The organism is Paenisporosarcina sp. (genome assembly GCF_057785155.1).
Genome location: NZ_JBYNRN010000039.1, coordinates 1 through 115,343 on the forward strand (window position 1 = coordinate 1; position 115,343 = coordinate 115,343).

Annotated in this window: 113 protein-coding genes and 1 other annotated feature (1 of these 114 running past the window's edge); of the genes, 88 read left to right on the forward strand and 25 right to left on the reverse strand. The window is 37.4% G+C overall.

Annotated elements, in window-relative coordinates:
- The first annotated feature begins 469 nt into the window (after nt 1-469).
- The 9 genes from AC3EA5_RS14215 to AC3EA5_RS14255 all read left to right on the forward strand — a co-directional run bounded on the left by AC3EA5_RS14215 (nt 470) and on the right by AC3EA5_RS14255 (nt 12,876).
- Nucleotides 470-877, forward strand: coding sequence for a phage holin family protein (locus AC3EA5_RS14215; RefSeq protein WP_488608943.1), 408 nt, complete (start codon nt 470-472; stop codon nt 875-877).
- A gap of 113 nt (nt 878-990) precedes the next feature.
- Nucleotides 991-3,405: a hypothetical protein gene (locus AC3EA5_RS14220; RefSeq protein ID WP_488608944.1), complete on the forward strand. Its 2,415-nt coding sequence runs from the start codon at nt 991-993 to the stop codon at nt 3,403-3,405.
- On the forward strand, nt 3,405-4,340 hold the full coding sequence (locus tag AC3EA5_RS14225) for an ABC transporter ATP-binding protein (RefSeq protein ID WP_488608945.1): 936 nt from the start codon (nt 3,405-3,407) through the stop codon (nt 4,338-4,340). Before AC3EA5_RS14220 ends, AC3EA5_RS14225 begins: the two co-directional genes overlap by 1 nt.
- Complete coding sequence (locus AC3EA5_RS14230; protein ID WP_488608946.1) at nt 4,337-5,191, forward strand: ABC transporter permease; 855 nt, start codon at nt 4,337-4,339, stop codon at nt 5,189-5,191. The genes AC3EA5_RS14225 and AC3EA5_RS14230 overlap by 4 nt, the downstream gene beginning before the upstream one ends.
- A 13-nt stretch (nt 5,192-5,204) precedes the next feature.
- A complete protein-coding gene (locus AC3EA5_RS14235; RefSeq protein WP_488608947.1) occupies nt 5,205-6,635 on the forward strand; it encodes a hypothetical protein in 1,431 nt (476 codons plus the stop codon).
- Nucleotides 6,636-6,645: 10 nt separating this feature from the next.
- On the forward strand, nt 6,646-7,638 hold the full coding sequence (locus AC3EA5_RS14240) for an AAA family ATPase (protein ID WP_488608948.1): 993 nt from the start codon (nt 6,646-6,648) through the stop codon (nt 7,636-7,638).
- Entirely contained in the window at nt 7,635-8,510 is an 876-nt protein-coding gene (locus AC3EA5_RS14245; protein WP_488608949.1) for a DUF58 domain-containing protein, read from the forward strand. Before AC3EA5_RS14240 ends, AC3EA5_RS14245 begins: the two co-directional genes overlap by 4 nt.
- 12 nt (nt 8,511-8,522) lie before the next feature.
- The gene (locus tag AC3EA5_RS14250; RefSeq protein WP_488608950.1) at nt 8,523-10,292 is read left to right on the forward strand and encodes a vWA domain-containing protein; all 1,770 of its coding nucleotides are present in this window, start codon (nt 8,523-8,525) and stop codon (nt 10,290-10,292) included.
- Nucleotides 10,276-12,876, forward strand: coding sequence for a VWA domain-containing protein (locus tag AC3EA5_RS14255; RefSeq protein ID WP_488608951.1), 2,601 nt, complete (start codon nt 10,276-10,278; stop codon nt 12,874-12,876). Before AC3EA5_RS14250 ends, AC3EA5_RS14255 begins: the two co-directional genes overlap by 17 nt.
- A 38-nt stretch (nt 12,877-12,914) precedes the next feature.
- Here the strand turns inward: AC3EA5_RS14255 and AC3EA5_RS14260 are convergent, their stop codons facing one another.
- The 6 genes from AC3EA5_RS14260 to AC3EA5_RS14285 form a co-directional block, all read right to left on the reverse strand.
- Nucleotides 12,915-14,102, reverse strand: a complete 1,188-nt coding sequence (locus tag AC3EA5_RS14260) for an MFS transporter (RefSeq protein WP_488608952.1) — start codon at nt 14,100-14,102, stop codon at nt 12,915-12,917.
- A 763-nt stretch (nt 14,103-14,865) separates the two neighbouring features.
- Entirely contained in the window at nt 14,866-15,939 is a 1,074-nt protein-coding gene (locus AC3EA5_RS14265; protein WP_488608953.1) for an ABC transporter substrate-binding protein, read from the reverse strand.
- Nucleotides 15,936-16,739, reverse strand: a complete 804-nt coding sequence (locus AC3EA5_RS14270) for an ABC transporter permease (RefSeq protein WP_488608954.1) — start codon at nt 16,737-16,739, stop codon at nt 15,936-15,938. The genes AC3EA5_RS14265 and AC3EA5_RS14270 overlap by 4 nt, the downstream gene beginning before the upstream one ends.
- On the reverse strand, nt 16,723-17,547 hold the full coding sequence (locus AC3EA5_RS14275) for an ABC transporter permease (protein ID WP_488608955.1): 825 nt from the start codon (nt 17,545-17,547) through the stop codon (nt 16,723-16,725). The genes AC3EA5_RS14270 and AC3EA5_RS14275 overlap by 17 nt, the downstream gene beginning before the upstream one ends.
- Nucleotides 17,537-18,643, reverse strand: a complete 1,107-nt coding sequence (locus AC3EA5_RS14280; protein WP_488608956.1) for an ABC transporter ATP-binding protein — start codon at nt 18,641-18,643, stop codon at nt 17,537-17,539. Before AC3EA5_RS14280 ends, AC3EA5_RS14275 begins: the two co-directional genes overlap by 11 nt.
- 85 nt (nt 18,644-18,728) lie before the next feature.
- Complete coding sequence (locus AC3EA5_RS14285; protein WP_488608957.1) at nt 18,729-20,180, reverse strand: hypothetical protein; 1,452 nt, start codon at nt 20,178-20,180, stop codon at nt 18,729-18,731.
- 68 nt (nt 20,181-20,248) lie between these two features.
- Here AC3EA5_RS14285 and AC3EA5_RS14290 point away from each other — a divergent pair, with 68 nt between their 5' ends.
- From AC3EA5_RS14290 to AC3EA5_RS14320, 7 genes are all read left to right on the forward strand, one after another.
- On the forward strand, nt 20,249-20,518 hold the full coding sequence (locus AC3EA5_RS14290) for a hypothetical protein (RefSeq protein ID WP_488608958.1): 270 nt from the start codon (nt 20,249-20,251) through the stop codon (nt 20,516-20,518).
- A gap of 172 nt (nt 20,519-20,690) precedes the next feature.
- On the forward strand, nt 20,691-21,824 hold the full coding sequence (gene tnpB / locus AC3EA5_RS14295; protein ID WP_488608959.1) for an IS200/IS605 family element RNA-guided endonuclease TnpB: 1,134 nt from the start codon (nt 20,691-20,693) through the stop codon (nt 21,822-21,824).
- A 343-nt stretch (nt 21,825-22,167) separates the two neighbouring features.
- On the forward strand, nt 22,168-22,710 hold the full coding sequence (locus AC3EA5_RS14300; RefSeq protein ID WP_488608960.1) for a peroxiredoxin: 543 nt from the start codon (nt 22,168-22,170) through the stop codon (nt 22,708-22,710).
- A gap of 79 nt (nt 22,711-22,789) precedes the next feature.
- On the forward strand, nt 22,790-23,242 hold the full coding sequence (locus AC3EA5_RS14305) for a TlpA family protein disulfide reductase (RefSeq protein ID WP_488608961.1): 453 nt from the start codon (nt 22,790-22,792) through the stop codon (nt 23,240-23,242).
- A gap of 248 nt (nt 23,243-23,490) precedes the next feature.
- Nucleotides 23,491-25,236, forward strand: coding sequence for an ABC transporter ATP-binding protein (locus AC3EA5_RS14310; RefSeq protein ID WP_488608962.1), 1,746 nt, complete (start codon nt 23,491-23,493; stop codon nt 25,234-25,236).
- Nucleotides 25,237-25,251: 15 nt separating this feature from the next.
- Nucleotides 25,252-27,066 carry an ABC transporter ATP-binding protein gene (locus AC3EA5_RS14315; RefSeq protein ID WP_488608963.1) on the forward strand — a complete coding sequence of 605 codons (1,815 nt, stop codon included), beginning with the start codon at nt 25,252-25,254 and terminating at the stop codon, nt 27,064-27,066.
- A 62-nt stretch (nt 27,067-27,128) separates the two neighbouring features.
- Nucleotides 27,129-27,788 (forward strand): potassium channel family protein, encoded by a 660-nt coding sequence (locus AC3EA5_RS14320; RefSeq protein WP_394187226.1) that lies wholly within the window; start codon nt 27,129-27,131, stop codon nt 27,786-27,788.
- A 150-nt stretch (nt 27,789-27,938) separates the two neighbouring features.
- On the opposite strand, the gene rnjA is transcribed toward AC3EA5_RS14320, so the two are convergent.
- Both rnjA and AC3EA5_RS14330 read right to left on the reverse strand, forming a co-directional pair.
- On the reverse strand, nt 27,939-29,606 hold the full coding sequence (gene rnjA / locus AC3EA5_RS14325; RefSeq protein WP_394187227.1) for a ribonuclease J1: 1,668 nt from the start codon (nt 29,604-29,606) through the stop codon (nt 27,939-27,941).
- 4 nt (nt 29,607-29,610) lie between these two features.
- Nucleotides 29,611-29,820: a DNA-dependent RNA polymerase subunit epsilon gene (locus tag AC3EA5_RS14330; protein WP_394187228.1), complete on the reverse strand. Its 210-nt coding sequence runs from the start codon at nt 29,818-29,820 to the stop codon at nt 29,611-29,613.
- A gap of 280 nt (nt 29,821-30,100) precedes the next feature.
- On the opposite strand from AC3EA5_RS14330, the gene AC3EA5_RS14335 reads away from it, so the two are divergent.
- Nucleotides 30,101-30,874, forward strand: a complete 774-nt coding sequence (locus AC3EA5_RS14335) for a Cof-type HAD-IIB family hydrolase (RefSeq protein WP_488608964.1) — start codon at nt 30,101-30,103, stop codon at nt 30,872-30,874.
- 52 nt (nt 30,875-30,926) lie between these two features.
- Here the strand turns inward: AC3EA5_RS14335 and def are convergent, their stop codons facing one another.
- Nucleotides 30,927-31,493, reverse strand: a complete 567-nt coding sequence (gene def / locus AC3EA5_RS14340; protein WP_488608965.1) for a peptide deformylase — start codon at nt 31,491-31,493, stop codon at nt 30,927-30,929.
- A gap of 142 nt (nt 31,494-31,635) precedes the next feature.
- On the opposite strand from def, the gene AC3EA5_RS14345 reads away from it, so the two are divergent.
- The 6 genes from AC3EA5_RS14345 (at nt 31,636) to AC3EA5_RS14370 (ending at nt 39,117) form a co-directional block, all read left to right on the forward strand.
- On the forward strand, nt 31,636-32,280 hold the full coding sequence (locus AC3EA5_RS14345; RefSeq protein ID WP_488608966.1) for a YkyA family protein: 645 nt from the start codon (nt 31,636-31,638) through the stop codon (nt 32,278-32,280).
- Nucleotides 32,281-32,537: 257 nt separating this feature from the next.
- Entirely contained in the window at nt 32,538-33,653 is a 1,116-nt protein-coding gene (pdhA, locus tag AC3EA5_RS14350; RefSeq protein ID WP_488608967.1) for a pyruvate dehydrogenase (acetyl-transferring) E1 component subunit alpha, read from the forward strand.
- 3 nt (nt 33,654-33,656) lie between these two features.
- Entirely contained in the window at nt 33,657-34,634 is a 978-nt protein-coding gene (locus AC3EA5_RS14355) for an alpha-ketoacid dehydrogenase subunit beta (protein ID WP_488608968.1), read from the forward strand.
- Nucleotides 34,635-34,664: 30 nt separating this feature from the next.
- A complete protein-coding gene (locus AC3EA5_RS14360) occupies nt 34,665-36,074 on the forward strand; it encodes a dihydrolipoamide acetyltransferase family protein (RefSeq protein WP_488608969.1) in 1,410 nt (469 codons plus the stop codon).
- Nucleotides 36,075-36,078: 4 nt separating this feature from the next.
- Nucleotides 36,079-37,491: a dihydrolipoyl dehydrogenase gene (lpdA, locus tag AC3EA5_RS14365; RefSeq protein WP_394187235.1), complete on the forward strand. Its 1,413-nt coding sequence runs from the start codon at nt 36,079-36,081 to the stop codon at nt 37,489-37,491.
- A 798-nt stretch (nt 37,492-38,289) separates the two neighbouring features.
- Entirely contained in the window at nt 38,290-39,117 is an 828-nt protein-coding gene (locus tag AC3EA5_RS14370; protein ID WP_488608970.1) for a polysaccharide deacetylase family protein, read from the forward strand.
- A gap of 53 nt (nt 39,118-39,170) precedes the next feature.
- On the opposite strand, the gene AC3EA5_RS14375 is transcribed toward AC3EA5_RS14370, so the two are convergent.
- Nucleotides 39,171-40,640 carry an aminotransferase class I/II-fold pyridoxal phosphate-dependent enzyme gene (locus AC3EA5_RS14375; protein WP_488608971.1) on the reverse strand — a complete coding sequence of 490 codons (1,470 nt, stop codon included), beginning with the start codon at nt 40,638-40,640 and terminating at the stop codon, nt 39,171-39,173.
- Between the two features lie 222 nt (nt 40,641-40,862).
- Here AC3EA5_RS14375 and AC3EA5_RS14380 point away from each other — a divergent pair, with 222 nt between their 5' ends.
- Both AC3EA5_RS14380 and AC3EA5_RS14385 read left to right on the forward strand, forming a co-directional pair.
- Nucleotides 40,863-41,819 carry an NAD(P)H-dependent flavin oxidoreductase gene (locus tag AC3EA5_RS14380; RefSeq protein ID WP_488608972.1) on the forward strand — a complete coding sequence of 319 codons (957 nt, stop codon included), beginning with the start codon at nt 40,863-40,865 and terminating at the stop codon, nt 41,817-41,819.
- A gap of 15 nt (nt 41,820-41,834) precedes the next feature.
- Entirely contained in the window at nt 41,835-42,113 is a 279-nt protein-coding gene (locus AC3EA5_RS14385) for a UPF0223 family protein (RefSeq protein ID WP_394187239.1), read from the forward strand.
- A 23-nt stretch (nt 42,114-42,136) separates the two neighbouring features.
- On the opposite strand, the gene AC3EA5_RS14390 is transcribed toward AC3EA5_RS14385, so the two are convergent.
- Nucleotides 42,137-42,757 carry a YktB family protein gene (locus AC3EA5_RS14390; RefSeq protein ID WP_488608973.1) on the reverse strand — a complete coding sequence of 207 codons (621 nt, stop codon included), beginning with the start codon at nt 42,755-42,757 and terminating at the stop codon, nt 42,137-42,139.
- Nucleotides 42,758-42,916: 159 nt separating this feature from the next.
- Here AC3EA5_RS14390 and AC3EA5_RS14395 point away from each other — a divergent pair, with 159 nt between their 5' ends.
- Entirely contained in the window at nt 42,917-43,114 is a 198-nt protein-coding gene (locus AC3EA5_RS14395) for a hypothetical protein (RefSeq protein ID WP_488608974.1), read from the forward strand.
- A gap of 104 nt (nt 43,115-43,218) precedes the next feature.
- The gene (locus tag AC3EA5_RS14400) at nt 43,219-44,010 is read left to right on the forward strand and encodes an inositol monophosphatase family protein (protein WP_488608975.1); all 792 of its coding nucleotides are present in this window, start codon (nt 43,219-43,221) and stop codon (nt 44,008-44,010) included.
- A gap of 40 nt (nt 44,011-44,050) precedes the next feature.
- Here the strand turns inward: AC3EA5_RS14400 and AC3EA5_RS14405 are convergent, their stop codons facing one another.
- Nucleotides 44,051-44,236 (reverse strand): YlaF family protein, encoded by a 186-nt coding sequence (locus AC3EA5_RS14405; protein WP_488608976.1) that lies wholly within the window; start codon nt 44,234-44,236, stop codon nt 44,051-44,053.
- A gap of 116 nt (nt 44,237-44,352) precedes the next feature.
- On the opposite strand from AC3EA5_RS14405, the gene typA reads away from it, so the two are divergent.
- Both typA and AC3EA5_RS14415 read left to right on the forward strand, forming a co-directional pair.
- Nucleotides 44,353-46,200, forward strand: coding sequence for a translational GTPase TypA (gene typA / locus AC3EA5_RS14410; RefSeq protein ID WP_394187244.1), 1,848 nt, complete (start codon nt 44,353-44,355; stop codon nt 46,198-46,200).
- Between the two features lie 26 nt (nt 46,201-46,226).
- Nucleotides 46,227-46,553 (forward strand): YlaH-like family protein, encoded by a 327-nt coding sequence (locus AC3EA5_RS14415; RefSeq protein WP_488608977.1) that lies wholly within the window; start codon nt 46,227-46,229, stop codon nt 46,551-46,553.
- Between the two features lie 40 nt (nt 46,554-46,593).
- Here AC3EA5_RS14415 and AC3EA5_RS14420 read toward each other — a convergent pair whose 3' ends face one another.
- The 3 genes from AC3EA5_RS14420 to AC3EA5_RS14430 are packed head-to-tail and all read right to left on the reverse strand — an operon-like array spanning nt 46,594 to nt 47,768.
- Nucleotides 46,594-47,055 (reverse strand): hypothetical protein, encoded by a 462-nt coding sequence (locus AC3EA5_RS14420; RefSeq protein WP_488608978.1) that lies wholly within the window; start codon nt 47,053-47,055, stop codon nt 46,594-46,596.
- The gene (locus AC3EA5_RS14425) at nt 47,056-47,259 is read right to left on the reverse strand and encodes a YlaI family protein (RefSeq protein ID WP_394187247.1); all 204 of its coding nucleotides are present in this window, start codon (nt 47,257-47,259) and stop codon (nt 47,056-47,058) included.
- Between the two features lie 11 nt (nt 47,260-47,270).
- Nucleotides 47,271-47,768 carry a peptidyl-prolyl cis-trans isomerase gene (locus AC3EA5_RS14430; RefSeq protein ID WP_488608979.1) on the reverse strand — a complete coding sequence of 166 codons (498 nt, stop codon included), beginning with the start codon at nt 47,766-47,768 and terminating at the stop codon, nt 47,271-47,273.
- 169 nt (nt 47,769-47,937) lie between these two features.
- Here AC3EA5_RS14430 and AC3EA5_RS14435 point away from each other — a divergent pair, with 169 nt between their 5' ends.
- The 3 genes from AC3EA5_RS14435 to pyc all read left to right on the forward strand — a co-directional run bounded on the left by AC3EA5_RS14435 (nt 47,938) and on the right by pyc (nt 52,906).
- Nucleotides 47,938-48,219, forward strand: a complete 282-nt coding sequence (locus AC3EA5_RS14435) for an Fpa/YlaN family protein (protein WP_394187249.1) — start codon at nt 47,938-47,940, stop codon at nt 48,217-48,219.
- A 67-nt stretch (nt 48,220-48,286) separates the two neighbouring features.
- A complete protein-coding gene (locus tag AC3EA5_RS14440; protein ID WP_488608980.1) occupies nt 48,287-49,450 on the forward strand; it encodes an FtsW/RodA/SpoVE family cell cycle protein in 1,164 nt (387 codons plus the stop codon).
- 15 nt (nt 49,451-49,465) lie between these two features.
- On the forward strand, nt 49,466-52,906 hold the full coding sequence (gene pyc, locus AC3EA5_RS14445) for a pyruvate carboxylase (RefSeq protein ID WP_488608981.1): 3,441 nt from the start codon (nt 49,466-49,468) through the stop codon (nt 52,904-52,906).
- A 107-nt stretch (nt 52,907-53,013) separates the two neighbouring features.
- Here pyc and AC3EA5_RS14450 read toward each other — a convergent pair whose 3' ends face one another.
- Nucleotides 53,014-53,931 (reverse strand): COX15/CtaA family protein, encoded by a 918-nt coding sequence (locus AC3EA5_RS14450; RefSeq protein WP_488608982.1) that lies wholly within the window; start codon nt 53,929-53,931, stop codon nt 53,014-53,016.
- A 343-nt stretch (nt 53,932-54,274) separates the two neighbouring features.
- Between AC3EA5_RS14450 and cyoE the strand changes: the two genes are divergently transcribed.
- The 7 genes from cyoE to AC3EA5_RS14485 all read left to right on the forward strand — a co-directional run bounded on the left by cyoE (nt 54,275) and on the right by AC3EA5_RS14485 (nt 60,792).
- On the forward strand, nt 54,275-55,192 hold the full coding sequence (cyoE, locus tag AC3EA5_RS14455) for a heme o synthase (protein WP_488608983.1): 918 nt from the start codon (nt 54,275-54,277) through the stop codon (nt 55,190-55,192).
- Nucleotides 55,193-55,287: 95 nt separating this feature from the next.
- Nucleotides 55,288-56,382 (forward strand): cytochrome c oxidase subunit II, encoded by a 1,095-nt coding sequence (coxB, locus tag AC3EA5_RS14460; protein ID WP_488608984.1) that lies wholly within the window; start codon nt 55,288-55,290, stop codon nt 56,380-56,382.
- A 33-nt stretch (nt 56,383-56,415) separates the two neighbouring features.
- Complete coding sequence (gene ctaD, locus AC3EA5_RS14465; RefSeq protein WP_488608985.1) at nt 56,416-58,281, forward strand: cytochrome c oxidase subunit I; 1,866 nt, start codon at nt 56,416-56,418, stop codon at nt 58,279-58,281.
- Nucleotides 58,281-58,907 (forward strand): cytochrome (ubi)quinol oxidase subunit III, encoded by a 627-nt coding sequence (locus AC3EA5_RS14470; RefSeq protein WP_488608986.1) that lies wholly within the window; start codon nt 58,281-58,283, stop codon nt 58,905-58,907. The genes ctaD and AC3EA5_RS14470 overlap by 1 nt, the downstream gene beginning before the upstream one ends.
- A gap of 1 nt (nt 58,908) precedes the next feature.
- Nucleotides 58,909-59,241, forward strand: coding sequence for a cytochrome c oxidase subunit IVB (gene ctaF / locus AC3EA5_RS14475; protein WP_488608987.1), 333 nt, complete (start codon nt 58,909-58,911; stop codon nt 59,239-59,241).
- A gap of 138 nt (nt 59,242-59,379) precedes the next feature.
- Nucleotides 59,380-60,294, forward strand: coding sequence for a cytochrome c oxidase assembly factor CtaG (gene ctaG, locus AC3EA5_RS14480; protein ID WP_488609073.1), 915 nt, complete (start codon nt 59,380-59,382; stop codon nt 60,292-60,294).
- A gap of 36 nt (nt 60,295-60,330) precedes the next feature.
- Nucleotides 60,331-60,792 (forward strand): DUF420 domain-containing protein, encoded by a 462-nt coding sequence (locus tag AC3EA5_RS14485; RefSeq protein WP_488608988.1) that lies wholly within the window; start codon nt 60,331-60,333, stop codon nt 60,790-60,792.
- A 328-nt stretch (nt 60,793-61,120) separates the two neighbouring features.
- Here AC3EA5_RS14485 and ytvI read toward each other — a convergent pair whose 3' ends face one another.
- A complete protein-coding gene (gene ytvI, locus AC3EA5_RS14490; protein ID WP_488608989.1) occupies nt 61,121-62,179 on the reverse strand; it encodes a sporulation integral membrane protein YtvI in 1,059 nt (352 codons plus the stop codon).
- 102 nt (nt 62,180-62,281) lie between these two features.
- Nucleotides 62,282-62,647: a YugN family protein gene (locus AC3EA5_RS14495; protein ID WP_488608990.1), complete on the reverse strand. Its 366-nt coding sequence runs from the start codon at nt 62,645-62,647 to the stop codon at nt 62,282-62,284.
- A gap of 150 nt (nt 62,648-62,797) precedes the next feature.
- Between AC3EA5_RS14495 and AC3EA5_RS14500 the strand changes: the two genes are divergently transcribed.
- Entirely contained in the window at nt 62,798-63,886 is a 1,089-nt protein-coding gene (locus AC3EA5_RS14500) for a CAP domain-containing protein (RefSeq protein WP_488608991.1), read from the forward strand.
- 12 nt (nt 63,887-63,898) lie between these two features.
- Here the strand turns inward: AC3EA5_RS14500 and AC3EA5_RS14505 are convergent, their stop codons facing one another.
- Nucleotides 63,899-64,627 (reverse strand): amino acid kinase family protein, encoded by a 729-nt coding sequence (locus AC3EA5_RS14505; RefSeq protein ID WP_488608992.1) that lies wholly within the window; start codon nt 64,625-64,627, stop codon nt 63,899-63,901.
- A gap of 110 nt (nt 64,628-64,737) precedes the next feature.
- On the opposite strand from AC3EA5_RS14505, the gene AC3EA5_RS14510 reads away from it, so the two are divergent.
- Nucleotides 64,738-66,207, forward strand: coding sequence for a UDP-N-acetylmuramoyl-L-alanyl-D-glutamate--2,6-diaminopimelate ligase (locus AC3EA5_RS14510; protein WP_488608993.1), 1,470 nt, complete (start codon nt 64,738-64,740; stop codon nt 66,205-66,207).
- Here the strand turns inward: AC3EA5_RS14510 and AC3EA5_RS14515 are convergent.
- Nucleotides 66,163-66,648 (reverse strand): PaaI family thioesterase, encoded by a 486-nt coding sequence (locus AC3EA5_RS14515; RefSeq protein ID WP_394187264.1) that lies wholly within the window; start codon nt 66,646-66,648, stop codon nt 66,163-66,165. The genes AC3EA5_RS14510 and AC3EA5_RS14515 overlap by 45 nt on opposite strands.
- Entirely contained in the window at nt 66,645-66,854 is a 210-nt protein-coding gene (locus AC3EA5_RS14520; RefSeq protein ID WP_488608994.1) for a hypothetical protein, read from the reverse strand. The genes AC3EA5_RS14515 and AC3EA5_RS14520 overlap by 4 nt, the downstream gene beginning before the upstream one ends.
- A gap of 57 nt (nt 66,855-66,911) precedes the next feature.
- Between AC3EA5_RS14520 and AC3EA5_RS14525 the strand changes: the two genes are divergently transcribed.
- Entirely contained in the window at nt 66,912-67,361 is a 450-nt protein-coding gene (locus tag AC3EA5_RS14525; RefSeq protein WP_488608995.1) for a YlbF/YmcA family competence regulator, read from the forward strand.
- Nucleotides 67,362-67,834: 473 nt separating this feature from the next.
- Here the strand turns inward: AC3EA5_RS14525 and AC3EA5_RS14530 are convergent, their stop codons facing one another.
- Nucleotides 67,835-68,740, reverse strand: a complete 906-nt coding sequence (locus AC3EA5_RS14530) for a glycerophosphodiester phosphodiesterase family protein (protein ID WP_488608996.1) — start codon at nt 68,738-68,740, stop codon at nt 67,835-67,837.
- 129 nt (nt 68,741-68,869) lie between these two features.
- On the opposite strand from AC3EA5_RS14530, the gene AC3EA5_RS14535 reads away from it, so the two are divergent.
- On the forward strand, nt 68,870-69,142 hold the full coding sequence (locus AC3EA5_RS14535) for a YlbG family protein (RefSeq protein ID WP_394187267.1): 273 nt from the start codon (nt 68,870-68,872) through the stop codon (nt 69,140-69,142).
- Nucleotides 69,143-69,158: 16 nt separating this feature from the next.
- Here AC3EA5_RS14535 and AC3EA5_RS14540 read toward each other — a convergent pair whose 3' ends face one another.
- A complete protein-coding gene (locus tag AC3EA5_RS14540; RefSeq protein WP_394187268.1) occupies nt 69,159-69,548 on the reverse strand; it encodes a DUF7147 family protein in 390 nt (129 codons plus the stop codon).
- Between the two features lie 51 nt (nt 69,549-69,599).
- On the opposite strand from AC3EA5_RS14540, the gene AC3EA5_RS14545 reads away from it, so the two are divergent.
- The 4 genes from AC3EA5_RS14545 (at nt 69,600) to AC3EA5_RS14560 (ending at nt 72,462) form a co-directional block, all read left to right on the forward strand.
- Complete coding sequence (locus AC3EA5_RS14545; RefSeq protein ID WP_488608997.1) at nt 69,600-71,021, forward strand: hypothetical protein; 1,422 nt, start codon at nt 69,600-69,602, stop codon at nt 71,019-71,021.
- Nucleotides 71,022-71,034: 13 nt separating this feature from the next.
- Nucleotides 71,035-71,637: a 16S rRNA (guanine(966)-N(2))-methyltransferase RsmD gene (gene rsmD, locus AC3EA5_RS14550; RefSeq protein WP_488608998.1), complete on the forward strand. Its 603-nt coding sequence runs from the start codon at nt 71,035-71,037 to the stop codon at nt 71,635-71,637.
- Entirely contained in the window at nt 71,603-72,091 is a 489-nt protein-coding gene (gene coaD, locus AC3EA5_RS14555; RefSeq protein WP_394187271.1) for a pantetheine-phosphate adenylyltransferase, read from the forward strand. The genes rsmD and coaD overlap by 35 nt, the downstream gene beginning before the upstream one ends.
- Nucleotides 72,092-72,315: 224 nt before the next feature.
- Entirely contained in the window at nt 72,316-72,462 is a 147-nt protein-coding gene (locus AC3EA5_RS14560) for a hypothetical protein (protein ID WP_488608999.1), read from the forward strand.
- A gap of 367 nt (nt 72,463-72,829) precedes the next feature.
- On the opposite strand, the gene AC3EA5_RS14565 is transcribed toward AC3EA5_RS14560, so the two are convergent.
- Nucleotides 72,830-73,720, reverse strand: coding sequence for a hypothetical protein (locus AC3EA5_RS14565; protein ID WP_488609000.1), 891 nt, complete (start codon nt 73,718-73,720; stop codon nt 72,830-72,832).
- 100 nt (nt 73,721-73,820) lie between these two features.
- Between AC3EA5_RS14565 and AC3EA5_RS14570 the strand changes: the two genes are divergently transcribed.
- Nucleotides 73,821-74,870 (forward strand): SepM family pheromone-processing serine protease, encoded by a 1,050-nt coding sequence (locus AC3EA5_RS14570; protein ID WP_488609001.1) that lies wholly within the window; start codon nt 73,821-73,823, stop codon nt 74,868-74,870.
- Here AC3EA5_RS14570 and AC3EA5_RS14575 read toward each other — a convergent pair whose 3' ends face one another.
- The gene (locus tag AC3EA5_RS14575; protein WP_488609002.1) at nt 74,871-76,079 is read right to left on the reverse strand and encodes a nucleotidyltransferase; all 1,209 of its coding nucleotides are present in this window, start codon (nt 76,077-76,079) and stop codon (nt 74,871-74,873) included.
- A 123-nt stretch (nt 76,080-76,202) separates the two neighbouring features.
- Between AC3EA5_RS14575 and AC3EA5_RS14580 the strand changes: the two genes are divergently transcribed.
- From AC3EA5_RS14580 to pyrC, 40 genes are all read left to right on the forward strand, one after another.
- Nucleotides 76,203-76,733 (forward strand): YceD family protein, encoded by a 531-nt coding sequence (locus tag AC3EA5_RS14580; protein ID WP_488609003.1) that lies wholly within the window; start codon nt 76,203-76,205, stop codon nt 76,731-76,733.
- A gap of 23 nt (nt 76,734-76,756) precedes the next feature.
- Nucleotides 76,757-76,930: a 50S ribosomal protein L32 gene (gene rpmF, locus AC3EA5_RS14585; RefSeq protein WP_394187276.1), complete on the forward strand. Its 174-nt coding sequence runs from the start codon at nt 76,757-76,759 to the stop codon at nt 76,928-76,930.
- Nucleotides 76,931-77,094: 164 nt separating this feature from the next.
- Nucleotides 77,095-77,856: an enoyl-CoA hydratase/isomerase family protein gene (locus tag AC3EA5_RS14590; RefSeq protein ID WP_488609004.1), complete on the forward strand. Its 762-nt coding sequence runs from the start codon at nt 77,095-77,097 to the stop codon at nt 77,854-77,856.
- A gap of 51 nt (nt 77,857-77,907) precedes the next feature.
- Nucleotides 77,908-78,291 (forward strand): transcriptional regulator, encoded by a 384-nt coding sequence (locus tag AC3EA5_RS14595; RefSeq protein ID WP_488609005.1) that lies wholly within the window; start codon nt 77,908-77,910, stop codon nt 78,289-78,291.
- A gap of 292 nt (nt 78,292-78,583) precedes the next feature.
- Nucleotides 78,584-79,939 (forward strand): acetyl-CoA carboxylase biotin carboxylase subunit, encoded by a 1,356-nt coding sequence (locus AC3EA5_RS14600; protein ID WP_488609006.1) that lies wholly within the window; start codon nt 78,584-78,586, stop codon nt 79,937-79,939.
- A 1-nt stretch (nt 79,940) separates the two neighbouring features.
- Nucleotides 79,941-80,153 (forward strand): biotin/lipoyl-binding carrier protein, encoded by a 213-nt coding sequence (locus tag AC3EA5_RS14605; RefSeq protein WP_488609007.1) that lies wholly within the window; start codon nt 79,941-79,943, stop codon nt 80,151-80,153.
- A 19-nt stretch (nt 80,154-80,172) separates the two neighbouring features.
- On the forward strand, nt 80,173-81,738 hold the full coding sequence (locus AC3EA5_RS14610; protein WP_488609008.1) for an acyl-CoA carboxylase subunit beta: 1,566 nt from the start codon (nt 80,173-80,175) through the stop codon (nt 81,736-81,738).
- A 155-nt stretch (nt 81,739-81,893) separates the two neighbouring features.
- Nucleotides 81,894-82,799: a ketopantoate reductase family protein gene (locus tag AC3EA5_RS14615; RefSeq protein ID WP_488609009.1), complete on the forward strand. Its 906-nt coding sequence runs from the start codon at nt 81,894-81,896 to the stop codon at nt 82,797-82,799.
- Nucleotides 82,792-83,181 (forward strand): DUF3397 family protein, encoded by a 390-nt coding sequence (locus AC3EA5_RS14620; protein WP_488609010.1) that lies wholly within the window; start codon nt 82,792-82,794, stop codon nt 83,179-83,181. The genes AC3EA5_RS14615 and AC3EA5_RS14620 overlap by 8 nt, the downstream gene beginning before the upstream one ends.
- An 83-nt stretch (nt 83,182-83,264) precedes the next feature.
- Nucleotides 83,265-84,881 carry a bacillithiol biosynthesis cysteine-adding enzyme BshC gene (gene bshC / locus AC3EA5_RS14625; protein ID WP_488609011.1) on the forward strand — a complete coding sequence of 539 codons (1,617 nt, stop codon included), beginning with the start codon at nt 83,265-83,267 and terminating at the stop codon, nt 84,879-84,881.
- 829 nt (nt 84,882-85,710) lie between these two features.
- Entirely contained in the window at nt 85,711-86,142 is a 432-nt protein-coding gene (gene mraZ, locus AC3EA5_RS14630) for a division/cell wall cluster transcriptional repressor MraZ (RefSeq protein ID WP_394187549.1), read from the forward strand.
- Between the two features lie 26 nt (nt 86,143-86,168).
- The gene (rsmH, locus tag AC3EA5_RS14635) at nt 86,169-87,119 is read left to right on the forward strand and encodes a 16S rRNA (cytosine(1402)-N(4))-methyltransferase RsmH (RefSeq protein ID WP_488609012.1); all 951 of its coding nucleotides are present in this window, start codon (nt 86,169-86,171) and stop codon (nt 87,117-87,119) included.
- Nucleotides 87,120-87,488 carry a cell division protein FtsL gene (gene ftsL / locus AC3EA5_RS14640; RefSeq protein ID WP_394187286.1) on the forward strand — a complete coding sequence of 123 codons (369 nt, stop codon included), beginning with the start codon at nt 87,120-87,122 and terminating at the stop codon, nt 87,486-87,488.
- Nucleotides 87,489-87,553: 65 nt separating this feature from the next.
- A complete protein-coding gene (locus tag AC3EA5_RS14645) occupies nt 87,554-89,683 on the forward strand; it encodes a penicillin-binding protein (RefSeq protein WP_488609013.1) in 2,130 nt (709 codons plus the stop codon).
- A 57-nt stretch (nt 89,684-89,740) separates the two neighbouring features.
- Nucleotides 89,741-91,660, forward strand: coding sequence for a penicillin-binding transpeptidase domain-containing protein (locus AC3EA5_RS14650; RefSeq protein ID WP_488609014.1), 1,920 nt, complete (start codon nt 89,741-89,743; stop codon nt 91,658-91,660).
- A gap of 113 nt (nt 91,661-91,773) precedes the next feature.
- Nucleotides 91,774-92,745 (forward strand): phospho-N-acetylmuramoyl-pentapeptide-transferase, encoded by a 972-nt coding sequence (gene mraY, locus AC3EA5_RS14655; protein WP_488609015.1) that lies wholly within the window; start codon nt 91,774-91,776, stop codon nt 92,743-92,745.
- The gene (gene murD / locus AC3EA5_RS14660; RefSeq protein WP_488609016.1) at nt 92,746-94,101 is read left to right on the forward strand and encodes a UDP-N-acetylmuramoyl-L-alanine--D-glutamate ligase; all 1,356 of its coding nucleotides are present in this window, start codon (nt 92,746-92,748) and stop codon (nt 94,099-94,101) included.
- Between the two features lie 23 nt (nt 94,102-94,124).
- Nucleotides 94,125-95,216, forward strand: a complete 1,092-nt coding sequence (gene ftsW / locus AC3EA5_RS14665) for a putative lipid II flippase FtsW (RefSeq protein ID WP_488609017.1) — start codon at nt 94,125-94,127, stop codon at nt 95,214-95,216.
- Nucleotides 95,217-95,233: 17 nt separating this feature from the next.
- The gene (locus AC3EA5_RS14670; protein WP_488609018.1) at nt 95,234-96,031 is read left to right on the forward strand and encodes a cell division protein FtsQ/DivIB; all 798 of its coding nucleotides are present in this window, start codon (nt 95,234-95,236) and stop codon (nt 96,029-96,031) included.
- Nucleotides 96,009-96,725 (forward strand): DUF881 domain-containing protein, encoded by a 717-nt coding sequence (locus tag AC3EA5_RS14675; RefSeq protein ID WP_488609019.1) that lies wholly within the window; start codon nt 96,009-96,011, stop codon nt 96,723-96,725. The genes AC3EA5_RS14670 and AC3EA5_RS14675 overlap by 23 nt, the downstream gene beginning before the upstream one ends.
- 132 nt (nt 96,726-96,857) lie before the next feature.
- Nucleotides 96,858-97,577 carry a DUF881 domain-containing protein gene (locus AC3EA5_RS14680; protein WP_488609020.1) on the forward strand — a complete coding sequence of 240 codons (720 nt, stop codon included), beginning with the start codon at nt 96,858-96,860 and terminating at the stop codon, nt 97,575-97,577.
- A 2-nt stretch (nt 97,578-97,579) separates the two neighbouring features.
- Nucleotides 97,580-97,936, forward strand: a complete 357-nt coding sequence (locus tag AC3EA5_RS14685) for a small basic family protein (protein ID WP_394187295.1) — start codon at nt 97,580-97,582, stop codon at nt 97,934-97,936.
- Nucleotides 97,937-98,046: 110 nt separating this feature from the next.
- Entirely contained in the window at nt 98,047-99,336 is a 1,290-nt protein-coding gene (gene ftsA / locus AC3EA5_RS14690) for a cell division protein FtsA (RefSeq protein WP_488609021.1), read from the forward strand.
- A gap of 41 nt (nt 99,337-99,377) precedes the next feature.
- The gene (gene ftsZ / locus AC3EA5_RS14695) at nt 99,378-100,544 is read left to right on the forward strand and encodes a cell division protein FtsZ (protein ID WP_488609022.1); all 1,167 of its coding nucleotides are present in this window, start codon (nt 99,378-99,380) and stop codon (nt 100,542-100,544) included.
- 138 nt (nt 100,545-100,682) lie between these two features.
- Complete coding sequence (locus AC3EA5_RS14700; RefSeq protein ID WP_488609023.1) at nt 100,683-101,543, forward strand: sigma-E processing peptidase SpoIIGA; 861 nt, start codon at nt 100,683-100,685, stop codon at nt 101,541-101,543.
- Nucleotides 101,534-102,241, forward strand: a complete 708-nt coding sequence (gene sigE, locus AC3EA5_RS14705; RefSeq protein ID WP_488609024.1) for an RNA polymerase sporulation sigma factor SigE — start codon at nt 101,534-101,536, stop codon at nt 102,239-102,241. Before AC3EA5_RS14700 ends, sigE begins: the two co-directional genes overlap by 10 nt.
- A 94-nt stretch (nt 102,242-102,335) precedes the next feature.
- Nucleotides 102,336-103,121, forward strand: a complete 786-nt coding sequence (sigG, locus tag AC3EA5_RS14710; protein WP_488609025.1) for an RNA polymerase sporulation sigma factor SigG — start codon at nt 102,336-102,338, stop codon at nt 103,119-103,121.
- Nucleotides 103,122-103,855: 734 nt separating this feature from the next.
- Nucleotides 103,856-104,092 (forward strand): PRC-barrel domain-containing protein, encoded by a 237-nt coding sequence (locus AC3EA5_RS14715; RefSeq protein ID WP_488609026.1) that lies wholly within the window; start codon nt 103,856-103,858, stop codon nt 104,090-104,092.
- 89 nt (nt 104,093-104,181) lie between these two features.
- Nucleotides 104,182-104,871, forward strand: a complete 690-nt coding sequence (locus AC3EA5_RS14720) for a YggS family pyridoxal phosphate-dependent enzyme (protein WP_488609027.1) — start codon at nt 104,182-104,184, stop codon at nt 104,869-104,871.
- Nucleotides 104,868-105,344 carry a cell division protein SepF gene (locus tag AC3EA5_RS14725; RefSeq protein ID WP_394187303.1) on the forward strand — a complete coding sequence of 159 codons (477 nt, stop codon included), beginning with the start codon at nt 104,868-104,870 and terminating at the stop codon, nt 105,342-105,344. The genes AC3EA5_RS14720 and AC3EA5_RS14725 overlap by 4 nt, the downstream gene beginning before the upstream one ends.
- A 20-nt stretch (nt 105,345-105,364) precedes the next feature.
- Nucleotides 105,365-105,625, forward strand: coding sequence for a YggT family protein (locus tag AC3EA5_RS14730; protein ID WP_488609028.1), 261 nt, complete (start codon nt 105,365-105,367; stop codon nt 105,623-105,625).
- A 250-nt stretch (nt 105,626-105,875) separates the two neighbouring features.
- Complete coding sequence (locus AC3EA5_RS14735) at nt 105,876-106,664, forward strand: YlmH family RNA-binding protein (RefSeq protein ID WP_394187305.1); 789 nt, start codon at nt 105,876-105,878, stop codon at nt 106,662-106,664.
- 97 nt (nt 106,665-106,761) lie between these two features.
- Nucleotides 106,762-107,271 carry a DivIVA domain-containing protein gene (locus tag AC3EA5_RS14740; protein WP_394187306.1) on the forward strand — a complete coding sequence of 170 codons (510 nt, stop codon included), beginning with the start codon at nt 106,762-106,764 and terminating at the stop codon, nt 107,269-107,271.
- A gap of 51 nt (nt 107,272-107,322) precedes the next feature.
- Nucleotides 107,323-107,543, forward strand: a binding site (T-box leader).
- Between the two features lie 39 nt (nt 107,544-107,582).
- Complete coding sequence (gene ileS / locus AC3EA5_RS14745) at nt 107,583-110,345, forward strand: isoleucine--tRNA ligase (protein WP_488609029.1); 2,763 nt, start codon at nt 107,583-107,585, stop codon at nt 110,343-110,345.
- Nucleotides 110,346-110,435: 90 nt separating this feature from the next.
- A complete protein-coding gene (gene lspA / locus AC3EA5_RS14750; RefSeq protein WP_488609030.1) occupies nt 110,436-110,912 on the forward strand; it encodes a signal peptidase II in 477 nt (158 codons plus the stop codon).
- Entirely contained in the window at nt 110,913-111,839 is a 927-nt protein-coding gene (locus AC3EA5_RS14755) for an RluA family pseudouridine synthase (protein WP_488609031.1), read from the forward strand.
- A 216-nt stretch (nt 111,840-112,055) separates the two neighbouring features.
- Nucleotides 112,056-112,592, forward strand: a complete 537-nt coding sequence (gene pyrR / locus AC3EA5_RS14760) for a bifunctional pyr operon transcriptional regulator/uracil phosphoribosyltransferase PyrR (protein ID WP_488609074.1) — start codon at nt 112,056-112,058, stop codon at nt 112,590-112,592.
- Nucleotides 112,593-112,610: 18 nt separating this feature from the next.
- Nucleotides 112,611-113,915: a solute carrier family 23 protein gene (locus AC3EA5_RS14765; protein ID WP_488609032.1), complete on the forward strand. Its 1,305-nt coding sequence runs from the start codon at nt 112,611-112,613 to the stop codon at nt 113,913-113,915.
- Between the two features lie 181 nt (nt 113,916-114,096).
- Nucleotides 114,097-114,975, forward strand: a complete 879-nt coding sequence (locus tag AC3EA5_RS14770) for an aspartate carbamoyltransferase catalytic subunit (protein WP_488609033.1) — start codon at nt 114,097-114,099, stop codon at nt 114,973-114,975.
- On the forward strand, nt 114,975-115,343 hold the 5' end (the start) of the coding sequence (gene pyrC, locus AC3EA5_RS14775) for a dihydroorotase (RefSeq protein WP_488609034.1). The gene runs 906 nt beyond the window's last position; 369 of the gene's 1,275 nt are visible here — the first part of the coding sequence; it begins with the start codon at nt 114,975-114,977; its stop codon lies beyond the right edge, outside the window. Before AC3EA5_RS14770 ends, pyrC begins: the two co-directional genes overlap by 1 nt.

The window sequence follows — 115,343 nt, forward strand, 5'->3', positions numbered from 1 at the left end:
AAAAGCTCATACACTGGGGACTGAAAGAAATGTCCGCAATATATGAGCGTAGATACTCAATAGGTTGAACCGCCGTATACGAGAACCGTACGTACGGTGGTGTGAGAGGTCGGGAGTTAATCGCTCCCTCCTACTCGATTAAAGATTTATTCACGGTACTACTGACATCCAGCTCCATTTTCAATGATGAAGGTATCTATAGCACCACATAAATCTGAAGCTGTATCATTGCTGTTCATATTCTCAAATACGGAGGGTCAATAATAGATTCAGAAACATATATTAACTAGAAGGATTGTTGAGAAAAAATATATATTACTAGCATTCAGCCTAAGATAAAAGACGAGAATATGTGTATTTAGCAGGAATGAACTGTCTTCTCGATAGAATGTACCTAGTCATGTGTTTATGTAAAACCCTTCAATATGAAGGGTTTTTATTTAGGTTTAAATGAAAGGAGGTGAGAGGTATGGGGAAAATAATATTGTCTACAACATTTGTTAGCTCATGGTTTTTATATATCGTAGGAGGCTGGGAAATGTTAATGACGGTACTTATCGTTTTTATGTGTATTGATATTTTTACGGGATTAATCAAAGCAGCAATCAAACGACAAGTAAACTCAAAAATTGGCTATAAAGGATTTTTGAAAAAAGCCACCATTATGTTGGTCATCATTTTAGCAAATTGGTTGGATGCGTTAACTACCACTGATGTTCCTGCATTTAAAACAATTGCTCTCTATTTTTACATTGGGATGGAGGGATTATCGATTATCGAAAATCTACATCAAATTGGAGTACCAATTCCCAAAGTTATTTCAAAATATATGGCTAGCTTAGCTGACGAAGAAAACAATGAGAACAAAAAAGATTAATGATGAAGAAACAATCCTTCTTTCTTTCAAAAAAATGTTATTATTTTCATTTTCCCGCAACTTATATTTAGTTGTTTCGTACTAATTAATATAGAGAGAAGGGGGAAGTACAAATGAAGCAATTTTTACGGTGGTGTTTTGCATTATGTTTATTATTTTTTCTAAGCAATATGACTTATTCAGAAGCGTATGCAGCATCCCAATTAGATGTAAAAGCGACAGCAGGATTTCAAAACAAAGTTAAACATGGACAAGGATTACCATTAACTTTAACCATTACAAACAAAGGGGATGAATTTTCAGGGGACTTAGTGATTGATTCCTCTGAATCATACGGTGTGGGTTCTGCAAAAGCCTTTCCGATTACGGTCGGATCAGGTGAAACGAAAACCATTAACTTAGCATTGCCTGGTTTATCTGATGAATTTATGTATTCAGGAACAAACTCGCAAATGTTTTATTTTTATGAAGGGGATTGGGAAAGCGGTAAAGAAATTTCCTATAAGGGAAATAAATCGGTCCGTCCCAATTTTTACGGACCAGAATCTACTTTTGTTTTAACGTTATCTGAAAGTGCTGATCGAGTTCGTCCGTTTTCTTCTATGAAGCTAAATTCGATGGGCGATCAGCAAACGATTCATCTTGGTCAAATAAAGAATTTTGAATTTCCAACGGCTGCATCTTCATATGGACTAGCGAATTTTATCATTATCGATGAATATGTTTTAGCTGATTTATCCGAGGATGCACAAAAAGCATTATTGGATTGGATTCAAACTGGTGGGGTTGTCATGATTGGGGCATCTGACAATGTAACTGCTGAAGTTGGCATGCTCGCAACTCATTTGCCTTTAACATTATCAAAGGAAAGACAGGAAGTTTCCAAAGAAGTTCTGTCATCTTTTATTTCCAATAAGGAATTTAAAAACTCGATTAGTTCATTTGTTGCTTCAAAAAATGAAGGTTCACGAGTTTTACTTCAATCAGAAAGCAATCCGCTTGCAGCAATGAAAACTGTTGGGAAAGGAGCCATTATCCAAACATCATTTTCACTAGGAGATGAACCTTTTTCAAAAGAGACGAATGCAACCGTGTTCCTTGCAGACATTATTAAAAAAGCAAATGTTGGACTAACAACAAATTACGGCATGTATGTGAACCATCAAGGTATAAAGGAACAAATGACCTATGAGTTGGGTTCAATAAATGAACTGTTTCCATCATTTCAGATTTCTACGACTCTCATGCTGGTCATTGTTGTCTTTTACATTTTACTAGTAGGTCCTCTTTTGTACGTTTTCCTAAAACGCAAAGATAAAAGAGAATATGCATGGTGGATCATTCCGGTGATTTCTATCGTAGCTTCTGTTGCCATATTTGCTTATGGTGCAAAGGATCGATTAGTGCGTCCTCAAATTCAACAAGTCAGTTTTTACGAAGTCCAAAAAGATAATAGCTTAACAGGCTATTATGTAGAATCTCTTCTATCAAATCGAAGTGGTAATTTCACCTTTGAATCTGAACCAGGTACAACGATGGTCGGGTCAAAAAGGATGAATAGTGGTTACGGTGGTCCAGTAGCCAGTGTTCAAGGACTCTCCATCTTAGAAGAGAAGGCGAATAAAACACAGCTGACCGTTCGTGACGTTGGCTATTGGTCGGTATCATCTGTTTTAGGTGAATCAACCATTAAAGAAGGTGGGAATTTTAATATCGATTTAACTGTTGAAAAAGGAATTGTACGAGGAACGGTAAAAAATGAATTTTCGTTTGCACTAAAAGATGTAGCTATTTGGTCTGGCGCAAAAATGATTGAGTTAGGTAATCTCGATCCAAACGAGTCCATTGAAGTGAATGAACCGATCGGAGCTGCCGTGTTATCTCCTATCACAGCGTCTTCATCTTACATGGGAAATACAGCGATTATGAACGCTTCAGACCTCCCTAAGGAACGGAAAAGTAGCTTGATACGTATGTCTCAAATGTTAGGCAACAGAGCAACAGAGCCTGCTATTGTAGCTCATACAGAAGATCCTATTGTTCCAATAAAAATGGCCAATGAACGAGCAGAAATTTCTGCAATTAATATGGTTTATCAAAGATTTTCACCAACTACCATATTCTCAGGAGATTTTACATTGCCCGCTACATCCTTTGATATAGAAGTTAGTTCTGATGACCCGTCCGCTTACTTTGAACAGATGGGTACGAGTAAATTTGAGTGGATTATGGTCAATGGTACGTATATTTATGATTGGAAAATACCAGCCAACATGCCTTTGGAAAAAGTTGAATGGACAGAATTAATGCTTGCTAATACGAATTCAGCAACGATGCAAATTGAAATCTTTAATTGGAACACAGAAGCATTCGAAGAAGTAAAAGGTAGTCGTTTTTCAATTAAAGAAAACGTCAGTGAGTATGTATCTACTAATGGAATGGTCCAATTTAAAATAGACAAACAAGGAATAAATGGTGACGATTATACTCGACTACCAGAATTACGATTAAAAGGGGAGGTCCAATAATGATAGAAATAGTAGGACTGACCAAAAAATATGGTTCTTTTTATGCCTTAAATAACTTGAATTTAAATTTAAGTGAAGGAACAGTTTTTGGTTTTGTTGGTGCAAATGGAGCGGGTAAATCAACAACGTTTTCGATATTGGCTACTCTTCTTCAACCAACTGCTGGAGACGCCATTATTAATGGGAAAAGTGTTCGTAAAGAGCCTCATGAAGTGAGAAAGCAAATTGGCTATATGCCCGACTTTTTTGGTGTATATGATCAGTTGAAAGCAGATGAGTATTTGGATTTCTATGGTGCAAGCTATGGGATTCCTGAAAAACAACGTGCTGTGTTAATACCTCAATTATTAGAGTTAGTGAATTTATCGCATAAACGGTATGAGTATGTTGATTTATTATCACGGGGAATGAAACAACGGTTATGTTTGGCTAGAGCATTGATTCATGATCCGAAAGTTTTGATACTAGATGAACCTGCTTCTGGATTAGATCCTCGTGCTCGAGTGGAAATGAGAGATATATTAAAACAACTAAAAGGTATGGGAAAAACCATTTTAATTTCTTCTCATATTTTGCCTGAGCTTGCAGAAATGTGTGATGAAATCGGGGTCATAGACGGTGGTAAATTAATCGCACATGGATCTGTTTCAGATATTCAAGCTCAACTAAAAGGGGAACGTCTAATAACCGTTAAATTGAAAGGGTTGACTGACCGAGCTACTCGATTTTTTGAGGAAGATCCATTTGTCACTGGATTGGAACAAAAAGAAGACCTTCATACGATTACATTTAAATACAGAGGATCAGAAGAAGACCAACTTCGATTATTAAAACACGCAGTAGAAGAAAACCTATCCATCTTGTCCTTTGCTGAAATGGAAACAGACTTAGAGGATGTCTTTATGGAAATAACGAAAGGAGTGGAGACTTTATGAGAGTGAATATGAATAATCCTGTACTCATTAAGGAAGTAAAACTCCGCTTCCGATCCTTAAAAAGCTTTACAGGTATTTTGTTTTACTTAGTCGCGATGAGCATTTTTGTTTTTGGTTTCATCTTTTTAACGACTCAGTTTACAGGCAAAGGATTTTTCCGTCCAGATCAAAGTTCCTTTTTATTTGGCTTATTAACATTCATACAATTAGGTCTTATCTTGTTTATTACACCCGGATTAACGGCAGGTACCATTAGTTCCGAGCGTGAAAAGCAAACCTTAAATATGCTTTTGACAACTTATCAAAGTTCTTTGCAAATCATCATTGGAAAATTAAGTTCATCCATCGCATTTTTGTTACTAATGCTTCTGGCAGGCTTACCGATTTACAGCTTGGTCTTTCTATTTGGCGGGATTTCTCCTGGCCAATTAGGCGTTATCTTCTTATTCTTCATCTTGACGATGATTGCTGTAGGAAGTATTGGAGTCATGTTTTCTACATTGACTCGAAAAACGATTGTATCCATGATTGCAACATATGGCACAATGATTTTTTTATCAGGTGTTACTTTGTTTTTCTTTCTAATTTCTATACAAGTAAACCAAATGAGTGGACCTAATCCTGGCTTAACTCAAAGTCCAGCTCCATTTGCTTATTTTTGGGCTAGTATTAATCCAGGTGTACTTATGTTTACATTACTAAATCCCGTAACTGAAAATTTTGTGAATATGCAAACAAAAATCGATTTCCCAGTGTGGGCTAGCTACACCATTTTTTATGTCTTGATTTCATTAGGGGCGATAACAGTATCAATCAAGAAATTAAGAGTCAATATGAAAAAATTAAAATAAGGAGGTGTTCAGCATGAATAGTCGAGACAAAATACTCGTGGCTGTAAATAAGACACATAGACATTTAATAAGCGAGTATCTGTTTAGAATGGTGCAAACGGGCATACTCCTTAGTATTTTAACGATGGTTATATTTCATGTTGTTTCTCGATTATTTGTGTTTCCTCATTATCAACTGTGGGCTATTGCTTCAGCTGTCTTAATTTTCTTGATCTACTTACTACTAATCATATGGAAGCGGCCAAGATTCAAGGATTCCATATCCTTATTTGATCATTACTTTCCGGAGAATCTTTTACTCACAGCTTTGAATTCATTTAAACAGGATTCAATATTACTAACTGCTTTGCGAAATCGCACGCTCCAATTAGTAAATCCAGCGTTTGATTTATTTAAACAACGAAAAAAGAATTTATGGAGAAAGAAATCTCTAATCGGGATTTTGATTGCTAGTATTTTTCTAGTGATACTACTTACGTTTCCTTCAGAAACTCAACTCGTTGCTAAGGATATCGAGTTAGAAAAAGAATTAGTGAAAGAATTAAAAAAAGATGTTGCTAAATTAGTGAAAAAAACGAAATCCGAAAAAGTGACAAAAGAACTGGAGCAACTTGAAAAAGAATTAAAGAAATTGAATTCATCAGAAGAGGCATTAAAGGAGTTAGTAAAAAAACAAAAAGAACTCCAATTGAGGGAACAGCAATTAGCTAATAAGCAAAAAACGTCAGATGGAAGTAGTAATTCCAAAACATTAACTTCTGAAGAAAAAGAAGAGTTGGCTGCTTTGCAAAAAGCAACAAAAGAATTAGCAGAACAAGTCGGCGAAACTCAGACTGTGCTTAGTCAAATAGGTAAAGCCTCTGGAGATGCAAACCAACTGGCATCTCAAGCAACGAATTCAAATGCACAATCTGGCAATGGCCAATCAACAGCACAAGGTAATAACCAAGGACAAGGACAAGGACAAGGTCAAGGCCAGGGTCAAGGCCAAGGTCAGGGCCAAGGCCAAGGTCAAGGTCAAGGTCAAGGTCAAGGCCAAGGTCAGGGACAAGGGCAAGGACAAGGGCAAGGACAAGGTCAGGGACAAGGTCAAGGACAAGGACAAAAACAAGGTCTGGGACAAGGTCAAGGTCAAGGACAAGGACAAGGTCAAGGACTTGGTGCAGGTCAAGGTTCTGGTAGTAGAGACCTCTTATCTGTTCCTTCCCGAATGGGTGGATCGAGCCAATCAAGTATGGATAGTGGGAAACTGGGAGAAGGTTCTGCGGCAGAGGAACAAAAAACGGATACGCCAATATCTAGAGGAACTGTAAAACCATATGGTGAAGTAATCGGCAATTACAAGGATTCCTATTTAAACAGTTCCAAACGCATGCAGTTACCACCAGACTTACAGAGAATCGTTCAAGATTATTTTTCATCAATCGAAACACGTGAGGAATGAGGAGGATTACATGTCATTTACACCAGAGAATTATGTAGAAATGAGCAAGCGATTGCAATTAGTTAAACAAGAAATAAGCGAGTTTATCGTTGGTCAGAATGAAGCAGTCGATTTCACACTTTACTCTGTATTAGCAGATGGTCACGCACTGTTAGAGGGATTACCGGGCTTAGGGAAGACGATGCTCATACGAACAATTTCTGACGTGTTGGATCTGTCTTTTTCTCGTATTCAGTTTACACCGGATTTAATGCCTTCTGATATTACAGGTACGAGTATTATTGAAAGATCCGAGGATGGGAGACAGCAATTCTCCTTTAAACAAGGTCCGATTTTTAGTCAAATGGTCCTTGCAGATGAAATCAATCGTGCTACGCCTAAAACTCAAAGTGCATTATTAGAAGCAATGGGCGAAAAAACAGTTACCGTATTAGGTGAGACAAAACAAATGACGCGTCCTTTTTTTGTGTTAGCGACACAAAATCCGATTGAAATGGAAGGTACATATCCTCTTCCAGAGGCACAAATGGACCGTTTCTTATGCAAAATTTTGGTGAACTACCCAACGAAAGAAGAATTGAAAGAAATTGTTTTAAGAACGACTGGCGCTACATCTGTTCAACTTCAGAAAATCATGAACACGGATGAGTTAGTGGAAGCTCAGCAAATGGTTAAGGAAGTCTTGATTGCTGAAGATATGCTTTCGTATGCAATCGACTTAACTTCAGCAACACATCCAAATGAGGAAGCTACTGAAGAGGTGCGACAGTTTGTACAATATGGCAGTGGTCCGCGGGGTTTACAAAGCTTAATACGTTTAGCAAAAGCTAGAGCATTGATGGCTGGAAGATATCATGTGTCGATCGCAGATATTAAATCGGTTGCAAAACCAGCTTTAAGACATCGTATGTTATTGAATTACGAAGGCGAGGCCGAAGGAAAAACAGCTGACTCGATTTTAGATCAATTACTTCTGACGATTAAACAAGGTCAGTTGACATGAATACTTCCTCTCTCTTACCTGAAGATTGGTCTTCTAAAATAGGAAGACTTCAGATAGCAACAAAATCTAAATTGCGCGGTCAGCCCAAAGGATCTCATCGCTCGATGCGTTTTGGTTCCTCACTTGATTTTTCCGATTTTCGAGAGTATTACCCAGGGGACGATGTGCGTCAAATTGATTGGAATGTTTTTGCGCGAACCGATAAATATTTCATTAAACGATTTTTGGATGAGCAAGAAATGCGTGTCCATATTGTACTTGATGGATCTAAATCAATGAAAAACGAGAAAAAGTGGACTTTGGCCAAGCAATTAGCTAGTTCCATAGGTCAGTTGGTACTTGGGAGAGATGATCGATTATCATTTGCCTTGGTATCTGAGGAGAAGACAATTCCTTTTAGAAGAAAAGGAGCAGTTTATCGAAAAGCTTTTTCATCTCATGTTTCGAAACTGCCGAATCCGACAAGTACTCAATTGTTTACTTCTATCACCCCTCAGCATATCGCGAAGGATTGCACAGTGTTATTTATCCTAACTGATGGATTAGAGCCAATTGAGGAATGGGAGAAAATGCTTCGGAAAATGCCAAAGTTTTCACAAGACATTCGTTTACTGCTGATTCAATCTAGCGAGGATATCAACCCTTCTTTTACAGGAAACTTGCAGTTAATTGATTCAGAAACAGAGCAACGGGTGAATGTCTCGGTCTCTCAAACAATAATTGCTGAATACGAAAAGAAAAGAATTCAACATTTTAAAGAGCTAGACTCTCTTTGCCGTCGCTATGGCATTCATACATTAAAAGTTGAAACGAAGGATGATATTAGCCACATTTTTTTTCATCAAATGATTCGTGCCAACTGGATAAATTGAGGTGAGCCATTAATGGGCTTTGGACAACTAGGATTTTTGTGGGCATTTTTCATTCCTTTTATCGTTCTGCTTTATTATTTTTTCAGAAAGAAGTATACAGACCAACCGATTTCTTCAACTCTTTTTTGGGAAACGGTCATGAAAGAAACAAAGGTTTCTCCTTATTTACAATACTTGCAACGTAATGCGTTGTTTTATCTTCAAATGCTTGCTTTAATTTTGCTCGCTCTTGCTTTGCTTCAGCCTTATATAAAATCTCGTGCACTTGCTGGTGAGCAAATCATTTGGATGGTCGACACATCAGCAAGTATGCTTGCGGGTTCGAAAAATGAAAGCATTTTTGAACAACACAAAAGAGAGATGTTGGTTTTGTCTGAGCAATTAGAAGGTAAACCTGTCACGTTACTGACAATGGGTGAAGAACCTACCATTCTCTTGCGGGAAGAACGCGATCTCTCAAAGATTCAATCTGCTATTAATAAATTAGAAGTTGAATATGAACAAGAGAATTTATCCAAAATGTTGGATTTTACACAGTCATTAGTTAAAGGTGAAGATACTGTTGTTTATTTATTTACAGATAATGTAGATCGAACTGAACTCCCATTAGAAAACGAAAGACTTTCTTGGGTTGTTAAAGGATCTGAAGGACCATTAGAAAATGTTTCGATTCTTAGATTTGGTGCCAATAAAACCAATCAAAATACTTCTGCACTTGCCCAATTGGTGAATGATTCATCTAAGGAAAAAACAGGTCGATTTCTTATACATTCAATCGATGATAATGAACTGATTTACTCAGAACCTGTTAGTATCCCTGCAAAAGACACATTGTCGTTATCAATGAAAGAATTGCCATTAGCTTCTGGTTTAAAAGCTATACTTCAAATTGACGATGATTATCAAATTGATAACGAATCCACTGTTTTGTTACAGTCACAAACATCCCAAACATATGTGGATAACCAGTTACATCAGTTGGTAACAGCTGCATTTCAAGCGATGTCTATTCCTGTAAGTTCCGTTCCTTCTGAACAATTAAGTGATCTTTCAGAAGAGGGAATGATCGTGACAAATCAAACTTCTTTACTCGAAACAGCGACATCACCTGTGTTATTAATTGGTCAAAATGATGAAATAGCTCATGAGGTGAATGGTGTAGTCATGACTGAAAGAGATGATGTTTTTGCCTATGCTAGTTTGGACGATATCTATGTCAGTAGCCTATATCCACCTTTTGCGAATTACGAAACGATTGCTCGCGTGAATGAAGAACCTTTCATTCAACGAAGCCAGAAAGGCGATCTGATTGTTTTAGCCGATGTCCAAATGACTGATTGGCCATTGCACCCTTCTTTTCCTTTGTTTTTGTGGAGTACAGCAGAGCAAATGACGACAAACAATGATTATCTAGGGATTTTTTCTCCTAAGGAAAAAAAGTCAATTTCATTAGTAGCTGACGAAGAGGATGCAGAATGGGAAGTGTTTTCTGAAGAAAATGAATACATCTCATCCGTGCAACAAGGAAGTCAATTCACAGCTCCAGCAAAACCAGGGATGTATTCATTAAGGTCTGGGGATGTCGAAAAACAATTTATGGTTTTGTTAGAACAACAAGAGAAAGAAATCCGAACCGGATCTTCCTACTCGATTGGAACATCTTCTGAAGAAACTTTAAATGAAACTATCCAAACATCATTGGTCCCATGGATCTTACTTCTCATTATTTTATTATTACTAGCAGAATGGGAGGTGCAAAGACGTCGTGGACTTACGAATTGAATCACCTATTTGGCTACTTCTTTTTTTGCTGCCAATTGCTTATTTCATCTATGACAGGTGGAAACATACGAACTATCAAACGCGCGAACAACAAATAATCGTCGGCATTAGAGCAACTGCTATTTGCTTAGTAATCTTCGCGATGACTGGACCAATGATTCTATTGCCTATTAAAGAAGAGCAAATTTTGTTCGTTGTTGATCAATCTGCATCAACTGCAGGAACTGAACAGCAAATCACTGAATTTCTGACACAATCCCTTGCAAAAAAGAAAGATCACCAGGCAATAGGGATCTATACATTTGATGATTCTTTTCAGACGCAGGTACCCTTATCATTGGACACAAAAGATGTGCCTGAACTTGTTGGTTCGAATCAAAATGGGAAAACGAACATAGCTGAAAGTATTCAGTTAGCCACGAATTTAGCAGACCAAAAAAAGTCAACGAGAGTAGTATTACTTTCAGATGGATTAGAAAATAGCGGCTCAGTGCATGAACAACTTGCTAGAATGACAGGAAGTCATGTGGAAATTGATGCGTATATGTTGAACCGGCCACAATCAGATGATGCAGCGATTACAAGTTTTGAAACTCCACCAGTTGCGTTTGAAGGGGAGCAACAGCAACTTGTTGTTGAAGTAGAGTCTTCAAAAGATGTGATAGGTGAACTCATTCTATCTGAAAATGATGAATTCTTGTTGACCCAACAAGTAGAAATCCAAGCTGGAACGAACACCTTTACACTTCGTCATGCCTCAACTGGTGAAGGATTATTAAAATATGAGGTTCAATTGAACTTAACGAACGATGCTTTATTGGAAAATAATGAATTGACGAGTGTCACAATGGTTGAGCGTGCACCAAGTTTGTTAGTAGTCAGTAACGGTCAAGTGACGTCACCAATTCCGGATTTTATTGATCAGCAAGTCATTAACACGGATAATATTGCAGCTGCTGATTTACCTTATGATTTGTCCAATTATTTAAAGTACGACGCCATTATTTTTGATAACGTACCAGGTTATTTAGTTGGGGAAGACAAAATGAAAGTGATCGAACAAGCAGTTAAAAACTTCGGTGTTGGCTTCATGATGGTTGGGGGAGACAATAGCTTTGGATTAGGTGGGTATTTTAAAACACCTATCGAAAAGTTACTTCCTGTAGAAATGGAAGTGAAAGGAAAGCAACAATTGCCTTCACTCGGACTGATAATTGTGATGGATAGATCCGGCAGTATGATGGGGAATAAATTCGAGTTAGCTAAAGAAGCTGCCGCTCGCTCAGTAGAGTTATTACGAGATGACGATACATTAGGTTTCATTGCATTTGATGATAAACCTTGGGAAATCATAGAGGCAAAAACACTCACTGACAAAGAGGAAGCACTTGAAAAAATCTTATCGGTTAGTGTTGGTGGAGGTACCGAAATTTATCCAGGGTTAGAACTCGCTTACGAAAGGCTAAGTGATTTGAAACTTCAGCGTAAGCACATTATTTTATTGACGGATGGACAATCAGCTACGCAAAATGACTATGAAACACTTATAGCTGACGGATTAGCTGATAACATTACACTGTCCACTGTAGCCATAGGTCAAGACGCAGATCGATCTTTACTAGAAGGATTATCGCAAATAGGGACTGGCCGATTTTATGATGTAATGGATGAAAGTACGATTCCAGCAATCTTATCCAGAGAAACCGTTATGATTTCAAGAACCTATATCGAAGACAATCCTTTTTATCCCACCATTCAAGGCGATCTAGCGTGGATGAGTTTATTTGAAAAAGGTGTTCCACAAATAAATGCCTACATTGCTACTACTGCGAAACAAACAGCATCTGTTATTGCAGAAAGTACGAAAGAAGATCCCGTTCTAGCTGAATGGATGTATGGACTTGGAAGAACAATTGCTTATACATCGGATTCAAGCGGTGCGTGGAGCGGAGATTTTGCACGCTTCGATCAGTGGGGGAACTTTTGGAATACGTCCGTATCTCGATTATTGCCATCCTATAGTGAAGTTCCGTTTGATATTCGAAAATCTGAAGATGGTTCCTATACGGTATTAGATCCGTCAGGACAATCAGCCTTTTTGGATATTGTCGCTGTGAATGAATCCGGTGAGGAAATAGAGAGTTTGTCTGAACCTATTGCACCAGGAAAAAGCCGGGTATCTTTTAAAGCAGATCCAGGGCTCATATTCCTGCGTATTTCCAATGAACAAAATGGTTTGTATCAATCAGGCATTTCAATTCCATATAGCGACGAATATAAAATTCAACCTCCAAACGCCGGACTCTTGTCAGATATAGCAAACCGAACGGGTGGAGAAGTCGTATCGTCACCTGAACAAGCTATGCGTGATATTCAATACGAGAGTACAGAGTCTAAGAGTATTCAACAATGGGTTGTACTCCTTGCCATGTTGCTATTTTTTATCGATATAACGTTAAGAAGATTCGGCTATCGCATGTTATCAAGAATTCCTTTCATGTTCATCAAACAAAAGTCTAATGAATTAGAAACTCCTGTTCAAACAAATGTCTCAAAGCTTTTAAAAGGAAAGCGGAAACGCTGAAATAAGAAAAAAAGGTAGATCCGATTCGGATCTACCTTTTATGTTTCATGAATTAAAGTAGGCTTGCGAGCTGATAACAATGCAATAGCAAAACAAATGAGTAAGACGAGTGTTCCTGCGATGTATGGGAAGCTCATATTTATATCAAATAAGATCCCAGCAAGTGCTGGACCCACCATATTCCCTAAACTCATATAGGCGTTGTTCATACCAGCTGCAAAACCTTGTTCACTCCCAGCCTGTTTCGAAATTAATGTATTTACTGCTGGTCGCAATAACGAAGCAGCAGTAAAGAACACACTTGAAACAATTAAAATTGGCCAAAAACCATCTACAAATAGAACACTGATCATTGCTAAAGCAGAAACAAGTAAATTCACTAAAATAACTTTAAATTCACCAAATCGCATAAACAACTTATTAATAACAAATGTTTGAACGATTACCCCGACAAATCCGCCCATCGTAATTAAAATAGCGATTTCACCAGGTGTAAAGCCGTATTTTTTATCGACGTATAAGGCAATGGTTGCTTGGAAATTCGCTAAACCAAATGAGAACACAAAGACGACAATTAACATAATAAAGTAGGGCGTTGTCGTCGATCTCTTCATTTGAGCCCATAAATTTTCTCTTTTACGAATTAAGCCAGCTTGTACAACTGGTGGTTTCGTGTTTGGTAGCACGAACATTGAAATAGCAGCAGAAATCAGTGCAGCAGCAGTGGCCACGTAGAAAGGGAAGCGCAAACTAACTTCTGCTAAAAACCCTCCAATCGCCGGTCCAATCATGAATCCAAGTGACATGGAAGCTCCTAGTAATCCCATTCCTTTTCCGCGTTCTTCTTCGGTGGTAATATCCGCTACAAAAGCCATCATTGGTGGGACAATAAATGCTGAACCAACGCCACTAAAGAATCGTGCCAAAAAGAGAATCCATAAATCAGAAGCCATACCGAACATTAATTGCGATAAACCAAAGATCACTAAACCAACAATTATTAAATACTTTCGACCAAATTTATCTGATAAATCACCTGCTAAAGGTGAAAATAAGAATTGGGAAAATGCAAACATCGCTATTAGAAAACCTAAAGCTTGTCCTGCCACACCAAACGTATCTAAGTATTCAGGCATGATTGGAATAATCAAGCCGATTCCTGACATCGCAATAAACATATTAAACATCAGAATATATAGTGCAAAGCGATTCGAATTACTCGCCATAATAACATCCTTCTTTCTTGCTCAAACTGTTTCGAGTATCTAAAAGTTTAACACAAAATAAAAAAAATGCCATTAGAAGACTTGGGTGAATATTTAGTTAAATGTCAGTTGGTGAAAGGTCGCTCAGTTAGAGATTTGGACATCTCGGTTAGAATTTTGAGGATCTCAGTTCGAAAAATCGCATTCTCGGTTAGAAGAATCGCCATCTCAGTTGTAATTGTCTAGAAAGTAAGATCTCAGTGGGGGGCTATTCTCAGAAAAGGCTGCGTAAGTGAAACGTGCAGCCCCAATTAGCCCTGCCCGCTTCGCTTGGCAGGTGTTTCTGTTGGTGAATGGTCGCTCAGTTAGAAATTTGACGATCCTGGTTAGAATTTTGAGGTTCTCAGTTAGAAAAATCGCATTCTCGGTTAGAAGAATAGCCATCTCAGTTGTAATTGTCTAGGAATCACTATTTCAGTAGGGGGAAATCCAACAGAAAAGGCTGCGTAAGTGAAACGTGCAGCCCCAATTAGCCCTGCCCGCTTCGCTTGGCAGGTGTTTCTGTTGGTGAATGGTCGCTCAGTTAGAAATTTGGCGATCTTGGTTAGAATTTTGAGGTTCTCAGTTCGAAAAATCGCATTCTTGGTTAGAAGAATCGCCATCTCAGTTGTAATTGTTCATAGGCGTTTCTATAATCCCGCCAATATAATGTCATTGTGATAAAAAGAAAAAGGGGAGTCCATAAAAGTCATCAAATATGACTTTTAGAACTACCCCTTTATACTTATTGCGCATCCATTTTAAACTCTAAAAATAATTCGTTATATGTGCCAAGTGTTTCTAGACCTAAATTTTCATAAACCTCAAGACGCTCACGCATTTCTTCGGTTGGATAGAAACGTTCATCACCGGTTACCTCTGGATCCATTAACTCAATCGCTTTTTCGTTAGGAGTTGAGTAGCCAACGTAATCCGCATTCTGTGCAGCATTTTCAGCATCCAAAATGAAGTTAATGAATTTATGTGCTCCATCTACATTGGCAGCCGTTTTCGGAATGATCATGTTGTCGAACCATAAATTCGAACCTTCTTTAGGTACTGCATAATCGATATCTTCATTGACGTACATTATATCCGCAGCTTGACCTGACCATACTAACGCGACTGACGCTTCATTTCTTCGAAGCGTTTCAACAATTTCATCACCGATGATTGCTTTAATATTTGGAGACAAGGTTTTTAATTTGTCCGTCGCTTCTCGCAGTTCTTTTGGATCCTTGGAGTTCAATGAATACCCGAGACTATTAAGTCCCATTCCTAAAACTTCACGAGCACCATCAACTAAAATAACTTCACTCTTTAATGATGGATCCCATAAATCGTCCCAGCTTTCAAATGTTTGTCCATCAAGTAATGTGGGATTAAAGGCAATTCCAACAGTTCCCCAAAAATAAGGAATGGAATATTCGTTTCCAGGGTCAAAAGGTAAATCTAAGAAGTAAGGATCAATATTTTTTAGATTTGGAATTTTACTATGGTCGATCGGAATTAACATATCTTTTTCCATCATTTGTTCAATCGCATACTCAGATGGCATAGCGACATCATAGGCTGTTCCACCTTGTTCAATTTTCGTCATCATCGCTTCATTTGAATCAAACGTTTCATAAATGACATTGATGCCCGTTTCGTCTTCGAACTGAGTTACTAAATCTGAATCGATATATTCACCCCAGTTATAAACCGTTATTGTGTCTTTTCCAGTACGACCCGAACTTTCACTCAATTGAGAGTGCGCATAAAACAGAAGTCCACAAGTAATGACGATAATCACGACTGCTCGAATGATGTCCTTCATTTTGGAACCCCCGTTCTAAGTGGGTTTTTCGTGCGATTTGTCACAGCATAATACCCGAGAACTAATAGTAATGTAACGATAAATAATAGGCCAGATAGGGCATTTATGGTTAACGTAATGCCAGCACGAGCCATGGAATAGATTTCAACTGAAAGAGTGGTAAATCCATTTCCTGTTACAAAGAACGTAACAGCAAAATCATCAAGAGAATAAGTAAGGGCTAAGAAGAAGCCTGCAAAAATTCCTGGTTTGATGTATGGAATAATGACGCGAGTTAGTAACTCACGTTTTGATGCTCCTAAATCGAGTGCAGCGTCAATTAAAGAACTACTCATTTCTTGAAGCTTCGGTAAAACCATAATCACAACAATGGGGACACTAAAAGCAATATGAGAAATTAGGACAGATATAAATCCTAACTTCACCCCAATGATGGTGAATAAAATCAAGAACGACGCCCCAATAATAACATCTGGACTTACAATCAAAATATTATTAAGAGATAAAAGTGCATTACGTGATTTGCGATTGCGCATATAGACAATTCCAATCGCACCCATGACGCCAATTGCAGTTGAGATTAAAGCTGAAAGTAATGCAATAATCACTGTGTTAATGAGGATAAGCATTAATCGAGTGTCTGAAAAGACAGCTCCATAATGCTCCCATGTAAACGACTCAAAATTGGACATATTGCCTGCACTATTGAAAGAGTAAAAAATCAAATACAAAATCGGCATATATAAAATGATGAATACGAGCGTCAGATAGACTTTGGCTAATTTACTTGTATTGCCCATTTGCCAACGCCCCCCTATCTTTTTGCCCGGTTAAAAACATCACAATAAACATGAATAAGATTAAGAACACGGCAATGGTTGATCCCATTCCCCAGTTTTGTGTAACTAAAAATTGTTGTTCAATCGCTGTTCCTAATGTAATGACTTTATTTCCGGCTATTAATCTAGTAATCATGAACAGTGATAGAGAAGGGATGAATACAGCTTGAATTCCAGCCTTTACGCCATTAATCGTAAGAGGAAGGATCACTTTAGAAAATGTTTTCCAAGATGAAGCCCCTAAATCACGTGAAGCATCAATTAGCGTTGGATTCATTTTGTCCAATGAATTAAAAATCGGTAAAATCATGAACGGAATAAATATATAAACTGAGACGAAAATGAAGCTGAAATCGGTATACAACAATTGTTGAGATCCGATACCTACTTTTTCAAATACTGTATTCACGGGTCCAAACAATCCAAAAATACCAATGAAAGCATACGTCTTTAACAATAAATTAATCCAAGAAGGAATAATAATTAATAATAACCATAATTGTTTATGCTTCGTTTTGGTTAACCAGTAAGCAGTTGGATATGCGATTGCTAAAGTAAACACGGTGATTATAAATGCATACCAGAAAGAGCTAATGGTTAATTTTAAATAAACTGAGGTGAAGAAGTTTTGATAGTTTTCGAACGAAAAGTTACCTTGTAAATCGAATAATGAAAAGTAGAGAACAAGTGCAATTGGTGCAATAACGAATAAAAACATCCAAACAGAATAGGGGATTAAATAAATGGACCGATTCGAATTATTTTTCATGTAACGAAGCTCCATATGATTCAAGACGCTTGTCAAAATCTTCTTCGGTTTCATTTAAACGCATGACATGAATCGCTTCTGGATCGAAATCTAACCCAATTTTATCTCCCACCGCTGCTTTTTTAGTTGAATGAACTAACCATTCATTACCGTCTTGATCCAGAGTGGATAATTCAAAGTGAACACCTCTAAAAAGTTGTGTATCGACAGTCACAATCATTTTCCCTTGTTCAATACTCGTAATCTCTAAATCTTCTGGTCGAATAACGATATCCACTTTTTCATTTGGATTTAACCCTTGATCGGTACACTCAAATTCCTTGCCGCCAAACTGAACGCGATAATCTGCAATCATAATACCTGGTACGATGTTAGATTCTCCAATAAAGTCAGCCACAAAGCGGTTGATTGGTTCATCATAAATATCAATCGGTGTTCCACTTTGTTGAATTTCTCCAGCATTCATTACGAAAATTTCATCAGACATCGCGAGTGCTTCCTCTTGATCATGCGTAACGAAGATAAAGGTTTTCCGTAATCTTTGTTGCAACTCTCTTAATTCATATTGCATTTCAGTTCTTAACTTTAAATCTAGTGCGGATAGAGGCTCGTCCAATAGAATAACTTCAGGATCATTGACGATCGCTCGAGCAATTGCCACACGTTGTTTTTGTCCACCTGACATTTCTACGATTTCTCGATTTTCAAATCCTTCTAAATTCACAAATTTTAAAGCTTCTAGTACACGACGATTCACTTCATCTTTCTTTAACTTCTTGATGCGTAGTCCAAATGCAACATTCTCAAAGACATTTAAATGCGGGAACAAGGCATAGTCTTGAAAGACGGTATTTACTTGCCGCTCATTAGCAGGGACTTTATTAATGTTCTTCCCATTAAAATACAGATTCCCGCTCGTCGGCTCCATAAATCCAGCAATTAATCTTAATATCGTTGTTTTCCCACAACCTGAAGGACCGAGTAATGTGTAAAACTTGCCTCGTTCAATTTCAAAACTAACATTATTTAAAACAGTCCCTGCACCATCATAGGATTTTGAGACTTGATCAAATCGAATAATTGATTGGTTCGACATAAAAACCTCCTGAAAATAGTCTATTTCATTATTTTATTAAAACATTTTTTGGAACGAAAACCTATAGGATATGGAAGGATATCCATTATTTATTTTGATCGCGTCTCCATTTTCGATATTTCTTCCACAACGCCTTCCCACCAGTAGTTAATAACAAAGTTACTGATAAGGAAATGCCAGCTAAGGCAGTAATTAATGAAATCCATTCAAAAAAAGAATATCCAGGAACTTTAGACCAATCGGTTTTTCCTTTCCAATCTTCAATAACTAGATTCATGCCATAAATTCCTGACACTACAGTAAATACAGTTAACATAAATAAAAGCATATTATGTCGTTTACTTGCCTTGTTTTCTTGTGCGCGATACAAGTCTTGAAGAGTATGCTTCACTTCATCAAATAAAGAATCTAAATGAAAAATTTCTCGATAGGTCTTTGATAATTCTTTTCCTTCTGTGCGTGCTGAAATTTCACCAAAGTAATAGCGTGAAGAAAATAAGGAAATGAGTTCAATTAATTCCTCAACATAATCTTCATCTTGTTCCCATTCTAATTCGCTATATTCAAAAGATAAACGAAGCAACATTATTTTATAAAAATAATGAAGCAAAAGATTATAATAATGTGTGCCCATAAATTGAGAGATAGGTCGTTCCAACTGGTGCCATTCTTTTGTGGATAATGTTATTTGAGCGTGTTCTGATGTAATGGTATAAGAATCAGGTGCCCATCGATTATGGGAATGTTGTTTTAAGTAACGTTCAATATAATCCATATTTGTAGTAGACATAAATGGGCGTCCTTCTTCGTTTTTCCCATCCAATTGTCCCATTCTATATAATTGGTCAGGTGTAATTTCCTGTCCGGAAGGTGCGATTAAAAAGGCTGAAGAAATCATACGCTCATCTTCGAAAAAGGGCAAACTGCCAAAATATCCCGATCGTTTGTCATCATGAATGATGTGATGCTTAATTTCAGGACAAAGATAATCAAAGACAAACTCATTTGTTGAGTTAAATACGTGATGATCAGCTTTAATGACTGCTCCTTCTTCTTCATCAATCTTTGGTTCGAGCACTCTAAAATGATTCATGAAATTTAATACTTCACTTAGTTCATTTTCGGTCTGATTCATCTCAGTTCGAATGGTGATTATGCCAATTCCAAAAGGACTAACAGTTACATCGACACTATTAACGGTAAAGCGGAAAGAATCACCGTGTACTTCTTGTGTATAGTCTTGACTTATTTTTTTCGAGAAACGTAAAAACCCGTCATCTGAAATCGTATGAGGAAATAACTTTCTTTCAATGAAAGGAAGGAAGTATTGATCAAGTTCTTTGTTGTCAACTCGGATAGATGGACCATAAAATGCATCTTCTAGTTCTGTTTTATTTAATTGGAAAAATGTATAACCTTGTGAATTTAAATGATTTCCAATCTTTTTTCGATTCTTTTCTCGATATGAAAAAGGGAATAGAAATGTCATATGAGCTTGATCGATTGGTATCGGATTTATTTTAGCTTTTTGATCCATAGTTTCACGCTCCACTCTTGTTCTTTCCTATTTGTATGTTACCATAAATGGATAAGGAGATGATGTCCTTGGGACGCACGATGCTATTATTTCTAGATCCTAAAATACGTGAATTCAAGCATAAACAAAAAGAAGTAGAAGGTGTATTCCTTCTTATTAATAAACGTGTTATCGAACGCCAGGAACTGGCTGACTTTTGTCATGATTGTTTTACGCCATTGTCTTATCACGAAACATTTGATGCATGCTATTGTACAAAATGTAATGCATGGCGTGAAGAAGCATGTACGGATCCTACATGTGAATATTGCGATATCCGACCTAAGCGACCATTATAGGATTTGCTAAAGGTCTTTTTTTATGTTATTCGACAGAAGACTCCCACCTCAAGGAATGAAAAGAGCGAAGCCTAATAAGTAGGTGGGAGATGAATGTCGGTTGGCGGTAGCCAAAACTTTCCTCACGATGATACAATGGGAACAAACATTCGTATCGAGAGGGCTGAAAATCATGTTAGTCAATAAGGCATACAAATTCCGGATCTATCCAACCAAAGAACAAGAAATCCTCATTGCTAAAACAATCGGATGCAGTCGTTTCGTATTCAATCGATTTTTAGGGTTATGGAACGATACATACAAAGAAACTGGCAAAGGATTATCGTACCATTCTTGCTCTGCTGAATTAACACATTTAAAAAAGGAGTTAGTATGGCTAAAAGAAGTTGACAGCATTGCCCTTCAATCCTCACTTAAAAACCTTGCGGATTCCTATTCGCGATTCTTCAAGAAACAAAATAAAGCACCACGCTTTAAGTCTAAAAAGAATAAGGTGCAATCCTACACAACGAAAGAAACCAATAATAACATTGTCATTTTAGACAAGAAAATAAAATTACCGAAACTTGGTCTAGTTCGCTTTGCTAAAAGTCGTGAAGTAAAAGGTCGTATTATTGGTGCGACTATCAGACAAAATCCTAGTGGTAAATACTTTGTATCCATTCTGACCGAAACAGATGTTCAACCATTGGAGAAAACGGAATCATCTATTGGGATAGACTTAGGTATCACTGACTTTGCAATTTTTTCTGATGGTCGCAAGATTGACAATAATAAGTTCACATCAAAGATGGAAAAGAAACTTCAGCGTGAACAACGGAAACTTTCAAGACGTGCATTGAATGCCAAAAACAAGGGTATAAGTCTTCTTGATGCAAAAAACTATCAGAAGCAAAAGATAAAAGTCGCTAGATTGCACGAAAGAATCATGAACCAACGTGACGATTTCCTTAACAAATTAAGTACAGACATCATCAAAAACCACGATATTGTCTGTATCGAAGATTTGAATACCAAGGGAATGTTACGCAATCATAAGTTAGCAAAATCAATCTCGGATGTATCGTGGTCTGCTTTTGTATCGAAATTAGAATACAAGGCGAAATGGTATGGTAAAACCATCGTGAAAATAAGCAGATGGTTTCCGTCTAGTCAAATATGTTCCGTTTGTGGACATCAGGATGGCAAGAAATCTCTTGAAATAAGGGATTGGACTTGCCCTGTTTGCCACGCACATCACGATAGAGATATAAATGCCAGCAAAAACATCCTAGCCGAAGGCTTAAGAACCTTAGTTTTGGCTTAAACAAAAGGGTAGAACCGCAGGAATCTGCGGGGATAGCTTGGTCCATAAGAGAAACCTCTGTTGACAAAGAAATACGTCAATAAGTACGCTCTATTCCCAAGAATCTCCCACTTCAATCAGAACGTAAGGTCGATAAGTGGGGTAGTTCAAGTTCGTTTTTACACATTATATAAAAGAAAGTAGCCATACTAGAGACAATAGACTTTAATGTGATGATTTTGGCTGACAGTTAAAAATGCAGTACTGAATAATTGATTTGTAAAACTGAGTTTGTTATCCTTGAAAATGGATTGTTCAAGAAGTTAATTGATTGAACATAATATACATCTTTGGAGGTTTTCACATGACTGAACGTATGGTTGGTAAACAAGCACCCCGATTTACAATGGATGCGGTGTTAGCAGATAAGTCTTTCGGCAAAGTAAGCTTGGAAGCAAACATGAAACAAGATAAATGGACTGTATTGTTCTTTTATCCAATGGACTTTACATTTGTTTGTCCTACAGAAATTACAGCGATGTCAGATCGTTACGATGAATTTGAAGATTTAGACGCTGAAATTATCGGTGTTTCTACAGATACAATTCACACGCATTTAGCGTGGATCAATACAGATCGACAAGAAAATGGACTAGGTGAATTAAAATACCCATTAGCTGCAGATACGAATCACTCAGTATCTCGCGACTACGGTGTTTTAATTGAAGAAGAAGGGATTGCACTTCGTGGATTATTCATTATTAATCCTGAAGGTGAAATGCAATATCAAACAGTTTTCCATAATAACATCGGCCGTGATGTAGATGAATCATTACGTGTTCTTCAAGCACTTCAAACTGGTGGCCTTTGCCCAGCAAACTGGCGCCCAGGTCAAAAAACGCTTTAATAAGTCAAATTCAATTCCCCACGCATACGATAAGCAGTGGGGAATTTTGAACTTTTAACATGATTTGGAGGATAAGGATATGAAATTGCGTGCACCAATGCCTGAATTAACAGGTGCTACTTCTTGGATTAATGGAGAAGTAAAAAAATCTCAACTTGTTGGAACGAAACCAACATTGATTCACTTTTGGTCAGTTAGCTGTGGACTTTGTAAAGAAGCAATGCCAGAAGTTAATAATTTTCGGGATCAATACAAAAAGGATTTAAATGTAATCGCAGTTCACATGCCTCGTTCTGAAAAGGATATGGACTTAAAAGAAATCAAAAAAATTGCAGCTGAACATGATATCACACAACCAATTTTTGTCGATAACGATATGACATTAACAGATGCTTTTGATAATCAATACGTTCCTGCATATTATGTATTTGATAAAGAAGGTCAATTACGACATTTCCAAGCAGGTGGAAGTGGAATGAAAATGTTAGAGAAACGTGTAAATCGTGTTCTTGACGAAACTAAAAATGCATAACCTAAAAACGTTTGAGATTTTTATCTCAGACGTTTTTTAATGGACTTTTTTACACTGACTTCTCTTATCGAATAAGGAAAGCAGAAAAGGTGATGATATAAATCCCAAACGACACGCTTCGACACGAATTGTTGGAGTGAACAAAAAAAATTTAGATTAATTAAAAATATCAGTCAAAAGGGGGTGGTTATTTATTTCGGAATCCGATATATTAAATACTATGTCTTTTGCATTAGGGGGAAATGAATATGGAAATTTTTAAAAAGTTAAAAGAATATTACTGGCCGAATAAACACTTATTCTTCTGGTCATTATTTATGCTTTTAATCACTTTGCTTATCACAGTTGCTTATCCAATCATTTTGCAACAAACGATTGACCGAGTAATTACGGGAGAACAATATGATCTCGCGTGGACTCTTGCAGGTATTTTTCTCGCATTAATGGTGGTTAAAGGAATTGCGACGTATATTGGTCAGTATACAGGCGATATGTTTGGGATTCGTTCTGTTTATGAGTTGCGAAATGCACTCTATGCTAAATTACAAAGATTGCCTTTCAGCTACTATGATAATGCGAAAACGGGCGATTTAATGTCTCGATTAACGGCAGATGTTGAAGGATTCCGATTCTTTTTATCTTTTGGTTTTGTTGAGTTATTCCGTTTAGTATTTTTAGTGTCTGTTTCATTGTGCGTTATGTTTTATTATTCAGTTTCCCTCACTTTCGTTTCCATGATGGCGATGCCTCTTTTAGTTGTAGCTGTTTTACGTTTCGACAAAAAAGTCCATCCAGCTTTCCGAGGAATACGTAAGTCATTTGGTAAATTAAATACGAATGTACAAGAAAACATTAGTGGAATTCATACAGTAAAATCTTTATCACGTGAATCCTTTCAAATAAATAAATTCAACGATTCAAACAATGATTACAAAGATCGCTATTTATTTACATCTGATATTTGGGCAAAATACTTCCCTGTGATGGAATTCCTCGGCAATATTAGTGTCGTATTCCTATTTGGATATGGTGGATTCCTCGTAATGGAGGGCCAATTACAAATAGGGGAATTAGTCGCATTCTATAGCTTGCTAGGATATATTATTTTCCCAATTATGAACTTAGGATTTACAGTCAATTTATTTTCCCAGTCTAAGGCATCAGGTGAACGACTACTTGAAGTAATCGAAGCGCCTGAACCAATCCATTCGATGGAAGGTGCAATTGACGGCTCTCATATGAAAGGGCAGGTAAGTTTTGAAAATGTGACCTTGCAATATCGCGAAGAGGATCAAGTTGCTCTTGATCAAGTTAACTTAGAGGTTGCTGCTGGAAAACAAGTTGGTTTAATTGGAGCTACTGGATCTGGTAAAACAAGTCTTACTCAGTTATTAACTCGATTCTACGAGCCAACTGAAGGCGTCGTTAAAATTGATGGCATACCAGTTAATGAATATACGCTGCCTTCACTGCGATCAAAAATAGGCTTCGTGTTACAAGAGTCATTCTTGTTTTCTTCATCCATTAAATCGAATATTTCATACGGATATCCAGATGCTTCTATGGAAGAAATTATAGATGCTGCGAAACGTGCAAATGCACATGATTTCATCATGGAATTGCCAAAAGGTTATGACACGATGTTAGGAGAACGTGGTCTTGGGTTATCTGGAGGACAAAAACAACGGATTGCTATTGCACGTGCATTATGTCAAAATCCAGCCATTTTAGTATTAGATGACGCGACGAGTGCAGTTGATATGAAGACAGAACTTCATATTCAAGAAGCATTAGAAGAAGTAATGAAAGGACGTACAACGTTCATCATTGCTCATCGGATTTCATCGGTTAAACACGCAGATGAACTAATTGTGTTCGAGCATGGGAAAATTGTGCAACGGGGAACACATGATGAATTGATACAAGAAGAAGGACTATATAAACGAATTTATGAAATTCAATACAAAGACCAATTAGACAATGTTTACGCATAGAAAGGCGGAATCATCATGACAAAACAAATAAATCCAAGTGTATTAAAGCGATTCCGCTACTCAACAGATGAAGCAATTGATGCTCCATTTAACTGGCAACAGCTTGCGAGATTGTTCACATATGTAAAACCGTATTCAAAAAATTTGTTACCAAAAGCATTTATTGCCGTAACAATCACAACGTTAATACGGTTATTAATTCCCATCTTAATTGGGGTTTACGTAATTGATCAAGCACTTACGAATAAAGATGCCGAATTTTTATCAATTCTTGTTGGCATAATTGCCGTACTTTATGTCATTAATACTGTTGCGAATCGATTTCGAATACAATGGATGAACGAATTAGGTCAAAACGTCATCTACGATTTAAGGAAGCATTTATTTACACATGTTCAATGGCTTTCGCATCGATTCTTTGACCAGCGATCAGCAGGATCTATATTAGTCCGTATTATGAATGATATTAATTCACTTCAAGAATTGTTTACGAATGGTGTCATCAATTTATTAATGGATATTTTATTACTTGCTGGTGTGTTGATTATTCTCTTTACTTTAAGTCCACCATTAGCATTAGCCGTATTAGTTATACTGCCATTGATGTTCTTTATTTCAACGACATTAAGAAAAAACATCCGTCGTTCATGGCAAGATGTGCGAATGAAACAAGCAAAAATTAATTCACATTTAAATGAAAGTATACAAGGAATGCGCATTACTCAATCATTTACTCAAGAAGATGAGAATATGGCGTTCTTTAATGGGATTAATGAAGAAAGTTTCGAATCATGGAGAGTTGCAACGAAAAAGAACTCCATGTTCAGGCCTTTTGTTGAAATGACGAATGCAATTGGGTCAGTTGTCCTAATCATTTATGGTGCGTATTTAATTCAAAATGGTCAGTTGGATTTAGGGGAGTTTGTTTCATTTGCGTTTTACCTAGGGATGTTTTGGGAACCTATTTCTCGCTTAGGGCAAGTGTATAACCAATTATTAATGGGGATGGCTTCTTCAGAAAGAATTTTTGAATTCTTAGACGAACAGCCCTTGGTTCATGAAAAAGAAAATGCGATTTCGGTCAAACAAATTAAAGGACGTATCGAATTTGAAAAAGTTGAATTTGGATACGAATCAGACAGATTAGCTCTTAAAGGAATTTCAATCGACATGAAAGCTGGGGAGACCGTTGCATTAGTAGGTCACACTGGTTCAGGTAAAACAACGATTGCGAACTTGGTCGCACGATTCTATGATCCAATTAGTGGTGTGGTTAAGATGGATGGCACAGATATTCGTGACCTATCATTAAGTTCACTCAGAGAACAAATTAGTATTGTCTTACAAGAGACATTCATTTTTTCTGGTACGATCATGGAAAACATTCGCTTTGGAAATCCACATGCTTCTGATGAAGAAGTAATTAAAGCAGCAGAGGCTGTTGGTGCTAATCGATTCATCGAGCGATTGTCGAACGGTTACGAAACGGAAGTTGAAGAGCGCGGGAACATTCTATCTGTTGGGGAACGTCAATTGCTTTCATTTGCACGTGCTTTATTGGCAGATCCACGTATCATTATTTTAGATGAAGCAACCGCTTCAATCGATACTGAAACTGAACTGCAAATTCAAGAAGCTTTACGAACATTGCTGAAAAATCGTACAGCGATTATGATCGCTCACAGATTATCTACGATTCGTGAAGCAGATCAAATCATTGTGTTAGAACATGGTAAAGTATTAGAATCAGGCAATCATGATTCCCTTATGACGGAAAAAGGTCATTATCATCAATTAGTGATGTCTCAATTTTCAACAGATGTAAATTGAGTTTGAGTGCTTGAAATAGTTGTGGTACACTATGCTCATTCGTTAAGTACGGAGGTTGAAAGATGAAAAAAGAATTCGTAGTAATTGGCCTCGGTCGATTTGGTGGGAGCATCGTAAGAGAACTTATTGAACAAGGCGCAGATGTTATGGCAATTGATAAGTTTTCAGATCGAGTAGATGAGTTTGCGTCGATTGCGACTCAAGCAATTGTAGCGGATACAACGGATGAATCAGTTTTAAAATCACTAGGTATCCGCAATTTTGAACATGTAATTGTGGCGATTGGGGAAGACATTCAATCCAGTATTTTAACCACTTTAATGTTGAAAGAAATTGGTGTAAATAAAATAACTGTAAAAGCTCAAAATGATTACCACGAAAAAGTTTTACGTAAAATAGGTGCCGATCAAGTTGTACATCCTGAACGTGATATGGGTATTCGAATCGCCAATCATATGATCTCGAATAATGTATTAGATTACCTGGAATTATCAGATGAGCATTCCATTATGGAGATTATCGCAAATGAATTTCTGGCTGGCTCAACTTTAATTGATCTTGATATCCGTGCTAATTATGGGATTAATATCGTGGCAATTAAGCGAGGAACTGAAATATTAGTGTCACCGCAAGCAACTGAAGAGATTCTTTTGAATGATATTTTAATTGTTATTGGTGCCGATTCAGATATTATCCGTTTTGAAAAGAAAGCAATGCATTAAATGAGGGGAGAGCCACGTGCTCTCTCTTTTTTGATAGCGGAAAGCGAAAGAAAAGCCGACCAGCTTCGTAGTCATCATCTTTATTTATCATCAATCAAAAAACCACAGCCAACACCAGATTAGGTGTAAGCTGTGGTTTTTAAGTTTGATTTACACTTCCATTATGACTGGTAGAATCATTGGACGGCGTTTTGTTTTTTCATATAAGTAAGGACCGAGTACATCCGTAATCTCATTTTTCAATTCAGACCAAGGAGTTGCCTTTGATTGAATTGTTTTTTGTAAATGACGATTTAGCATATGTTGTGCTTCATTAATCATGGCACCAGATTCTCTCATATAAACAAAACCTCTTGAGATAATGTCTGGTCCAGAAACGATTTTTTGTCGTTCTTGATCGGTACTAATGACAACAATGACTAGTCCTTCTTCCGAAAGAATTCGACGATCTCTTAAGACGATATTGCCGATATCCCCAATTCCGCTACCATCAATGTATACATCACCTGATGGAATTCGACCCGCAACAGCAGCTTCATTTTGGCTAAGTGCTAATACGTCTCCGTTTTCCATGATAAATGTATTTTCAGGTTTCACGTCACAATCAATTGCAAGTTCTGTATGAATTTTTAGCATACGATACTCACCGTGAATTGGCATGAAGAATTTAGGTTTCATTAAACGAAGCATTAGTTTTTGTTCTTCTTGAGAACCATGTCCAGATGTATGAATATTGCTTAATGGACCATGAATAACGTCTGCACCAGCTCGAGTTAATAGATTAATTGTACGATTTACGCTGCTACGATTCCCTGGAATAGGGGAAGATGAGAAGATGACCGTATCAGCAGGTTGGATTTGAATTTGACGATGTGTTCCATTAGCGATACGAGATAACGCAGCCATTGGTTCACCTTGGCTACCTGTACATAAAATCATGACTTCATTTGCAGGTAAACGATTCAATGTTTGTGTATCAACAAACGTTTCGTTTGGAGCATTTATGTAGCCTAGTTCTCGACCAATATTAATCGCATTGTCCATGCTTCGACCAAATACAGCAATTTTACGGCCATGCTCGATTGCTGACTCAACAACTTGTTGAACTCGGTAAATATTTGATGAGAATGTAGCGAAAATAATACGTCCATCTACTTTACGGAAAATTTCAGATAAGCTTTCGCCAACTTTTCGCTCTGACATTGTGAAGTTTGGCACTTCAGCATTTGTACTGTCAGAAAGTAAACAAAGGACGCCATCTTTTCCGATTTCAGCCATTTTCGTTAAGTTTGCTGGTTCACCAACAGGTGTAAAGTCGAATTTGAAATCTCCTGTGTGAACGATATTGCCCGGAGGAGTTTTTACAACAACTCCATATGCATCTGGAATACTATGAGTTGTTCTAAAGAAACTCACAGAAGTTTTACGGAATTTAATCACTTCGTCTTCAGTAATGACATGCATTTTCGTCGTACGAAGTAGACCATGTTCCTCGAGTTTGTTGCGCAACAAGCCTAAAGCTAGTTTGCCACCGTAAACAGGAACATTTAATTGTTTCAGCAAATAAGGAATACCACCGATATGATCTTCGTGACCGTGTGTAATAAACAAACCTTTAATCTTGTCTACATTTTTCACAAGGTACGTGTAATCTGGAATGACATAGTCAATTCCAAGTAAATCATCTTCAGGGAATTTAATACCTGCATCAATTAAAATTATTTCATCTTGAAATTGCACACCATAAGTGTTTTTACCGATTTCGCTCAGTCCGCCGAGTGCGAAAACAGCCGCTTGATCATTCTTTACAAATTTCATGTAGTTATACTTTCTCCACGTTAAAGTTTGCTGCAGCTTGTTCGTACTCTAAATGGTTCCCTTCAAGTAACTGAACAAATTCAATGTTATACTTGCGATCTTTAAGCGCATAGCGAACTGCTCGCTCTGAATCTGCTTCCATATAAAGGCTTTGTGTGTTTTCGCGAACTGGCACTTCAAGCACATTTTCTTGATAATAAACTTTGTAGATCATGTTTCGCTCTCCTTTTTCACGTTCAAAATAAAATCATTCTCTTTATATTATCATGTTGCTCTTTTAAAATAAAGAAAAGCCCTACTATAAATAGTAGGGCATAAAATTAAGCAATCGTCTTTTTACCGAGTATGCCGCCCAGCCGTCTTAATAATTTCTTTTTTAGACGCTTTAACATGGCAAATCACTCCTCATACCTCATTATACGATTAATTGCAAGTATTGTAAAGGATGTCCGACGAATTGCCAGAATATTCATTCGAAAGGAAGATTAATAAAAATGAAGAAAATATGTTTCTTTGATATTGATGGAACTCTATATAATACAGACAAAAAATTACCTGAAAGTGCTAAGAAAGCTGTATTAGAAGCTCGTGAGAATGGACATGAAATTATCATTGCAACAGGTAGAGCGCCATTTATGATTAAAGCCGTTTTAGAAGAGTTACAAATTGATTCGTATATTTGTTTCAATGGTCAATATATTGTATATAGAAATGAAATCGTTCATCAAGAAGCGTTAAACGCTGAAGCTCTTAATCAAGTAACAAAATTTGCTCAAACTAATAATCACCCACTCGTGTACATGAATGCAGAAAAAATGATTTCTTCATTACCGTATCATCCTCATGTGGAGGAAAGTATACAAAGTCTAAAGTTTCCTCATCCACAACATGAAGAGCATTTTCATAAGAATGAACAAATTTATCAAGCATTAGTTTTTTGTTTAGAGGATGAAGAAGGTAAGTATCATCAAGAGTTTCCAGAATTTAAGTTTGTGAGATGGCATCGCGTGTCAGTAGACATATTGCCGAAAGGTGCTTCCAAAGCCAAAGCCATCCAGATGTTAATTGAAAAATTTGGACTAGTATTAGCGGAAACCATCGCTTTTGGTGATGGGCTAAATGATATTGAGATGTTAGAAGCTGTGGGATTCAGTGTTGCCATGGGAAATGGTCATGAAGAAGCTCTTAAAAGGGCAAAATACGTAACGGGACATGTAGATGAAGATGGATTAGCTGATGCAATGCGGTATTTAAAACTCATTGAATAAAGACATAGAAAAAACCAACAATATCTGAAATCGATATTGTTGGTTTTTCCTATTAATCTTCTTTCGTATTGCGCTCAAACGGGGTCGAATTTGGAATTTCTGCAAAAGGGTCGGTTGGATTGATGCGATCATAGAACATGATTCCATTTAAATGATCCAATTCATGTTGGAATGCAATTGCAGGTAATCCTTTTAGACGCATTTTAAATGGACTTCCATCAGGATAAAATCCTTTTACAGTGATGCGCGCGTATCTTGGTACATAACCTTCGATTACGCGATCTACACTTAAACATCCCTCTCCAGTAGTTAAATATGTTTGTTCTACTGAATGACTAACAATTTTAGGGTTAATGGCAACGAAGGTAATTGGATCTTCTTCACTTTCGATATGAAGTGCAAACATCCTTTTCGATTGGTTAACTTGCGGTGCAGCAATTCCGATGCCTGGACGCAAATCATACCTTTCAATCATTTCGTCATCTTGACTGTTGATGACATAATCTAATAAATCTTTTGCTAATTTTGCATCCTCTTCATTCAGTGGCAAATTTACTTCTTCAGCTTTTATACGAAGTGAAGGATGTCCTTCACGAACGATATCTTTCATTAAAAACATGATGGTCTTCCTTTCTACAATACAAATTCTATATCAAGTATACCGAAGGAACCCTAAAGTGGAAATAAAAAGGACGACTTTTGGTCAGTTGAATTTTTGAACGTGAACGTCTATAGTATAAAAAGGTTTAGGAGGTAGAGATATGAAAAAAGGATTATTTGGGTTAGTACTAAGTTCGACAATTGTGTTATCAGGCTGTACATTTGGGGCATCTGCTCACGAACAATTATCAGAAGCATTATCTACTATTTATGAAGAAGAAAAAGGATATCGCGAGGCACAAAAAGAATTAGCTTCTTTAGAGAAAAAAGAACAACAAACTTTTAATGAAGTGATGGCTTTAACGCAAGAAGATACTGAAAAAGTGAAAACATTTGTATCAGAGTTAAACGATTCTGTTGAACAGCGCTTGGCTTTGTTAGAAGAAGAAAAGCAATCCATGAAGAATGCTGAAGAAAAAGTTTCTGCTATTGAAGATGTGGCAAGCGACGTGAAAGACGATAAGTCAAAAACTTCTATTAAAGAATTAGATAAAGCTTTGGACGATCGCTATGCTGCTCATGATAAAGTATCAAAAGAATACGAAGCTTTAACTGAGAAACAGACTGTCTTGTATGAAATGTTATTGAATGAAGAAACGAAACAAGAAGATCTACAAAAACAAGTTGCGGAAGTAAATAGTCAAAATGATAAAGTTCAAGAAGCAATCCAAACATTTAATGACTCCACGATCGCGATAAATGAATTAAAATCAGATGTATATAGTACACTTTCTAGTGAAAAATAAAACGATCTCTTCGGAGGTCGTTTTTTCTGTGCTATAAAAGGAGTTGTGAATACGAACTGTCATATAATACAGATGATGTTTTCGAGTGGTACAGTTTGTTGTAAATTGAAAATTGAATAATTAATGATTTGTTTACAATGTAGAGTTTGCAATGATTGACCCCGAAAATAAAGTTAAGTATACTATGGAAGAATGCATATTGTATCACTTGTTTTTTAATGATTTTTTAATACAGTTCTAAAAGGAGAGGTGTTAATATGGCAGCAAAAAATGCCAAGCAAATGGGACCAGTTGAAACCCTTCAAGCGATTGAAGAAAAGTTTGTTATGTTCCAGATTTTAAATGAAGAAGGCGAAATTGTTAACAAAGACGCAGATCCAAATTTATCAGATGAAGAATTAGTAGAATTAATGAAACGTATGGTTTATACGCGTATTTTAGACCAACGCTCAATTTCTCTAAATCGTCAAGGTCGTTTAGGGTTCTATGCGCCAACTGCTGGACAAGAAGCTTCTCAATTAGCTTCTCACTATGCTCTTGAAAAAGAAGACTTTATCCTTCCTGGGTACCGTGATGTTCCGCAAATGATTTGGCATGGTCTACCATTATCACAAGCTTTCTTATTTTCACGTGGACACTTTATGGGGAACCAAATCCCTGAAGATGTAAAAGTATTCCCACCACAAATCATCATTGGCGCTCAAATTATTCAAGCTGCTGGTGTTGCATTAGGAATGCAAAAACGTGGTAAAAAATCTGTAGCGGTAACGTACACTGGTGACGGTGGTTCTTCACAAGGAGATTTCTATGAAGGAATTAACTTTGCTGGAGCATTCCGTTCTCCTGCAATCTTCATCGTGCAAAATAACCAATATGCGATTTCAACACCTCGCGAACTTCAAACTGCTGCGAAAACAATCGCACAAAAAGGAATTGCCGCTGGTATTCCAAGTATTTTAGTTGATGGTATGGATCCACTTGCTGTATACGTGGCAACTCGTGACGCTCGTGAGCGTGCAGTCAATGGGGAAGGCCCATCGTTAATCGAAACATTATGTTACCGATATGGACCACATACAATGGCTGGAGATGACCCAACAAGATACCGTACTTCTGAGACGGATTCTGAGTGGGAGAAGAAAGATCCATTGGTCCGCTTCCGTGCTTATTTAGAAGCGAAAAATCTTTGGAATGAAGAAAAAGAAAACGAAGTAATCGAGCAAGCAAAAGAAGAAATTAAAGATGCTATTAAAACAGCAGATGCTGCTCCAAAACAAAAAGTGACGGATTTAATGGAAATTATGTATGGTGATGAAATGCCATTCAACTTAAAAGAACAATACGAACTTTACAAAGAGAAGGAGTCGAAGTAACCGATGGCACAAATGACGATGATTCAAGCAATTACGGACGCACTCCGTACAGAGCTTAAAAATGATGAAAACGTCCTCGTCTTCGGTGAAGACGTAGGTAATAACGGAGGAGTATTCCGTGCAACTGAAGGTTTACAAAAAGAATTTGGGGAAGACCGCGTATTTGATACACCTCTAGCAGAATCAGGTATTGGTGGATTAGCGGTTGGTCTTTCATTAGAAGGATTCCGTCCTGTTCCAGAAATTCAATTCTTCGGATTTGTTTATGAAGTAATGGATTCAATCAGTGGACAATTAGCACGTATGCGATTCCGCAGTGGTGGTAAGTACCATGCACCTGTTACGATTCGTTCACCTTTTGGTGGTGGTGTACATACACCTGAAATGCATGCTGACAGTCTTGAAGGTTTAATGGCTGCTCAACCTGGTTTGAAAGTAGTTATTCCTTCATCACCATATGACGCAAAAGGTTTATTAATTTCATCTATTCGTGATAATGACCCAGTTATTTTCCTTGAGCATATGAAATTATACCGTTCATTCCGTGAAGATGTTCCGGAAGAAGAGTATACAATTCCTTTAGGTGAAGCTGCTATTAAACGTGAAGGAACAGACCTATCGATCATCACTTACGGTGCAATGGTTCACGATAGTCTTAAAGCAGCAGAAGAACTTGAAAAAGAAGGTTTCTCTGTTGAAGTAATCGATTTAAGAACAGTTCAACCATTAGATATTAAAACAATTATTGCCTCTGTTGAAAAAACAGGTCGTGCAATTGTGGTTCAAGAAGCACAAAAACAAGCTGGTATTGCTGCAAACGTAGTATCTGAAATTAATGAACGTGCTATTTTAAGTTTAGAAGCACCAGTTTTACGTGTAACAGCTCCAGATACAATCTTCCCGTTCTCTCAAGCGGAAACGGTTTGGTTACCAAATTCGAAAGATATTGTATTTACAGCTAAAAAAGTTTTAACGTTCTAATAAACACTCACAAAAGAAAGGGTGAATTAAATGGCATTTGAATTTCGTTTACCGGATATCGGTGAAGGCATACATGAAGGTGAAATCGTCAAGTGGTTTGTAAAAGCAGGCGATACCATTGGCGAGGACGACATTTTATGTGAAGTCCAAAATGACAAAGCGGTTGTTGAAATTCCATCACCAGTTGCTGGTAAAGTGGAAGAAGTTCTTGTTGAAGAAGGAACGGTAGCAACAGTTGGCCAAACATTAATTCGAATTGATGCTCCTGGTTATGAAGACCTAAAATTTAAAGGTGACCATGAAGATGAGCCAAAAGCAGACGCAAAAACTGAAGCTCAAGTTCAAGCAACAGCTGAAGCGGGTCAAGATGTAGATAAAGAAGAAACAAAAGAAGAACCGAAAAAAGATTCAAAAGAACAAGAACCAACGGAAGCAACAAAAGCTGCTCCTAAAACTGAACAAACAACTTCAAAACAGGAGAAAGATCCTAATGGCCGTGTGATTGCAATGCCATCAGTTCGTAAGTTTGCTCGTGATAATGAAGTCGAAATTTCTCAGGTGAATGGTTCAGGAAAAAATGGTCGAGTGATGAAAGAAGATATAGAAGCGTTCATGAATGGCGGACAAGCTGACTCTTCTTCTGAAGCAGAACAACAGTCTACAGAAACTAACGAAACTGCTCAAGAAGAAAATTCAGGCAAAGAAACGAAAGTTGCTGCACCTGCCCTTGAAGGCGAATTCCCTGAAACACGTGAGAAAATGTCTGGTATTCGTAAAGCGATTGCAAAAGCAATGGTTCATTCTAAACATACAGCTCCACACGTAACGTTAATGGATGAAGTCGATGTAACTGAACTAGTGGCTCATCGTAAGAAGTTCAAAGATTTAGCAGCTGAGAAAAATGTTAAATTGACGTACTTACCTTATGTAGTTAAAGCTTTAGTTAGTACATTACGTGATTTCCCTGACTTTAACCGTTCATTAGACGATGAGGCAGGAGAAATTATTCAGAAGCATTACTTTAACATTGGTATTGCAGCTGATACGGAAAAAGGGTTGCTTGTTCCAGTTATTAAACATGCGGATCGTAAATCTGTATTTGCGATTTCAGATGAAATTAATACACTTGCTGGAAAAGCACGTGATGGCAAATTATCACCATCAGAAATGAAAGGTGCTTCATGTTCAATCACGAACATCGGTTCAGCAGGTGGTCAATGGTTTACACCAGTTATCAATCATCCTGAGGTTGCTATATTAGGTATTGGACGTATTGCTGAAAAACCAGTAATTAAAAATGGTGAAATTGTAGCAGCTCCTGTGTTAGCATTATCATTGAGCTTTGATCATCGAATGATCGACGGTGCGACTGCTCAGCATGCTTTAAATAACATTAAACGTTTGCTTAGCAATCCAGAACTTTTATTAATGGAGGCGTAAAACTATGGTAGTTGGAGATTTCCCGATTGAAACAGATACGCTCGTCATTGGGTCAGGCCCTGGCGGATATGTTGCGGCAATCCGCGCAGCACAAACAGGACAAAAAGTTATAATTGTTGAAAAAGAACATATAGGTGGAGTTTGTTTAAATGTAGGATGTATTCCTTCTAAAGCGTTGATTTCAGTTGGTCACCGTTTTGAACATGCTAAACACTCTGATGATATGGGTATTACAGCAACAGACGTTAAAATTGACTTCTCTAAAGCACAAGCTTTCAAAGACAGTGTTGTTAAGAAATTAACAGGCGGTGTAGAAGGCTTACTAAAAGGGAACAAAGTTGAAATCGTACGTGGTGAAGCTTACTTCGTAGATGCGAACACAGTTCGTGTTATGGATGAAAGCTCTGCTCAGACGTACAAATTTAAACATGCGATTATTGCAACTGGCTCTCGTCCAGTTGAAATTCCATCGTTCAAGTTCACTAAGCGTGTATTAAGTTCAACAGGCGCTTTGGCTCTTGAAGAGATTCCTGGTAAATTAGTAGTCATCGGTGGAGGTTATATCGGAACTGAATTAGGAACTGCTTTTGCAAACCTAGGTTCTGAAGTAACAATTATCGAAGGTGGCGACGATATTTTAGCTGGATTCGAAAAACAAATGACTCAAATCGTTAAAAAAGGCTTGAAGAAAAAAGGTGTCAACGTTGTTCTTAAAGCATCAGCAAAAGGCGTTGAAGAAACCGATTCAGGCGTAACGGTTACTTACGAAGCAGGCGGAGAAGAGCAAAAAGTCGAAGCTGATTATGTGTTAGTAACTGTTGGTCGTCGTCCAAACACAGACGAAATGGGCCTTGAAGAAATCGGCGTGAAGATGGGTGAACGTGGATTGATCGAAGTCGACAAACAAGTTCGCACAAGCATCGAAAACATCTTCGCGATTGGTGATGTTGTTTCAGGACCTCAGTTAGCTCACAAAGCTTCTTACGAAGGTAAAGTAGCAGCTGAAGTTATCGCTGGTCAAACATCTGTAGTGGATTACTTAGCAATCCCTGCAGTGTGTTTCACAGATCCTGAATTAGCAACAGTTGGCTTAAGCGAAGAGCAAGCTAAAAAAGAAGGCTTTGAAGTAACGGCTGGGAAATTCCCATTCGGTGCAAATGGTCGTGCTTTAGCATTAAATGCAACAGATGGTTTTGTGAAACTAGTTTCACGTAAATCTGATGGTTTATTGTTAGGTGCTCAAATCGTTGGTCAAGGTGCTTCAGACATGATTGCTGAACTTGGTTTAGCAATTGAAGCAGGAATGACTGTTGAAGATATCGCTATGACGATTCATGCACATCCGACATTGGGAGAAATCTCAATGGAAGCTGCTGAAGTAGTTATGGGACATCCAATTCATATTTTATCTAAATAATACTTTAAGCCGCACAGTTCTAGACGAGCTGTGCGGCTTTTTTGTATTTTAGGTTTGTTGTTTTAAGGGATTATCCTGAAAAATTGTGGGATTAGATTGAAAGTTTACGGGTTTAAGTGAAAAAATTGTGGGATTAGCAAGCAATTTTACGGGATTAGGAAATTCATATGCGTTAGATTGTAGAATCATATAAAATGTTGATTTCCATTGCTGCTGACGCGTTCCGGGGGTCACGGCTTTAGCCGCTTCCTTCGCGGTGCTCAGTCCAGGGTCTAAAGCTCGTGCTTATTCCCTCGGAGTCGCCGCCTCATTTCAATCAACTGCATCCGCTGTAAAAATAAATATAATGATATGCTTGTTTGCTCATATGACGTTATACACATTTGAATGGGATAGGAGAGGTATTAAATAGATACTTACTTAAACAATCATTTTGTCCATCCGAAGTTATCATTTCTAGTTACTTCTGTAATCCAGACTTTTTAAACTATTTTAATAGAAAAGTGGTTTGCTATTATTCCTGAAGACTCCTGCGGAAAAACGAAACACGATAAACCCCACAGGCATGCTGTCAGCGACAGTTGAGCCGAGGAAGCTAGCGTTTCGTCCTCGGAAAGCGATAGAAATAGTCAACCACCTTTTTTCTATTAAGTGCAATAGACAAGAAGTCGGATATACTAACCTATTAATTTTTGGACTTGAGTCAAATACATATCTATATGCGTCTAAAGTATACTAGCATAGGATTTGCAGGACATGATAAAATGTCATCATGGAAAGGGTAAATGGTGATACAACATGAAAAACACAAAATGGATTGCTTTGGCTGCGATGGCTTTAATGCTAAGTGCTTGTGGCGAAGAAGAGACGAAACCAGTTTCACAACCTCAAGAAGATCTTGTAGAAAATGAAAATGAAGAAGAGAAAGAAGAAGTTGTAGAGAAGGAAGAAGATGTTGAAGAAGAAGTGATCGAAGAGGATGCGGAACCTCAATATGAGCTCAATGAAGCGAACTGGACAGTCAAACCGATTGCTGACGCTCCTTCAAAAGTAGTTTTATTAACAATAGATGATGCACCAGATAAGAAATCTTTAGAGATGGCTAAAACGTTAAAAAGCTTAAATGCACCGGCGATTTTCTTTATTAATGGGCATTTTATAGATACGGATGAAGAAAAGGCCGTTTTAAAGGAAATTCATGAAATGGGATTTGAAATAGGCAATCACACACAAACACATGCCAATTTAAAACAATTGTCTGAAGAAGAGCAACGTACGGAAATTATGCAAGTCAGTGATTCAATTGAATCTATTATCGGCGAGAGACCAAAGTTTTTCCGTGCACCATTTGGAGTTAATACTGATTTTAGTAGGGCTCTTGTAAGAGAACAAGGGATGTTATTAATGAATTGGACATATGGCTACGATTGGGAATCGAAATATCAAGATGCCAACGCATTAGCTGATATTATGGTGAATACAGAATTCTTAACTGATGGAGCAAATCTATTGATGCATGACCGATTATGGACTGCGGCTGCATTAACCGATATCGTCGAAGGTCTGCGTGCAAAAGGTTATGAAATGGTTGATCCGACAACGATAAAAGGTGTAACGACAGAATGAATTCAAAAAAATCTTCCAAGCCAATAACTGGCCGGAAGATTTTTTTTTTGAATTTAATAAAAAGCTTTATGTTCTTTAATAACTCGAATGAACTTGAGCTCATCGTCTTCTGGACCTTGAACAGGTAGACCAGCTTCGACGTTCATGTGAATATAAGCAATGTTTTCTTCTGTAATTATTTCCCCGGGAATAAAAATTGGAATCCCTGGAGGGTAGACCATAATGAATTCAGCTGAAATGCGTCCTGCAGCCTCTGAGAACGGCACAATTTCTGTAGTAGCATAGAATGCATCCCGCGGCGTCATAGCCAATTTAGGGATATCTGGTATCGTTACAAAAGGTTCTACGACGGCCGCTTCTGTTTCTAAAGATTTTGCCATTCGATCAAGTGCGTTAATAAGTAAATTTAATTCTTTTGAAGTATCTCCAATCGTTACGATACACAATATGTTGTATAAATCGGATAGCTCTACTTCGATATTCGCTTTTTCACGTAACCATTCTTCCGCTTGGTGACCTGTGATCCCTAAGTTCTTCACACTAATAAGCAATTTAGTAGGATCGAAGTCATAAGTTGCTGAAGTTCGTAAGATTTCCTCTCCCACACAAGTTAGATGAGGAATTTTATTGATTCTTTGTCTAGCGTCTTGAGCTAATCGAATAGCTTCACCGATTAAATCATGACCGTGAACAGCTAATTGTCTTCTTGCTGTATCCAGTGAAGCGAGTATAGGATAAGAAGTAGAAGTTGTCGTCAGCATGGATAATATCGACTGAACTCGCTTTGCAGAGACACGGCCTTCACGTACGTTTAACACGGAACTTTGTGTCATAGAGCCACCAAGCTTGTGAACGGAAGTTGCAGCCATATCAGCACCAGCAGCCATTGCTGACACAGGCAAGTCTTCATGGAAATGAATATGAACACCATGAGCTTCATCTACCAAGACAGGAATATTTCGTTGATGAGATATTTCTACAATACGACTTAAGTCTGCAGCAAATCCAAAATACGTAGGATTTATAACAAGAACGGCTTTTGCATCAGGGTTCGCTTCTAACGCTTTTTCAACTGATTCTGCTGAAATCCCGTGAGAAATTCCAAGGTCTGGATCCACTTCTGGGTGAATAAAAACAGGAATCGCACCGGCAAAAACGATTGCGGACATAATTGATTTATGAACGTTACGAGGAACTAGAATTTTATCTCCAGGTCCACATACACTCAAAATCATTGTCATAATGGCACCACTTGTTCCTTGTACAGAAAAGAATGTATAATCAGCACCAAAGGCTTTTGCAGCTAATTCTTGTGCAAGTTTTATAGCTCCTTTTGGAGAATGTAAATCGTCTAATGGCGCAATGTTGATCAAATCAATTGATAATACGTTATCTCCAACAAACTCGCGGAATGCTGGATCAACTCCGCTTCCTTTTTTGTGACCTGGTATATGAAATTGAATGGGATGTCTATTTCTGTGCTTAAGTAAAGCGTCGAATAGAGGGGTTTCTAGTTGTGACAACTGATCATCCACCTTACCTTTCCTATTATGATTTGTTAAGCTAATTATTCGAGAATCCATGGTACATTGAAAGATGGCATGTGGGTAAAAGCAAACAGCCATTTTTATTAATTGAAAAACAAGTGAATTATAGCATTATGATTGACGTTTTACTATTCTTTTTAACAGGAATGGTGAATAAAAGAAGAATACATGCAATAAGAATTTTAGGAGGATTTCAATTTGGAATGGAAAACTAGAATTACAGACTTACTTCATATTCAATATCCCATTATTCAAGGTGGTCTTGCTTATTTGGCGTATGCGGACTTAGCTGCAGCAGTTTCTAATGCTGGCGGCTTAGGTCAAATAACGGCAATGAGTTTAGAATCACCGGAAGCATTAAGAGAAGAAATTCGAAAAGTGAGAACGCTGACAGATCGTCCGTTCGGGGTCAATTTTGCCATTGGAGATCAAGGTAGACCTTTTGCTCATATGTTAGAAGTGGCAATCGAAGAGAATGTCCCAGTCGTTTCGATGACGGGAGGAAATCCTACGCCAATATTTGACCAATTAAAGGACACTCCTATTAAAAAATTAGTATTAGTTGCCGCTACACGCCAAGCTCAAAAAGCTGAGGAATTAGGGGCAGACGCCGTCATGGTTGTGGGACAAGAAGGTGGGGGGCATTTAGGTCGCGATGATGTAGGAACTATGGTGTTAGTGCCGAAAGTAGTTGATGCGGTGAAAATTCCAGTCATTGCGTCTGGTGGAATTGGAGACGGTCGAGGTTGGATGGCCGCACATGCACTTGGTGCGGAAGGGATTGAAATGGGGACTAGATTTATCGCGACAAAAGAATGTGTCCATGCTTCAGAAGTTTATAAAAATGCTTTGGTTGAGGGTTCTGAAACAAGTACCACAGTTATTAAACGTTCTATTGGTGCTCCGGCAAGAGCTTTAATTAACCCTTGGACAACCGCCATTCGAGAAATTGAGTCTAAAACACCAACATATGAAGCGTTAAAAACGTACATAAGTGGAGAGGCTAATAAACAATATATCTATCACGGAGAAAGTGACCGTGGGTTTGGTTGGGCTGGTCAAGTGACCGGTTTAATCGATGATGTACCTACGGTCGAAGAGTTATTTAAGCGAATGATTTCCCAAGCTGAAACCATCCGTTTAAAATGGCTATAAAGAAAGGGTGATTATATGAGTTATTCTTATCCGTTTTCAAAAGATTGGTCTACGACAGAAATCGTTGAAGTTGTACAATTTTTTGAAGCAATCGAAAATGCCTATGAAAATGGCATTAAACGTGAAGAACTAATGAAAAAATATCGTCGATTCAAGGACATAGTTCCTTCAATGGCAGAAGAGAAAACCTACTTTAGAGAATTTGAAAAAGAAAGTGGTTATGTCTGCTATCCGATCATCAAGAAAATGAAGGAAACAACAACTGGAGCCATTATAAAAGGAGCGGGGAAATAATCCCGCTCCTTTTTCCTAAATAATTAATTTGTCATCAACTTATATATAGGCAACAGAGCCTCGAATGTTTCATCGGTATAAGCTTCAAACTCCTCTGCAGACATTTTCACTGCTTCTTCTCTAGGTAAATGGCGTCCAACTAAAAATTCAGCTTTTTTAACATCCTTTAATCGAACAAGTAAGGATTCCAAATCTTCTTTGTATGCCGTTTTTAACGGAATTGCATTCGGCGACATATGGTCACCTGAAATAATGAAATCCGCTGGTAGTTCCTTCATGAGGCTCTTCTTTTTTAATAATTTCTCCGCAATCGCAACTTTGTTTGGTACTTCATAAATAACTGCTAGAACTACAAAGACATGTGATCCCCATAACCCAATTTGAAAATGGGGGAGGGCTTTGTATCCTCTTTTGTAAGGTGCGAATGCAACCCATGAATCTTTCGGAGGGTTTACAGACCGACGAGCGTGTTTTGCTACATGTGGGAAAAATTCATCCCCGGTTTTACTTGAAAAAAAAGTCGCATAATGCGTTCCAAAACTTTCAAATTTCGGACGGACTTTTTCAATTAATCCTTGCATACGATGTTCTAATCCATCTATTTCAAACACTTCAAAATCGGTGTTTTCCCATGCAGTTTTCAAAAATATTTTCCTCCTTCGCAATTCCTACGTTTAGTTTAATAAAAATATGGGAAAAAATCATGTAAGTAAGCTTTTTGAAGTTGACAAAAAAATTTTATTACCATAAAGTATATAAAACATTCTGAATATTCCGATAAAAAAGAAAAGGGGTGTATGACCATGAAACAAGTTGTCCATATCGTTCGCAAAGAAGATGTAGAGAAAAAGTTAATCGATGGATTGAAGTTAGAACTCGACTATGAACTTGCCTCTTTGTTCGATGCAATGCAAATGAAAAATGACGCGGAAATGCTAAAAAGCAAAAACCGTCTGACTGAGATTCATCAGGAGTTGGAGGCATTGCATGCATTACGGTAAAAAGAATACTGCCACTTATACGTAATTGCACCTGAACGTCGAATCTGACAACAGGTGCTTTTTTTGTTTATAATACAAATACAGATAGAAAGGCGGTAGAATTCGTGGATATAATTAAACTTGATCGTGATGCCAAAAACATGTTAAAAGAAGCAGGGAATCGAATTCGAACCTCCTTTTCCAGTGAACTTTCAATTGAGTCGAAAGCGGATGCGAATGACTTGGTTACAAACATAGATAAAGAAATCGAACAGTTTTTTATTAGCCAAATAAACACTGCCTATCCTAGTCACTTGATTTTAGGGGAAGAAGGTTTCGGAAATCAACTTGAGCATTTAGAAGGAATCGTTTGGATGCTCGATCCGATTGATGGAACAATGAACTTTATTCATCAAAAGAGGAACTTTGCTATATCCTTAGGTATTTATAAAGATGGTGAAGGTATTCTTGGCTATATTTATGATGTTGTATTAGATGAATTGTATAGTGCACATAAAGGGCATGGAGCTTTTCTAAACGATGAACGTATTCCTTTCTTGGAAGAGACAAGCATTCAAGAAGCAATCATTGGCATGAATGCAAGTTGGGTCGTACCAAATGGACATATCGAAAATGACGGCTTAATTCAATTAGTACGTGATGTGAGAGGTATTAGATCTTATGGTTCAGCAGCGCTAGAATTGGCATATGTGGCGACTGGAAGAATTGATGCATATATGTCAATGAGGTTATCACCGTGGGATGTTGCAGGAGGAATGGTTATTGCATCTGAAGTAGGGGCAGTTGCAACTAACTTAAGAGGCGAACCATTAAAGATGCTCGGAACGGATACTTTCTTTGTTGCAAGAGGTAGCTTGCATCAGCAAATTCTGAAAAATTATATAAAATTAAAATAAAAAAACAAGGAATCGGCATATCCGATTTCTTGTTTTTTTATTACAATATACCTTGATCACGCATTTTTTTCTTCGTTTTAAAACCAAATCCCATTACCAAAATTAATACTAAAATACTAACTAGAATGCCAGGTATACTACGTAATCCAACCGAAATTCCAATTGCAAACATCGACAGTAATGCTGCAAGAGAATATAAAACAAATACCCATTTAATTTTTTTCACGAGTAGTACCTCCAAAGCACCATAATAAATTTAATCATACTAAATCAGACAAAAGTTAACAACATGTGCTATAATAACACAGTTATGGACTCGAAAAAAGAATATGGAGTGAAACGATGACAAATTTACGTAATGACTTAAGAAATATTGCAATTATTGCCCACGTTGACCATGGTAAAACAACTTTAGTTGACCAAATGTTAAAACAATCAGGTACGTTCCGTTCAAATGAACATGTGGACGAGCGCGCGATGGACTCTGGTGATATCGAGCGTGAGCGTGGTATTACAATCCTAGCTAAGAACACTGCGATTCAATACAAAGATGTTAAAATTAACATTTTGGATACACCTGGTCACGCTGACTTTGGTGGAGAAGTTGAACGTATTATGAAAATGGTAGATGGTGTTCTTCTTGTAGTTGATGCATATGAAGGTTGTATGCCTCAAACTCGTTTTGTATTGAAAAAAGCCTTGGAACAAAACTTACAACCAATCGTTGTTGTTAATAAAATCGACCGTGACTTTGCACGTCCTGAAGAAGTGGTTGATGAAGTTCTTGAACTTTTCATCGAACTTGAAGCAAATGATGATCAATTAGAATTCCCTGTAATTTTTGCATCAGGTATGAACGGTACTGCAAGTCTTTCTTCTGATGTGAATGACCAAGAAGAAAACATGAAAGTTATCTATGATGCAATCATTGAACATATTCCAGCACCAGTTGACAATAAAGAAGAGCCGCTTCAATTCCAAGTATCTCTTTTAGATTACAACGATTACGTAGGACGTATCGGTATTGGTCGTGTTTTCCGCGGAACAATGGAAGTTGGCCAACAAGTATCACTTATGAAATTAGACGGTAAAGTGAAAAACTTCCGTGTTACAAAAATGTTTGGTTTCATGGGTCTAAAACGTGTTGAAATTCAACAAGCTCATGCTGGTGATTTAATCGCCGTATCTGGAATGGAAGACATTAACGTTGGTGAGACGGTTTGTCCAACTGAACATCCAGATGCACTACCGATCTTACGTATTGATGAGCCAACTCTTCAAATGACGTTCTTAGTAAACAACAGTCCGTTTGCTGGTCGTGAAGGTAAATGGGTAACATCTCGTAAAATTGATGAGCGTTTACAATCTCAACTTGAAACAGACGTATCACTACGTGTAGATCCAACTGACTCTCCGGATGCATGGATCGTTTCTGGTCGCGGTGAATTACATTTATCAATTTTGATTGAAAACATGCGTCGTGAAGGTTTTGAACTTCAAGTTTCTAAACCAGAGGTTATCGTTCGTGAAATTGACGGTGTTCGTTGTGAACCAGTTGAACGTGTACAAATCGATGTTCCTGAAGAACATGTTGGATCTATTATTGAATCTATGGGTGAGCGTAAAGGTGAAATGCTCGACATGATCAATAACGGTACTGGTCAAGTTCGTTTAGTATTCATGGTTCCTGCTCGTGGACTAATCGGTTATACAACTGATTTCATGACTTTAACTCGTGGATACGGAATCATTAACCATACATTTGATAGCTACCAACCTATGCAAAAAGGTCGTGTTGGTGGACGTAGTAAAGGTGTTCTAGTTGCTATGGCAACTGGTCAAGCTTCTGAATATGGTATTTTAGGCATTGAAGATCGTGGAACGATTTTCGTTGAGCCTGGTACTGATATTTATGAAGGTATGATTATTGGCGAACATACTCGTGATAATGACTTAACAGTTAACGTTTCGAAAATGAAAGCAGCTAATAATATTCGTTCTGCTAATAAAGAAGCAACAACTACACGTAAAAAGCCACGTATTATGACATTAGAAGAATCTCTTGAATACTTAAATGATGATGAGTACTGTGAAATCACACCTCAATCTATTCGTTTACGTAAAAAAGTTCTTGATAAATCAGAGCGTGAGCGTGTAACTAAAAAAGCAAAAACTGCTGAAAATAGTTAATTATTGATGATGAGAGGGTGAGGTACTTGGAAGAAAAGCAATTTGTTTATGACAATATGTATCCAATTGCGCGTCTCATTTATGAGACGCTTCCAAGCTATACTATGGCAGGATATGCTTTATATCTTGTCATCTTCCTATTATCTGCGTTAGTTTATAAACTTGGATTTGCGAAAAAGTTAAAAATGTCTCAAAACATTGTGATTTATCTTTTTCTGCTAATAGGATGTTTAATGCTTACGTTTTTAGCCTTCTTCTTACCAGTTGTAGAAGGTTTGATTATTGCAGCGATGATTTTGATTTTATATAAAATTCGATTGCATAATGAAAAAAAGAGTAGTGCTAGCGCTTAGCTAGTACTACTCTTTTTGTTTGTTGTGTTTTATTAATATGTTATTGATCAATATGACTTGGCAATAATTTTATATAGAGCGTTGGAATCAGCCAAATATAAAACAGATGCGCAATTGTCCAATAACTAAATGCAGTCCAATCATTCCAAACTGGAACATCTTTTATAGCTAATATACTTAAGACGAAAAACAAAGCGAACGTTGGTAAGCATAATAAAAAACTAAGACCCAACAATTTCTTGAAATTCTGACCGATTTGAAGTTTTAGTGCTAAAAAAACAAATACAAAGCCAATTACGATAGAAACTAAAAGATGGAAGATAAATTCTATAGGTTCAGTCCATTTGATAGCCCCAATACCAGGGATAAAGTCAATATTTAATAAAAGCGTATAAACTAAAATACCTGTTATGTTTTCGACTAGTTTTAAAAAAAGACCTAGAAGAATTCCACTTATTAGACCGATATAAATAGATAAAAGGATTGTCTGTCGATTCCACATTTAGAAATCTTCCTCAATGCGACGGGAACTTTTGTAAAACTGGAAATGTCCAGTAGCAATTCGAGCATTGGTTCTTTCAGCAATTCGATCGTGACAAGGGTCACACATATACGTATGAATAGGGCGGTTACGGAGCTTTTTTGCTTGTGGTGCATCATCAGGTAAATCATTAATGGTTTCACAAATAACACATTTTACTCGCATGATTGGTCCTCCTATTCCACTCGTACTGCATTGACTTGCTTAATTGGATTTTCAAGATTTGAACCGTCTGCTTTTAAAATGTAGGCGGGACCATCGTCATGTAACGGTTTTCCATCTTGGCTGAACTTAAAAATAAGTGTTTGTGCTTCTTCTAAAGAAAATGAGTGTTCACCGTTTTCTGTTTCAATTACAACTTTTGTTGCATTTTCTTTTACTTCAGCATTTTTTAAAAAGTGATGTAAATAGATGCCAAAAGTACCTGTGAGCATTTTTGTTTTCTCATATTTTTTTTCAGTTTGAATAGTAGGTGGGTTTGTTGAACCTTCCATTATCTCTCTTGACCAATGAGCTGACATATTTTTCGTATATTCCGCTAACTCATCTGTTTCTATATGTTCGGTAGTGAAAAAGGTAGTTAAATCAATTCGGCGATCATCAAAAATCCAAACACCTGGATCTAATGTGATTTTAAAATTCACTTCGCCTTTTACTGGGATAATTCTTTCCATATGTCGTTGCCTCCTAGCGAGTTGCCATTTCTAATTTTAGTATAACCCTTTCCTCAAAGGTTAAAAAGAATTAAGTTTTTTGCAATAGAGATGTAGAGGCAACACTTGCAATTTTCGCATTTGAAAGATACACTTTATTAAGAATATAACAGGTAATGGGGGCGTCCTCATGGATACAGAATTACAAACATCGTATCAGGAAAAAGCATATCTTTTGTTGAAAGCTGATGCGGAAAAAATAGCACAACTCATTAAGGTCCAAATGGACCATTTGACGATGCCGCAATGTCCGCTTTATGAAGAAGTCTTAGATACGCAAATGTATGGTTTGTCCAAAGAAATCGATTTTGCGGTTAAACTAGGGCTTATTGAACGTGAAGAAGGAAAGCGCCTTCTATCTACACTAGAAAAAGAATTATCTGTTTTGCATGAAGCATATACAGAAAAATAAGTTTAAAACTCAAACTCTCCATGTGTTTGAGTTTTTTTGCTAGATAAAAGAAAAAGAGGTCCAATACATGATTCCCTATTTTAAAAGATATGCCAAAAATTTTGATTATCCTCTATTTTTCACATATCTCTTCCTATGCCTTTTTGGTTTAGTCATGATCTACAGTGCCAGCATGGCTTGGTCAGTAAGAAGATATGATTTCGAGTCCGATCATTTTTATAAAAAACAAATATTGAACTTAATCATTTCAGTTCCTGTCTTTTTATTAGCAGCGATTTTTCCCTATAAACATTACCGGAAAAAAGTAATTATGATTACAATGCTTGTCGTGATGTTTGTTTTACTCGCTTTGGTTCACTTAATTGGGTATTCAGCAGGTGGAGCTCAAAGTTGGATTAATTTAGGATTTGGTAATCTTCAACCGTCTGAATTAGCTAAAATAATCATTGTTTTGTATTTTGCAGGAGTGTTTGCAAACAAAGCTAGTAAAGGACCAATCGATAGTTTTAATCAGTCAATAGCACCTCCTGTAACGGTGTTAGTTTTAGCTGTCGCATTTGTGTTAACTGAAGTAGATATGGGTTCAGCTATGATTTTATTTCTGACTGCGATTTCTGTTATGGCGGCAAGTGGATTGAAAATTCGTACTTTCGTTAAAATGAGTGCTGTAATGGTTGGTGGTCTAGCTGTCATCATGCCGATTTTATATTTGCTAAGAGATAAATTCATTACGGAGAAACGGTTAGGACGAATTGAAGCATTTTTAAACCCCTTCGAATATGAACAAGGTTTTGGTTATCAAGTTGTGAATGGCTATTATGCGATTGGAGCAGGTGGTTGGAAGGGCTTAGGTTTAGGACAATCCGTTCAAAAATTAGGTTACTTACCTGAACCACAAACTGACTTCATTATGGCAATTATTGCGGAAGAGCTAGGAATAATAGGGGTGTTAATCGTAATAGGTGGTTTAGGATTTATCGTACTTCGTGCACTAACCATTGCTTTGCGTGCTGAAGATCCTCATGCTCGTATGATTGCTGCCGGGTTTGGGAGTATAATAGGCATCCAAACTTTTATTAACTTAGGAGGATTACTCGGAATTATTCCATTAACAGGAGTTCCGTTGCCATTTATCAGTTATGGCGGTACGTCGGTTATTTTGTTATCTTTAGCTATGGGTATACTTTTAAATGTATCCATGTTTGTCAAATACGAAAAAACTCGAACCTAAGGGGTGTCATCTCAATTGAAAACGATTCAAAAAATTTTAGTAGCCAACCGCGGAGAAATTGCGATTCGAATTTTCCGTGCTTGTACAGAACTCAAATTAAGAACTGTATCGATTTATTCAAGAGAAGATAGTGGGTCATTTCATCGCTATAAAGCAGATGAGTCATATTTAGTTGGAGATGGGAAGAAACCTATTGACGCCTACCTTGACATTGAAGGTATTTTAAAAATCGCGAAAGATAGCGGTTCAGATGCTATTCATCCAGGTTATGGTTTTTTATCAGAAAACGTTGATTTTGCTAGACGTTGTGAAGAAGAAGGAATCATTTTCATCGGACCTACCTCGCAACATTTAGATATGTTTGGAGATAAAGTCAAAGCAAGAACACAAGCAGTTTTAGCAGGTATCCCTGTTATTCCAGGTAGTGATGGTCCTATTAAATCCGTAGAGGAAGCACGTGAATTTGGTAACCAGAATGGTTATCCTCTTATGATTAAAGCGTCTCTTGGAGGCGGTGGACGTGGAATGCGTATTGTTCCAACTGAACAAGACTTAGAGTCAGCATACGAACGTGCGAAATCTGAAGCGAAAGCTGCTTTTGGTTCAGATGAAGTGTATGTAGAAAAATTTGTTGAAAAACCAAAACACATTGAAGTACAAATTTTAGGCGACAAACAAGGGAATTTAGTGCATTTATATGAGCGTGATTGTTCAATCCAACGCAGACACCAAAAAGTGGTTGAAATCGCTCCATCTAACTCGATTAGTGCTGACCTTCGAAATCGCATTTGTGATGCTGCCGTACAATTAATGAATAATGTTCACTATATAAATGCAGGAACCGTTGAATTTTTAGTAGCTGGAGATGATTTTTATTTCATCGAAGTTAATCCGCGTATTCAAGTTGAGCATACGATTACAGAGATGGTTACTGGAATTGATATTGTGCATACGCAAATACATATTGCAGATGGTAGTTCTTTGCATGAAGAAGAAGTTGGTATACCGGCGCAACAAGATATTCCGTTATTCGGTTATGCAATCCAATCTCGTGTAACGACGGAGGATCCTTTAAACCAATTCATGCCTGATACAGGGAAACTAATGGTTTACCGTTCAGGTGGAGGATTTGGTGTACGTTTAGATGCCGGGAATGGTTTCCAAGGTGCTGTCATAACGCCTTACTATGATTCTTTACTCGTAAAAGTATCAACTTGGGGTATGACTTTTAAAGAAGCTGCGGCTAAAATGGACCGTAACTTACAAGAATTTAGAATTCGAGGAATTAAAACGAATATTCCTTTCTTAGAAAATGTAGTTAAACATCATCATTTTTTATCAGGAAAATTCGATACGAGCTTTATTGACTCAACTCCAGAATTGTTTTTATTCCCAACACGTAAAGACCGTGGTTCTAAACTTCTAAACTATATTGGAAACGTGACGGTCAATGGTTTCCCGGGAATTGAGAAGGATTCAAAGCCTGTTTTCTCTCTTCCAAGAAAGCCGGAAATTGTAAGACCGACCACGCCTTTGTCGGGTACGAAACAAATTCTTAATGAACGTGGTGCTGAAGGGTTAGTTAAATGGATTCAAGAACAAGATGAGGTTCTAATAACGGACACTACTTTTAGGGATGCTCATCAATCGCTTCTTGCTACGCGCGTTCGCTCTCATGATATGTATCAGATTGCTGAACAATCAGCAGTAGGTATGCATGATGCCTTTTCTTTTGAAATGTGGGGTGGGGCAACTTTTGATGTAGCCTACCGTTTCTTGAAAGAAAATCCTTGGGATCGTTTAATAAAAATGCGTGAGATGATACCAAATGTCCTTTTACAAATGCTTGTTCGAGGAGCAAATGCGGTCGGATATAAAAATTATCCTGACAATGTTATCCGAGAATTTATACAATCATCGGCGGAAGCTGGCATCGATGTGTTCCGTATTTTCGATAGCTTAAACTGGATTAAAGGAATGGAAGTTGCGATTGATGCAACACGACAATCTGGTAAAATTGCTGAAGCATCCATTTGTTATACAGGGGATATTTTAGATGATAACCGTGCGAAATATACGGTGGCTTATTATAAAGAAATGGCGAAAGAGTTAGAAGCAGCTGGTGCACATATTTTAGCGATTAAAGATATGGCAGGTCTTTTAAAACCAGAAGCTGCTTATCGTCTAATTTCAGAATTAAAAGATACTGTGAACTTACCAATTCATTTGCATACACATGATACAAGCGGTAATGGTATTTATATGTACGGTCGTGCAATCGATGCAGGTGTTGATATTGTAGATACAGCTTTAGGAACAATGGCTGGACTGACTTCTCAACCGAGTGCTAACAGTTTGTCTTATGCTTTAAATGGTAGCAAACGAGAAGTAAGGGTAGATGTAAAATCATTGGAACAATTGTCTCAATATTGGGAAGATGTTCGAAAATATTATCAAGATTTTGAATCAGGCATGATGAGTCCTCATACGGAGATTTATGTTCATGAAATGCCTGGCGGTCAATATAGTAATTTACAGCAACAGGCTAAAGCAGTCGGTCTTGGCGATCGATTTGAAGAAGTAAAGGATATGTACTCTCGTGTGAACTTAATGTTTGGAGATGTGGTCAAAGTAACACCATCATCTAAAGTAGTGGGAGACATGGCTTTATTTATGGTGCAAAATGATTTGGATGAAAAATCCGTATTAGTTCGTGGGGAGAGTATTGATTTCCCTGACTCTGTTATTGAGTTTTTCCAAGGCTATATTGGACAACCATATGGTGGATTCCCTAAAGAGTTACAAAAGGTAATTTTGAAAGATCGGGAAGCTATAACAGTTCGACCAGGTGAACTTCTTGAACCTGTTGACTTTAGAGCGTTGAGAGATGAATTATTCCATAAATTGAATCGTCCGGTTGATAGCCACGAAGTTTTAGCTTATGCTTTGTATCCTAAAGTGTACGAAGAATATGCAGAAGTGGTGAAGAAGTTTGGAGACGTTTCAGTTTTAGATACACCAACGTTTTTATACGGAATGCGTTTAGGCGAAGAAATTGAAGTGGAAATTCAAAAAGGAAAGACCTTAATTATTAAAATGGTTTCTATTAGCCAACCACAAGCGGATGGCAATCGCGTGATTTATTTTGAATTAAATGGTCAGCCCCGCGAAATTATCATTCAAGACATGAACGTTGAAACAACAGGCACTCAAGTCTTAAAAGCGGATAACTCAAATCCTAATCACATAGGAGCGACTATGCCGGGAACTGTGTTGAAGGTCGTTGCATCGAACGGTTCATCAGTGAAAAGAGGAGAGCATCTTTTGATTACGGAAGCCATGAAAATGGAAACAACTGTTCAAGCACCATTTGACGGCGTGATTAAGGAAATCTTTGTATCAGCGGGCACGTCAATTGCTCCAGGTGATTTATTGATTGAAATTGAAAAGGCTTAAAATTAGTCAGGTCCGTAGTATTTACGGATCTGACCTTTTTTATGGATATAAATATAGTAGGATAACAAAAAACAGCAATCACCTTATTGAGGTGATTGCTGTGCTATTTATTTAGATATTTTTGAACGGCTCCGAGATAACAATAAAATCATGTAGCATAATAAACCGAATAAAAGAGATATTAAAAGCGAGTGTAATAGCGCAATGAACAGATTTAATTTTGTTAAGACGACGAGCATTCCAGTAGTTGCTTGAAGTGTAACGATGATAAATGCGATAATCCATCCGTAATACAACACTTTTTGATCCTTATAATGTTTAAATGCATGCCATGCGATTCCTGCAATCCAAAGTAAAATTAATGCAGCAGCAGCTCGATGGCCCATTTGAACCCATTCATACATATTGGTTGGTAAGGTAAATTGGTCATTTCGACAAAGTGGCCAATCCGAACAAATGAGACTAGAATCGGTATGTCTAACTAGTGCACCTGTATAGACCACCACATATGAATAAAGCGCTACACCAATCGTATTCCATTTTAGCGTTTTACCAATGCGTAATTTATCGGTATCAAATTTACGATCTACTTCAAAAATGAGAAGGGTAAGTAATAAAACTGAAGCAAAAGAAATGAGTGAAATTCCAAAATGTAGTGCGAGAATAAAGTCACCTTGCCCCCACTTAACTTGAGCAGCACCAATTAATGCTTGCAATATAAGGAAAAACATGGCGAGAAATGCTAAAAACTTTGTTTCTCTCACATGACCAAGAGCTCGCCATGACCAAACTGATAAAATGAGAATTAATATACCGACCGCTCCTGTTACCAGGCGGTGAGAGAATTCGATTAATACTTCGGTTGTTATTTTGTCCGGAATTAATTGTCCATTACATCCCGGCCAATGTCTGCCACAACCCATACCACTATCTGTTTTGGTGACGAGTGCACCACCGAGTAAGATAAGAAGCATTCCAATTGTTGCAGCAAAAGCAAACCATTTCAGGTATTTACTTTGTTGCATGAGTGACACCTACTTTGCCTATACTGATCATCTTAAATGAATATAACACTTCATATAAGAGACACCTGCTTGTTTGATAATAGCTAAGAATAGGCTAAAAAACAACGTATATGACGGAAAAAAAGGTTTTAAAGAAGTCATTTCACAAATTGTTCATAAAAAAGCCCCTTTCCATTCACAAATGGTTTTCCAAAATGGATTAATATAAAGATGTTGTGTCGAATTGATGGGCAAAAATGTTCGTCATTTCTAGCTAATTTCAACTTACGTATAGAAAAAACTACAGTTTTTCGATATAGTAAGTGTAGCGGAATATGCTTACAACTTTGAAAGGAGGAGTTTCATGTCAAACGGTCGCGCGTTAACTGCAAGTGCAGAAGCGGATCCTGAAACAACAACGTTTGTGAAGGACTTTCTTGCATTAATTAAAATTGGCATTGTTAACTCTAATCTCGTGACAACATTTACGGGTTTATGGCTAGCATTTCAATTTTCAAATCGTCATTTTTTAAATGAACTGGATCTCATGTTCTATACATTATTCGGGGCAGCATTGATCATTGCGGGTTCTGGCGCTATGAATAACTTCATTGATCGTGATATCGATCCAATTATGTCGAGAACAAAATCTAGACCAACTGTAACAGGTCGTTTCTCACCAGCACCCGTTTTGGCCATTGCTCTGTCCTTTTTGGTTGTTGGCGAAATTTTGTTATTTATGGCATCGGTTTCTGCCGGTGTATGGGGACTAGCTGGAATAATCAGCTACGTTGTTTTGTACACTATGTGGTCCAAAAGAAAGCATGTAAGCAATACAATTGTTGGTAGTATCTCAGGAGCCATCCCACCTGTTATTGGTTGGGCAGCTGTTGAACCAGCACTTGGTTGGGGAGCTTTAGCGCTATTCCTCATTATGTTTGCATGGCAACCCCCACATTTTTACGCTCTAGCAATGAAACGGACAGAAGAATACCGAGCAGCAGGCATTCCAATGCTTCCTGTGGTAAAGGGTTTTGCACGTACTAAGAAATCGATGTTGGTATGGGTGCTTATCTTGTTCCCGCTCCCGTTTTTACTAATGGAGCTCGGAACATGGTTCTTGATTTTAGCTACTGCTTTAAATGTGGGGTGGCTCGTACTTGCAATAAAAGGCTTTAAAGCGGAAGATGATTTAAAATGGGCAAATGGCATGTTTATTTACTCGTTAAATTACATGACGATCCTATTTGTATCAATGATCATTTTCTCGATTTTCAGTTGAAATTTAAATTCTTTTATCTAAAAGAATTTAAATAGAACTGAACCGAAGTCCCAAAACACAAGAATACAACTACGAAAGAGGGGTTTGATTAAGCTATGATGAAAGGGCTCAAAAAGTGGCGTCTCTTTTCAATGCTGACAGCTCTAATGATTTTCTTAGCTGGATGTGGTGATGAGCATTTGTCGACACTTACACCTGCTGGACAAGTCGGTAGAGATCAATTAAATTTGATGATTCTATCAACTGCAATAATGGTTTTAGTTATCATCGTTGTTATGATCGTTTATATCATTGCAATTATGAAGTTCCGTCGTTCTAAACTTGGAGAAGATTTCATTCCTAAACAAGTTGAAGGAAATCACACACTTGAAATTATTTGGACAACAGTTCCGATTATTTTATTACTAATTTTGACTGTTCCCACTGTCATCGCTACATATGAATTAGCTGATACAAAAGGTATGGACAAAAAAGATGAAAACGGGAACAAAACAGCTGTGACTGTGAATGTTGAAGCGAATCTTTATTGGTGGGAATTTGAATATCCTGATTTAGGAATTGTTACTGCGCAAGAACTAGTCGTTCCTACAGGAGAAAAAGTTTATTTCAATTTAAAAGCCGCTGACGTAAAACACTCATTCTGGATTCCAGCAGCTGGTGGTAAATTGGATACTAACGTTGATGGTATCAACACATTCTTCCTAGACTTCGACAATCCTTCAGATTCTCTTGAAGATGGTGTGTTTTATGGGAAATGTGCTGAACTTTGTGGACCTTCACATGCTTTAATGGACTTTAAAGTGAAAACTTTAGAACGTGAAGACTTTAATGCGTGGGTAGAAGACATGAAGGCATCAGCTGAACAAGCAGCTCCTGAATCAGCAGTTGCACAAGAAGGTCAAGAAATATTTGAACAAAGCTGTATCTCTTGTCACGCAGTTTCTGGTGCAGGAAGTACTGGTGGCGTTGGACCTAACTTAGCAACATTTGGTGATCGTAACCGAGTTGCTGGTTTCCTAGAGCATAACGAAGAAAATATTAAAGCGTGGATTAAAGATCCACAAGAATACAAACCAGGTAACAGAATGCCACAACCTGAAGATTTACCAGGTAGAAACGGTAAAAAACTTACAGATCAAGAGCTTACAGCTCTTACAGAATATTTAATGGGATTATCTGTTGAAGAGTAATCTTCACAGAATGACTTGAAGGAGGTTAAAGTTGTGAGTTCAATCGCACAGAAAAAAGGCTTTGGCGCTACATTGTGGGACTATTTAACAACAGTTGACCATAAGAAAATTGCCATCCTTTACCTCATTACCGGCGGATTTTTCTTCATCGTTGGTGGTATTGAGGCTATGCTTATTCGTATACAGCTTATGAAACCGGATAACGATTTTGTAGCTGCTGGATTATTTAACGAAATTATCACCATGCATGGAACGACCATGATTTTCCTTGCAGCAATGCCATTATTATTTGGTTTCATGAATGCTGCGGTTCCTTTGCAAATTGGTGCGCGTGACGTTGCTTTCCCGTTCTTAAACTCATTAGGTTTTTGGATGTTCTTCTTTGGAGGAATTTTCTTAAACTTATCGTGGTTCTTAGGTGGAGCTCCTGATGCAGGATGGACTTCATATGCATCATTAGCTATTTCTTCACCTGGCCATGGTATAGATTTCTATGCATTAGGTCTTCAAATATCGGGTGGTGGTACGTTAATAGCGGGGATTAACTTCCTTGTAACGATTATTAACATGCGTGCACCAGGTATGACATATATGCGTATGCCGCTATTTACGTGGACTACATTTGTAGCATCAGCGTTAATATTATTCGCATTCCCTCCACTTACAGTTGGTCTATTCTTAATGATTTTTGACCGTATGTTTGGAGCTAATTTCTTCGACCATACCATGGGTGGTAACACAATTATTTGGGAGCATTTATTCTGGATATTTGGTCACCCTGAAGTATACATTCTGATTCTACCAGCATTTGGTATTTTCTCGGAAATCTTTTCAACTTTCTCACGTAAACGTCTATTTGGTTACTCAGCGATGGTCTTTGCAACTGTGTTAATCGGTTTCTTAGGATTCATGGTTTGGGCTCACCATATGTTTACAACAGGTATGGGTGCAACTGCTAATGCTATTTTCGCTGTAGCAACGATGGCTATTGCTGTTCCAACCGGGGTTAAAATCTTTAACTGGCTTCTCACAATGTGGGGAGGAAGTATCAAATTCACAACACCAATGTTATATGCGGTTGGATTTATTCCATCGTTCGTAGCAGGTGGTGTAACGGGTGTTATGCAAGCATCAGCACCTCTAGATTACCAACTACATGATTCTTACTTCATCGTAGCGCATTTCCACTACGTTATTGTTGGTGGGGTAGTATTAGGTTTATTAGCAGGATTACATTACTACTGGCCGTTAATGTTTAACACAATGTTAAATGAAGCGATGGGTAAAATTACGTTCTGGTTATTCTTCTTAGGATTCCATTTAACTTTCTTTATTCAACATTTCTTAGGTCTTCTTGGTATGCCACGTCGTGTATTCACTTACGGAGCAGATCAAGGTTGGGATCTATTCAATGCAATTAGTTCTTCAGGTGCTGTATTAATGGCGGCTGGTGTAATTGTTCTTGTTGTGAATATTGTTATGACAATTGCTAAGAACGTACCAGTTGGTCGCGACCCTTGGGGTGACGGACGTACGTTAGAGTGGGCGATTCCACAACCAGTACCGTTCTATAACTTTAAACAAATTCCTTTAGTACGTGGGTTAGATACTTTCTGGATTGAGAAACAAGAAGGAAATGTAGAAGGAATGACATATGCTGAACCAATCGGTGATATTCATATGCCAAACAATTCGATTATTCCTTTCATTATGTCATTCGGTTTATTCGTAGGTGCTTTTGGTGCCTTGTATAATGGTGAACAACCATGGGCAATTCCAGTTTTAGGATTGGGATTAATCATTACATTTGCAGCAATGGCAACACGTTCATTGAAAGATGATCTTGGATACCATATTCACAAAGAAGATTTATTGAATGAAAAAGGGGGTAAACACTAATGGACTTAAATACTAAGTACACGCCCCATTCATGGCCTGACCATCCGGAAAGTGCAACGCTAGAAGGTAAAAATAAATTTCTAGGTTTCTGGTTGTTCCTTGGCGGTGAAACTGTTTTATTCGCAAGTCTATTTGCTACGTATTTAGCACTTAAAAATCGTGGTCCAAGTGGAATGGAATTTACAACTCAAGAATTATTTGAGTTACCTTTAGTATTCATCATGACGATGTTACTTTTAACTTCATCATTAACAAGTGTTTATGCGATGTACCATATGAAAAACTATAATTTCAAAGCGATGCAAGCTTGGTTAGTTGTTACCGTTCTTTTAGGGGCAGCTTTCCTAGGATTTGAAATTTACGAGTTTTATCACTATGTACATTTAGGATTTACTTACAATCAAAGTGCTTTTAGTTCGGCGTTCTTTACTTTAGTAGGAACTCACGGACTTCATGTATTGATTGGTCTTGGATGGATTACACTATTAATGCTTCGTAATTCTAAACGTGGTTTTAATCTTTATAATGCACCTAAGTTTTATGTTGCATCTTTATACTGGCACTTTATTGACGTCGTATGGGTATTCATCTTTACGGTAGTATACTTGATGGGAGTGATTGGTTAAGATGGCACATGATGTACACACACACGTAAAATCTAATATCGAATTTGAATATGCACGTCGTCGTGCAGCAAATGAGATGCGTGGTCAAGTGACAACGTTTGCGATTATGATTTTCTTAACTTTAATCGCTTTTACAATGGTTTTAGCAGGATTTTCGGCTTACTTAGTTATCCCGTTCATTTTGCTACTAGCTGCAATCCAAGTGGTTTTACAACTTTACTACTTTATGCATATGAGCCATAAAGGACATGAAACAGCTGCATTATTCTTGTATTCAGGTGCTTTAATAGCAGCGATTACAGTTCTTACATTCCTAACAATTGTTTGGTGGTAAGATGAAAAAGTAGAGTGAGGAAAGAGAAATCTTTCTTCACTCTTTTTTTTGTTTTGAGGATTGTCATAGTTCGTTCATTGAAGTTCTTAATGTAGAGACATATAATAGAGGTATTGACAAAAAGGAGCGATCAATATGATGCCTTTAAATATATTCGGATTTCAAGCATTATGGAGTCCCTATTTACTAGTTTTTACACTCTTGATCATTGGAGTCTATTTTCTCTTTACAATAAAATGGCGAAACCGTTTTGAAGGAAGTCAACCATTAAAGATAAAGGAAGCAATTGCTTTTGTTAGTGCGCTTATTCTCTTTTATGTTGTCAAAGGGTCACCAGTAGACTTACTTGGTCATATTTTATTTTCAGTCCATATGGTTCAAATGGCTTTATTGTTGATGTTAATACCAGCATTATTCATTTCGGGAATACCACCATGGATGTGGAGAAAATTTTTATCTGTAAAAGTTTTTAAAGCAGTGTTCCGTTTTTTCACAAAACCAATTCTGGCATTACTTGTTTTTAGTGCATTCTTTTCTGTTTACCATTTACCTGTTGTATTGGATACCATCAAATTACATGAATGGTTGCATAGTTTAGTGACGTTTATATTATTTTTATCGGCTTTATTTTTATGGTGGCCGATTGTCAATAAATTAGAAGGCGAAAATCAAGTTCATGGCTTGAAGAAAATTGGCTATATCATTGGGAGTGCTATTCTAATTACTCCTGCATGCGCGCTAATTATCTTTGCTACAAATCCTATGTATTCGACTTATTCAAATGGTGAGGCATGGTTGAAGGCAATGGAGTTATGTGTACCGGCTTCAACTTTATCTACTTTAAATTTATCAGGACCTGAGTTATTTACAAATATGCCAGTAGTTGAGGATCAACAACTTGGTGGCGTCATTATGAAGATTATTCAAGAGGTCATTTATGGAGTCTTTTTGGCTATGATTTTCTTCCAATGGTATAAATCAGAGCAAGATAATGCGGACGAAATAACTCAAAAAGCTTTAGAAGATCGACAAGCAATTGCGTCGCATCAGTAATAAAACTAATTTCGATCGATGATAGGAGAATTCGCCATGGACTTACCATTATTACCAACAATCAGTACTTTCTTTATTGTTTTAAGTGCGGTGCTTGTAGCGATTGGCTGGACATTGATAAAACAAAAAAAGATAGAAGCTCATAAAAAAACAATGTTTGCCGCAGCAATTTCAGCCATTTTGTTCTTTATCATTTATGTTTCTCGAACAATTTTTGTTGGAAACACAGCATTTGGTGGACCAGAAGAATATAAAATTTACTACACAATCTTTCTAGTTTTTCATATTTTCTTAGCAACAACGGGTGCTGTCTTTGGCATTAGTACTTTGCTAACTGGATATAAGAACAACTTGAAAATCCATCGTAAACTAGGACCCATTACAAGTATTATTTGGTTTTTCACTGCAATCACAGGAGTAGCCGTTTATTCGTTACTTTATGTCATTTATCAAGGTGGAGAAACAACCTCAGTTATTAAAGCGATATTAGGATTTTAATAAGTAACGCCAACGATGAATTTCGATCGTTGGCGTTTTTTTCTATCATATGGCTGGGTTGTTTGAAGTTGTAAAGGTTGTTCTAATAGTTAGGGATTTCCATTATACTGACGCTACGCTTTCGGAAGAAAGAACCAACGATTAGTCAAAAAAAGTGGCGATTAATGAACATTAAATTGAAAATGCGTGTCCAACCCTAATCGTGACATACCTAGCTTCTTCACGAACAAGGGCAGGTAAGACGGTCATTTTAAGGGGGTGGACACGCATTTTATTTAGATTGTCATATCACCGAAAATACTACTTAAAACTTTTATTTTACTAAGTCTTATAATTTAAAGTTCGTCCGCACGATTCCTGCTTCTTTAGCAGTTGTGAAAATGATGACAACGAATGGTCCGATTATTAACCCTAGGAATCCAAAGATTTGTAAACCTATGAACATGGCAATTAAAGTTGCAAGAGGAGATAACCCAATTTGAGAACCCATTAACTTTGGTTCCACAGCTCTTCGTATGATTAATAATACTAGAGCTAATATTGCGAGCTTTGTTCCTAAGGCAATATCGCCAGTTATAAATTGATAAAGAGACCATGGACCAACAATAGCGATCGAACCAAGTATTGGAATGATGTCGATAATCCAGATAACGATAGACATTACCAGTGCGTATTCAGGAGCTATAATTAATAAGCCAATGAAACTAGCTACTAATATAAATAGACTAGCTAAAAACTGAGCTTTCATAAATCCAAAGATGACGGAGTTTAACCGGGACGTCATAAATCGAACTTTTTCTGCGCTCGAAGGAGTTAAATGACGAAACACCATCTTTTTTAAATCAGTTAAATCAAGCATAAATAAGAATAAAGTGATTATGTACACGATAAAACTCACTAAAAAATTAGGGATTTCAGTTAATAACCCACTGATGCTGTCTGAGTCTATGATTCCAAGAACCGCTTTTTGAGCACTACTGAAAAATGTTTTCAACTCTTGATTAATTGATTCAATCACTTCAGTTGGCATTCCTTGTGTAAAACTAACAAGTTTACTTTGAACATTCATCCAGGAGAGGGAAAGCGTGTTGAAGTAGTCTGGAGCAATTTTGGAAAGTTGAATAATTTGACCAATGATTTGGGTAATCGTGAAGTATAAAACCCCTGAAATAACCAATAAAAAAAGAATAAAGACTGTAATGACACTTGTTTTTCGCTTCCAAGAAAATTTGAATTTGCTCCACTTAACGATCGGTTCTAAGAGAAATGCCGTAATCAGAGCGAGAATAATTGGAATTGAAATGGGTAACACAAAGGTAATAAATAAAATAGCAAGTAAAGCTAGTAGAGCAAGTATGAGAACCTTTTTTGTCAGCCATTTGGGCAATGAATACACCTCTTTTCCACTGTTCTTATAAGTATAGACAAGAAAAAGAACTTTGAACAGATGAAAAAAACGCCATGGAAAATTTATTTCCAGGCGTTTATATTATGCACGAATTTCAAAAGCGTTTAAATCCGTTCTAACAGCTGCTAAAGTTTGTTGGCATGATTTCACTAAGTGAGCAGGAAAGACTTCTTGGTCCCCATATTCTACACCGTGTGGATAGTAATGCTTTCCTACAACTGGTTTCATTAAAGTGATGATTGCATCATGTGATCCAATATCGCCTTCTGGTGTGAAACCAAATATACGAAGATAAAAAGTACCTTCTTTAATTTCATATTTCTTGTCATACGTTACACGTTCGTAATCCCATTGACCTTCACGAACCAATCCGTGCTTTAACATGATTTCATCCAGCAATTCTAAATCAGCTGCTGTATTTTCAAGACCAGTATTTTCAAAATACATAGATTCGTCCTCCTTTAAATGCATTATACCTATGAAGCGTTCCATTTTATAATAGTTGAAATTACGGTTTGTTGCAATGACAACATTGTGTCTAAACACTTTTCACTGATATAATAGACTCATCTCTCCAAGAATAAAGGAGTTTTCGATTTGAAGGTATTGGTTCGAGTTCTTATATTAATGGCCATAATGTTGACCTTATTTTTCTATTCAGACCAATCCGTGAAAGAAAACGACGTTTTAGAAGCCCCAAATTCAAGTGGGCAAGCGATTCCACAACCTAACTTGCAGCCTCCAAATGGAACAAATTCAATTGCAAGACCAGCGAGTGGTTTATCTACCTTAATTGGTCAGGATACTTCTGGGCTTATTTCACAGTTCGGAGGTCCCAATCGTATTGAAGCGTCTGCATTCGGATATTCATGGTGGATTTATAACGAATCTCCATCCTTATTTATGATGGTTGGCGTCAATAAAGATATCATAAATCAAATTTATATTGCTGGAAACAAATTAGATGCTGCACCTTTTCAAATACAACAGTCAGTGGAAGAGGTATATCGGTTTACGATTATTCAGAATGAAATTTCTGTCGCTATCGAGGATAATAATTATACCTTTTCTTTAGGACAAGAAGATGTGATGAATCGCATACTTGTTGAGTTTGATGGCTTATATGCTCAAGTATATGTTGATAAAGTGGACAGGGAAATTGAAGCCATTCGTTTTACGGATCCGAAAACATTAGTGTTGCATCAACCTTATGAGATGAGTTATAATGGCGACTACTTAGCACCGAGTGTGCCATCAACATCTGAGCAAAAAGAAATTGATGAATCAAATGAACGACAAACGTTTGATTTAACTAATCTATTTAGATTAAGACATGATATTCGTCAGGTAGAACCAGATCTTTCTTTGAGCATGGTTGCTCGAAAACATAGTGAAGATATGGCTATTCAAAACTATTTTTCACATGAATCACCTAATTACGGGGATTTAGAGGATCGATTGAAAGAGGCTGAAATACCATTTACAACTGCTGGAGAAAATATCGCTGCTTTTTACTTTGATCCCATTGAAGTAGTGCATGGATGGTTAAATTCTCCAGATCATAGAGAAATGTTATTAAATGAGGATTTCACACACGTAGGATCCGGAGCATTTGGCAAATATTACACGCAAAATTTTGTTGAGCGTGAAATAAGCGAATTGCCAAAAGCGGATAATGAAAGATAATGTATAAATTCATTAACGAACAATGGTTCCATCTTCGGAGCTTCCAAATTGTCTAATATGCAGTGGTATTTGGTGAGTAGTCGCTAAATCCACTGCTTTTTTTTGTAAAATAGGATGACCTTTTATACAATGAGAAGCTAATTCTGCATATGAAATTTCTTTTAATATCGAAGCATGCTTATTTAACTTGGGATCATCTGTCATTACACCAGGTACGTCTTTATAAAACTCAACCATTTTCACTCGAAAGTTTACAGCCATTAGAATAGCAGTTAAATCACTACCGCCTCTACCTAAAGTCGTAAAACGATGATTCGTTGTTATACCTTGAAAACCTGGCACAATTACACATGGGACTTGTTGTAAAAATTCTTCAATGTATTGTGTAGACGTTTTAATAATGGCCGCATTTCCAAAATGGTCATCTGTAAATAATCCCGAATGGATACCATAAGCTAATTGACAGGGGATTTGCTCCTTAATTAACTCCGCTGCTAAAACAGATGAAGCTAATAACTCTCCACAACTGGCAGCGAGATCCTGCGCTTCAGGAGCGCTTTTAAAAGCTTCGCTTAAATGTATCAAAGAATCCGTTGAATAGGGTTCACCAGCTCGGCCCATAGCAGATACGACGACTATGACAGAATTATGAAGACGAATGGCATCTTTAATATGTTGAATGCATGCTGCTCGTGACTTTTCATCTCGCATCGCGATTCCTCCAAATTTTTGAACAATCATTTATCCAGCTCCTCATCAAATTGGTGACACTTTTTCTTTTTCTTACATACGCTGAACGTATCTTGACTGTAATGTATTCAAGTGCGTAATTATTGTGTAGGAGGGGAAGTATGTCCTGCTTTATTGCAGATTTATTAAAAGACTGGCCGTGTACCTGGATTCAAGGGTCTTTTGCACAACCCATATACGGAATAAAGGACGATTCTCGAAAAATAAAAAAAGGGGATCTATTTGTTGCGATTAATGGAAAAAAAGATAAAGGCAGAATTTATATAAATGAAGCGATTCAAAACGGTGCAATTTGCATTATTTCAGAGGAAAAAGTAGATGATATTCTAAATCCATCCATCGCTTTTGCAACTGTACCCAATACAAAAACATTTCTATCTCATGCCTGTGCAAGATTTTATGGAAACCCTAGTGAAAAGTTACATGTTATTGCGGTTACCGGTACCAACGGAAAGACAACAGTTAGTCATTTGATTGGACAATTATTAGATTCTCAGGGCGTTCAAGTAGCTGTCATTGGAACACTTGGCCTCTTTATTAACGGGAAAGAGATACACGAATTTCATTCGAATTTAACGACATGGTCAGCTATAGAATTGCATCAAACTTTAGCTTATTGTGTGAACAATCATGTAACACATGTTGTTTTGGAAGCTTCATCTATGGGGTTAGCGCAACATCGTCTTGATCACTGTTCCATTGACCAAGGTGTATTTTTGAATTTGGGTCACGATCATTTAGAGGATCATGCTGGATTTGAAGAGTACGGAAAATCGAAGCGAAAACTATTAAACTTATGTAAACAGATTGTAGCTAACGAAGATGATGAGTATTGGAATGAACATGTAAAGAAAATTAATAAACCGGTGGATTGGTTTAATCGGGGGCAAATCGAACTTGTGGAAATGAAGTCCAACCAAATGTTGATTAGATTAAAAGGAGATCGTACAATTATCCCTATTCAATTTACGGGTACATTCAATGTAGACAATTTAACTGCAGCACTAATGACTCTTAACCAAATTGGATTTTCTGCTAATCAGTTGAAACCATTTTTATCTTACTTGTCGTTACCAATGGGAAGGTTGCAAATGGTAGAAGGGGATTATTGTGAAGTATTTATAGATTACGCACATACACCTGAAGCCCTTCAACAAGTCCTAGAATCATTACGTGACATTGTCAAAGGGCGATTAGTTTTGGTCTTCGGTTGCGGTGGGGATAGAGATCATGAGAAAAGGCCAGAAATGGGGAAGATTGCAAGCATGTATGCCGATAAGGTGATTGTCACATCTGATAATCCTCGTTCAGAAAACCCCATTGACATTTGTCACGATATCATTAAAGATCTTCCCAGCCTCTCAACCATACATGTAGAACTGGATCGAAAAAAAGGGATTGAAAAAGCACTTCAGCTTGCAAATCAACTAGATACTGTTTTGATTGCAGGAAAGGGGCATGAAACTACCCAACATATTGGCTCACACATCATCCCTCTATCAGATGAACAAATTGTTAAAGAGTTTTTAGCTCGTCGCAACGACAAAGAAAGAGCCGGTAGCGATTGCTAACTTTCTGCCAGTATTATCTGTCACAACACTTTCAATAACCATTGTGCGTTTTCCTTTGTGTGCATACTGAGCTGTCGCGTGAATTTGGTCACCTGTGCCGATCGATAAATAATTAATCGATAAATTAGTCGTCACAGCAGCAAATCCTTCTGTTAATGATTGATTTGCCAATATCCCCATTGCTGTATCCATGATTCCTGCTAAAATTCCACCATGAGGTATCCCTAAAGAATTATAAATGTATGGAGTTATTGGTATGGTCACTGTACAACTCGTATCCGTAACTGTTCGTTCAAGTAATAAACTACTCGACAGGTAAGTGGAGGTCTCTTCATTTTGTTTACGTTGTAGACCTTCCATTAGTTGATCAAGTATATGCAAATCTTGATCGGATGCCTCATTTAGTATTTTGTTAAATCTATTTGTTAGTTCTTGTTTCATTCTAATTCTCCTTTGAAGTAAGCTCTAATATGTGTTGTTGCTGTTGTGATGCCGCTAAACATTTCTAGCGTGGAAAGGGTATCGTTTTGACCATCCACAGTGAGGGGGGCGGTTGAAGAGTCACAGGATTCATGAGCCTCAGAAGTATTGTTTATTTGAGATTTTATTAACAATAAAAGTAAATTTAGTCTTAAATTAAAAAGCATCTCGTTCACTCTTTGGAAACTATCTGTTATGATATAGAAAGATTGGAGGGATGTCCGATGATGATTACATCTGAATGGGCAAATATCATGGATGATGCTGATGATTTAGCGCAAATGATTTTATCCTCTGAACAAGCAACACGATATAAAGAAGCATATTTTGCCGTGTATACTGATGAATTATTAGCAAGACAAATAACTTCTTTTACTCGTTTGAAAGAACATTATGAAGATGTTCAACGCTTCGGGAAGTATCATCCAGATTATTCAACGGTTATGAAATCAATTCGTGTTCAAAAAAGAGAACTTGATATGAATGACCGTGTAGCAACATTAAAATTAGCTGAAAACGAATTGCAAGATTTGTTAGATGAGGTCAGCTTACTTATAGGTAAAACCGTTTCTGAATCTGTAAAGGTTCCAGTTAGCAATCCCTTTTTCGCTAGTGAAAGCTCATGTAGCACGGGTAGTTGCGGAACTGGTGGTTCATGCGGATGTTCGGCATAGCAGAAAACAAAGCTTGCACCTGAAAAGGTGCAAGCTTTCAGTTTGTAGACAAATAAATGTTGATTTACATTGTGGCGGACGCTTTCCGCGGGCAAGACTTCAGCCGCTTCCCTCGCGTTGCTCAGTCCAGGGTCTTCAGTTCTTGCTGATTCCGCAGGAGTCGCCGCCTCCATTCCAATCTACTGTAGTTGGAAAGTGGTCAGTTATTTCTGAAGACTCCTGCGGAAAAACGAAACACGCTAGACCACAGACTCAGCTGTCAAAGACAGATGAGTCGAGGAGGCTAGCGTTTCGTCCGCGGAAAGCGAAAGAAATAGCGGACCACCTTCTTTTTCAATAAAGTGCAAAAGTTATATATTCAAATTTTATTATGCTATATAAATTAGTGTCCGTTTGTCAACAATCTGAAAGCTTGCACCCAAAAAGGTGCAAGCTTTTTCTTTACGAATTAAAATGCTATTAACATGAAATTCTTAAGATTTATCAGCTAATAATTGAACAGCGATGTCAGGGCGGTCAGTTATAATCCCTTTTGCACCGGCAACTAGTAATCTTTCCATCGTTTCTTTATCATTGATTGTCCAATAGTGTACCGGAACATTCAATTTTGAAAGGAAATGGATAAATCCAGCTCCGTCTAAAGGAAATACGCCTGATTTAACCGGAATCTGCATCACATCTGTTCGTGGGTGATAAAGGTGTCCAAATTGACTTGTGTAGGCTGAGTAAGCTTTACGGACTTCATTTTCGCCTGCACCTAGAGCAACATTATTTTGAGCATATAGATTAAAACGATCGATTTGTTCATCAAAGAAACTCGTTACGACAACCCGATGCTGTGCACCCATTTCTTCAATTAGTCTCCATAACTTAGAAGGGATTAAACTACCTTCATATGTTTCAGGCGAATCTTTCATATCGATATTAATTAGCATTTGAGGGAATTGCTCAAATAATTCTCTTAATGTTGTAACACTTTCTCCTTGACCTCGATACGTATATTCTTGTTCTTCATTTAAAAAATGATAACCAAAATCTAAAAGTTTAAGTTCATCTAAAGTCATATCAGCAACCCGACCTGCACCATCAGTTGTCCGATCAACATATTCATCGTGAAAAACAATAATTTCTTCATCTTTAGTTAGACGAATATCTATTTCAAATCCATGTACACCTAACTCAGCTGCATTTTTAAAAGCAACCATCGTATTTTCAGGAGCGATTAGTGAACCACCTCTATGGGCAAGAATAATGGGTGAATCATATTGAAGAGCTTGTTTGTCTTCTCTTTTTTGAGGCTTTGAAATGGCCTTAGAGCCTGCCCATGCAGCTGCACCAGCAGCAGCGATTGCAATTGCTACCTTTGTTTTCTTTCCCATGTCTATTTCCTCCTCAAAAACGTGCTTCTTTCTATTATAACGGATTGAATATAAAACTGTAAGCTACAAGCGGTTGCGATACTTTTCACCCATATGTTATTCTTTATGATAAGAAAAGAGGGAAATCGCATGAATGACCGACAAGGACTTATTGTATACGTGCATCATTTAAAACAAGCTAAATCGCTTCGAAAATATGGGCATGTCCAATTCATATCTAGAAAATTAAAATATGTGGTAATGTATTGCGATCTCGACCAAATTGAAACGATTTCTACCAAAATCTCTCGATTACCTTTTGTTAAAGCCGTTACCCCATCATATCGTCCATTTGTAAAGACTGAATATGAAAATTCAAAACCTGATAAAGCGAAAGAATACGATTATAAAACTGGATTATAATCTTACAGCCAGCCTTCTATGACAGAGGTGGTAGGATATGATGCAACCTTAATATTCCCGTTAAATACTGATGATATAATGCTGGTTCAGCAAAATAAGATGAGTGTTTTACTTCAAGACGGTGTGGGACTTTGTTCATTTCCTGCACCGTTTTTTCAACTAGTTGTAACCGTTTACTCGGTTTATTCGTTTGGATGGTAATTCCTTCTCTACATAAATAGATGGGCGTAAATTTACTCTCACCTGAAGGTTTTAATATTAAAGCTATACTTACACATAAAACATTATTTTTTGTAGTCGATAAAATACATACATTATGATAACGGTGTTGGTTTGTTTGCATTAATTCACATAATTCATATAAATCACTATAACCTTCACCTAGTTCTATAAAGCGTTGAATCACAATAGCACATCCTTTCCATCACATTTTACCACGGTGCAGGAGGTCTGGCACATGAAATTAGCGAGTGGGTTAGTTTCTCTATTATTATTCATGAATATCATTATGCTTTTTTTTCAGTATCAAGTTTACTCTACAAGCTTGAATGAAAAGGAAAGTGCATTTTCCTATTCCCAAGAAGTGAGTGTAACCTACCGAGATCAACGATTCTTTATCCAACATAAATTTTCTAAGTTACCTAAAACCGAAATGACGATAACCTGGCCATTACATAGTGAAAATCGGGCATGTTTTATCGAAAATGGTGACAGTTGTACACGTTTGGCAGATGATTTACATGCGTTTGAAGAGGGTGAGAACGCAGAACAACATATTTCTTATGAAATACCGGTTAACGACGCACTTACTCAACAACGGTTATGGAAAGGTGTTTTTGCGACATTGCCAGGCGGGTCGGTTAGTCATTCGATGGTTCATGTAACAGATGTCACAAAATCCAAGGGGCTATGGTTAACTGGGCTACCTGCCATCGGAAAGGAATCTTTATCACTTGTTGACTACAAATTATTTAACGGTAAAGGTGGAGTTACTGATTTGTATTGGCAACAAGATGACTACCCAGCGGTGTTTAAAGATCATCAGCTTTCGATTTATGCAGACCAACCTTTAACTGATGAGACTAAAAACACATTAAAAGACATAAATCTTGCTGATTCAAAGCACGTGGCTGTTATTGTCAATAATCAAGCAAGTGATTTACAAGCCAATCGGTTTGTTTTTATTCCCGCGTTAGAAGTGCCAACTGTAAAAAATGATATTATTTTAAAAAGTGTACAAAGTAGCTATTCATTTTCCGCTAATACTACTCATTCGATTGAGGTTATCGCATCTTTTTTAACCAATCAAACCATTGGCTCTGAAAAAAGTAAACGGATGTACGATGAGTTAATGACATATATGACAACTTCTCAAATTGAAGAGTGGATTGACCAGTTAAAGCGTCTAAAAAGTGAGGCAGTTTCGCCAAAACTATTGGACGAAGTTTTGACCAAAACTTTGAATCAAAAAACATCATTTTTTGAACTTAACGAACAGTTAGGAGATAAACAATTTCCTTTACTTTTTGAAGATACAAGGACAGTCTATATTAATGAACTTGAACAAAAAAATATGAAGGTCATTTTTAATGATGGACGCGTCTTATATTCTGTAGAACCAATGATGTCATTACTTGGCTACACGATGGATAAAGGCAAAAATGGCTATTACATTAAAAATGCAGCTAGATCTTTCCGTTTCCCGATGATAGAGCCTTTTTATGTGTTTAATGAACGCAGATATGAAGTTCTATCACAACCAATTGAGGAATTGGCAGGTGCTTATTACATCGAAGAATCGTGGCTCATTCGTTTGTTTTTAGTTGATATACAAAAAGAAGAAGGGCGTATCAATATTACACCATCAGCCCTTTTCTAAGGAGGAACCATACTTGAGAGTGATTTCTGGGATTTGTAAAGGATTGCCAATAAAAGCTGTTCCAGGTTCAAACACAAGACCGACAACTGACAAAGTGAAGGAATCCATTTTCAATATGATAGGTCCATATTTCGAAGGTGGACTTGCGGTTGACTTATTTGCAGGGAGCGGGAGTTTAGGGATTGAAGCTTTAAGTAGAGGAATCGATTCATGTATTTTCATCGAAAAAGATGCAAAGGCTATCCAAACGATTCATGAAAACTTAAAGAAATGTCATTTAGAAGAACAAGCTGAGGTCTTTAGAGTAGATGCTTTAAGAGCGATCAAAGCAATGGAAAAACGTGAATTAACGATTGATTTATTATTTTTAGATCCTCCTTATCATAAAGCTGATTTGTATGATTTAGTGGGCATACTAGCAGAAAAAGGATTGCTTAGTCCAGATGCAATAATCATGTGTGAGCATGAGAAAACAGTTCCCTTACCCGATCACTATCATGAATTTAAGCTCTCTCGAAGAGAAACTTACGGTAGTACGATCATATCAATTTATCGAATGCTGAATGAAGAAGGAGATTTACATGAAGAAAATCGCAGTAGTACCGGGCAGTTTTGATCCAGTTACATATGGTCATTTAGATATTATTAAACGAGGCGCATCCGTTTTTGATGAAATTCGTGTCGTTGTTTTAAATAACTCGTCCAAAAAACCATTATTTACAATTGAGGAAAGAATGGATTTAATCCGTCAAGTTACAACATCTTTGCCGAATGTACATGTCGATTCTTTCTCGGGATTACTCGTCGAGTATGCAAAAAATGTGAATGCTCACGCTATTGTTCGAGGCTTGAGAGCCGTTTCAGATTTTGAATACGAAATGCAGATCACTTCCATGAACCGAGTGCTAGACGAAAATATTGAAACATTTTTCATCATGACCAATAATCAGTATTCGTTCTTGAGTTCTAGCATTGTTAAAGAAGTTGCTAAATACGGTGGGAACATATCAGAGTTAGTTCCTAAACAAGTAGAGCTTGCTTTGAAAGAAAAATATGAAGCAAATAAATAACACTCTTTGGTGTCCGAAATTAGATTTCCTATGATAAAATTTTGAAATTGAATTACATATGAAAAGGGGTAGCAAATCTTAGTGATTTCGCTATCCTTTTTTTGTCCTGACTTAACGGTATTAGTTTGTCTTTTTAACTATAGAATTGCTTGTTCTTCATACTACAGACGACCGGAAAATGTTGATTTCCATTTTAGCGGACGCTTTCAGCGGAGGCCAACAGGATGTTGGTTTCAAAGACGTTGCCACGTGATGTGGCGTTTTTAGTCTTTGTCCCTCGGTCTTCAGTTCTTGCTGATTCCGCAGGAACGATGAGGTCTCCAAAGGAATTTGGTCCTCATCTTTGCGACGAAGCTAGCGTAGCGATGTAGGAGCAGATGTTTTACGCCGCTTCCATGCCAAACAACTAAAATTACAGTAAATAGAGAATATAATAAGAATTAGGATATACCAATTGATTTTATTTCGTTTAACAGAAACCGGGTCAAATTAATTTGGGGCTGCTAAAGCAGCCTTTGTTGTTGGAAACTCCTGGGCTTTCGCGCGTAGAATACGAAAATGAGTGAAAGGTTCGTGATTGAACGTGAAAGATCTCGATTTGAAAGTGAAAGACTGCCACTTGAAAGTGAAAGCTCATCTCCAATTGCTTTAAATGAGGATGTCCCCAAGAAGCATAGCGAAATATTGCTCAACAGTCTTCAAGAAGTTAATTGATAGCAAAAAATCTTCCTCGAGATTTTATTGAAAAAATAAAAACCATATCAATGTAAGTAATATGAAGTGAAGAAAGCGGTAAACAAAATAAGGCTTAAGCGAAAGTGCAGCTGATTTTGCCAAAACAATGACTTGCATATGTATACTCACGCCGTTAAAAGATAAGATCGCCACTGCTAGTATTGAGAAAAACGCTTCCGAAGCAAACATTCTGTGAGCTATCTCCAAGCCAGCCGTCATTTCAAACAATGAATAAATAAACACCACAAACTGAGATGACATATTTCCAAACACATACTTAATGACTGCTGAAATAACTGTACTAACTGTAGTGAAAAATACCACAGTCGTTGCAACTAAAAGCAAAATCGATGCCGTTTGATGAACACCTTCGCTAAATGGAGATTGAACCTGTTTTAAATTCACTTTTTCCATAGCAGGTTGATTGGAGAAAATGCGTTGAGAAAAAAGTAAAAATAACGCATTGATAAGGTGAATTAAGACAAGAATGAGTAGACCTTTTTTAGGAGAGGAAAGAAATTGCGTTCCTACAACACCCATGACAAACATTGGACTTGGTGCATGACAAATACCAATTAAATGACTAGCCGTTTTGGAACTAAGCATTTTAGCTTTTACGAGAGTGGATATAGTGGCAGCTCCTGTAGGAAATCCACCAAAAGCACCTATGCCATAAATTTTTAAATTGTTAATAAAACTCGGTTGCCAAGCGTTTTGTTTATATAAAACATAGAGTAGCCATTGTGATACAACAAGGTACGGAAGTAAATAGGGAAGCAATCTATGTATAAAAACATCTAGCCCAAGCTTAGCTCCTTGGTGTGCGATTCCAGGTAAGAAAATAAACAAGATCATTAAGGACCAACAGATGAATATATTAGTTTTATAGAGCATGTCATATTTCCCCGTTTCAATCGTTTTGTCAGAACTTTTTGTGCGTGCTACACTATGTATATGGAATAAAAATGATGTTCATGATGGAGGTCAACGTTAGATGCCAAAGAAAAGCACCATAGGTTTTGTTATCGCCTGTGTATTTTTATTGAGCGCAACATTTTACCCAGTAGACGCATACATATCTAAACCCGGTGGAGCTTATCCTCTGGATCCGTTAGTGAAGGTGCAAGATGGAGACACGGATGACAAAGGATCTATGAGTCTTATGACAATCGCATTAGCAAAAGCCACTCCCATTACCTATGCATGGGCAAAGGTTGCGAATCATCAACATATACTTCCATCCAATCACGTACGAAATCCGAATGAAGACGAGGATGAATACACCATTCGGCAGTTGAAATTGATGTCCCAATCTCAATTTAATGCCATTTTAGTGGCTTTTCAAAAAGCAGATAAACCTTATGAAGTTAACACAAACGGGGTATTTGTTTTAAATGTGCTTCCGGACGGAGCCGCAGATGGTTTATTAAAAGCCGGAGATAAAATACTTCGAATTGATGATGTGAAAAGTAATAGTCAAGATAAGGTCATTACGTATTTACAAGAAAAGAATGTAAATGACATCGTTCAACTTGAAATTGAACGGAAGGAAAAGGTTGAAGTAGTCGATATCAAGTTGAAACCAATCCCAGGCGATGATTCTAGAGCGGGGTTAGGGATTACCTTTATGGAAGATAAGACTATTACGACAACCCCAAATGTTTTAATTAAGTCTGAAGATATTGGTGGTCCATCAGCCGGTTTAATGTTTACGCTGGAGTTGTTGAATCAATTGGAAGAAGAGGATTTGACAAAAGGCTATGCGATCGCGGGTACCGGTGAAATGAAAAGTACAGGTGAAGTAGGGCGTATAGGAGGCATTGATCTGAAAGTAGTGGCTGCAGATGCTGCAGGGATTGAGGTTTTCTTTGCACCAGATGATGAATTACCTGAAGAAGTTCTTATCAATAATCCAACATTGCGCTCAAATTATGAAGATGCACGAGACGCAGCAAAAGAAATAGGCACGAAAATGAAAATCGTGCCAGTGAAAACAATTGATGATGCATTAGATTATTTAGAGAAATTGGAACCTAAAGCGTAATTATCTTATAGGTGGCTGACGATAGTCACGTCCAATTGGTTGATTAAAACCATGGGATTGAACACCAAGAGTGTACAAATCGGTCGCTTTAATATCATGAGATAACATCGAATCTTTTACTGCCCCAACTCGACTTACGAGAGGCAATGAAAGATTTTTTTTATGTTCATTTAAATAACGTTGTCCCATTTCCGTCATCCCTAGTAGACGGAGATAAGTAGGACTGGAAGCCTGTTTTAAATCATCCCAAGTAAAACCTGTATAGATATGGGTTAGCATGCGTTGGATTCTGGTCCATGTGTAGCGTTTAGATTTAACAACTTCCATAAAATTTTCAAAAGTGTTGGATTTTTGAGCTGCTTCCTTAAGTAAATACTCAATGCCTTCTGTAACTTCGGCATAAGAAGCTAGTTGTTCTATGGATGAACGGATAATTTGGAATCTTAAGTATGGATAGAAATGCTGCCAGCTTCCAAAAGATCCGATGTGCGTTTGCCATTCTACAATGTTTTGCAAAGAAGCTTTTGGTAAAAGTGGAGTTAAGTCACTAATTCCTTGATCATTAAATATAACTTTTCGAATACCTGTTGCACTTGCAATGCTTTGACCAGGGAGAACGTCATCATGATAGCCTGAGACAATTCGTTGTATCGTAACTGGTTTAATGGACGCTTGGAGATGATATGCAGCTTCAATATAATGATAGCCAAGAATATTGTTTGGTTGAGATAAATCCACAAACGGTTGATCATATCCTTTAATAAGGTGTGCATAGGCTTCATTTAAAGCTTTTGGATAACTCATTCCTGTTTTCATGAATTGATTAATGGATTGTTGGTAAGACTCTTGTTGTGAGGTTATTAAATCATAGGTATTTATAAAGGGCTCAATTGATCCTTGTTCGCTACCAAAACAGAAATCTGTGCATCCAGCAGCTTCTAAAAGGGCAATAGAACCTTTTGCGAAATCACTAGCTTGAGCAGTAGCGAATACATATGGCAATTCTATGACAATGTCAACGCCACCTTGTAGTGCCATTTTGGTCCGACTCCATTTATCAACAAGTGCGGGTTCACCTCTTTGAAGGAAATTCCCGCTCATTACAGCAATAACAACATCTGCCCCTGTATTCTTGCGTGATTCTTTGATATGATATAAATGTCCGTTATGAAACGGATTGTGTTCAACGACGACTCCGGTTGCTCGCAAAAGTGTAAACCCCCTTCAATACTCTTGATTATACGGGGGAAAAAATAGTGTGACAAGAAATTATCTTGACATCTAATTTTAGGCATTATATAATCAACTTTGTTGTCTTGAGGTGATAAGCGTATGAAATGGGTAATTCATCAACTAGCTAAATATCGCCATGACGGGATGCCAATTGATCAATATGTTCAATTGGATAAAGTGATGGAACGTAACCCGGACATCCGGAAGATTTCACCCGTACATGTTAAAGGGCACTGCACATTTGGTGCAGCGCAAATGACTTGTCATTTTCATTTGACAGGCACCTTGACTTTGCCATGTGCTCGCACATGGGAAGATGTTGAATACCCAATTGACATTAAAACCGTTGAACTATTCAGCTGGTCTGATGCTCACAAGGATAACGATGAAGATATTCATTTTGTAGATGGAGACGTCATTGACGTTGACCCTGTACTTGAAGAACTAATCGTTGTTGAAGTTCCGTTACAAGTATTTAAGGAAGATGCTTCGCATCAACCACATGCTGGTGGCAAGGACTGGACGTATTTAACAGATGAGGAATTGTCTGCGATAAGAGAAAATGAACCAAAAAAATCGGATCCTAGACTTGCTGATTTAGCAAAGTATTTTGATCAAACAGACGAATAACGATCTGTAAGGAGGTGCCACCAATGGCTGTACCGTTTAGAAAGACTTCTAAGACTGTAAAAAGAAAGCGTCGTACGCATTTCAAATTATCCGTACCTGGTATGGTTGCATGCCCAAACTGTGGTGAATCGAAATTGGCTCACCGCATTTGTAAATCATGCGGTCATTACAAAGGGAAAGAAGTATTGAGCAAATAATACAGTATTTGCTCCATTAAAGGCTACCAGAGAGACCATGGCTCTCAGGTAGTCTTTTTCTCTATTTACACTGATATTATTAGTTTTTGGATATGAGTATAACAAAAGACAGAGCTTACACCTTTTTGGTGCAAGCTTTGTTTTTCTAAAAAGGAGGTCTTTTAATGGCTTTTTCAATCATAAACGACAATCAAATCGCTCGATTTACGATCACTCGACCAGCTATCCGCAATGCCATCAATCATGAGGTGATGCAGGGACTTGAGCAATTAATAGAACTTGTACATAACGATTCAACCATTAAATTCGTGGTAATTACTGGTGAGGGTACCCAAGCGTTCTGCTCGGGAGGAGATCTCTCCGTATTTCACGGATTAAAAACTGCAGCAGAAGCTTTTCCGATGTTAAACCAAATGGCTCAAATTTTATATAAAGTCGCAACTCTTCCTGTTCCTGTAATTGCTCTGGTAAATGGAGCGGCAGTTGGTGGTGGGTGTGAAATAGCTACAGCTTGTGATTATAGACTTGTTTCTTCTACTGCTAAATGTGGTTTTATTCAAGGGTCACTAGCAATAACGAGTGGATGGGGTGGGGGAACCTACTTGCTAGAAAAAATGCCTCAAATGGATCAAGCCCTTCGTATGCTTGGAGATTCCAAACCTTATAATGCTAATCGGTTAAAAGAAATTGGATGGGCTACAGAGCTTTACGAGGGTGATTCAGAGGAAGCTTTACAAACATTCATTCAAGATATGGGTAAAATTGATGCATCTGTTAACCGAGCATATAAAGAAATGGTCAACCGAAAATGGACATCACTAAATCTACTTAATCAAATTCAAGAAGAAGTCATTCGAAGTTCGGAACTTTGGGAAGCTGACGCTCATCATATTCAAGTACAAAAGTTTTTAAATAGAGGAAAATAACTTCTATTCTTTCACCTCACGCATATAGTAGAAAAAACGCGAGGTGATTGTATGACAACCATGAAAAGAAAAGATCAATGGACGACAAATGATGATAAAATTCTAGTAGACACTGTATTAGAAATTGTGACAAAAGGCGGCACTCAAATCCATGCATTTGATATTGTTGCCAAAAAATTGGGTAGGACTCGACAAGCCTGTGGTTTTAGATGGAACAAGACTTTAAGACACACATTTGGACATGCGCTTAAACAAGCTAAGCTTAAACATCAGCACCCGGTTCATACGCATTTAAAACAAGCCATGACTAGTTATGATGAGTTACTTGGCGCACATAAGGATTTACAAGAAGATCATGCATTACTCGTAGATAAATTCGAACATTTAAGAAAATTATTTGATCAAGTGTATACTACTTTTCAAAACAAAAAATAGTCGAAATAAAAGGTGATTCCTTTACTTCAATGAAAGTAAATGGGAGAACCTTTTTTTATTTTAAAAAGGTTTCACTTACAATCTCAATCATGTAAGTGCTTGAGATTTTCCTATTATAGAAGACATAGTCGAACGTATAAAAGGTTAAAAGAATGATGGATAAGCAACTTTAATTTTTCTATTTTTTTGTTTAATAAGAATATTTCTTCATTCAATAGTTGAAATCGTTTTCATTTTTCGAGTAGACTAGTAAAGATGGAGAACACCGTTTAAACAACTAGGGGGCAAACACATGAAGAAAGTGTTAATAGCTAATAGAGGTGAAATCGCACGTCGCATTATTCAAACCTGTAAGAAACTACATATTGAAACTGTGGCCATCTATGCTGAAGCAGATGAGCATTTACCATTCGTTAAAGAAGCAGATAGCGCTTTTCTAATAGGGCCAAGTCAAGTTCAACAGTCTTATTTGAAAATCGATGATATCATCGACCTTGCTATTCGTGAAGGTGTAGATGCTATTCATCCAGGATACGGCCTGCTGTCTGAAAACTCTTCATTCGCAAAAAAAGTAGAAGAAGCTGGAATCCTATTTATCGGCCCTACACCTGAAACAATTGATAAAATGGGAGACAAAATAGGTTCAAGACAAACAATGGAAGCGGCATCGGTACCAGTCGTACCTGGGACTACTGATGGTGTAAATTCAATCGATGAAGCTATTGAAGCCGCACGTGAAATCGGTTATCCGATTATGCTTAAAGCAAGTAGTGGTGGCGGAGGAATCGGTATGATTCGATGTGAAGATGAGCAAGCGCTCAGTCAACACTTTGAATCTGTGAAAAACCGTGCAAAAGCTTACTTTGGTGATGATAAAGTATTTTTAGAAAAGTACATCGCAAACGGTCGACATATTGAAGTTCAAATATTCGGTGATACACATGGAAATATTGTGCATCTATTTGAGCGGAATTGTTCTGTGCAACGACGCAACCAAAAGGTAATTGAAGAATCACCTTCTCCAAATTTCCCGGATGAGGCGAGAGCAAGATTACTACAGGCGGCAGTTGATGCAGCCAAGGCAGTCAATTATCGAAATGCTGGAACAGTCGAATTTATCGTAGATGAACTAAACCAATTTTATTTCCTAGAAATGAATACACGTTTACAAGTGGAACATCCCGTTACAGAAGAAGTAACTGGATTCGATTTAGTCGAGTGGCAACTTAAAGTAGCCGATGGAGAAATGCTTCCTGTTACGAATCAACAGGAAATTCTTACAACAGGACATGCCATGGAGTTCCGCGTCTATGCAGAAGATCCAAAAACGTTCTTCCCTTCACCTGGAACAATCCAATCACTTGATTGGGGTAATGTTGAAGATGTTCGAATTGACTCAGGATATGAACAAGGCAATGCGGTAACACCTTATTACGATCCAATGATTGCCAAAGTTATTATTAAAGGTGAAACTCGTTCTTCGGCAATAGAAAAAGCACGAAAGTTCTTTTCAACTGTTACACTTGAAGGTGTAAAAACAAATATACCGTTGTTTACAACATTTTTAGATGCAGAGGTATTTATGGATGGGACGTATACGACGTCAGCACTACCAAATTGGTTAGAATCACAAAAGGAGGAAAAATAATATGAAACAATTACAATCAACAATGGCAGGTACAGTATTTACAGTAAACGTTAAAGAAGGCGAAGAAGTGGCAGTTGGACAAACTGTGATGGTGCTTGAATCAATGAAAATGGAAATTCCTGTTGAAGCTGAGGTTGCTGGTAAAGTAGCGACAATTAATTCTCAAGTCGGCGATTTTGTTAATGAAGGCGACGTGCTTGTAACTTTCGAATAAAAATAGGGATATATCGAACATGTACGCAAAGGGGGCAACAAAAGTGACTGAGAACACAACATACAATGAACAATTAGAAGAAAAGTTAGAAAAAATATTTGCAGGTGGTCAACCTAAATATCATGAAAAGATGAAGGAACAAAACAAACTATTTGTTCGTGATCGTCTAGCATTATTATTTGACGAAGGTAGCTATCTTGAAGATGGTCGTTTTGCAAACTGTGAAGCGAATGATTTACCTGCTGATGGTGTTGTAACGGCTATGGGTAAAGTGAATGGTCAAACTGTGTGTGTAATGGCAAATGATTCGACTGTTAAAGCTGGATCATGGGGTTCTCGTACTGTTGAAAAAATCATTCGTATTCAAGAAATTGCAGAAAAAAACCGAGTACCAATGTTGTACTTAGTAGATTCTGCAGGAGCTCGAATCACGGATCAACTTGATATGTTTCCTAATCGTCGTGGGGCAGGTAAAATATTCCACAATCAAGTTCGTTTATCAGGTTTTATACCACAAATTTGTTTATTATTTGGCCCTTCAGCAGCGGGTGGCGCGTATATCCCGGCATTTTGCGATATCGTAATTATGGTTGAAGGAAATGCGTCCATGTACTTGGGTTCACCTCGTATGGCTGAGAAAGTTATTGGGGAGAAAGTTAGCCTTGAAGAAATGGGTGGGGCTCGCATGCACTGTTCAATCAGTGGGTGTGGGGATGTCCTTGTAACATCTGAAGAAGACGCGATTTCTGAAGCGCGTCGTTACTTAGCTTATTTCCCAGCTAATTTCACAGAGAAACCAAAAGTGGTAGAAACAATCGCATCTAAAGAAGGTCGTTCGTTAGAAGCAATTATTCCTGAAAATCAAAATGCGCCATTTGATATGTACGAAGCAATCGATCAATTAATCGATGAAGGATCATTTTTTGATGTGAAGAAACTTTTTGCACCAGAAATCATAACAGGCCTTGCACGGATCGAAGGGCAACCAGTTGGAATTATTGCTAATCAACCTAAAGCCAAAGGTGGCGTATTATTTGTCGATTCGGCGGATAAAGCGACGAAGTTCATTAATCTATGTGACGCCTTTTCGATTCCACTTTTATTCTTAGCGGACGTACCAGGATTTATGATTGGTACAAAAGTGGAACGTGCTGGAATCATTCGTCATGGTGCAAAACTAATTATGGCGATGAGTTCTGCTACTGTTCCAAAAATATCGGTCATCGTTCGAAAAGCTTACGGAGCGGGTCTATATGCAATGGCAGGTCCAGCTTTTGAACCGGATGTTTGTATTGCCTTGCCGACAGCTCAAATCGCTGTAATGGGTCCTGAAGCAGCAGTTAATGCAGTTTATTCGAATAAAATTGAAGCAATTGAAGATCCAAAAGAACGCATCAAATTTGTTCAAGAAAAACACCAAGAATATAAGGAAGAGATTAATATCTACAAGTTAGCATCTGAGATGATTATTGACGAAATCGTAAAACCAAGTGATTTACGTTCCGTTCTTGCTGACCGCTATAGAGCTTATAGCACAAAAGATATTCCTCAACCACCACGTAAGCATCCTGTATATCCAGTATAAACAGGCCATATTCCTTACGTTTTGAACAAATTCATCTTGTACTACCTAACCGTATAAGAGATAATATGTGAAAAAGGTCTACCATTGTCTTGGTGGACCTTTTTCTGCACTATTAGGGAAAATCCAATTGAGTAAAAAGAGGGGTTGAGGAACTCTTGAAAATTTGTGTTATAGGTGCTGGCTCTATCGGTTTACTTTTAGGTTCCTATTTTGCTGAAATGGGACATGAAATTTATATGCTTGCTCGTAAAGAAGAACAAGTAGTTGCATTAAGAGAAAAAGGCATCACACGAATAATGCCGAATCTTCAACATGTGAATGTATCAGTTCGAGCGACACTTCATGTGAATGAGTTACCTAAGGACGCCTGGTGGTTTATTGCTGTTAAATCTCATCAACTTGACCACCTGTCGTCTATTCTATATGAAGCACCTCAAGAAACGAAATTAGTGTTTATTCAAAATGGGATGGCACATATCAAATGGCTTGAAAACTTACAACATCACCATTCATACATAGGAACAATCGAACATGGTGCAATGAAACAAGATTCTACGACTGTCTTACATAAAGGTTTTGGTGTATTAAATCTAGCATCACTTGGAAAAACGAACCAACCAACTGTCCAGGTTTTTCAGTCGGATGATGAGAGATTTCCCATTCATTGCGGATCTGACGCTTACACCTTAGTACTTAGAAAAACAATCTTAAATGCTTGCATTAATCCATTAACCGCTATATTAAATGTACCTAATGGCGAATTAATTAAAAACTCTTATAGCTATTCTCTCGTTCAAAAGATTTTTGAAGAAGTCATGGAAGCATTCCCGGAAATGAAAAGCCATCTTCGGTTAGATGACGTGAAAAAGCTATGTGAAAAGACAGCTGAGAATCGATCGTCTATGCTACAAGATATTCAACATGGAACCAAAACGGAGATTGAGGCAATCGCAGGGGCACTCATCGAGCACGCTTCCAATCGAAATAAAAGCCTACCGACTCTTCAAATTTTGTACACACTAGTACAGAGCAAAGAAGAAAGTGGTGCTCACTATGCTTAATATCATTCAGAACATCGTTAGTGTGGCACTGTTTCTTCCTTATCTTGTGTTTTTTATCGTTTTATTTGTCGCATTGAAAAGTAATATAAAACCTGCCCGTGCTTTTGGAATGGCGGCTGATGTGACAACATTTGTCTTATTTTTTGCAGTACCTATTGCGGTTGAAGCGCTTTTTGACGCAGAGACAATGATTTATATGTTATGTATTGCTTTAGTCCTTAGTATGTTTATGACTTATCAGGAATGGACAAACAAAAAAGAAATTGAGTTACTTCCATTGTTACGTAAAATTTGGCGATTTTTATTTATTTTGCTGAGCCTCGTTTATATCATCGTATTATTAAGTGGATTCATTGTTAAATTGATGAACTATATGAATTAGCATATGGACAAGTCGTATGTTTTTCCACTCAACTCTTTGAATGATATACTCATTTTGTATATAGACAAAAAGGAGTTACCACGATGAAAATGCAACATATTGAACAACCAAATATGAATACTTTTATGCATGACTTTTACAATCAAAATCAGAGCGTGTCTTCATTGTTTCATTACATGCCATCGACAGCATCCTACGAAAAACGTGCTAAAATGCTTCAAAATCACCCAGTAGCGCGAAAAGAGTTGTCTCAAGTTATTCGATCTTTTATGGGGGATCTTCCTTCAAGCGATAAGGTAGAAAGACATTTAAAAGAGTTAGAAGAAAATGCATTTGTGGTAATTGGTGGTCAACAAGCAGGGTTATTAACGGGTCCACTATATTCGATACATAAAGCGATTTCTGTCATTCTTCTTGCCAAGCAACAACGAGATGCTCTACAGCATCCAGTCATACCAGTATTTTGGATTGCTGGAGAAGATCATGACTTGGATGAAATCAATTCGACCTTCACTCATGCAAACGGAAGATTAGTAAAACATACGTATAATGATCGTCCGAATCGAAAGCAAATGGCTTTTGAAACAGAAATTGAACCTGACAAAGTGAATATGTTAATTGAAAGTGTTTTCAAACAAACAAGTGAAACAATGCATACGAAAGAGCTTCTTTTAAAATTGAAATCCTTTGCGGCTAATAGTCGCACTTACAGTGAGTTCTTTTCTAAACTCATGCATGATTTTTTTGCGAATGAAGGATTATTATTAATTGATGCAGCGTATGAACCTTTAAGGAAACTAGAATCTCCATATTTCACGAAGATGATTGAAGAATCTCAAGAGATATCAAAACGAGTTGTGCAACAAGAGCAACTCTTTAACGAGATGGGTTATGGTGAACCTATACAGGCAGCTTTCGATAATGCACACTTATTCTTTGTCCAAGATGGCGAGCGTTTTTTATTAAAGAGACAAGACAATCTATTTATTAATGAAGATGCTAGTATTGAACTAACAAAAGAAGAATTATTAGAAATCGCCCAAAAAACACCTGAACAATTAAGTAATAATGTGGTGACAAGACCACTTATGCAAGAGATGCTTTTTCCGGTCTTAGCATTTGTCGGTGGACCTGGGGAATTAGCATATTGGGCGACCTTTAAAACGGTATTCGAGCATTTTAATATGGAATTACCAGTGATGGTACCACGGTTGTCCATTACATTAGTGGACCGAAAATCTGCACAATACTTAGATGATCTTCAACTTTCAATTGAAAATGCTTTCGATGGACATCTATTATCCCGTAAAGAAGATTTCATCATTGGAATCCAGGACGATAAAGCACATGCGATGATTAGCGAAATGCAAAATTCATTAATTAAACATTACGAAGAATTTAAGGCTTATATTGAAACAAGTGGAATATCGATTGGAAATATAGTCGATACAAATCTTGAGAAACATCAAAAACAATTTACTTATTTGAAACAAAAGATTGAAGATGATACGTTAATTCGCCATGAGACGATGATTCGCAAGTTTCAACATTTAGAAGGAATGCTTTATCCTGAACAATCATTGCAAGAACGAAACTATAGCCCATATCTATTTATGAACGAAGCGGGAGAGTCATTAGTTGAAAAACTATTAGAAATGCCATTTGAATTTAATGGGAAACATTCTATTATTTATATTTAAGTCAATTTTATAATAAAATCTATTGATAAAATCCGAATAAAGTTGATTTCCGCTTCAGGTGGACGCTTTCCGTGGGCACGACTTCAGCCGCTTCCCTCGCATACGCTCAGTCTAGGGTCTTCAGTTCGTGCTGATTCCACCGGAGTCGCCACCTTGCTCTTCAATCAACGATATCTGCTAAATGTTAAATAACAAAAACCGATTAAATGTTCGCTACTGTTATTGAAATGAGGATCATTTAGCAACGTCTCAACCTTAATTATGCTTCCATATAGGAAGGTTATAATCTCCCCCGTGGAAAACAACTGTAAAGATTAGGGTAGTAAATGCTACATTTATACAAAGGGAGTGTCCCAAAAGTTGTGAAAGATGACTTTTGGAACACTCCCTTTTATATATAACGAATTCCGTTTGAACGAATTTTCATTTTTCAAATCAAGATAGAGATAGCGATTCAGAAACACTATCAGCTTTCTTCATGTTATTTATTCCAATCATTATTAATTATTACTTTATAAATGGTTTTAAGACTATTTTTGGTGGATGACAGTTCCTTCCGCGGAAAGCGAAAGAAATAGTCATCCACCTTATTCTATTTAGTGCATTAATTAAATTTCGATCGTTTATATGAATGACTATTTTTGGGTCATCAGTCTTAAACCGTCTCTTTTTTATTATGAGACGGTTTTTTGTATGAAATAAAGGGAAAAACAGCCGTCTCAACAAGTACTATTGACACATTTTTTGATTCATTGAAAGAATTTTTAAAAATAAGTGGAGGAAAGTGGGGGGATGTGGTACATTAATGACAATAAGTGGGGTGACTAGCATGTTCATGGGAGAATATCAACATAGTGTTGATGCGAAAGGCCGTCTAATAATACCTGCAAAATTTCGCGAGCACCTGGAAGACACTTTTGTTATAACAAGAGGTCTTGATAACTGCTTATTCGGCTATCCTATGAATGAATGGCGAAAACTCGAAGAAAAATTAAAAGCACTTCCTGTTACCAAAAAAGATGCTCGTGCATTTACACGATTCTTCTTTTCTGGAGCGACAGAAGTGGAAATTGATAAACAAGGCCGTATTAATATACCAAGTAATTTACTATCACACGCTCATGTTGAAAAAGAGTGTATCGTTCTTGGTGTTTCCAACCGAATTGAGATATGGGCTAAAGATTCTTGGACAACTTATTTTGATGAATCTGAAGACTCATTTAATGACTTAGCTGAAAATATGATCGGTTTTGATATTTAGAATAAAGATTGAAGGAGGACGAGAAGTTGTTCAACCATACGACCGTATTGCTTAAAGAAACTGTTGACGGATTGAACATTCGTCCAGATGGAATCTATGTAGACTGCACACTTGGTGGTGCAGGGCATAGCGAATATTTAGTACAACAACTGAATGAACAAGGCAAACTGATTTGTTTTGATCAAGATACAACAGCTATCGAACATGCTAAAGTGCGTTTAGCTGACCATCTCCATAAAGTGACCTTTGTACATGCGAACTTTAGAGAACTAAAAGAAAAACTTCTTGAATTAGGTATCGAAAAAGTAGATGGAATTTTATATGACCTTGGCGTCTCATCACCGCAATTAGATACCCCGGAACGTGGTTTTAGTTATAATCACGACGCTCCACTTGATATGAGAATGGATACGACTGCCACATTAACTGCGTATCACATAGTAAATGAATGGGAATTCAATGACTTAGTTCGAATTTTTTACCGCTATGGCGAAGAAAAATTCTCTAAGCAGATTGCTCGTAAAATTGAAGAAGCTCGAAATAATGCGCCAATTGAAACGACATTCCAACTGGTGGAATTAATAAAAGATGGTATTCCTGCAGCAACAAGACGAAAAGGTGGGCATCCTGCTAAGCGTGTATTCCAAGCCATTCGTATTGCTGTTAATGATGAACTTGGCGCTGCCGAAGATTCGCTACAAGATGCTTTAGAAATGCTTGGAGCTGGTGGTAGAGTAAGTGTGATAACTTTCCATTCGTTAGAGGATCGTATAACAAAGACCATTTTCAAGGAAGCTGCTTCTTATCCAGATTTACCACCAAACCTGCCGGTGATTCCTGAAGGTATGGAACCTAATTTTAAACTAATTACAAGAAAACCAATTCTTCCTAGTGAAGAAGAATTGGAACACAATAACCGATCGCGATCTGCAAAACTTCGTATTATTGAAAAAATAAAGGATGAGGGAAGTGTTTAAATGGCAATGCATGCGAGAAATCAACAAACATACATACAACAACCTGTCGTAAATCCACAACCGACAATCCAACCCCAGAGAAAACAAGAACGTAAAATTTTCACAAAAGGCGAAAAAATATTATTTGTTATGTTCGTAGCAGTTATCACGATGTTCAGTGTAATGATTTTGCAAACGCAAGCAAGCATCCACACTTCAACTCAAGAAATTCAATCGATCAATCAACAAATAGAAGAAACAAAAAAACAGAATACTGATTTGTCCATTCAAGTAAGTGAACTTTCAACATATGAACGCGTATGGGAAAAGGCGAAAGAACTTGGCTTGAAACTGAACGAGCAAAATGTGAAGGTTGTTACGGGACAATGAAAAAGAAATTTCGATTTCAATGGGGAGCCTTTCTAATGTTTTTGTTTTATGGAGGGCTCTTTTTTATGTTGTTGTCACGGATGATTTTTATCCAAGTCACTGGTGAAGCAGAAGGTCAAGCTCTTGCAGCAAAAGCAGCTGCGAAATATGAGCGAGAACAAATTATTAATGCGAGCAGAGGGAAGATTGTTGATCGAAATGGCGAAATAATAGCAGAGGACACACTAAGTTATCGATTAGTAGCTGTATTAAGTCCAAAAGCGACAGCGGATCCTAAAAATCCGAAGCACGTGAATGATATTGAGAAAACAGCCGAAGTATTAGCTGCCCATTTGCCGTTATCTAAAGAAAAAATTATCGAACGTCTCTCCAAGGAAGGTCCCTATCAAGTGGAGTTTGGGAAAGCTGGTCGAGACATTAGTCATGAAATTATGACGAAAATCAGTCAGCAAAAACTTCCTGGCATCGTTTTTGTGCGAGACTTAAAACGCTTTTATCCAAATGGAACATTTGCTTCTCATCTCATTGGTTTTGCTCTAAAAGAAGAAAATGAAGATGGAACTTTTGATACCGTTGGAAAAATGGGCTTAGAACATATTTATAACAAACAATTAACAGGAACTGACGGAAAGATTGAATATGAAAGCGACTTGTGGGGGTATTTACTCCCTAATTCAGAAGAAATGATAACTCCCGCTGAAAACGGGTACAACATCCATTTAACTTTAGATAAAACCATTCAAAACTTTTTAGAAGATGCAATGAGTAGAGTACAAGAACAATATACTCCTGAAAAAATCGTTGCGATGGTAGCCGATCCAAAAACCGGCAAAATATTAGCAATGAGTCAACGACCATCTTTTGATCCTGAAACGCGAGAAGGATTAACGACGAATTGGCTGAATGAAACCATTGAAAATACAATTGAACCTGGTTCTACCATGAAGACATTTACTGTTGCAGCAGCAATGGAGGAAAACAAATGGGATCCAAATGCGTGGTATCAATCAGGTAAATATACTTTGCTTGGTGATACTATACGTGACCATAACTTAAAAGGATGGGGAAGTATTACGTATTTAGAGGGTTTTCAACGATCATCTAATGTTGCAATGGCTTATTTATTAGAGAGATTGGGAGATAAAGCTTTCCTAGAATATCTTGATAAATTTGGGTTTGGCCAAAAGACTGGTATTGATCTTCCTAACGAAGCTAGCGGGAAGATAATTAACACATGGCCACTTGACCGTTTGGTTTCAACTTTTGGTCAAGGTTCAACAGTAACCCCTATGCAATTGATTCAAGCGGAAACGGCAATTGCGAACGATGGCGTGATGATGAAACCATATGTTATTGAAAAAATTGTAAATCCTTCAACAAATAAAGTGATGCATGATTCAAAGCCTAGCGAAGCGGGTAAACCGATTTCAGCTGAAACGGCTAAACAAATGAGGGAGTTACTTGCTTCTACCGTTACATCAGAAAATGGAACGGCTAAAAGGTTCCAACTATCTGACTATACGGTAGCAGGCAAAACGGGTACTGCAGAAATTCCTGATGATCGAGGTAGATACCAATACGGATACGAAAACTATCTGTATTCATTCCTTGGTATGGCTCCAGCGGATGATCCTCAATTGGTGGTATATGTGGCAGTATCAAAACCTAAATTAAAAGATACAGAGGTTGGGTCAATCCCAGTTTCTGAGATTTTTAAATCGGTTACGGAAAATGGCTTAAAATACATGAATATAAAACCAAAAGAAATAATCAGTACTCCACCTGTTCAAATTTCTTCTTACATGGGGCAGAATGCGAAAGACGTTCAAGCCAAATTGGCAAATCAAAAAATAAACACGATTATCATTGGTGATGGTGGGGAAATAAAAGACCAGTATCCAAAAGGCGAAACTGAAGCATTACAAGGTAGTGTCGTTATTTTGAAAACAGATGGTCCAATTGTAATTCCGGATTTCACCAGCTGGTCAAAACGTAATCTGATGGTTTACGAAAGTTTAACAGGGATTTCATTTGAAATAGTTGGAAATGGTTTTGTTGTAAATCAAAGTGTCTCTCCAGGTACTGTTATCACTGAAGATGGTCCAGTCGTCATCAAACTAGAAACGCCTGAACAGTCAAATGTGCAAGTAGAAATGCCTGAAGAAAGTGAAGAAGAAAAGCTTCCACAAGATTAATCATTGAATAGGCATTCCTTTTCAGTCATACGTTGTTAAAAACAAGGTGTGGATAAAATGAAAACAGGAATTCCTTATCGGTTAAAAATTAGAATGCGGACTATGGTCATTTTATTTTTTTGTTTAGCGATTTTATCGGTCCTTAAATTGGTTCATGTTCAATTCTTTCAGTTTCAATTCTTGTCACAAAAAGCGGAAGAGAATTGGGATCGTGAAATCCCGTTTTCTCAAACAAGAGGGAATATACGCGATCGCCATGGTGAATTAATTGTAGGTAGTAAATTAGCACCTACCATTTATTTTATGCCCGCACAAAATGATGAAATTGAAAAAGCAGCAAAACAGTTAAGTGGCGTTTTAGGTGTCGAATCAAGTGTTTTATTTGAAAAAATGAACAAACGAGAATTCTTAGTTAAGCTTGCTCCTGAAGGGAAAAATATAGATGTTAAACAAGCATTACATATTCAATCCCTTCAAATTCCAGGTGTTTATACGGGTGTAGACTATGTTCGTGATTATCCTTACGGAGAATTACTTTCACGCTTACTAGGATTTACAGGGTATGATCATCAAGGGTTAGCTGGATTGGAATTTCAATATGATAAGCAAATGACAGCAGTTAAGTCGAACTTACGATTATTTACGGATGCAAAAGGAAATAGCTTACCGCATGTGAACGACGATTGGAAAGAAGGAAAAGAGGGTTCATCTCTAGAACTAACAATTGACTTAGATGTTCAGCAAATCATGGAAAGAGAATTATCTCAGGCTATGATAAAATACGAGGCGGATCAAGCATTAGCAATTGCTATGAATCCAAAGACAGGAGCCATTTTAGGTCTTTCGTCTTTCCCGACTTTCCATCCTTTACAATATGACAAAGTGAGTCCTAGCGTTTATAATCAGAACTTGCCGGTATCGATGACATTCGAGCCTGGCTCTACATTTAAAATTATTACCTTAGCAGCAGCACTTGAAGAAGGTAAAGTGGATCTTCAAAATGATCAATTTTACGATCCAGGTTATAGCATTGTTGAAGGTACACGACTCCGATGTTGGAAAAGAGAAGGACATAAACAACAATCCTTTTTAGAAGTAGTGGAGAACTCATGCAATCCAGGCTTTATTGAACTGGGAGCACGAGTTGGACGTGAAAAATTATCACAATACATTCGAGACTTTGGATTTGGTCAAAAGACCGGTTCAGCTATTGCAGGAGAATCTACAGGTATCTTGTTTTCAAAAGAATCATATGGTCCAGTTGAGCATGCAACTACCTCGTTCGGTCAAGGGATTTCTGTCACTCCACTGCAACAGGTGCAAGCGGTTTCCGCTGCCGTCAATGGAGGTACGCTTTATCAACCTTATGTTGTGAAAAGGGTTTACAACGAAGAAACAGGAGCAGTAGAGTTAGAGAATAATCCGAAGATAGTTAGACAAGTGATTTCGGAGAAAGCTTCTAAAGAAGTTAGAGAAGCTCTTGAATCCGTGGTTGCAAATGGTTCGGGGAGACAATCATTCCGAGACTTTATGAGAATCGGCGGAAAAACGGGTACAGCACAAAAAGCGGTAAATGGTCGATATGTTGAAGGGGAATATATTGTTTCATTCATCGGATTTGCACCGATAGACGATCCGGAAATTGTTGTTTATGTAGCAATTGATAATCCGAAACATTCTCTTCAATTCGGTGGGGTTATTGCAGCACCTATTGTTGGCCAAATTATCGAAGATTCTGCACCTTATATCGGTTTTGAAAAACGAACGATTCAAATTGATAAAGAGTATCGATGGGGTGATCGTTTAGAAGCTCGTGTCCCTGAACTCGTTGGAGAAAAGAAAGAAGTTGTTATGGATTTGAATGAACCTTTCCGAATTGAATGGCATGGAACAGGGTCCATTATTGAATCTCAGCTTCCAGAGGCAGGGAGTAAACTTTCGATTGATGGGACGATTCATCTTTATTTACGCGAATAAAACGTAAGAATTTCAGTGTTCATAATTAGAGGAGTTTCAATTAAATCTATTATGATTCCATTGAATAAAATAAAAATCATAAAACTTTTCAAAGGTTTTGAAGGAGAATACATATGACACTCGCCACAACATTAATGATAATTGCCGTAGGCTTCATACTAACAGTACTGTTAACACCTTTATTTATACCTGCTTTAAAAAGAATGAAATTCGGTCAAAGCATTCGAGAAGAAGGTCCTAAATCTCATATGAAAAAAGCAGGCACACCGACAATGGGCGGTCTAGTCTTCTTACTTTCAATTGTTTTAACCACTTTAGGCGTTTCTTTGTACTTTAATATGTTGACTACTCAAACGATTGTCTTACTTTTAGTGTTGGTTGGATTTGGCGTGATTGGTTTTCTCGACGATTTCATCAAAGTTGTCCTAAAACGTAATCTAGGCTTAACTTCTCTCCAAAAACTGATTGGGCAAATCATTTTAGCTATTGCAGCGTTCTTCTTATTGAAACCAGGACCAGCTTTTACTTCTTTAGCGATTCCTTTTACGGATTGGTCAATTGATTTAGGAGTGGCATATGTAGCATTTATGATTTTTTGGTTAGTTGGTTTTTCAAACGCAATTAATTTAACTGATGGACTAGACGGACTTGTTTCAGGAACGGCATCTATTGCTTTTAGTGCATTTGGTGTAATAGCGCTTGTATATGACCAAACATCATTAGCTATTTTTGCATTTGCAGTTACTGGCGCACTTTTAGGCTTTTTGATTTTCAATGCAAATCCCGCGAAAGTATTTATGGGAGATACAGGTTCATTGGCTTTAGGCGGAGCGTTAGCGATGCTTTCTATTTTAGTAAAACAAGAATTGTTATTGCTACTGATTGGGATCGTATTTGTGGCAGAAACATTGTCCGTTATTCTACAAGTGATTAGTTTTAAAACGACTGGAAAACGAATTTTTAAAATGAGTCCACTACACCATCATTTTGAGTTATCTGGATGGTCTGAATGGAAAGTGGTAGTCGTCTTTTGGTCTACTGCTTTCTTAGCAGCATTTGTAGCGGTTATGTTGGAGGTGATGTAAATGAAACTGACAAACGAATTTACATCAAAAAAAGTATTAGTACTTGGTTTAGCGAAAAGTGGGGTAGCTGCAGCAGAGCTGCTACATAAGTTAGGTGCATTTGTGACAGTTAACGATGCGAAACCTTTTGAAGAAAGTCCAGACGCTCAAGCACTTTTAAGTAAGGGCATAACCGTTATATGTGGCAGGCATCCTGAGGATTTATTGGACGAAGGATTCGAATTAGTGGTTAAAAACCCTGGGATTCCCTATCATAACCCGATTGTTGCCGATGCTGTTAAACGTAAAATTCCAGTTTGGACGGAAGTGGAGCTTGCCTATCGAATTAGTGAAGCGCCATTAATAGGAATTACAGGTTCGAATGGTAAAACGACAACAACAACATTGTTATTCCACATGTTAAACCAAGGTGGATTGAAGCCATTGATTGCTGGAAATATTGGAACAGTTGCATGTAAAGTGGCAGAAGAAGCTAACCCTGATCAAATTATTGTTACAGAACTTTCAAGTTTTCAGCTTATGGGGACGGAAGCATTTAAACCGAAGATCTCAATTTGGACAAATTTATATGAAGCACATTTAGATTATCATGGCTCATTTGATGAATATGGCGAAGCGAAATTTGCTGTAACCATGCATCAAGATGCTTCAGATTTATTTATTTATAATCAAGATCAAGAAGAAGTAGCCAAATTTGCCAAACGTACGAAAGCGAAGTTGATGCCTTTTTCAACGAAAGGAAGAACAGAAGAAGGAATTAGTGCGGATGAAGAATTTGTTTATTTACACGGAGAAGAATATGTTTCTCGAAAACAAATAGCGCTTCCAGGCGAGCATAATTTAGAGAATGTATTATCTGCTATTGCTGCTGCTACAACTTTAGATTGTCCAAAAGAAACAATCTTACATGTTCTATCGTCCTTTACAGGTGTTAAGCACCGCACTCAATTTGTTCGTGATTGGAATCAACGGAAATTTTATAATGATTCAAAAGCTACCAATACACTTGCTACGAAGAGTGCAATTGCTGCTTTTGAAGATCCCGTCATTTTATTAGCTGGTGGATTAGACCGAGGGCATTCGTTTGAAGAATTAAGACCTCATATGAATCGTGTCAAAGCCTTAATATCATTTGGAGAAACCAGTGGGCGATTAAAAGAATTTGCTGAGTCATGCGGAGTATCTCAAACATTCATGGTTCATGATGTGAAAGAAGCGGTGCATTTAGCAGCAGAAATTTCTGTGCCTCAAGATATAGTCTTGCTTTCACCTGCATGTGCAAGCTGGGATCAGTATCCGAATTTTGAATTACGCGGTGACGATTTTATTACAGCTGTTTTTAATTTGAAAGATTAATAAATAAATAGACAAACGAAGGGATGCCGATCCTGCAAGTCAAACCTATCAAAACATTTTTGATATTAAGTATAGTGCTTACTGCTATAGGACTTAGTTTTGTATACTCAGCGGGCTCTTACTGGGGCAAAGTGCATTATGAAGATAGTATGCCTTTTTTCTGGAAACAATCCATATACGGCTTCCTAGGTATATTTGCGGCATGGGTTTTGTATAAAAACCCAATGACTTCCCACCCAACATTTTGGAAGGTGATGTACGCCTTAGCAGTAGTTTTATTATTTGCTGTTTATATTCCTGGTTTAGGAGTAGTGAGAAATGGTTCGCGAAGTTGGATTCAACTAGCAGGCTTTAGTATTCAACCAGCTGAATTTGTCAAAATAGCTGTTATCACTTATTTATCTACTTTATTAGCCAAATCAGCACATCTTAAAATGAAATGGAAACTATCACATCTATTAATTTGTCTAGCTCCCGCTGGTATTATTTTAATTCAACCAGACTTCGGATCGGCTTTCTTATTAATCATTGGTGCTTTTGCTTTGTTATTTATTGCTGGTTATCCAATGAAGTTTTTTATGGTGATTGGCGTTTCTGGTATTCTCTCGATTGTTGGATTAATCATCTCGGCTCCGTATCGCTTAAAACGAATTGAAGCCTTTATCAATCCGTGGGAAGATCCATTAGGAAGTGGATTCCAAGGCATACAATCATTACTTGCAATTGGTCCTTCAGGATTATTCGGACATGGATATGGACAAAGTAGGCAAAAGTTTTTATATCTCCCAGAACCTCAAAATGATTTTATTTTCTCCATCATCGTTGAGGAGATGGGGTTTATTGGAGCGGTTGTGTTGATCGGTTTGTTCTTCATGTTTCTTTATACCGGTTATAGACTAGCAGTGCTCTCTTCCTCGACGATGGGTTCGCTTGTCATTGCAGGTTTTATTAGCATGATGGGAAGTCAAATTTTCCTTAATATTGGGGTGGTCATTGGTTTATTTCCTGTAACTGGTGTAACCTTGCCCTTTATAAGTTATGGGGGAACATCCTTATTTTCCACATGGTTAATAGTTGGTATTATTCTTCATTTTTCAAAAGATCAAAGTAAGTAAGGAGGAGGAGGCATAACGTGGAAAAAATAATCGATATTGAAGATAGAATTCCAACTTTACGCGATCGCCGTAAAAAAAGAACGAATAGAAAATTCACGTTATTGCTTGTCCTTTTCCTTATGACATTACTTGGTCTCCTCTACTTTCAATCTCCATATAGCTTGGTTCAAAAAATTCATGTAGACGGGTCAACATTAGCTTCTAGTGAATCGTATATTAAAAAGAGTGGCATCGAAACTGGCCAATCGATGTGGGAAATTAGGACAAGTTCTGCTGAAGAGTTAATTCAATCTAATGAATGGGTTAAATCCGTAAAAGTAAAAAGAAGTGGACTTACTTCGGTACATATTCAAATTGAGGAGTGGCAAAAAGCTGCATATATGGAAACGGAAGATGATGTCCAAATGGTGTTAGGTAACGGGAAACTTTTTAAAACCAATGAAAAATTCCCACCAATTGATGCGCCATTGCTTAGTGGATTCGAGGATGAAACGGTTCGTTTACGATTGGTAAAAGAGCTTGCTGATTTAGATGCAAATATTTTTTCAATGATTTCTCAAATTGAATCTGTCCCATCTGAATCTGATCCATACCGTATTCGCTTATTTATGAATGATGGAAATGAAGTAAGGGCGATTATTCCATCCTTCGCAAAAAAAATAAATTATTACCCAGCTTTACTCGCTCAAATAGATGGAGATGAGAAAGGTGTAATTGATCTTGAAGTTGGTTCATTCTTCCAATCATATGCAGATATGTATAATCCACAACCATTAGAAGAGGAGGCCGAAGATGAAGAAGCAACAGAAGAATAACAATCGAAGCATCATCAATAAACGAATTATTTTTTCCATTGTTTGTTTAGTGCTTGGGTTTATTCTTGCCTATTCGTATAGTTTATCGAGTGCAAAAAAATCCACGGGAATGACCAGTGGTACAGGTTATTTTGAACAAGAAGAACGCTATCGTGAAGACTTGATTCAACAAAAAGAACGGAATAAGGAATTAGCAAATGAATTAGTTGCCCGACAAAAAGAGGTTAGAAAAATTGAACAATCTTTAGTAGGCAGTGAAGAAAGATACGATAGTCTAATACAAGAAGCTGAAGACCTTCGATTACTTTTAGGTGTTATTCCCTCAACTGGGGAAGGCGTGAAGGTTCAATTGCAAGACGCTGAGTACGATCCTGTTTCTGAAAACCCGAATGATTATATTGTTCACGAAAGCCATGTGTTCAAAGTGCTGAATGAACTTAAGATTTCTGGTGCAGAAGCGATTTCAATTAATGGTCAACGCTTACATGCCAATTCGTATATAAGATGTAATGGTCCCGTAATTACAATCGACGGAAAACAATTTCCAGCTCCGTTTGTAATTGAGGCGATAGGAGACACTGAAGTTCTCATTCCTTCACTAGAATTAAGTGGTGGGGTCTTAGATCAATTACTTAATGACAATATTATTGTGACAATAGAAGCAAATAAGAAGATGACGATGCCTGCACTTTAATTATGGGCTTAGGACTGCAGGTTATATAGGAATCAATAAATCCACACGGGCATTAACCTGGAGGTTGATCGCAGCACGTTATCTGAAAGTATCACCATGCCAAATCGAAATGTTGAGAAAGGAGCGGTCAAGATGAAACAAGGCGTTTATATGCGATTTACTTTTATATTATTAATAGTCGGTTTCATGATTGCCGTTCAATATAATACAGTGCAACAACCAGAACAACGGGATACTCGAGATATTTGGGAAATTCGTCAAGAGTTATCTAAAGAGAAAAAACTTCACTCTGAATTGTTATCCAATATCCGCTCCGAGGATGAAACCATCATGAAATATGAAAACCTTCAAAGTGAAAGTCCAGCACAAGCTTTAAATGACACATTAGAAAACTTAAGAGCTCAAGCGGGATTAACTGAAGTGTCGGGACCGGGTTTAGTGTTAAAAATAGAACCATCGTTGGAAGGACAAGTCTTTGGCGAAACAGTTACATCTATTTCACCAGATTTACTTGATCGGTTAATTAATGAAATTAATCGGTTCAACGGGCATTATATCGACGTGGATGGAAAAAGAATTATTACAACTACACCTATTCGAGATGTAAATGGGCAAACAACAGTTAATGGTTTGAACGTCCGCACACCTCCATTTAATATTCGCGTAGGCACAGATACATTAGAAGAAGCGGAATTGCTTTATAGTTATCTCCAAACATCTATGATTGCGGATGATTTCTTCATTGATAATTTAACCTTAACCATTGAAGAACCAATTTCTGATTTAACGATTCCAGCATACAATCAAAAAATTAACCTTAATTATTTATCAGAAGCAACGGAGAGTGATTAAAAATGTGGTTGCCCTTACTCGGATTGATCTTAGGAATTTCACTTGGCTTGCTTACAGATATTCATATTCCAACGGTATACGAAAATTATTTATCAATTGCGGTTCTTGCTGCACTTGATACGTTATTCGGTGGAATACGAGCCCAACTTCAACAGGTATATGACGACAAAGTATTCGTTTCTGGTTTTTTCTTTAACATTGCATTGGCAGCTGGTTTAGCATTTCTAGGAGTGCATTTAGGAATAGACTTGTATTTAGCAGCAATTTTCGCTTTTGGCGTACGTCTTTTCCAAAACATTGCAGTTATCCGGAGAATATTATTAACAAAGTGGGCAGAAAGAAAAGGGCAAGTTGAGTAAAAACAGTAGAATAGAAGGAAAATTTACAACTTTTAGCGATTTTACTTAGACAAGCATGTCATAATGCAATAGAATGAGGAGTAAAGAGTTGTTGAAGGAGGTGCCACGGTTTGAATCAAACAGAATTATATGTTTCTTTAGATATAGGTTCATCGTCTATTAAAGTACTAATTGGTGAAATGACAAATGGTTCCCTTAATGTTATCGGTGTAGGGAATGTGAAATCAAATGGAATACGTAAAGGTGCTATTGTTGATATAGATGCAACCGTGCAATCTATTAAAAAAGCAATTGATCAAGCTGAAAGAATGATAGGAATGTCTATTAACGAAGTAGTTTTAGGGATTCCTGCTAATCAAGCGATGTTACAGCATGTTAAGGGTGTCGTCGCAGTTAACAGTGAAAATCGTGAAATCACAGATGACGATTTAGATCGTGTCATGGAATCTGCACAAGTAATGTCGATTCCACCTGAAAGAGAATTAGTAAATTTAGTACCTAAACAATTTGTAGTAGATCACTTAGATGAGATAAAAGATCCGCGTGGAATGATTGGTATTCGTTTAGAAATGGATGGTACCATGATGACGACATCTAAGACAATTTTACATAATGTCTTGCGATGCGTAGAACGAGCGGGATTAAATATTCGTGAAATCTACTTACAACCACTTGCTTCTGGATACTTTGCTTTGTCTGATGATGAAAAAAATCATGGGACAGCCTTTATTGATATTGGTGGCGGTTCAACAACCATTTCTATATTCCAAGATGGTCAATTGTCGCATACCTCTGTTTTACCTGTAGGTGGAGATCATATAACAAAAGATTTATCGATTGTTTTAAAGACTCCTACAGAACAAGCAGAAAAAATTAAACATCAATATGGACATGCCTTTTATGATGATGCATCAGATGATGAGTTGTTCGAAGTTCCTGTGATTGGAGCAGACACGAAAGAACAATATAGTCAACGGTACATATCTGAAATTATCGGTGTACGATTAGAAGAACTTTTCGAAATGATTTTAGAAGAGTTTTACCGTATGGGTCTTCAAGACCTTCCTGGTGGAGTCGTTATATCCGGTGGTGTTGGGAAATTAGAAGGGCTTTCACAGTTAGCACGACATATATTACAAACTCGTGTACGCTTGTATACGCCAGAATATATTGGAGTGCGTGAGCCACAATACGCGACCGCAGTAGGCTTAATACGTTACGCTTACATGGAAGATATGTTTTTTGGTCGTTTAGGCGGGAGTAGTGCACTCGTTCAATCACGTAAACCTGAACAGAGTCCTACAACTTCAAAAAAACAAAAACAAGTACAAGTTCAACAAGAGAACAAAGAAGGCGTTATGGGGAAAGCACGAAAGTTCCTCGACAAATTCTTTGAATAAACACTGGTAATAGACTAAGAGCAACTTAAGGAGGAAATGCGATGTTGGAATTTGACACAAGCGTAGATCAACTTGCAGTCATCAAGGTCATTGGTGTAGGTGGCGGCGGAAACAATGCTGTAAACCGAATGATTGAACATGGCGTACAAGGTGTAGAATTTATAGCAGTAAACACAGATGCACAAGCTTTAAATCTTTCAAAAGCAGAAATCAGACTTCAAATTGGAGCTAAGCTTACTAGAGGATTAGGAGCAGGAGCAAATCCAGAAGTTGGTAAAAAAGCTGCTGAAGAAAGCAGAGAACAAATTGAAGAAGCACTCCGTGGAGCAGATATGGTATTTGTTACCGCTGGTATGGGTGGAGGAACAGGTACTGGAGCAGCTCCTGTAATCGCTCAAATTGCACGTGAAATAGGCGCACTTACTGTTGGTGTAGTTACTCGTCCATTTACATTTGAAGGCCGTAAACGTTCTACACAAGCAATTGGTGGTATTGGACAGATGAAAGAAGCTGTTGATACATTAATCGTCATTCCTAACGATCGCTTACTTGAAATCGTTGATAAAAACACGCCAATGTTAGAAGCATTCCGTGAAGCGGATAATGTTTTACGACAAGGTGTTCAAGGTATCTCTGATTTAATCGCTGTACCTGGTTTAATTAACTTGGACTTTGCAGACGTGAAGACAATTATGTCTAACAAAGGTTCAGCATTAATGGGTATCGGTATTTCTTCAGGTGAAAACCGTGCTGCAGAAGCTGCTAAAAAAGCAATTTCAAGTCCACTTCTTGAAACATCTATTGATGGTGCTAAAGGGGTCTTAATGAATATTACAGGTGGTTCTAACTTGAGCTTATTCGAAGTTCAAGAAGCTGCCGATATCGTTGCATCTGCATCTGATGAAGATGTAAATATGATTTTCGGTTCTGTTATTAATGACAATCTTAAGGATGAAATTATCGTAACAGTTATTGCTACTGGTTTTAATGAAGAGCCTTTATCTACTCGTACTACGAGATCTGGTGGATTTGGAGCTGGTAGACAACAGCAACAGCCAACTCAACCACAAGCTCCTATTCGTGAAACACGTAGAGAAGAAGCGCCAAGCTATCAACAAGAACCAGTAAGAACGCAACAACAGTCTAATCAACAAGAGGATACTTTAGATATTCCAACGTTTTTACGTAACCGTCAAAAACGTCAATAGATAAAATAAAAACCCCATCTTTCTCAACAGTCGTTGAAAAAGATGGGGTTTTTTGTCGTGCGATTTTTTATTATCTCTGTCAAAAGATGACAAAGTTTGAACAGTTCTCATGCTAAAGTTTTTGTAGGAGGTGAGAAAATGTATGCTGAAGTAATGATTACGTTAAACGCACTAATTAATTACTGCCTACTCTCATTTACGAACAAAATGGGCACTTTTCAACAAACTAAGGTTCGCTTATGGATTAGTGCGTTTGTAGGTGGCTTTTTAATTGTCTTATTCGGTGGAAGTCTTCTATCAATTATTGGGACCTTTATTTGCATGATCTTGATGGCTTTTGGATTTAATCGCTCTAATTGGCTATTAGCTGCTTCAAATTGTATCATAGCAGCTTTGTTTGCAGGTGGGTTATTAACGGTTATACAACCATGGTTGAAATTAGTCAATTCGTATATTGTATTTGCCATCCTGATTGTTGCTTTACTTGGAAGTCTATCAGGTGTCTATAAAAATTGGTTTAGGATTAATCTTAAAGGCGTTAAAGAAATGTATCGTAGCAAAGTGAAATTAATGATTTTTGGAAATGAAATTGTCTTAGAAAGTTATACAGATACCGGAAATCAATGTATGGAGACTCTTTCAGGTAAACCTGTGCATTTTGTATCATCTAAAAAACTCGCGTCAGTAATTCCACCAAAACTATGGACGTTTTTAAATGACTTTGATGGAAGTAATCCTTCTCAAATCTCAGAAGTTCCAAAAGAGTTTCAGCAGGATGTTAGGTTAATTCGTTTAGCCACTGTTCAAAGTGAAAATACCTGGGCAGTTGGAATTAAAATGGATAACATACGAATGATTCATGAAACAGAATGTGCTTTGCCACCTTGTTATCTTGTCCTTACTAAAAACAGCCATCATTTTCCTCGTCAAACGGAAGCAATATTACATGCGTCAACATTATTTGTTCAACAGTCGAGAGGAGTAATGCTATGTTCATGAAATTGTGGAATCGAATCGTTCAACTTTGGCTTTCTTGGCGAGCAAAAGGGACCTTTTATATTGGAGGTAGCGAATCTCTTCCGGTGCCGATGAATCGCGAAGAAGAAGCTCAAACTATTGAGGACTTTATGAATGGCAGTTTAACCGCACGCGACAAATTAATTGAACGAAATTTAAGATTGGTTGTATATATTGCAAGACGATTTGAAAATACAGGTACGAATATCGAAGATTTAATCAGTATAGGCTCGATTGGTCTGATCAAAGCAATTGAAACATTCAACGTGGAAAAAAAGATTAAACTTGCTACTTATGCTTCAAGATGTATTGAAAATGAAATTCTCATGCATTTAAGAAAAACGAGCAAACTAAAATCAGAGGTTTCTTTTGATGAGCCATTAAATTCAGATGCAGATGGAAATGAACTATTGCTTTCTGATATTTTAGGAACTGAAGAAGATATTATTTCAGAAGATGTTGAGAAAAAAATTGAAAGACAGTTCATGTTTTCTGCCATTGATCTGTTAGATAAACGGGAAAAATACATTATGGAATGTCGTTTTGGTTTAAATGGCAAGGAAGAAATGACTCAAAAAGAAGTTGCCGATTTACTAGGTATATCGCAATCATATATTTCCCGATTAGAGAAAAAGATTATTCACGATTTAAGAGAAGAGTTAAATCAGCCGACAGCATAATGGTTGAAATTGGAGAAAGGTCTGCACGCATATAATCGACCAAGCCGGACAAACTGTTATTAATCTCAGTGTTAAACAGTTCGGAGGAAAAGTGATGGTGCGGACAAAAGTAGAAATTTGCGGTGTAGATACGTCAACGCTTCCGGTACTTTCAAACGAAGTTATGACACAAACGTTTATAAGATTTCAAGGCGGGGACATGGCTGCAAGAGAAGAATTAGTAATGGGTAACTTACGATTAGTACTTAGTTTAGTTCAGCGCTTTGCATATCGTGGTGAACAAGCGGATGATTTATTTCAAGTTGGATGCATCGGACTGATTAAGTCCATAGAAAATTTTGATTTGAAGCATAATGTGAGATTTTCAACTTACGCAGTGCCAATGATTATTGGTGAGATTCGACGACATTTACGCGATCACCACCCAGTTCGTGTGTCTCGTTCTTTGCGAGATATTGCTTATAAATCAATGAAAGCAAAGGAACAGTTTGTTGTAGAAAACTTACATGAGCCAACCATGCAACAGTTGTCAGAGATGACTGATATCCCACATGAAGATATTTTATTTGCACTTGATGCAATACAAGAACCAATCTCACTTCAAGAACCCATTTACCATGATGGCGGTGACCCGGTTTACATGTTGGATCAATTGAAGGATGAGCATGTTTCAGAAGAGCAATGGTCAACGTATGTTTTCATGAAAGAAAGCATTAGCAAGCTGGATTTACGTCAACAAAAAATCTTAAGTAAACGATATTATTACGGAGAAACACAAACTGAAATCGCGAAAGAATTAGGCATTTCCCAAGCCCAAATTTCACGATTGGAAAAACATGCAATTAGCATAATCCAGGAACAATATCATCAAGAATCCTAAATAACAAAAAAGCTTTCGTTCCTTAATCGGAATGAAAGCTTTTAAGCTGTAGAAATATAATAAATGTTGATTTCAATTGCAGCGGACGCTTTCCGGGGGGCAAGGCTTTAGCCGCTTCCCTCGCGATGCTCAGTCCAGGGTCTAAAGCTCGTGCTATTCCCCCAGGAGTCGCCGCCTCCATTTCAATCAACTGAATCGCTGTATATACAAAATAAATAATTCATGCTTTTCCACATTTCATATACACATTTGATTAAATTACTCTCAACTACAAAGTGAATCAGTGATCTAAATAATAATTAGTACATCTCAAATTAGCATTTCTAATTATTTCTTTCAACCTTACTCTGCAAACTTTTTAAGTAGGCAAGTGGTCGGCTATTTCTGAAGACTCCTGCGGAAGAACGAAACACGCTAGACCCCACAGGCTCCAACTGTCAGAGACAGGGGGAGTCGAGGAGGCTAGCGTTTCGTCCGCGGAAAGCTAAAGAAATAGCCGACCACTTTCATTTTTTGTCAAATACAAGAGTTATGAAATCGAATTTTAAAAATGTTATGTAACTTGTTATATGTTATTAGTCTGAAAGCTTTTGTTCCATATTCGGAATGAAAGCTTTTTTAGAAAAAAAGCTTTTGGTTATCCTTAGAAGAAAAGATATCATTTTAAACCATTTTGGGAACAAAATGTGTTTTTCTAATTTACGAATCATAAGCTATATAAGGAGGGATAAACGATGAAATTCACTGAAATACAAGAAAAGGAATTTATTGATGCTGGTAATGGGAAAATGCTTGGGTTTGTAAGTGATGCCAAAATCTCAAAGGAAAATGGAATGATTGAAGCTTTTTTAGTCGCTCAACCTAAAAAGATGCTGGATCTCTTTTCAAGTGACTCTTCCACCATAACAATTGCTATAAATGATATCCATGTTGTTGGAAAAGACGTTGTACTAGTCAAACGAGGTAACTAGGAACAGCGATAAAACGTTGAATAATCAATGTTTGATTGGTACAATAAAGAAATAATGTACACGTCGAAACAAGTTGGGATTTAATATATATGGAAATTACGCAAAATTACCAAGAAATTCAACAACGTATTCAGCAAGCATGCAAACGCTCGAATCGAAAAGATTCAGAGATACACATTGTCGCTGTAACAAAATCTGTATCACTTGAGCGAACAAAAGAAGCTTTTCATGCGGGTTTAATCAATCTTGGAGAAAATCGACCTGAAGGTTTACTTTTAAAGACTGAACATATTCAGTCTGATGCTAAATGGCATTACATCGGGTCTTTACAAACTAGAAAAGTGAAGCAAGTTATTGATACGATTGATTTTCTTCATTCGTTGGACAGGTTAAGTTTGGCAGAAGAAATTCAAAAACGTGCCAATAAACCAATCGATTGCTTCGTACAAGTCAATGTTTCAGGAGAAGAAGCAAAACACGGCATTGAACTAGACTTACTTGAAGATTTCATTTTATCTTTACAACCTTTCGATAAAATAAAGGTAATTGGATTAATGACCATGGCTCCAAATACAGAAGATGAACAAGTATTAAGGTCGGTATTCTCTAAATTGAAATCTGCGCAGCAAAAGATTGCTGAAGCTCAGTATGATTTTGCACCATGTACAGAATTATCAATGGGAATGTCCAATGACTTTGAACTTGCTATTGAAGAAGGCGCAACGTTTGTACGAATTGGAACCGCACTAGTTGGGGATGAAAGAGGGGACAAATCATGAGCATGAAGAATAAAATTAAAAACTTTTTTTATCTAGATGAATATGAAGATGATGCACCTGTAGAGCGTGAACGACGTTCAGAACCTCAAGCTTCACCAGTTGCTCAGCAACAACAACCTTCAATGAAGAAATCAATGAAAGAAAGACGTGTCGCTCCCATGGACTCATCAATTCCAAATGTAGTTAGTTTGCAAAATCTCCAAAAATCTTCAAAAGTTATTTTAGTAGAACCTAGAGTGTATGCAGAAGCACAAGACATTTCTGAGCACTTAAAAAACAAACGTGCTGTGGTTGTTAATTTACAAAGAATTGACAAAGATCAAGGAATCAGAATTGTGGATTTCCTAAGTGGTACCGTGTATGCTTTAGGCGGAGATATTCAACGTATCGGAACGGATATCTTTTTATGTGCACCAGATACAGTGGAAGTAGCAGGAGCGATTTCCGATTATTATTACGATGACTTACAATAGCAGAGGTGTATTTAGTTAATATGGACTTAATTCTTGATGTAATTTCTCAGGTTATCTTTTTATATTCAGTATTTCTCATTATCTATATCTTTATGTCTTGGGTACCAAGTACAAGAGAAACAGCAATTGGTCGTTTTTTAGAGCGAATTTGCGAGCCTTATCTTGAGCCTTTTCGCAAAATCATTCCACCATTTGGTATGATTGATATTTCTCCTATTGTTGCGATTTTGGTTTTAAATTTAGCACGTAATGGTATAGCTATAATAAGTAATAATTTTTAACTAGTTGCCTCACTGACGTGGGGCTTTTTTATACGAATAAAACATACAAACTACAATCAGTAAATGCATTTGAAAATTACTGTGGTTTTTTATAACCTCCTAGACGAGTTGAATTTAGAAAAACGTGCAATAATAATAGATATAAGTAGAAATAATTAAACTGGTATCTACTAATTAGGCAATCTGTCTTTTGCAACAAATCTTTTATTTAAAACATCTCATGTTTTAATCCTGGAAAGGGAGAACGGAAATGGAACAAATATTTCAGCATTTTAGAAAAGAAGAGCAGTCATTTATTGAGCAGGTAGGTGGATGGATCCGTGAAACGGAAGACCGCTACGCACCAAAGCTGACGGACTTTTTAGATCCTCGAGAACAATTTATTGTCCAAGCTATTGCCGGGCAAAATGAGGAAATTGTGACACATTCATATAGCAAATTTGAGGATGCTGAACGTAAGCGTATGTTGATTTCGCCCTCTTATTTTGTTCCTACTGATCAAGACTTCTCAGTAACAATGTTTGAAATAAGTTATCCATCTAAGTTTGTAACGTTAGAACATCCGGATGTGTTGGGTACATTGATGTCTCTTGGATTAGACCGTTCAAAATTTGGTGATATCCGAGTGGATGGCGAGCGAATTGAGTTTGCCGTGGTTTCTGAAGTTGCTGATTTTGTACGTTTAAATATTACTTCCATCGGAAAATCCAAGGTACAAGTTCAAGAGCTTCCAGAAGAACATCTTTTCTTACTCAATACGGAAACGTGGGTAGAAGAATCACATACTGTGAGTTCAATGAGATTAGATACGATTATTGCATCATTATTTAATATATCAAGACAAAAAGCATCTACTTTCATTCATGGTGGAAAAGTGAAAGTAAATTGGGTTGTTCGAGATCAACCAGCTTTTGAATTACATGAATCTGATTTAATTTCGATTCGAGGTTTTGGTCGTATTCGGTTAGGAATGATTGAAGGAAGAACGAAGAAAGACAAGATTCGACTTCAAGTTGGTCGAATGGAGCCGAAATCATAAGAAATATTAAAGAAAATTCGAATTATTGATGTAAACCTTTCTAATGAAAGGTATAATAGTTTGAAACAACGCTAGTTTTAAAGGGGAGATCGAGAAGATGCCATTATCACCATTGGATATACATAACAAGGAATTCGGAAAAGGATTCCGTGGGTACAATGAAGATGAAGTGAATGAATTTTTAGATCAAATTATTAAAGATTTTGAACTTCTATTAAAAGAGAAAAAAGAATTAGAAGAAAAGTTAAAGTCATCTAGTGAACGTGTTGGTCATTTCACTACGATTGAATCTACATTACAAAAATCAATTGTGATTGCACAAGAGGCTGCTGAAGAAGTTCGTCGCAATTCTCAAAAAGAAGCGAAGCTAATTGTTAAAGAAGCTGAAAAAAATGCAGATCGAATTGTGAATGAAGCATTGACGAAAGCTAGACGTATCGCTTTAGAGATAGAAGAACTTAAGAAACAATCAAAAGTATTCCGCAATCGCTTCAAAATGTTAGTTGAAGCTCAGTTAGATTTAATCAATACAGATGATTGGGATCATTTAATGCAATATGAAGTGGACACATCTGAACTAGAGCGAATCGAAACAACTGAAGATTAGAGTTTGCTTGACGATTGTAGTTACTTTCCATATAATAGCTACATATTGATATTAAATACGTTGAAAGAGACAGTATTTTGTGCGCTCAGAAAAGCGATTCGAGGACGGTGGAAGCTCGAACAAGTAGCAATCAAATGAAAATCACTCCTGAGTAAAACCACTGAACGATTGATTGTAAGTGGTTTCGGCTTCACACCGTTAATGTGATCTAAGATGGCAACTTCATTGTTGCAATTAGGGTGGTACCGCGAGTTAAACTTCTCGTCCCTTCATGGGATGAGGAGTTTTTTTATTTTGAGGAGGTTATATTGATGGAATACAAAGACACGTTATTAATGCCGAAAACCGATTTTCCAATGCGTGGAGGATTGCCAACACGCGAACCAGTCATGCAGCAAACTTGGAATGACATGAATCTATATGAAAAAGTGCTTAATCGTACAAAAGGACGTCCGACGTTTATTTTGCATGATGGACCTCCGTACGCGAATGGTGATTTACACATGGGTCATGCGTTAAATAAAGTCTTGAAGGATATGATTGTTCGTCATAAATCGATGACTGGCTACCATGCACCGTATGTTCCAGGTTGGGATACTCATGGTTTACCAATCGAGCAAGCTCTTGCTAATAAGGGAGTAAATCGTAAAGAAATGACAGTAGCTGAATTCCGTAAGCTGTGTGAGAAATACGCTTATGAGCAAATTGATACTCAGCGTGAACAATTTAAGCGTCTTGGTGTGCAAGGTGATTGGGAAAATCCTTATATCACGTTAAAACCTGCTTATGAATCACGTCAAATCGAAGTGTTTGGTGAGATGGCTCGTAAAGGCTATATCTATAAAGGGTTGAAGCCTGTTTATTGGTCACCATCAAGTGAATCAGCTTTAGCTGAAGCAGAAATCGAATATCAAGATAAAAAATCTCCATCCATTTATGTGAGCTTTGATGTGACTGAAGGTAAAGGGGTTGTCGCAGAAGGTACGAAAATTATCATTTGGACAACAACTCCTTGGACGATTCCAGCAAACTTAGGGATTTCCGTAAACCCTGAATTTGATTATGTAATTGTAGATGTCGAAGGTACACATTATTTAATTGCAAAAGACTTATTAGAGTCTGTTGCTACAGCACTAGAGTGGGCGTCTTATGAAGTAATTCAAACGGTTAAAGGTGAACAAATGGACCGTATGGTTGCTAAACATCCACTTTATGATCGTGATTCTTTAGTGATGTTGGGTGATCACGTTACGAATGAAGGCGGAACGGGCTGTGTTCATACTGCACCTGGTCACGGAGAAGAAGATTTCCAAGTAGGAAGAGCATATGGACTTGACGTACTTTCTCCAATTGATGATCGTGGTGTATTGACTGCGGAAGCACCAGGCTTTGAAGGGTTATTTTATGATAAAGCGAATAAAGTCATTACTGAGGCACTAGATGCTGCAGGTGCACTAGAAAAATTAACGTTCTTCACACATTCGGCACCACATGACTGGCGTACAAAGAAACCTGTTATTTTCCGTGCAACTGCACAATGGTTTGCTTCAATCGAAGCATTCCGTGGAGAACTACTTCAAGCGATTAAAGATACGTCATTCACACCAGCTTGGGGCGAAACTCGTCTATTCAACATGGTACGTGATCGTGGGGATTGGTGTATTTCTCGCCAACGTGTTTGGGGCGTTCCAATTCCAGTATTTTACGCGGAAGATGGCGAGCCAATTTTAACAGAAGAAACGATTGCTCATGTGTCTAAAATCTTCCGTGAACATGGCTCGACAGTTTGGTTTGAGCGTGAAGCTAAAGAATTATTACCTGAAGGATTTACTCACCCAGGCAGTCCAAATGGTCGTTTCGTTAAAGAAACTGACATCATGGACGTTTGGTTCGATTCAGGATCATCTCATCAAGCAGTTCTTGATGAAAGAGATGATTTAGTTTATCCTGCTGATTTGTATTTGGAAGGATCTGACCAGTATCGTGGATGGTTTAATTCATCATTAACAACGAGTGTTGCGATCAACGGTCATGCACCTTATAAAGGTTTGTTAAGTCATGGATTCACTTTAGATGGTGAAGGCCGTAAAATGAGTAAATCCATTGGGAATGTAATTGATCCTGCTAAAGTTATGAATCAATTAGGTGCAGACATTCTTCGATTATGGGTCGCTTCTGTCGATTACACAGCTGATGTTCGAGTTTCAGATTCAAACTTTAAACAAGTAGCGGAAGTTTATCGCAAAATCAGAAACACCTTCCGATTCCTACACGGGAATGTATCTGACTTTAATCCACAAACAGACCGTGTAGCTTATGAAGACTTACGTGAAGTAGATCAATACATGTTCATGAAGCTTCAAGATTTGATTGATACCGTTCGTAAATCATATGACAAATATGATTTTGCAAGTGTTTATCATGCAGTAAATAATTTTGTCTCATCAGACTTGAGCTCATTCTATTTAGATATTGCAAAAGATGTGGTTTATATCGAAGGTACAGATCAATTACATCGTCGTGCGATGCAAACGGTTATGTACGATACATTACTTGCTTTATTGAAATTAACGACGCCAATTTTGCCACATACAACAGACGAATTATGGGTATTCTTGACTCAGGAAACAGAAGAAAGTGTTCAGTTAACTGACTTCCCAGAAGCTATTACTCATGCATCATTCGCAGAATTACGTACGAAGTATCAACAATTGATGCTTGTGCGGGACGATGTATTAAAGGCATTAGAGGAAGCACGAAATGCGAAAGTTATTGGTAAATCTTTAGAAGCTAAAGTCATTGTGTATGTGAAGAAAGAATTACTAGAAGCTTTTGATACAGATAAGGTAGATTTCGCACAATTCTTTATTGTGTCTGAATTTACTCTTGCTGGTTTAACTGAAGAAGCTCCAGCAGATGCATTAAAATTAGATGTCGCTTCAGTTGTGGTTACTAAAGCACAAGGTGAAAAGTGTGAACGTTGCTGGACGATTTCATCTAAAGTAGGCGAAAATGATAAGCATCCAACATTGTGTCCACGTTGTGCGGATGTTGTAGAAAAATATTACGTGTAAGAATCGGAGCTGTCCAAACGGGCAGCTCTTTCTGTCTGTTCGTGTTTTGTGGTAAACTAGCTAAGATACTTATCTAACGGAGGAACATTCGTGTACATTTATTATTTAGTTGCAGTTATCATAGTGGCATTAGATCAGTGGACCAAATGGTTAGTTGTGAACAACATGGAGCTAGGAGAACGAATTCCTTTATTGGATCCTACGCTTGGCTTATTATCACATCGTAATCGTGGAGCCGCTTGGGGCATGCTTGAAGGGCAAATATGGTTGTTTTCAATCGTAACCGTTATTGTGATTGCGGGAATCCTTTATTACTTCCACAAAGAAGCAAAGGGAAAGCCATTATTTCAATTTAGTTTAATGATTTTACTTGGTGGAGCTATCGGAAACTTTATCGATCGATTATATCTAGGAGAAGTTGTTGATTTTATAGATGTGTTAATTCCTATCATTAACTATGATTTCCCGATTTTTAACATTGCAGATGCTGCTTTAACAATAGGTGTAGTAATGGTGATGATTGTATTATTTTTAGAAGAAAAAAGAGAAAAGAAAACAGGTGAGTAAATGGAAGATTTTACGTATACGATAACAGAAGAACAAAAAGGTGAACGTATTGACAAAGCAATTTCACTACTTGAATCAGATTGGTCGAGAAGTCAAATTCAAAATTGGTTAAAAGATGGAGCTGTTTTAGTTAATGGTGAACAAATTAAACCCAATTACAAAGTGAAAAAAGACGATGTAATTATCGTTTCACCCCCAGAAGCAGAACCTTTAGACATTCAGTCAGAGGATCTTGATTTAGAAATCATTTATGAAGATGCGGATGTTTTAGTTGTTAATAAACCAAGAGGAATGGTTGTACATCCAGCCCCTGGTCATACATCTGGAACTTTAGTAAATGGTTTAATGCATCATTGTACAGACCTATCTGGCATTAATGGTGTCATGCGTCCAGGTATTGTCCACCGTATCGATAAAGATACTTCAGGATTATTGATGGTTGCTAAAAATGACAAAGCTCATGAATCATTAGTTAATCAATTAGTAAAAAAGACAGTAACGAGAAAATATACTGCACTTGTTCATGGACATATTCCGCATGACAAAGGAACAATTGATGCACCTTTAGGTCGCGACAAAAAAGATCGTCAAAGTATGGCAGTTGTAGACAGTGGAAAACATGCAATTACACATTTCCGTGTGATTGAACGTTTTGGTAAATTCACTCTTGTTGAATGTCGTCTTGAAACTGGTCGCACACATCAAATCCGTGTTCATATGAAATATATTGGTTTCCCTTTAGCTGGAGATCCAAAGTATGGACCAAAGAAAACGATCGAATTTGGTGGACAAGCACTTCATGCTGGCGTACTTGGATTCATGCATCCACGCACTGAGGAATACATGGAATTTGAGGCACCGCTTCCAAAAGAATTTGAAGAGTTACTTGAAGAAATGAAAACTCAAGTTGACACGAAGGAAGACTAAATCTATAATTGGTCTAACGAATTAAATAGATTTCCTTTAAAAACAGTCCAGAGAGGCTGAGAAGGTACCGTGAAACGTAAAAAGACACATGCTGTGTGTTTTCCTGCGATATTTTTCTGCATTCACACCCTCTCATCCTAAATGGACGAGAGGGTTTTTTATTTTCTCAAATAAAATGAAACATTGGCGCATGGAAGAAAAGGAGGAGCAATCTTGGTGGAAAAAGCAAATATCTTAGATGAACAAGCCATAAACCGAGCATTAACTCGTATTGCTCATGAAATCATTGAGCGCAATAAAGGAATCGAACAATGTATCCTAGTTGGAATTAAAACTCGAGGCGCATACTTAGCAAATCGATTAGCTGCAAAAATCGAAAAAATCGAAGGTAAAAGTATTAAATCTGGCGAGTTAGACATTACTCTTTATCGTGATGATCTTTCAATGAAAACAGCCAATAAAGAACCACTCGTTCAACAAGTGGATATTCAACACGCGGTTAAGGATCAAAAAGTCATCCTTGTGGATGATGTGCTGTATACAGGTAGAACGGTTCGAGCAGCAATGGATGCAGTGATGGATTTAGGAAGACCTGCACAAATTCAATTAGCAGTCTTAATCGATCGAGGACATCGAGAATTACCGATTCGTGCGGATTATGTAGGAAAAAATATTCCTACTGCTAGTATCGAACGCATAGTGGTTCGCTTAAATGAAACAGATCATGAAGACAGTGTAACGATTCACGAATAGAAGAAAGTAGGGGAAATGATGTCAAACACTCAAGCCATATTAGATATTCACGATAAACCTTCAACAGGAAAACTAGCGACTTTAAGTATCCAACACATGTTTGCAATGTTCGGTGCAACGATATTAGTTCCTCAGATAGTTGGATTAAGCCCTGCAATTGCTCTACTTACAAGTGGTATTGCTACATTAATTTTCTTGTTTGTAACTAAATTTCAAGTACCAGCATATTTAGGGTCATCATTCGCTTTTATTGCACCTATTCTTTTTTTAACTGGACAAGCTGGAATTGGTAGCGCAATGATCGGAAGTTTGTTCGTAGCGCTTGTGTACTTCATCGTGTCACTGGTGATATGGAAAACGGGTTATAAATGGATTATGAATTTATTGCCACCGATTGTTGTGGCACCTGTTATTATCGTTATTGGTTTGGCTTTATCTCCTGTTGCAGTTGATATGGCAATGAATATTACCGTAAATAATGTAAAAGAGTATAGTATGCTTCACTTCTCAGCAGCACTAGTCACATTATTGGCTGCCGTCATTGCAACATTATTCTTTAAAGGCATGATTAGTTTAATGCCAGTCTTAATCGGAATTATCGTGGGATATGTGTACTCACTTATCATCGGAATTGTCGATTATACAGCAGTGACACAAGCAAAATTAATTGCTGCACCAGACTTCTTACTTCCGGGGGTCGATTATGATTTTATCATTACGCCGACATTAATCATCATCATGGTTCCGATTGCGATCGTGACGATTTCAGAACATATTGGTCACCAGTTAGTTTTAGGGAAAATCGTAAACCGAAATTACATAAAAGAACCGGGACTCCACCGTTCAATACTAGGTGATGGGTTAGGTACATTCATCAGTGGTCTAATAGGTGGACCACCGAAAACGACTTATGGTGAAAATATTGGTGTACTTGCAATAACTAGAGTTTATAGTGTATATGTGATTGCTGGAGCTGCTGTACTTGCCATTGTGTTCTCTTTCTTCGGAAAGGTCATGGCATTAATTAGCACAATTCCAACAGCAGTCTTAGGTGGCATTTCAATTCTATTATTTGGGATTATCGCTTCATCTGGTTTACGTATGTTAGTTGATAGCAAGATTGATTTTGGAGATAAACGAAATTTAGTCATCTCATCCATTATTTTAGTTATTGGAATCGGTGGAGCAAAACTCCATTTCTCGGAGACCTTTGTAATCGAAGGAATGGCTTTGGCTGCAATCGTCGGCGTCATCTTAAACTTAGTGCTACCAGGAAGACCGCACGTTTCTGATGATTTGTTTGAAGAAAATACAACTGAATAAAACCTTTTAATACCTAGTCCAGAGAGGCAGGGAAAGGGATTCCAACGAAAAGTTCCGTGTACATGGATCTTTACTTGGTCATGCCCTGTAGCCTCTCAACACTATGTTGAGAGGTTTTTATTTTACAGTTCAGTTGAAGCAATACACGAACTTGGGACAATAAAAGAGGAGGGGCTAACGAGTGAAGAATTTATTAAGCATGAACGAATTACATCCAGAAGAAATCAATACGATTTTACAACGCGCTGAGGAATTTGAGCATAACGCAACTCCTAATTTAACGAGAACATTTACAGTAGCAAATTTGTTTTTTGAACCAAGCACACGGACAAAAATGAGCTTTGAAATGGCAGAAAGAAAACTAGGATTACATGTTCTGCCGTTTGAGGCAAGCACTTCAAGTACACAAAAGGGTGAAACTCTTTATGACACTGTTAAAACGTTAGAGTCAATCGGAGTAGATGCAGTCATTATTCGACATGAAGAAGACGGCTATTACCATCAATTAAATTCAGGAATAGATTTGGGCATAATAAATGGCGGAGATGGTTCGGGGCAGCACCCGACACAATCCTTACTAGATTTATATACGATTAAACAGGAGTTTGGAAAATTTGATGGTTTAGAAGTGGCAATCGTAGGTGACATTGCGCACAGCCGAGTCGCTAAATCGAATGCTCAAGCATTAACGAAATTAGGAGCAAATGTAACTTTCCTTTGTCCTAAAGAATGGCAAGGTGACATACAAGCTGAATCTAGTTGGGATCAAATCCTACCAAAAGCAGATGTTATCATGCTCCTACGAGTTCAACATGAAAGACATGAATCAGCTAAACGATTCTCAAAAAACGAATACCATCAACAATATGGGTTAACGATTGAACGTTATAAGCAATTAAAGCCTGCCGCAATTATCATGCATCCAGCACCAGTAAATCGAGATGTAGAAATTGCGAGTGAATTAGTAGAGAGTGAAAAATCTCGGATATTCAAACAAATGCATAACGGAGTCTTTATCCGAATGGCGATACTCGAATCAGTACTAAAGGAGAGATTTTAATGAGAAAACTAATACAAAACATTCAATTACTAAATGAACAACAAGAATTACAAGCAGGTTCCATATTAATTGAGCAAGGACGTATTATTGAAATCAATCCGAAAACAACGACTGACATAGATGAGACCATAGATGGAAAAGGTCATTTTGTTTCTGCAGGCTTTATTGATGTGCATGTGCACTTACGAGAACCAGGTGGAGAACAAAAAGAAACGATTGAAACGGGTACTGCAGCTGCAGCAAAAGGTGGATATACAACGATTTGTGCTATGCCAAACACCAGACCAGTTCCAGATACAGTCGAAAACCTAACTAAGGTAAATGAGTTAATTAAAAATAATGCTAAAATTCGAGTACTTCCATATGCA

Coding starts and splice junctions, on each gene's coding strand:
- AC3EA5_RS14215 (WP_488608943.1), top strand. CDS start 470: ATGGGGAAAATAATATTGTCTACAACATTTGTTAGCTCATGGTTTTTA.
- AC3EA5_RS14220 (WP_488608944.1), top strand. CDS start 991: ATGAAGCAATTTTTACGGTGGTGTTTTGCATTATGTTTATTATTTTTT.
- AC3EA5_RS14225 (WP_488608945.1), top strand. CDS start 3,405: ATGATAGAAATAGTAGGACTGACCAAAAAATATGGTTCTTTTTATGCC.
- AC3EA5_RS14230 (WP_488608946.1), top strand. CDS start 4,337: ATGAGAGTGAATATGAATAATCCTGTACTCATTAAGGAAGTAAAACTC.
- AC3EA5_RS14235 (WP_488608947.1), top strand. CDS start 5,205: ATGAATAGTCGAGACAAAATACTCGTGGCTGTAAATAAGACACATAGA.
- AC3EA5_RS14240 (WP_488608948.1), top strand. CDS start 6,646: ATGTCATTTACACCAGAGAATTATGTAGAAATGAGCAAGCGATTGCAA.
- AC3EA5_RS14245 (WP_488608949.1), top strand. CDS start 7,635: ATGAATACTTCCTCTCTCTTACCTGAAGATTGGTCTTCTAAAATAGGA.
- AC3EA5_RS14250 (WP_488608950.1), top strand. CDS start 8,523: ATGGGCTTTGGACAACTAGGATTTTTGTGGGCATTTTTCATTCCTTTT.
- AC3EA5_RS14260 (WP_488608952.1), bottom strand. CDS start 14,102: ATGGCGAGTAATTCGAATCGCTTTGCACTATATATTCTGATGTTTAAT.
- AC3EA5_RS14265 (WP_488608953.1), bottom strand. CDS start 15,939: ATGAAGGACATCATTCGAGCAGTCGTGATTATCGTCATTACTTGTGGA.
- AC3EA5_RS14270 (WP_488608954.1), bottom strand. CDS start 16,739: ATGGGCAATACAAGTAAATTAGCCAAAGTCTATCTGACGCTCGTATTC.
- AC3EA5_RS14275 (WP_488608955.1), bottom strand. CDS start 17,547: ATGAAAAATAATTCGAATCGGTCCATTTATTTAATCCCCTATTCTGTT.
- AC3EA5_RS14280 (WP_488608956.1), bottom strand. CDS start 18,643: ATGTCGAACCAATCAATTATTCGATTTGATCAAGTCTCAAAATCCTAT.
- AC3EA5_RS14285 (WP_488608957.1), bottom strand. CDS start 20,180: ATGGATCAAAAAGCTAAAATAAATCCGATACCAATCGATCAAGCTCAT.
- tnpB (WP_488608959.1), top strand. CDS start 20,691: ATGTTAGTCAATAAGGCATACAAATTCCGGATCTATCCAACCAAAGAA.
- AC3EA5_RS14300 (WP_488608960.1), top strand. CDS start 22,168: ATGACTGAACGTATGGTTGGTAAACAAGCACCCCGATTTACAATGGAT.
- AC3EA5_RS14305 (WP_488608961.1), top strand. CDS start 22,790: ATGAAATTGCGTGCACCAATGCCTGAATTAACAGGTGCTACTTCTTGG.
- AC3EA5_RS14310 (WP_488608962.1), top strand. CDS start 23,491: ATGGAAATTTTTAAAAAGTTAAAAGAATATTACTGGCCGAATAAACAC.
- AC3EA5_RS14315 (WP_488608963.1), top strand. CDS start 25,252: ATGACAAAACAAATAAATCCAAGTGTATTAAAGCGATTCCGCTACTCA.
- AC3EA5_RS14320 (WP_394187226.1), top strand. CDS start 27,129: ATGAAAAAAGAATTCGTAGTAATTGGCCTCGGTCGATTTGGTGGGAGC.
- rnjA (WP_394187227.1), bottom strand. CDS start 29,606: ATGAAATTTGTAAAGAATGATCAAGCGGCTGTTTTCGCACTCGGCGGA.
- AC3EA5_RS14330 (WP_394187228.1), bottom strand. CDS start 29,820: ATGATCTACAAAGTTTATTATCAAGAAAATGTGCTTGAAGTGCCAGTT.
- AC3EA5_RS14335 (WP_488608964.1), top strand. CDS start 30,101: ATGAAGAAAATATGTTTCTTTGATATTGATGGAACTCTATATAATACA.
- def (WP_488608965.1), bottom strand. CDS start 31,493: ATGTTTTTAATGAAAGATATCGTTCGTGAAGGACATCCTTCACTTCGT.
- AC3EA5_RS14345 (WP_488608966.1), top strand. CDS start 31,636: ATGAAAAAAGGATTATTTGGGTTAGTACTAAGTTCGACAATTGTGTTA.
- pdhA (WP_488608967.1), top strand. CDS start 32,538: ATGGCAGCAAAAAATGCCAAGCAAATGGGACCAGTTGAAACCCTTCAA.
- AC3EA5_RS14355 (WP_488608968.1), top strand. CDS start 33,657: ATGGCACAAATGACGATGATTCAAGCAATTACGGACGCACTCCGTACA.
- AC3EA5_RS14360 (WP_488608969.1), top strand. CDS start 34,665: ATGGCATTTGAATTTCGTTTACCGGATATCGGTGAAGGCATACATGAA.
- lpdA (WP_394187235.1), top strand. CDS start 36,079: ATGGTAGTTGGAGATTTCCCGATTGAAACAGATACGCTCGTCATTGGG.
- AC3EA5_RS14370 (WP_488608970.1), top strand. CDS start 38,290: ATGAAAAACACAAAATGGATTGCTTTGGCTGCGATGGCTTTAATGCTA.
- AC3EA5_RS14385 (WP_394187239.1), top strand. CDS start 41,835: ATGAGTTATTCTTATCCGTTTTCAAAAGATTGGTCTACGACAGAAATC.
- AC3EA5_RS14395 (WP_488608974.1), top strand. CDS start 42,917: ATGAAACAAGTTGTCCATATCGTTCGCAAAGAAGATGTAGAGAAAAAG.
- typA (WP_394187244.1), top strand. CDS start 44,353: ATGACAAATTTACGTAATGACTTAAGAAATATTGCAATTATTGCCCAC.
- AC3EA5_RS14420 (WP_488608978.1), bottom strand. CDS start 47,055: ATGTGGAATCGACAGACAATCCTTTTATCTATTTATATCGGTCTAATA.
- AC3EA5_RS14425 (WP_394187247.1), bottom strand. CDS start 47,259: ATGCGAGTAAAATGTGTTATTTGTGAAACCATTAATGATTTACCTGAT.
- AC3EA5_RS14430 (WP_488608979.1), bottom strand. CDS start 47,768: ATGGAAAGAATTATCCCAGTAAAAGGCGAAGTGAATTTTAAAATCACA.
- AC3EA5_RS14435 (WP_394187249.1), top strand. CDS start 47,938: ATGGATACAGAATTACAAACATCGTATCAGGAAAAAGCATATCTTTTG.
- AC3EA5_RS14440 (WP_488608980.1), top strand. CDS start 48,287: ATGATTCCCTATTTTAAAAGATATGCCAAAAATTTTGATTATCCTCTA.
- AC3EA5_RS14450 (WP_488608982.1), bottom strand. CDS start 53,931: ATGCAACAAAGTAAATACCTGAAATGGTTTGCTTTTGCTGCAACAATT.
- cyoE (WP_488608983.1), top strand. CDS start 54,275: ATGTCAAACGGTCGCGCGTTAACTGCAAGTGCAGAAGCGGATCCTGAA.
- coxB (WP_488608984.1), top strand. CDS start 55,288: ATGATGAAAGGGCTCAAAAAGTGGCGTCTCTTTTCAATGCTGACAGCT.
- AC3EA5_RS14470 (WP_488608986.1), top strand. CDS start 58,281: ATGGACTTAAATACTAAGTACACGCCCCATTCATGGCCTGACCATCCG.
- ctaF (WP_488608987.1), top strand. CDS start 58,909: ATGGCACATGATGTACACACACACGTAAAATCTAATATCGAATTTGAA.
- ctaG (WP_488609073.1), top strand. CDS start 59,380: ATGCCTTTAAATATATTCGGATTTCAAGCATTATGGAGTCCCTATTTA.
- AC3EA5_RS14485 (WP_488608988.1), top strand. CDS start 60,331: ATGGACTTACCATTATTACCAACAATCAGTACTTTCTTTATTGTTTTA.
- AC3EA5_RS14495 (WP_488608990.1), bottom strand. CDS start 62,647: ATGTATTTTGAAAATACTGGTCTTGAAAATACAGCAGCTGATTTAGAA.
- AC3EA5_RS14505 (WP_488608992.1), bottom strand. CDS start 64,627: ATGATTGTTCAAAAATTTGGAGGAATCGCGATGCGAGATGAAAAGTCA.
- AC3EA5_RS14510 (WP_488608993.1), top strand. CDS start 64,738: ATGTCCTGCTTTATTGCAGATTTATTAAAAGACTGGCCGTGTACCTGG.
- AC3EA5_RS14515 (WP_394187264.1), bottom strand. CDS start 66,648: ATGAAACAAGAACTAACAAATAGATTTAACAAAATACTAAATGAGGCA.
- AC3EA5_RS14520 (WP_488608994.1), bottom strand. CDS start 66,854: ATGCTTTTTAATTTAAGACTAAATTTACTTTTATTGTTAATAAAATCT.
- AC3EA5_RS14525 (WP_488608995.1), top strand. CDS start 66,912: ATGATGATTACATCTGAATGGGCAAATATCATGGATGATGCTGATGAT.
- AC3EA5_RS14530 (WP_488608996.1), bottom strand. CDS start 68,740: ATGGGAAAGAAAACAAAGGTAGCAATTGCAATCGCTGCTGCTGGTGCA.
- AC3EA5_RS14535 (WP_394187267.1), top strand. CDS start 68,870: ATGAATGACCGACAAGGACTTATTGTATACGTGCATCATTTAAAACAA.
- AC3EA5_RS14545 (WP_488608997.1), top strand. CDS start 69,600: ATGAAATTAGCGAGTGGGTTAGTTTCTCTATTATTATTCATGAATATC.
- coaD (WP_394187271.1), top strand. CDS start 71,603: ATGAAGAAAATCGCAGTAGTACCGGGCAGTTTTGATCCAGTTACATAT.
- AC3EA5_RS14560 (WP_488608999.1), top strand. CDS start 72,316: ATGTTGGTTTCAAAGACGTTGCCACGTGATGTGGCGTTTTTAGTCTTT.
- AC3EA5_RS14565 (WP_488609000.1), bottom strand. CDS start 73,720: ATGCTCTATAAAACTAATATATTCATCTGTTGGTCCTTAATGATCTTG.
- AC3EA5_RS14570 (WP_488609001.1), top strand. CDS start 73,821: ATGCCAAAGAAAAGCACCATAGGTTTTGTTATCGCCTGTGTATTTTTA.
- AC3EA5_RS14580 (WP_488609003.1), top strand. CDS start 76,203: ATGAAATGGGTAATTCATCAACTAGCTAAATATCGCCATGACGGGATG.
- rpmF (WP_394187276.1), top strand. CDS start 76,757: ATGGCTGTACCGTTTAGAAAGACTTCTAAGACTGTAAAAAGAAAGCGT.
- AC3EA5_RS14590 (WP_488609004.1), top strand. CDS start 77,095: ATGGCTTTTTCAATCATAAACGACAATCAAATCGCTCGATTTACGATC.
- AC3EA5_RS14595 (WP_488609005.1), top strand. CDS start 77,908: ATGACAACCATGAAAAGAAAAGATCAATGGACGACAAATGATGATAAA.
- AC3EA5_RS14600 (WP_488609006.1), top strand. CDS start 78,584: ATGAAGAAAGTGTTAATAGCTAATAGAGGTGAAATCGCACGTCGCATT.
- AC3EA5_RS14605 (WP_488609007.1), top strand. CDS start 79,941: ATGAAACAATTACAATCAACAATGGCAGGTACAGTATTTACAGTAAAC.
- AC3EA5_RS14610 (WP_488609008.1), top strand. CDS start 80,173: ATGTACGCAAAGGGGGCAACAAAAGTGACTGAGAACACAACATACAAT.
- AC3EA5_RS14620 (WP_488609010.1), top strand. CDS start 82,792: ATGCTTAATATCATTCAGAACATCGTTAGTGTGGCACTGTTTCTTCCT.
- bshC (WP_488609011.1), top strand. CDS start 83,265: ATGAAAATGCAACATATTGAACAACCAAATATGAATACTTTTATGCAT.
- mraZ (WP_394187549.1), top strand. CDS start 85,711: ATGTTCATGGGAGAATATCAACATAGTGTTGATGCGAAAGGCCGTCTA.
- ftsL (WP_394187286.1), top strand. CDS start 87,120: ATGGCAATGCATGCGAGAAATCAACAAACATACATACAACAACCTGTC.
- AC3EA5_RS14645 (WP_488609013.1), top strand. CDS start 87,554: ATGTTGTTGTCACGGATGATTTTTATCCAAGTCACTGGTGAAGCAGAA.
- AC3EA5_RS14650 (WP_488609014.1), top strand. CDS start 89,741: ATGAAAACAGGAATTCCTTATCGGTTAAAAATTAGAATGCGGACTATG.
- mraY (WP_488609015.1), top strand. CDS start 91,774: ATGACACTCGCCACAACATTAATGATAATTGCCGTAGGCTTCATACTA.
- murD (WP_488609016.1), top strand. CDS start 92,746: ATGAAACTGACAAACGAATTTACATCAAAAAAAGTATTAGTACTTGGT.
- ftsW (WP_488609017.1), top strand. CDS start 94,125: ATGCCGATCCTGCAAGTCAAACCTATCAAAACATTTTTGATATTAAGT.
- AC3EA5_RS14675 (WP_488609019.1), top strand. CDS start 96,009: ATGAAGAAGCAACAGAAGAATAACAATCGAAGCATCATCAATAAACGA.
- AC3EA5_RS14680 (WP_488609020.1), top strand. CDS start 96,858: ATGAAACAAGGCGTTTATATGCGATTTACTTTTATATTATTAATAGTC.
- AC3EA5_RS14685 (WP_394187295.1), top strand. CDS start 97,580: ATGTGGTTGCCCTTACTCGGATTGATCTTAGGAATTTCACTTGGCTTG.
- ftsZ (WP_488609022.1), top strand. CDS start 99,378: ATGTTGGAATTTGACACAAGCGTAGATCAACTTGCAGTCATCAAGGTC.
- AC3EA5_RS14700 (WP_488609023.1), top strand. CDS start 100,683: ATGTATGCTGAAGTAATGATTACGTTAAACGCACTAATTAATTACTGC.
- sigE (WP_488609024.1), top strand. CDS start 101,534: ATGTTCATGAAATTGTGGAATCGAATCGTTCAACTTTGGCTTTCTTGG.
- sigG (WP_488609025.1), top strand. CDS start 102,336: ATGGTGCGGACAAAAGTAGAAATTTGCGGTGTAGATACGTCAACGCTT.
- AC3EA5_RS14715 (WP_488609026.1), top strand. CDS start 103,856: ATGAAATTCACTGAAATACAAGAAAAGGAATTTATTGATGCTGGTAAT.
- AC3EA5_RS14720 (WP_488609027.1), top strand. CDS start 104,182: ATGGAAATTACGCAAAATTACCAAGAAATTCAACAACGTATTCAGCAA.
- AC3EA5_RS14725 (WP_394187303.1), top strand. CDS start 104,868: ATGAGCATGAAGAATAAAATTAAAAACTTTTTTTATCTAGATGAATAT.
- AC3EA5_RS14730 (WP_488609028.1), top strand. CDS start 105,365: ATGGACTTAATTCTTGATGTAATTTCTCAGGTTATCTTTTTATATTCA.
- AC3EA5_RS14735 (WP_394187305.1), top strand. CDS start 105,876: ATGGAACAAATATTTCAGCATTTTAGAAAAGAAGAGCAGTCATTTATT.
- AC3EA5_RS14740 (WP_394187306.1), top strand. CDS start 106,762: ATGCCATTATCACCATTGGATATACATAACAAGGAATTCGGAAAAGGA.
- ileS (WP_488609029.1), top strand. CDS start 107,583: ATGGAATACAAAGACACGTTATTAATGCCGAAAACCGATTTTCCAATG.
- AC3EA5_RS14755 (WP_488609031.1), top strand. CDS start 110,913: ATGGAAGATTTTACGTATACGATAACAGAAGAACAAAAAGGTGAACGT.
- AC3EA5_RS14765 (WP_488609032.1), top strand. CDS start 112,611: ATGTCAAACACTCAAGCCATATTAGATATTCACGATAAACCTTCAACA.